Source organism: Tepidibacillus fermentans (assembly GCF_004342885.1).
GTDB lineage: Bacteria > Bacillota > Bacilli > Tepidibacillales > Tepidibacillaceae > Tepidibacillus > Tepidibacillus fermentans.
On sequence record NZ_SMAB01000002.1, the window covers coordinates 1 to 115,343 of the forward strand.

127 protein-coding genes, 4 pseudogenes and 2 riboswitches (1 of these 133 running past the window's edge) are annotated in these 115,343 nt (G+C 35.6%); of the genes and pseudogenes, 108 read left to right on the plus strand and 23 right to left on the minus strand.

The features are described 5' to 3' along the window. The first annotated feature begins 216 nt into the window (after positions 1-216). Positions 217-789: a hypothetical protein gene (locus EDD72_RS01320; RefSeq protein WP_132766836.1), complete on the plus strand. Its 573-nt coding sequence runs from the start codon at positions 217-219 to the stop codon at positions 787-789. Between the two features lie 47 nt (positions 790-836). On the opposite strand, the gene selA is transcribed toward EDD72_RS01320, so the two are convergent. The 5 genes and pseudogenes from selA to EDD72_RS01345 form a co-directional block, all read right to left on the minus strand. Continuing rightward, on the minus strand, positions 837-2,240 hold the full coding sequence (selA, locus tag EDD72_RS01325; protein ID WP_132766837.1) for an L-seryl-tRNA(Sec) selenium transferase: 1,404 nt from the start codon (positions 2,238-2,240) through the stop codon (positions 837-839). Between the two features lie 96 nt (positions 2,241-2,336). Next, positions 2,337-2,573: pseudogene (locus EDD72_RS01330) on the minus strand (ISAzo13-like element transposase-related protein); the annotation flags it as partial. 130 nt (positions 2,574-2,703) lie between these two features. Further along, positions 2,704-2,913 (minus strand): hypothetical protein, encoded by a 210-nt coding sequence (locus tag EDD72_RS01335; protein WP_068723480.1) that lies wholly within the window; start codon positions 2,911-2,913, stop codon positions 2,704-2,706. Positions 2,914-3,092: 179 nt separating this feature from the next. Continuing rightward, entirely contained in the window at positions 3,093-3,752 is a 660-nt protein-coding gene (locus EDD72_RS01340; protein ID WP_165894911.1) for a hypothetical protein, read from the minus strand. Positions 3,753-3,840: 88 nt separating this feature from the next. Then, the gene (locus EDD72_RS01345) at positions 3,841-4,266 is read right to left on the minus strand and encodes a protease inhibitor I9 family protein (RefSeq protein WP_068723485.1); all 426 of its coding nucleotides are present in this window, start codon (positions 4,264-4,266) and stop codon (positions 3,841-3,843) included. A gap of 218 nt (positions 4,267-4,484) precedes the next feature. Here EDD72_RS01345 and EDD72_RS01350 point away from each other — a divergent pair. Further along, positions 4,485-5,545, plus strand: a pseudogene (locus tag EDD72_RS01350) (UPF0236 family transposase-like protein). 336 nt (positions 5,546-5,881) lie between these two features. On the opposite strand, the gene EDD72_RS01355 reads toward EDD72_RS01350, so the two are convergent. Then, on the minus strand, positions 5,882-7,108 hold the full coding sequence (locus EDD72_RS01355) for an MFS transporter (RefSeq protein ID WP_132766840.1): 1,227 nt from the start codon (positions 7,106-7,108) through the stop codon (positions 5,882-5,884). A gap of 3 nt (positions 7,109-7,111) precedes the next feature. After that, on the minus strand, positions 7,112-9,490 hold the full coding sequence (locus tag EDD72_RS01360; protein WP_132766841.1) for a ThiF family adenylyltransferase: 2,379 nt from the start codon (positions 9,488-9,490) through the stop codon (positions 7,112-7,114). A gap of 449 nt (positions 9,491-9,939) precedes the next feature. Here EDD72_RS01360 and EDD72_RS01365 point away from each other — a divergent pair, with 449 nt between their 5' ends. After that, positions 9,940-11,190: a helix-turn-helix domain-containing protein gene (locus EDD72_RS01365; protein ID WP_165894913.1), complete on the plus strand. Its 1,251-nt coding sequence runs from the start codon at positions 9,940-9,942 to the stop codon at positions 11,188-11,190. Positions 11,191-11,487: 297 nt separating this feature from the next. Here the strand turns inward: EDD72_RS01365 and EDD72_RS12660 are convergent, their stop codons facing one another. The 3 genes from EDD72_RS12660 to EDD72_RS12670 all read right to left on the minus strand — a co-directional run bounded on the left by EDD72_RS12660 (position 11,488) and on the right by EDD72_RS12670 (position 12,578). After that, entirely contained in the window at positions 11,488-11,961 is a 474-nt protein-coding gene (locus EDD72_RS12660; protein ID WP_201024140.1) for a transposase, read from the minus strand. 69 nt (positions 11,962-12,030) lie between these two features. Beyond that, a complete protein-coding gene (locus EDD72_RS13050) occupies positions 12,031-12,285 on the minus strand; it encodes a transposase (RefSeq protein ID WP_201024203.1) in 255 nt (84 codons plus the stop codon). Then, a complete protein-coding gene (locus tag EDD72_RS12670; RefSeq protein WP_207893612.1) occupies positions 12,213-12,578 on the minus strand; it encodes a hypothetical protein in 366 nt (121 codons plus the stop codon). The genes EDD72_RS13050 and EDD72_RS12670 overlap by 73 nt, the downstream gene beginning before the upstream one ends. Before the next feature lie 66 nt (positions 12,579-12,644). Between EDD72_RS12670 and EDD72_RS01375 the strand changes: the two are divergent. Then, positions 12,645-12,950 (plus strand): annotated as a pseudogene (locus EDD72_RS01375) (ISLre2 family transposase); the annotation flags it as partial. A gap of 487 nt (positions 12,951-13,437) precedes the next feature. Next, positions 13,438-13,689 (plus strand): hypothetical protein, encoded by a 252-nt coding sequence (locus EDD72_RS01380; protein ID WP_132766843.1) that lies wholly within the window; start codon positions 13,438-13,440, stop codon positions 13,687-13,689. A 274-nt stretch (positions 13,690-13,963) separates the two neighbouring features. Here the strand turns inward: EDD72_RS01380 and selD are convergent, their stop codons facing one another. Next, entirely contained in the window at positions 13,964-15,034 is a 1,071-nt protein-coding gene (gene selD, locus EDD72_RS01385) for a selenide, water dikinase SelD (RefSeq protein ID WP_132767076.1), read from the minus strand. Positions 15,035-15,228: 194 nt separating this feature from the next. Here selD and thiI point away from each other — a divergent pair, with 194 nt between their 5' ends. The 3 genes from thiI (at position 15,229) to EDD72_RS01395 (ending at position 18,255) form a co-directional block, all read left to right on the plus strand. Continuing rightward, positions 15,229-16,455, plus strand: a complete 1,227-nt coding sequence (thiI, locus tag EDD72_RS01390; RefSeq protein ID WP_132766844.1) for a tRNA uracil 4-sulfurtransferase ThiI — start codon at positions 15,229-15,231, stop codon at positions 16,453-16,455. Between the two features lie 121 nt (positions 16,456-16,576). Then, positions 16,577-17,167 carry a YkoP family protein gene (locus tag EDD72_RS12450; RefSeq protein WP_165894916.1) on the plus strand — a complete coding sequence of 197 codons (591 nt, stop codon included), beginning with the start codon at positions 16,577-16,579 and terminating at the stop codon, positions 17,165-17,167. Then, positions 17,164-18,255: an MGDG synthase family glycosyltransferase gene (locus EDD72_RS01395; RefSeq protein ID WP_165894918.1), complete on the plus strand. Its 1,092-nt coding sequence runs from the start codon at positions 17,164-17,166 to the stop codon at positions 18,253-18,255. The genes EDD72_RS12450 and EDD72_RS01395 overlap by 4 nt, the downstream gene beginning before the upstream one ends. A 52-nt stretch (positions 18,256-18,307) precedes the next feature. Here EDD72_RS01395 and EDD72_RS01400 read toward each other — a convergent pair whose 3' ends face one another. Continuing rightward, positions 18,308-19,126: a metallophosphoesterase gene (locus EDD72_RS01400; protein ID WP_132767077.1), complete on the minus strand. Its 819-nt coding sequence runs from the start codon at positions 19,124-19,126 to the stop codon at positions 18,308-18,310. Positions 19,127-19,246: 120 nt separating this feature from the next. Between EDD72_RS01400 and EDD72_RS01405 the strand changes: the two genes are divergently transcribed. From EDD72_RS01405 to EDD72_RS01455, 11 genes are all read left to right on the plus strand, one after another. Beyond that, positions 19,247-21,103 carry a monovalent cation:proton antiporter family protein gene (locus EDD72_RS01405; RefSeq protein WP_132766846.1) on the plus strand — a complete coding sequence of 619 codons (1,857 nt, stop codon included), beginning with the start codon at positions 19,247-19,249 and terminating at the stop codon, positions 21,101-21,103. Positions 21,104-21,279: 176 nt separating this feature from the next. Then, positions 21,280-22,368: a GspE/PulE family protein gene (locus EDD72_RS01410; protein WP_132766847.1), complete on the plus strand. Its 1,089-nt coding sequence runs from the start codon at positions 21,280-21,282 to the stop codon at positions 22,366-22,368. Further along, the gene (locus EDD72_RS01415) at positions 22,361-23,407 is read left to right on the plus strand and encodes a type II secretion system F family protein (RefSeq protein ID WP_132766848.1); all 1,047 of its coding nucleotides are present in this window, start codon (positions 22,361-22,363) and stop codon (positions 23,405-23,407) included. The genes EDD72_RS01410 and EDD72_RS01415 overlap by 8 nt, the downstream gene beginning before the upstream one ends. Before the next feature lie 13 nt (positions 23,408-23,420). Then, positions 23,421-23,798 (plus strand): competence type IV pilus major pilin ComGC, encoded by a 378-nt coding sequence (locus tag EDD72_RS01420; RefSeq protein WP_132766849.1) that lies wholly within the window; start codon positions 23,421-23,423, stop codon positions 23,796-23,798. A 17-nt stretch (positions 23,799-23,815) separates the two neighbouring features. Next, positions 23,816-24,253, plus strand: a complete 438-nt coding sequence (locus EDD72_RS01425) for a prepilin-type N-terminal cleavage/methylation domain-containing protein (protein WP_132766850.1) — start codon at positions 23,816-23,818, stop codon at positions 24,251-24,253. Then, entirely contained in the window at positions 24,240-24,578 is a 339-nt protein-coding gene (locus EDD72_RS01430; protein WP_132766851.1) for a hypothetical protein, read from the plus strand. The genes EDD72_RS01425 and EDD72_RS01430 overlap by 14 nt, the downstream gene beginning before the upstream one ends. Further along, on the plus strand, positions 24,515-25,033 hold the full coding sequence (locus EDD72_RS01435) for a hypothetical protein (RefSeq protein WP_132766852.1): 519 nt from the start codon (positions 24,515-24,517) through the stop codon (positions 25,031-25,033). Before EDD72_RS01430 ends, EDD72_RS01435 begins: the two co-directional genes overlap by 64 nt. Then, a complete protein-coding gene (locus tag EDD72_RS01440; RefSeq protein ID WP_132766853.1) occupies positions 25,033-25,428 on the plus strand; it encodes a hypothetical protein in 396 nt (131 codons plus the stop codon). Before EDD72_RS01435 ends, EDD72_RS01440 begins: the two co-directional genes overlap by 1 nt. Continuing rightward, entirely contained in the window at positions 25,421-25,948 is a 528-nt protein-coding gene (locus EDD72_RS01445) for a shikimate kinase (RefSeq protein WP_132766854.1), read from the plus strand. Before EDD72_RS01440 ends, EDD72_RS01445 begins: the two co-directional genes overlap by 8 nt. A 55-nt stretch (positions 25,949-26,003) precedes the next feature. After that, positions 26,004-26,180: a YqzE family protein gene (locus EDD72_RS01450; protein WP_132766855.1), complete on the plus strand. Its 177-nt coding sequence runs from the start codon at positions 26,004-26,006 to the stop codon at positions 26,178-26,180. Positions 26,181-26,227: 47 nt separating this feature from the next. Further along, the gene (locus tag EDD72_RS01455) at positions 26,228-26,470 is read left to right on the plus strand and encodes a YkuS family protein (RefSeq protein ID WP_341539460.1); all 243 of its coding nucleotides are present in this window, start codon (positions 26,228-26,230) and stop codon (positions 26,468-26,470) included. Positions 26,471-26,548: 78 nt separating this feature from the next. On the opposite strand, the gene EDD72_RS01460 is transcribed toward EDD72_RS01455, so the two are convergent. The 3 genes from EDD72_RS01460 to EDD72_RS01470 form a co-directional block, all read right to left on the minus strand. Beyond that, positions 26,549-27,406, minus strand: a complete 858-nt coding sequence (locus EDD72_RS01460) for a hypothetical protein (protein ID WP_132766857.1) — start codon at positions 27,404-27,406, stop codon at positions 26,549-26,551. Positions 27,407-27,565: 159 nt separating this feature from the next. Further along, positions 27,566-28,432 (minus strand): YqhG family protein, encoded by an 867-nt coding sequence (locus EDD72_RS01465; protein WP_132766858.1) that lies wholly within the window; start codon positions 28,430-28,432, stop codon positions 27,566-27,568. Further along, positions 28,429-30,150 (minus strand): DEAD/DEAH box helicase, encoded by a 1,722-nt coding sequence (locus tag EDD72_RS01470; RefSeq protein ID WP_132766859.1) that lies wholly within the window; start codon positions 30,148-30,150, stop codon positions 28,429-28,431. Before EDD72_RS01470 ends, EDD72_RS01465 begins: the two co-directional genes overlap by 4 nt. A gap of 220 nt (positions 30,151-30,370) precedes the next feature. Then, a riboswitch (glycine riboswitch) is annotated at positions 30,371-30,462 on the plus strand. A gap of 3 nt (positions 30,463-30,465) precedes the next feature. Then, positions 30,466-30,545, plus strand: a riboswitch (glycine riboswitch). A gap of 92 nt (positions 30,546-30,637) precedes the next feature. Between EDD72_RS01470 and gcvT the strand changes: the two genes are divergently transcribed. The 4 genes from gcvT to gcvPB are packed head-to-tail and all read left to right on the plus strand — an operon-like array spanning position 30,638 to position 34,966. After that, positions 30,638-31,735, plus strand: coding sequence for a glycine cleavage system aminomethyltransferase GcvT (gene gcvT, locus EDD72_RS01475; RefSeq protein WP_132766860.1), 1,098 nt, complete (start codon positions 30,638-30,640; stop codon positions 31,733-31,735). 35 nt (positions 31,736-31,770) lie between these two features. After that, positions 31,771-32,163, plus strand: coding sequence for a glycine cleavage system protein GcvH (gene gcvH, locus EDD72_RS01480; RefSeq protein WP_132766861.1), 393 nt, complete (start codon positions 31,771-31,773; stop codon positions 32,161-32,163). A 5-nt stretch (positions 32,164-32,168) separates the two neighbouring features. After that, positions 32,169-33,515 carry an aminomethyl-transferring glycine dehydrogenase subunit GcvPA gene (gene gcvPA, locus EDD72_RS01485; protein ID WP_132766862.1) on the plus strand — a complete coding sequence of 449 codons (1,347 nt, stop codon included), beginning with the start codon at positions 32,169-32,171 and terminating at the stop codon, positions 33,513-33,515. Next, a complete protein-coding gene (gene gcvPB, locus EDD72_RS01490; RefSeq protein ID WP_132766863.1) occupies positions 33,512-34,966 on the plus strand; it encodes an aminomethyl-transferring glycine dehydrogenase subunit GcvPB in 1,455 nt (484 codons plus the stop codon). Before gcvPA ends, gcvPB begins: the two co-directional genes overlap by 4 nt. 121 nt (positions 34,967-35,087) lie before the next feature. Here gcvPB and dat read toward each other — a convergent pair whose 3' ends face one another. Then, positions 35,088-35,948 carry a D-amino-acid transaminase gene (gene dat / locus EDD72_RS01495; RefSeq protein ID WP_132766864.1) on the minus strand — a complete coding sequence of 287 codons (861 nt, stop codon included), beginning with the start codon at positions 35,946-35,948 and terminating at the stop codon, positions 35,088-35,090. A gap of 314 nt (positions 35,949-36,262) precedes the next feature. On the opposite strand from dat, the gene EDD72_RS01500 reads away from it, so the two are divergent. The 8 genes and pseudogenes from EDD72_RS01500 (at position 36,263) to EDD72_RS01535 (ending at position 44,179) form a co-directional block, all read left to right on the plus strand. Continuing rightward, positions 36,263-38,788, plus strand: a complete 2,526-nt coding sequence (locus tag EDD72_RS01500) for an adenosylcobalamin-dependent ribonucleoside-diphosphate reductase (protein WP_132766865.1) — start codon at positions 36,263-36,265, stop codon at positions 38,786-38,788. A gap of 125 nt (positions 38,789-38,913) precedes the next feature. Then, positions 38,914-39,453 (plus strand): annotated as a pseudogene (locus EDD72_RS01505) (pirin family protein). A gap of 7 nt (positions 39,454-39,460) precedes the next feature. Next, positions 39,461-39,694 (plus strand): hypothetical protein, encoded by a 234-nt coding sequence (locus tag EDD72_RS01510; protein ID WP_132766866.1) that lies wholly within the window; start codon positions 39,461-39,463, stop codon positions 39,692-39,694. A gap of 93 nt (positions 39,695-39,787) precedes the next feature. Next, positions 39,788-41,014, plus strand: a complete 1,227-nt coding sequence (pepT, locus tag EDD72_RS01515) for a peptidase T (protein WP_132766867.1) — start codon at positions 39,788-39,790, stop codon at positions 41,012-41,014. A 674-nt stretch (positions 41,015-41,688) separates the two neighbouring features. Then, positions 41,689-42,063, plus strand: a complete 375-nt coding sequence (locus tag EDD72_RS01520) for a Na-translocating system protein MpsC family protein (protein WP_132766868.1) — start codon at positions 41,689-41,691, stop codon at positions 42,061-42,063. Positions 42,064-42,240: 177 nt separating this feature from the next. Next, positions 42,241-43,260: a sodium-dependent bicarbonate transport family permease gene (locus EDD72_RS01525; RefSeq protein WP_132766869.1), complete on the plus strand. Its 1,020-nt coding sequence runs from the start codon at positions 42,241-42,243 to the stop codon at positions 43,258-43,260. 182 nt (positions 43,261-43,442) lie between these two features. Further along, positions 43,443-43,763, plus strand: a complete 321-nt coding sequence (locus EDD72_RS01530; protein ID WP_132766870.1) for a carbonic anhydrase — start codon at positions 43,443-43,445, stop codon at positions 43,761-43,763. A gap of 278 nt (positions 43,764-44,041) precedes the next feature. After that, complete coding sequence (locus tag EDD72_RS01535) at positions 44,042-44,179, plus strand: hypothetical protein (protein WP_207893613.1); 138 nt, start codon at positions 44,042-44,044, stop codon at positions 44,177-44,179. 268 nt (positions 44,180-44,447) lie between these two features. Here EDD72_RS01535 and EDD72_RS01540 read toward each other — a convergent pair whose 3' ends face one another. Next, positions 44,448-44,990: a transcription repressor NadR gene (locus tag EDD72_RS01540; RefSeq protein WP_132766871.1), complete on the minus strand. Its 543-nt coding sequence runs from the start codon at positions 44,988-44,990 to the stop codon at positions 44,448-44,450. Positions 44,991-45,138: 148 nt separating this feature from the next. Here EDD72_RS01540 and EDD72_RS01545 point away from each other — a divergent pair, with 148 nt between their 5' ends. After that, positions 45,139-45,582: an Hsp20/alpha crystallin family protein gene (locus EDD72_RS01545; RefSeq protein WP_165894920.1), complete on the plus strand. Its 444-nt coding sequence runs from the start codon at positions 45,139-45,141 to the stop codon at positions 45,580-45,582. 70 nt (positions 45,583-45,652) lie between these two features. Here the strand turns inward: EDD72_RS01545 and EDD72_RS01550 are convergent, their stop codons facing one another. Then, positions 45,653-46,003, minus strand: coding sequence for a hypothetical protein (locus EDD72_RS01550; RefSeq protein WP_132766873.1), 351 nt, complete (start codon positions 46,001-46,003; stop codon positions 45,653-45,655). A 195-nt stretch (positions 46,004-46,198) separates the two neighbouring features. Between EDD72_RS01550 and EDD72_RS01555 the strand changes: the two genes are divergently transcribed. The 3 genes from EDD72_RS01555 (at position 46,199) to EDD72_RS01565 (ending at position 48,413) form a co-directional block, all read left to right on the plus strand. After that, on the plus strand, positions 46,199-46,915 hold the full coding sequence (locus tag EDD72_RS01555; protein ID WP_243643747.1) for a cytochrome c biogenesis CcdA family protein: 717 nt from the start codon (positions 46,199-46,201) through the stop codon (positions 46,913-46,915). Positions 46,916-46,936: 21 nt separating this feature from the next. Continuing rightward, positions 46,937-47,371: a transcriptional regulator MntR gene (mntR, locus tag EDD72_RS01560; RefSeq protein ID WP_132766875.1), complete on the plus strand. Its 435-nt coding sequence runs from the start codon at positions 46,937-46,939 to the stop codon at positions 47,369-47,371. Positions 47,372-47,477: 106 nt separating this feature from the next. After that, positions 47,478-48,413 carry a patatin-like phospholipase family protein gene (locus tag EDD72_RS01565; protein ID WP_132766876.1) on the plus strand — a complete coding sequence of 312 codons (936 nt, stop codon included), beginning with the start codon at positions 47,478-47,480 and terminating at the stop codon, positions 48,411-48,413. A gap of 272 nt (positions 48,414-48,685) precedes the next feature. On the opposite strand, the gene EDD72_RS01570 is transcribed toward EDD72_RS01565, so the two are convergent. Then, positions 48,686-48,958, minus strand: a complete 273-nt coding sequence (locus tag EDD72_RS01570; protein WP_132766877.1) for a hypothetical protein — start codon at positions 48,956-48,958, stop codon at positions 48,686-48,688. A gap of 19 nt (positions 48,959-48,977) precedes the next feature. Further along, positions 48,978-49,925 carry a DUF1385 domain-containing protein gene (locus EDD72_RS01575; protein ID WP_132766878.1) on the minus strand — a complete coding sequence of 316 codons (948 nt, stop codon included), beginning with the start codon at positions 49,923-49,925 and terminating at the stop codon, positions 48,978-48,980. 374 nt (positions 49,926-50,299) lie between these two features. Here EDD72_RS01575 and EDD72_RS01580 point away from each other — a divergent pair, with 374 nt between their 5' ends. The 5 genes from EDD72_RS01580 (at position 50,300) to efp (ending at position 53,473) form a co-directional block, all read left to right on the plus strand. Next, a complete protein-coding gene (locus tag EDD72_RS01580; RefSeq protein WP_132766879.1) occupies positions 50,300-50,764 on the plus strand; it encodes a hypothetical protein in 465 nt (154 codons plus the stop codon). Beyond that, positions 50,754-51,236 carry a YqhR family membrane protein gene (locus tag EDD72_RS01585; protein ID WP_132766880.1) on the plus strand — a complete coding sequence of 161 codons (483 nt, stop codon included), beginning with the start codon at positions 50,754-50,756 and terminating at the stop codon, positions 51,234-51,236. The genes EDD72_RS01580 and EDD72_RS01585 overlap by 11 nt, the downstream gene beginning before the upstream one ends. A 77-nt stretch (positions 51,237-51,313) precedes the next feature. Beyond that, complete coding sequence (gene aroQ, locus EDD72_RS01590) at positions 51,314-51,757, plus strand: type II 3-dehydroquinate dehydratase (RefSeq protein ID WP_132766881.1); 444 nt, start codon at positions 51,314-51,316, stop codon at positions 51,755-51,757. Between the two features lie 53 nt (positions 51,758-51,810). Then, on the plus strand, positions 51,811-52,881 hold the full coding sequence (locus tag EDD72_RS01595; RefSeq protein ID WP_132766882.1) for a M24 family metallopeptidase: 1,071 nt from the start codon (positions 51,811-51,813) through the stop codon (positions 52,879-52,881). A gap of 34 nt (positions 52,882-52,915) precedes the next feature. Continuing rightward, a complete protein-coding gene (gene efp / locus EDD72_RS01600) occupies positions 52,916-53,473 on the plus strand; it encodes an elongation factor P (protein WP_132766883.1) in 558 nt (185 codons plus the stop codon). Positions 53,474-53,490: 17 nt separating this feature from the next. Here the strand turns inward: efp and EDD72_RS01605 are convergent, their stop codons facing one another. Next, on the minus strand, positions 53,491-54,219 hold the full coding sequence (locus tag EDD72_RS01605) for a 2-phosphosulfolactate phosphatase (RefSeq protein WP_132766884.1): 729 nt from the start codon (positions 54,217-54,219) through the stop codon (positions 53,491-53,493). A gap of 159 nt (positions 54,220-54,378) precedes the next feature. Here EDD72_RS01605 and EDD72_RS01610 point away from each other — a divergent pair, with 159 nt between their 5' ends. From EDD72_RS01610 to EDD72_RS01845, 48 genes are all read left to right on the plus strand, one after another. Then, the gene (locus EDD72_RS01610; RefSeq protein WP_132766885.1) at positions 54,379-54,648 is read left to right on the plus strand and encodes a YqhV family protein; all 270 of its coding nucleotides are present in this window, start codon (positions 54,379-54,381) and stop codon (positions 54,646-54,648) included. Between the two features lie 60 nt (positions 54,649-54,708). Next, positions 54,709-55,152: a CD1247 N-terminal domain-containing protein gene (locus EDD72_RS01615; RefSeq protein ID WP_132766886.1), complete on the plus strand. Its 444-nt coding sequence runs from the start codon at positions 54,709-54,711 to the stop codon at positions 55,150-55,152. Between the two features lie 134 nt (positions 55,153-55,286). Continuing rightward, positions 55,287-56,258: a stage III sporulation protein AA gene (gene spoIIIAA / locus EDD72_RS01620; protein ID WP_132766887.1), complete on the plus strand. Its 972-nt coding sequence runs from the start codon at positions 55,287-55,289 to the stop codon at positions 56,256-56,258. Continuing rightward, a complete protein-coding gene (gene spoIIIAB, locus EDD72_RS01625; RefSeq protein WP_132766888.1) occupies positions 56,251-56,769 on the plus strand; it encodes a stage III sporulation protein SpoIIIAB in 519 nt (172 codons plus the stop codon). Before spoIIIAA ends, spoIIIAB begins: the two co-directional genes overlap by 8 nt. 11 nt (positions 56,770-56,780) lie before the next feature. Next, positions 56,781-56,984: a stage III sporulation protein AC gene (spoIIIAC, locus tag EDD72_RS01630; protein ID WP_132766889.1), complete on the plus strand. Its 204-nt coding sequence runs from the start codon at positions 56,781-56,783 to the stop codon at positions 56,982-56,984. Between the two features lie 21 nt (positions 56,985-57,005). Beyond that, complete coding sequence (gene spoIIIAD / locus EDD72_RS01635; RefSeq protein WP_132766890.1) at positions 57,006-57,392, plus strand: stage III sporulation protein AD; 387 nt, start codon at positions 57,006-57,008, stop codon at positions 57,390-57,392. A gap of 12 nt (positions 57,393-57,404) precedes the next feature. Further along, positions 57,405-58,574: a stage III sporulation protein AE gene (gene spoIIIAE, locus EDD72_RS01640; RefSeq protein WP_132766891.1), complete on the plus strand. Its 1,170-nt coding sequence runs from the start codon at positions 57,405-57,407 to the stop codon at positions 58,572-58,574. Between the two features lie 11 nt (positions 58,575-58,585). After that, positions 58,586-59,269, plus strand: a complete 684-nt coding sequence (gene spoIIIAF / locus EDD72_RS01645) for a stage III sporulation protein AF (protein ID WP_165894922.1) — start codon at positions 58,586-58,588, stop codon at positions 59,267-59,269. Positions 59,270-59,279: 10 nt separating this feature from the next. Then, positions 59,280-59,921 carry a stage III sporulation protein AG gene (spoIIIAG, locus tag EDD72_RS01650; RefSeq protein ID WP_132766893.1) on the plus strand — a complete coding sequence of 214 codons (642 nt, stop codon included), beginning with the start codon at positions 59,280-59,282 and terminating at the stop codon, positions 59,919-59,921. A gap of 104 nt (positions 59,922-60,025) precedes the next feature. Beyond that, entirely contained in the window at positions 60,026-60,589 is a 564-nt protein-coding gene (locus EDD72_RS01655; protein WP_132766894.1) for a SpoIIIAH-like family protein, read from the plus strand. A 180-nt stretch (positions 60,590-60,769) separates the two neighbouring features. After that, positions 60,770-61,294 carry an acetyl-CoA carboxylase biotin carboxyl carrier protein gene (gene accB, locus EDD72_RS01660; protein ID WP_132766895.1) on the plus strand — a complete coding sequence of 175 codons (525 nt, stop codon included), beginning with the start codon at positions 60,770-60,772 and terminating at the stop codon, positions 61,292-61,294. A 13-nt stretch (positions 61,295-61,307) separates the two neighbouring features. Beyond that, the gene (gene accC / locus EDD72_RS01665; protein ID WP_132766896.1) at positions 61,308-62,663 is read left to right on the plus strand and encodes an acetyl-CoA carboxylase biotin carboxylase subunit; all 1,356 of its coding nucleotides are present in this window, start codon (positions 61,308-61,310) and stop codon (positions 62,661-62,663) included. Between the two features lie 68 nt (positions 62,664-62,731). After that, positions 62,732-63,103, plus strand: a complete 372-nt coding sequence (locus EDD72_RS01670) for an Asp23/Gls24 family envelope stress response protein (protein WP_132766897.1) — start codon at positions 62,732-62,734, stop codon at positions 63,101-63,103. A 71-nt stretch (positions 63,104-63,174) separates the two neighbouring features. Then, complete coding sequence (amaP, locus tag EDD72_RS01675; protein ID WP_165894923.1) at positions 63,175-63,726, plus strand: alkaline shock response membrane anchor protein AmaP; 552 nt, start codon at positions 63,175-63,177, stop codon at positions 63,724-63,726. A 10-nt stretch (positions 63,727-63,736) separates the two neighbouring features. Continuing rightward, positions 63,737-63,952 (plus strand): DUF2273 domain-containing protein, encoded by a 216-nt coding sequence (locus EDD72_RS01680; RefSeq protein WP_132766899.1) that lies wholly within the window; start codon positions 63,737-63,739, stop codon positions 63,950-63,952. A 76-nt stretch (positions 63,953-64,028) separates the two neighbouring features. Then, positions 64,029-64,463 (plus strand): transcription antitermination factor NusB, encoded by a 435-nt coding sequence (gene nusB / locus EDD72_RS01685; RefSeq protein ID WP_132766900.1) that lies wholly within the window; start codon positions 64,029-64,031, stop codon positions 64,461-64,463. 8 nt (positions 64,464-64,471) lie between these two features. Then, positions 64,472-65,437, plus strand: coding sequence for a Kae1-like domain-containing protein (locus tag EDD72_RS01690; protein ID WP_132766901.1), 966 nt, complete (start codon positions 64,472-64,474; stop codon positions 65,435-65,437). 75 nt (positions 65,438-65,512) lie between these two features. After that, positions 65,513-66,370 (plus strand): bifunctional methylenetetrahydrofolate dehydrogenase/methenyltetrahydrofolate cyclohydrolase FolD, encoded by an 858-nt coding sequence (folD, locus tag EDD72_RS01695; protein WP_132766902.1) that lies wholly within the window; start codon positions 65,513-65,515, stop codon positions 66,368-66,370. Positions 66,371-66,397: 27 nt separating this feature from the next. Beyond that, positions 66,398-67,762 carry an exodeoxyribonuclease VII large subunit gene (gene xseA, locus EDD72_RS01700; protein ID WP_132766903.1) on the plus strand — a complete coding sequence of 455 codons (1,365 nt, stop codon included), beginning with the start codon at positions 66,398-66,400 and terminating at the stop codon, positions 67,760-67,762. Next, complete coding sequence (xseB, locus tag EDD72_RS01705; protein WP_132766904.1) at positions 67,752-68,012, plus strand: exodeoxyribonuclease VII small subunit; 261 nt, start codon at positions 67,752-67,754, stop codon at positions 68,010-68,012. Before xseA ends, xseB begins: the two co-directional genes overlap by 11 nt. After that, on the plus strand, positions 68,009-68,920 hold the full coding sequence (locus tag EDD72_RS01710) for a polyprenyl synthetase family protein (RefSeq protein ID WP_424565518.1): 912 nt from the start codon (positions 68,009-68,011) through the stop codon (positions 68,918-68,920). Before xseB ends, EDD72_RS01710 begins: the two co-directional genes overlap by 4 nt. A gap of 745 nt (positions 68,921-69,665) precedes the next feature. Beyond that, positions 69,666-70,289, plus strand: a complete 624-nt coding sequence (locus EDD72_RS01715) for a hypothetical protein (protein ID WP_132766906.1) — start codon at positions 69,666-69,668, stop codon at positions 70,287-70,289. Next, positions 70,270-72,150, plus strand: coding sequence for a 1-deoxy-D-xylulose-5-phosphate synthase (gene dxs, locus EDD72_RS01720; RefSeq protein WP_132766907.1), 1,881 nt, complete (start codon positions 70,270-70,272; stop codon positions 72,148-72,150). The genes EDD72_RS01715 and dxs overlap by 20 nt, the downstream gene beginning before the upstream one ends. 2 nt (positions 72,151-72,152) lie before the next feature. Then, a complete protein-coding gene (locus tag EDD72_RS01725; protein ID WP_132766908.1) occupies positions 72,153-72,968 on the plus strand; it encodes a TlyA family RNA methyltransferase in 816 nt (271 codons plus the stop codon). Positions 72,969-73,080: 112 nt separating this feature from the next. Further along, a complete protein-coding gene (gene ahrC, locus EDD72_RS01730) occupies positions 73,081-73,527 on the plus strand; it encodes a transcriptional regulator AhrC/ArgR (RefSeq protein WP_132766909.1) in 447 nt (148 codons plus the stop codon). Between the two features lie 12 nt (positions 73,528-73,539). Further along, the gene (gene recN, locus EDD72_RS01735) at positions 73,540-75,279 is read left to right on the plus strand and encodes a DNA repair protein RecN (protein WP_132766910.1); all 1,740 of its coding nucleotides are present in this window, start codon (positions 73,540-73,542) and stop codon (positions 75,277-75,279) included. A gap of 146 nt (positions 75,280-75,425) precedes the next feature. Continuing rightward, complete coding sequence (gene spoIVB / locus EDD72_RS01740; RefSeq protein WP_132766911.1) at positions 75,426-76,736, plus strand: SpoIVB peptidase; 1,311 nt, start codon at positions 75,426-75,428, stop codon at positions 76,734-76,736. A gap of 230 nt (positions 76,737-76,966) precedes the next feature. Further along, positions 76,967-77,755 (plus strand): sporulation transcription factor Spo0A, encoded by a 789-nt coding sequence (spo0A, locus tag EDD72_RS01745; protein ID WP_132766912.1) that lies wholly within the window; start codon positions 76,967-76,969, stop codon positions 77,753-77,755. Positions 77,756-77,912: 157 nt separating this feature from the next. Then, positions 77,913-78,620, plus strand: coding sequence for a M15 family metallopeptidase (locus EDD72_RS01750; RefSeq protein WP_243643749.1), 708 nt, complete (start codon positions 77,913-77,915; stop codon positions 78,618-78,620). Positions 78,621-79,000: 380 nt separating this feature from the next. Continuing rightward, on the plus strand, positions 79,001-80,161 hold the full coding sequence (steA, locus tag EDD72_RS01755; protein ID WP_132766914.1) for a putative cytokinetic ring protein SteA: 1,161 nt from the start codon (positions 79,001-79,003) through the stop codon (positions 80,159-80,161). Further along, the gene (locus tag EDD72_RS01760) at positions 80,162-80,827 is read left to right on the plus strand and encodes a copper transporter (protein WP_132766915.1); all 666 of its coding nucleotides are present in this window, start codon (positions 80,162-80,164) and stop codon (positions 80,825-80,827) included. Further along, positions 80,824-81,519 (plus strand): glycosyltransferase family 2 protein, encoded by a 696-nt coding sequence (locus EDD72_RS01765; protein WP_132766916.1) that lies wholly within the window; start codon positions 80,824-80,826, stop codon positions 81,517-81,519. The genes EDD72_RS01760 and EDD72_RS01765 overlap by 4 nt, the downstream gene beginning before the upstream one ends. Then, positions 81,516-82,304, plus strand: a complete 789-nt coding sequence (locus EDD72_RS01770) for a hypothetical protein (RefSeq protein ID WP_165894924.1) — start codon at positions 81,516-81,518, stop codon at positions 82,302-82,304. The genes EDD72_RS01765 and EDD72_RS01770 overlap by 4 nt, the downstream gene beginning before the upstream one ends. A 14-nt stretch (positions 82,305-82,318) precedes the next feature. Further along, positions 82,319-84,037 carry a sigma-54 interaction domain-containing protein gene (locus EDD72_RS01775; RefSeq protein ID WP_132766918.1) on the plus strand — a complete coding sequence of 573 codons (1,719 nt, stop codon included), beginning with the start codon at positions 82,319-82,321 and terminating at the stop codon, positions 84,035-84,037. 170 nt (positions 84,038-84,207) lie between these two features. Then, a complete protein-coding gene (gene ptb / locus EDD72_RS01780) occupies positions 84,208-85,128 on the plus strand; it encodes a phosphate butyryltransferase (protein ID WP_132766919.1) in 921 nt (306 codons plus the stop codon). A gap of 14 nt (positions 85,129-85,142) precedes the next feature. Further along, positions 85,143-86,240, plus strand: a complete 1,098-nt coding sequence (locus EDD72_RS01785; RefSeq protein ID WP_132766920.1) for a Glu/Leu/Phe/Val family dehydrogenase — start codon at positions 85,143-85,145, stop codon at positions 86,238-86,240. Positions 86,241-86,309: 69 nt separating this feature from the next. After that, on the plus strand, positions 86,310-87,407 hold the full coding sequence (gene buk / locus EDD72_RS01790; protein ID WP_132766921.1) for a butyrate kinase: 1,098 nt from the start codon (positions 86,310-86,312) through the stop codon (positions 87,405-87,407). Beyond that, a complete protein-coding gene (locus EDD72_RS01795) occupies positions 87,397-88,083 on the plus strand; it encodes an ATP-binding protein (RefSeq protein ID WP_132766922.1) in 687 nt (228 codons plus the stop codon). Before buk ends, EDD72_RS01795 begins: the two co-directional genes overlap by 11 nt. Before the next feature lie 20 nt (positions 88,084-88,103). After that, the gene (locus tag EDD72_RS01800; RefSeq protein ID WP_207893615.1) at positions 88,104-88,334 is read left to right on the plus strand and encodes a 4Fe-4S binding protein; all 231 of its coding nucleotides are present in this window, start codon (positions 88,104-88,106) and stop codon (positions 88,332-88,334) included. A gap of 23 nt (positions 88,335-88,357) precedes the next feature. Then, entirely contained in the window at positions 88,358-89,419 is a 1,062-nt protein-coding gene (locus EDD72_RS01805) for a 3-methyl-2-oxobutanoate dehydrogenase subunit VorB (RefSeq protein WP_132766924.1), read from the plus strand. After that, positions 89,419-90,168, plus strand: a complete 750-nt coding sequence (locus tag EDD72_RS01810) for a thiamine pyrophosphate-dependent enzyme (protein WP_132766925.1) — start codon at positions 89,419-89,421, stop codon at positions 90,166-90,168. The genes EDD72_RS01805 and EDD72_RS01810 overlap by 1 nt, the downstream gene beginning before the upstream one ends. Then, positions 90,168-90,704 (plus strand): 2-oxoacid:acceptor oxidoreductase family protein, encoded by a 537-nt coding sequence (locus EDD72_RS01815; RefSeq protein ID WP_132766926.1) that lies wholly within the window; start codon positions 90,168-90,170, stop codon positions 90,702-90,704. The genes EDD72_RS01810 and EDD72_RS01815 overlap by 1 nt, the downstream gene beginning before the upstream one ends. A 223-nt stretch (positions 90,705-90,927) precedes the next feature. After that, positions 90,928-92,355, plus strand: coding sequence for a dihydrolipoyl dehydrogenase (lpdA, locus tag EDD72_RS01820; RefSeq protein ID WP_132766927.1), 1,428 nt, complete (start codon positions 90,928-90,930; stop codon positions 92,353-92,355). A gap of 283 nt (positions 92,356-92,638) precedes the next feature. Next, positions 92,639-94,231: an acyl-CoA mutase large subunit family protein gene (locus tag EDD72_RS01825; protein WP_207893624.1), complete on the plus strand. Its 1,593-nt coding sequence runs from the start codon at positions 92,639-92,641 to the stop codon at positions 94,229-94,231. 15 nt (positions 94,232-94,246) lie between these two features. Then, positions 94,247-95,068 carry a methylmalonyl-CoA epimerase gene (gene mce, locus EDD72_RS01830; protein WP_132766929.1) on the plus strand — a complete coding sequence of 274 codons (822 nt, stop codon included), beginning with the start codon at positions 94,247-94,249 and terminating at the stop codon, positions 95,066-95,068. A 12-nt stretch (positions 95,069-95,080) separates the two neighbouring features. Continuing rightward, entirely contained in the window at positions 95,081-96,625 is a 1,545-nt protein-coding gene (locus EDD72_RS01835; RefSeq protein ID WP_132766930.1) for an acyl-CoA carboxylase subunit beta, read from the plus strand. Between the two features lie 135 nt (positions 96,626-96,760). After that, positions 96,761-96,994, plus strand: a complete 234-nt coding sequence (locus tag EDD72_RS01840) for a hypothetical protein (protein ID WP_132766931.1) — start codon at positions 96,761-96,763, stop codon at positions 96,992-96,994. A 24-nt stretch (positions 96,995-97,018) separates the two neighbouring features. After that, a complete protein-coding gene (locus EDD72_RS01845) occupies positions 97,019-98,137 on the plus strand; it encodes a M20/M25/M40 family metallo-hydrolase (RefSeq protein WP_132766932.1) in 1,119 nt (372 codons plus the stop codon). Between the two features lie 249 nt (positions 98,138-98,386). Here the strand turns inward: EDD72_RS01845 and EDD72_RS01850 are convergent, their stop codons facing one another. Then, entirely contained in the window at positions 98,387-98,725 is a 339-nt protein-coding gene (locus tag EDD72_RS01850) for a hypothetical protein (protein ID WP_132766933.1), read from the minus strand. Positions 98,726-98,853: 128 nt separating this feature from the next. Here EDD72_RS01850 and EDD72_RS01855 point away from each other — a divergent pair, with 128 nt between their 5' ends. After that, on the plus strand, positions 98,854-99,969 hold the full coding sequence (locus EDD72_RS01855; protein ID WP_132766934.1) for a DUF3866 family protein: 1,116 nt from the start codon (positions 98,854-98,856) through the stop codon (positions 99,967-99,969). Here the strand turns inward: EDD72_RS01855 and mciZ are convergent. Next, a complete protein-coding gene (mciZ, locus tag EDD72_RS01860) occupies positions 99,960-100,091 on the minus strand; it encodes a Z-ring formation inhibitor MciZ (RefSeq protein ID WP_132766935.1) in 132 nt (43 codons plus the stop codon). The two genes, EDD72_RS01855 and mciZ, sit on opposite strands and share 10 nt — an antisense overlap. A gap of 101 nt (positions 100,092-100,192) precedes the next feature. Here mciZ and EDD72_RS01865 point away from each other — a divergent pair, with 101 nt between their 5' ends. The 19 genes from EDD72_RS01865 to spoVAEA all read left to right on the plus strand — a co-directional run. Next, positions 100,193-100,747, plus strand: coding sequence for an NUDIX hydrolase (locus tag EDD72_RS01865; RefSeq protein ID WP_132766936.1), 555 nt, complete (start codon positions 100,193-100,195; stop codon positions 100,745-100,747). After that, the gene (locus EDD72_RS01870) at positions 100,744-101,904 is read left to right on the plus strand and encodes an endonuclease Q family protein (RefSeq protein WP_132766937.1); all 1,161 of its coding nucleotides are present in this window, start codon (positions 100,744-100,746) and stop codon (positions 101,902-101,904) included. Before EDD72_RS01865 ends, EDD72_RS01870 begins: the two co-directional genes overlap by 4 nt. Before the next feature lie 58 nt (positions 101,905-101,962). Further along, positions 101,963-102,613, plus strand: a complete 651-nt coding sequence (gene spoIIM, locus EDD72_RS01875; RefSeq protein WP_132766938.1) for a stage II sporulation protein M — start codon at positions 101,963-101,965, stop codon at positions 102,611-102,613. A 103-nt stretch (positions 102,614-102,716) separates the two neighbouring features. Then, positions 102,717-103,163 carry a ferric iron uptake transcriptional regulator gene (fur, locus tag EDD72_RS01880; RefSeq protein WP_132766939.1) on the plus strand — a complete coding sequence of 149 codons (447 nt, stop codon included), beginning with the start codon at positions 102,717-102,719 and terminating at the stop codon, positions 103,161-103,163. A 92-nt stretch (positions 103,164-103,255) separates the two neighbouring features. Beyond that, positions 103,256-104,374 carry an alanine dehydrogenase gene (gene ald, locus EDD72_RS01885; RefSeq protein WP_132766940.1) on the plus strand — a complete coding sequence of 373 codons (1,119 nt, stop codon included), beginning with the start codon at positions 103,256-103,258 and terminating at the stop codon, positions 104,372-104,374. Between the two features lie 85 nt (positions 104,375-104,459). Next, the gene (locus EDD72_RS01890) at positions 104,460-104,711 is read left to right on the plus strand and encodes a DUF4227 family protein (RefSeq protein WP_165894925.1); all 252 of its coding nucleotides are present in this window, start codon (positions 104,460-104,462) and stop codon (positions 104,709-104,711) included. An 85-nt stretch (positions 104,712-104,796) separates the two neighbouring features. Continuing rightward, positions 104,797-105,684 carry a site-specific tyrosine recombinase XerD gene (gene xerD, locus EDD72_RS01895; protein ID WP_132766942.1) on the plus strand — a complete coding sequence of 296 codons (888 nt, stop codon included), beginning with the start codon at positions 104,797-104,799 and terminating at the stop codon, positions 105,682-105,684. A 113-nt stretch (positions 105,685-105,797) separates the two neighbouring features. Further along, the gene (gene deoB / locus EDD72_RS01900) at positions 105,798-106,976 is read left to right on the plus strand and encodes a phosphopentomutase (RefSeq protein ID WP_132766943.1); all 1,179 of its coding nucleotides are present in this window, start codon (positions 105,798-105,800) and stop codon (positions 106,974-106,976) included. Between the two features lie 13 nt (positions 106,977-106,989). Beyond that, positions 106,990-108,291 (plus strand): pyrimidine-nucleoside phosphorylase, encoded by a 1,302-nt coding sequence (locus tag EDD72_RS01905; RefSeq protein WP_132766944.1) that lies wholly within the window; start codon positions 106,990-106,992, stop codon positions 108,289-108,291. Positions 108,292-108,745: 454 nt separating this feature from the next. Then, on the plus strand, positions 108,746-109,909 hold the full coding sequence (locus tag EDD72_RS01910; RefSeq protein ID WP_132766945.1) for a D-alanyl-D-alanine carboxypeptidase family protein: 1,164 nt from the start codon (positions 108,746-108,748) through the stop codon (positions 109,907-109,909). Positions 109,910-110,061: 152 nt separating this feature from the next. Beyond that, entirely contained in the window at positions 110,062-110,412 is a 351-nt protein-coding gene (gene spoIIAA, locus EDD72_RS01915; RefSeq protein ID WP_132766946.1) for an anti-sigma F factor antagonist, read from the plus strand. A 15-nt stretch (positions 110,413-110,427) separates the two neighbouring features. Then, positions 110,428-110,850 carry an anti-sigma F factor gene (gene spoIIAB, locus EDD72_RS01920; RefSeq protein ID WP_132767078.1) on the plus strand — a complete coding sequence of 141 codons (423 nt, stop codon included), beginning with the start codon at positions 110,428-110,430 and terminating at the stop codon, positions 110,848-110,850. Positions 110,851-110,860: 10 nt separating this feature from the next. Further along, entirely contained in the window at positions 110,861-111,613 is a 753-nt protein-coding gene (gene sigF, locus EDD72_RS01925) for an RNA polymerase sporulation sigma factor SigF (RefSeq protein WP_132766947.1), read from the plus strand. Between the two features lie 358 nt (positions 111,614-111,971). Further along, positions 111,972-112,586 (plus strand): stage V sporulation protein AA, encoded by a 615-nt coding sequence (locus EDD72_RS01930; RefSeq protein WP_132766948.1) that lies wholly within the window; start codon positions 111,972-111,974, stop codon positions 112,584-112,586. Between the two features lie 4 nt (positions 112,587-112,590). Further along, positions 112,591-113,016, plus strand: a complete 426-nt coding sequence (locus tag EDD72_RS01935; protein ID WP_132767079.1) for a stage V sporulation protein AB — start codon at positions 112,591-112,593, stop codon at positions 113,014-113,016. Between the two features lie 24 nt (positions 113,017-113,040). Continuing rightward, positions 113,041-113,517 (plus strand): stage V sporulation protein AC, encoded by a 477-nt coding sequence (spoVAC, locus tag EDD72_RS01940; protein WP_132766949.1) that lies wholly within the window; start codon positions 113,041-113,043, stop codon positions 113,515-113,517. Positions 113,518-113,529: 12 nt separating this feature from the next. Next, on the plus strand, positions 113,530-114,540 hold the full coding sequence (gene spoVAD, locus EDD72_RS01945; RefSeq protein ID WP_132766950.1) for a stage V sporulation protein AD: 1,011 nt from the start codon (positions 113,530-113,532) through the stop codon (positions 114,538-114,540). Next, positions 114,509-114,898 (plus strand): stage V sporulation protein AE, encoded by a 390-nt coding sequence (gene spoVAE / locus EDD72_RS01950; RefSeq protein ID WP_132766951.1) that lies wholly within the window; start codon positions 114,509-114,511, stop codon positions 114,896-114,898. The genes spoVAD and spoVAE overlap by 32 nt, the downstream gene beginning before the upstream one ends. Positions 114,899-114,909: 11 nt before the next feature. After that, positions 114,910-115,343, plus strand: partial view of a stage V sporulation protein SpoVABEA gene (gene spoVAEA, locus EDD72_RS01955; RefSeq protein ID WP_132766952.1) — the 5' portion only. The gene runs 169 nt beyond the window's last position; the window shows 434 of its 603 coding nt (coding positions 1-434); its start codon is at positions 114,910-114,912; its stop codon lies beyond the right edge, outside the window.

The following is a 115,343-nucleotide window of genomic DNA, read 5'->3' on the forward strand; positions in this document are numbered from 1 at the left end:
CCAAACAGTAGTGCGGTAGCCTGTGCATAGCGTACAAAAATAGGATGCTGATATTATTAGTATTAAAGCTTGATCGAGAAAAACTTGACACAAACTAAAAAATGAGATTGTTTGCGATAGAATCAAGAATCACGTATTATTGATAGTAAAGAAAAAACGTTCAGTTAAGCTAAAAGAGTGTTTGAAGATGAAACATATTGAAAGGAAGGAGATTTTTTGAAAAACAAAAGAAGTTGGTTGATCATTTTGATTGTTATACTTTTTTCATTTAGTATGCTCCTAGGGTGTGCAAGTCAGGATCAATTACAACCACAAAATTCACAATCAGTTGAACAAGAAAAAACGACAGAGCGGGAACAAGCAGCTCCAAAAGAACTTAGTGGGCGAAATAATGAGGAACAAAGATATGATCAGAATAACCAAAGCAAAAACCAGCAAAATACAAACCAACAACAAAAAAATGAGAGGATTGTCATTGAATCACCACAACCCGATTCATCGATGAAGATTGGGATGAGCTTTGAACTTAAAGGAAAAGCAAAAATAGATGCAACGGAGTTACATTATGAATTTGAAGATGGCCATAATATTTTAAGTAAAGGGAAGTTCCAATTAAGTTCCACAAGAGATGCCATGGGCTATGCAGAATTTCACTATACTATAAAATTAGAACAAAATCCTAGCAGCCCATTTGGGACTCTCATCTTATATGCTTTACAAAAAGATGGGACAAAAGCAGAACAAATCATGGTGACCTATAATTTTGACCCATCGATTGTAAAACCGTAAAACTTATACGAATCGAAACAAAAGAGAGGCGAAATAGAACGTCTCTCTTACTTGTTAACTATCCGTTGTATTTTTGCTAAGATTAATTCGAATTCTTTCGGTTCGATCGTACGAACATCCAATACAAACTGTTCTTCAAAAATTCGTCCGATAATATGTGGAGGAGATATCCTCAATTCTTGTTCAAATTTATGAACAGGATAATTGAAGGGTCTAATACTGATCAATTTGGTAGGGAGCTGAACATCAGGCATTGATCCTCCACCGATTTCGGAAAACCCATCAATAATCTTCATTTCAAATTGCTCCGATACCACTGATTTTAACATCTCATAGAGTTTTTGACTTCGTTCTTGAATGGTTTTTTCATCCATCAGAATCATTTTTAGAGTAGGAACCTTTTCGTGAGCTTCTTCAAGCAAATAGTGTCTTAAGGTTGCTTCCAAAGCAGCTAACGTCATTTTATCGACTCGAAGAGAACGGGTCAATTGATTTTTCTTTAAACGATCAATCCACTTTTTCTTACCGACGATGATACCGGCTTGAGGGCCTCCAAGTAATTTATCGCCACTAAAAGAAACAAGATCAGCTCCTGCTTTAACAGTCTCTTGTACGGTTGGCTCATTGCCAATCCCATGTTTTTTGAAATCATAGAGAACTCCGCTACCTAAATCTTCATACACAGGGATCTGATGTTCTTTGCCAATTTCAACAAGTGTCTTCAAGCAGACTTCTTTCGTAAAACCAATAATTTTAAAGTTACTCGTATGTACTTTCATTAATAAACCGGTTTGATCGGTAATCGCTCGCTCATAGTCATACCGATGGGTTTTGTTTGTTGTTCCCACTTCCACTAGATGGGCACCACTTTGAGCCATGATTTCAGATACGCGAAAAGAACCGCCTATCTCAACAAGTTGTCCTCTGGATACAATGACTTCTTTTCCTTGTGCCATCTCTTTTAAGATTAAAATCACAGCAGAGGCATTATTGTTCACTACGAGTGCGGCCTCAGCACCTGTAAGTTGAACCAGTAAATCTTCTACATGATCGTAACGAGAACCCCGTTTTCCAGTTGATAGGGTATATTCTAAATTGGTGTAATCTGTAGCTGCTAGTTGTGCAGCAAAAATTGACTCATTGGATAATTTTGCTCGTCCTAAATTCGTATGTAAGATTACTCCTGTACCATTTACGACAGATCTTAAATGGGGAGTCGTTAACCGTTTATATTGATGTCTTATTTTTTCTAAAATAGTAGATAGCGAAAGCACAGTAGGAGTATCCGATTGTAAGATCTTTTCTCTTTCAATTTCAATCGTTTTTGAAATAATATCCGAGACCAAATTTAACGGAGAACTTTCTATCAGCTTCTTCACTTCTGGAAGTTGAAGGATTGTTGAAACTGCGGGTAATGCTCTTAAAGCTTCTTTTTGTTTTTCGGTTAACATAAAAAACGAGCTCCTTCATCATGATAATTGCTAGAATTATCTTATCATAACATACTTTTATTTTAAAACGAATCAAAGAAAACCCACGTTCAATTAGGCTTCAATGGCATCCACCATAAAATCCGCTGTCATTTTTGATTTGGTGAATTCTAGATGAAGCTGATTATTGCTTACATCTAAAATCCCAAATGGTGTAATAAATTCATTCCCAAAATCATGGTCAACTGCTTGTGTATTTGTCCTGCTTTTTCCGCCCCTAGAAAAGGGACCGATTTTCACCCTGTCATTCGTATCATGATATGCTCCCCTTAAGGTAGACAGGTTAAAAAACAAAAATCTGTTTAAACTTAAGGGGAGCATATCACATATCACTTTTTGGACAGCCCCTGTTTTTTTAATTACGTGTGGTTTATTTGACGCTTACCTTCAATTTTCCCATTCTAAATAATTAGTGTTTTCTTATTCATCTATTAATATCCGACAATTTTTGTTGGATTTTTCGAATTGCCTCTATCTGCTGTTCTTGAAAAGCTAAGTTACGTTCATCTATTCGTAAAAATTCCTTGTGCTGCTTTACTACTAGTCGATAAATTCCAACCATTAAAATAAGAAGTATTAAAGGAAGAATCAATCCGGCGAATGATAGTATTTGAAATGTTACATTCCCAATCAATATTTTTACCTCCCTTGCTATATGCTGACTTATTAATCTAAATTCATAATCTTTATATCATATAACCACTCATTATCTATCACAGAATGATGAGTAGTAACATTGTTAACGCTTTCTCACCGACAATGACGTGAGCGTTAATAATTATAAAATCACTTCTATATCAAAGTATAAATTTACTACCAATTTCCTGAATCCCAGTCGGTATCATTTCCAACAAACAGTTTAAGATAGAAAGTACTAGTATAATAACCACCTGCTGACCCAGTAAATCTAAGATAACCATAAGCATCACTTGAAGATGTTTCTTTTGATTGGGCAACAGTTAAAGTTATATTGGAAATATCAGAAACACCAGAAATATACCATTCATATACTCTATCTAAACTATCATATCCGTATTGTACATTCGTATAATCTGCTAGAAATGAAGCATATATTCCTCCACTTAATCTAGATACCTTTCTTCCTATGTAATTTACATAACCAGAACCAGTTCTACTTGTACCACCAGAGACAGATGTAATATCAACTGAACCATCAGGATAAATAATTTTCTTTTCATAACCAGGAATACCATTCTTATCTATAAACTTTTTCTCCTTAATTTTACCCTTATCTTTCATTTTGGGATTATTGGCATCGAGGATTTCCCCATTCTCGATCTTCTCAATAAGCTTTAACTGCGTTTCCTGATCTATTCCTGCTTTACCAAAATTAGCCTTAATTTGATTTACTTGTTTTTCCGTTAATGGTTTTCCTTTTGCAAAAGTAACTCCACCAAAAGATGCGATCATTAATGCTAAGATAATAAGAGTACTAAATAACTTTTTCACCATTTCTCATTCCCTTTAAATATATAATAGAAACATGGTTATGGAGTACAAATATTCATTAATTTCTTCAAAAAAGGTGTTGTTCATTATGTTAATTATTAACCTTTATTAACCCATTCCCATACTCAAAGCTATTCCCTAAAGGAACTGCATTCTCATCCAATGTCTTTTTCCCAGTAAAACCTTGTTGGTGTGCTTCTGTTGTCTGAATATGAGGAATTCCCCAAGGAATTGTTTGATTATTGATCGACACTTTTGCATCTTCTTCAATATAAGCAATCTTTGGATTCATAGACAAAGAATCAAATGCTTGTTCTGAAAGTTCCACCGAAACAACTGGGATATGTTTAAACTGTTTTTTTACTTTTCCTCCATGCGTATTAATGACTTCCTTATTTACCATTACATAAAAGCCTATTAAGTAGGATTTAACCAATGATGAGCTTGTATTTACACCATTATCCATTGCAAATGTAGCGGAAGTAAGTGTAATTACTAAAAAAAGTGCTAAAATCATACTTAGCGTTCTCTTTACATTTTCACCCCCTTTTTTTCCTTTTCAAACATATAGACGTAGAATTTAAAAAAAGGGTTCCCTAATTTCCCTAATTTTTTTAATTTTATGTGTAAAATAATTCTCGAGGATTTTAATAGGAAATACTAGCCAAAAAAGAGAAGGCGTTCTATCATAAATGTATGCTTCCACGCAAATACATTTTAGAAAGAGGCCTTCTCATGGATAATATTATATCAACATTATATCAGTTAATAAAGAATACAAATAATTTAATTGAGTTAGAGGAAAACATTCAAATTTATATGCATGAAGTATTTGTTTCTTTGATAGGGGAGATTTTTACTCAGCTAAATCAAGTTATTAAGGAAAAACAACAAGAAAAAGGTTGGTTCGTAAAAAGGGAAGATTGGAAAACGATTCAATTTACGTTTAGCGCTGTACGTTTCCAACATACATTAATGGGTGACAAAAAGGGGGACTCTCACTATCCTTTTGATGAGTGGATAGGAATACGGAAATACCAGCGATATAGTCCTTTAGTTGAAGTGAAAGTAGCAGAACTAGCAAGTGAGAGTACCTATCGTGAATCCGCACGTATATTACAGGAATGGACAGCAGTTAACATTAGTCATCAAACCATAGGAAGTATCGTAAGACGTGTAGGAAAAGCACAAGCAAAGGCGGATAAAGAAATGGTTATCGAGTTAATACACAGATTGTTTCAAATAGCGATGGAGGACAAGGCTATACTGCGGAGAAGTTTCAAGAAGCCTTTTCACAGTCTCGTTATGCTGTTTTAAAACAGTTAGACCCCTATCATATTGCACAGGCATTAAATAGGACAATAGGTGGTGGGAAGAGCGAGTACAAGGATTCAATAGGAAAGGCTTTAAAAGAACACAATCTAGATGATTTTACGTTATGGTTGGATACATATGAAAGTACACTCGATGAACAGAAACAAGTAGAAAAAGTAAAAAACCCACCAAAGGATGCAAGAAGTTTAGGGGCAATGGAATCCAACCAACGTCATGTATCCTACCGGATGAAAAAGCGAGGAATGCATTGGAGTTTAGAAGGTGCAGAAGCGATGATAAAAGTGAAACAAGGAATCTTAAATAAAACATTAAGAAGTACTTATCTCGCACATCAACGAAGAAGTGAAAGAAAACAACGTGACGTGAAGAAAACCGTAAGATTAGCACAAATTCTACGAGAGAGCACTCATCCATCGATTGGAGTAAAGCAAGGCTCAATCAGCCTGTATACTGCTCACTAAACGGCAATAGGAAATCTTATGAAAAGTATTCGAAATACCTGGGTTAATTAGTTAGGTTCCTTAGACCTAACTAATTAACCCAGACCACCAAGCGATAGCGTGGTAGCTATGGAAAGTGTACAATAATAGAATGCTGTAACTGCTAGTGTTAAAGGTTGATCGAGAAAAACTTGACACAAACGCAAACCTTACGTCCTTTGACAGGGAAGTTATTTTATTTAATAACTTTTCCCACTTCGACAAGCTTATCACTTCTCTCTATATATTATACAATGGTATCATATATGGTGTCGAGCTTCTTGATATTATGGTATGAATTGTTTATATGAATCAGTGTTAAATAGTATCCAGCTCTTTTTCTTTATGTTTCCTGACAGCATAGCTATTTAAAGCATACAAAGCTATCGCTATAAAATTAAGTATACCTAAATACAAAATAATATTCGCATTTCCGAATAGTTTAATCATGAATGGGGCGATTAATAAGCCGGCTATCTGAGCAACAGCGGCGATTGCCATAAAGATGGTGAATATATTTCCAAGCTTATCTTTATATATTTCCTGAAATTTTGTAACGACTAAGATTTCAAATATGCCCGAAATATACGTCATAATAAAGGTTGCGATTAATACACCGATCTCTTTAAATAAGAAAACCAATAAAAGCCAAGCGATGCCTGCAAAAGCATATGATCCTACGGTCAATTTAGAAAATTCGATTTTATCTTTAATCTTTGTTGAGCTTAAGCTTCCTAAGCTGAACCCTATTAAAAGCACTGCAAAATAAATTCCGTATAAATAAGATTTTCCGCCGTCCGCAAAATACCCTACGACTGTAATTAAGCTTATTTTAGTGTGGAATTGTAAAACCACCGCAATAATTAGAATTCCGACGACAAATTTATTACTAAAAACTTCGCTGATACCTTCTCTTATTTGGGTACGGTAATTTTTTATCGACTCTCTCAATCGAACTTGATCTGTATTCTTTCCTTTATCGTTTGAAACTTCGACTCCGGCAAAAAATAATATCGTTATGAAATATGTAATGAGATCAAATATAAAAATACTAAAATAACTTATGACCGTAACTAAGATACCGCTTATCACATCTGCTGTTCCATTGATAATATTTCGGCTTGCCGTTAATAAACTATTTGCCTTTGCCAGTTCTTTTTCTTCTACCACCTTAGGTACAATGACCTGCGTTAATATATAAGAACCGTAATTACTAAGACTGAAGATGAATTCTCCAATAACAATGAAAACAAAATTGTAATGATTGATGCCAATAAATATCACAAAAAAAACTAAACACACCGAGCACATCTGGATGATTTGAAGAAAGATGAGACTCTTTTTTGAGACCATTTTATTAAATAAAGGCCCAAGAAGAAAGCCAAGAATGATTGGAATAACTGATGTTAAGGCGCTGATAGATAATAGAAGATTATTTTTAGTTTGGGCATAGATAATGATCGGGATAGCAATCATAAACAAACTATCGCCGAAATTTGTTACACCAATCCCTAAAAGTAAATTTGTAAAAGATTTATTTTTCATTCTTCAATCCCTTTCAACCTTTCTTATTATGTCTGATAAAAATAAAATCATTTCGTTACCTATCTCTTTATAAAATTCTTTATTTACTTCAATTTGAAAAACTGATTTCAAAATATTTTCAATTGTTATTTGACTTGGATCATTTTGCTTCAAATAATTAGTTAGATTTAATTCAAATGCAGGAGCTTTATATAATAATTTTGCAAACTTAAAACCTATAAGTTTTGCATGTGGATATAAATAAATGTCGCGTTTTCCAAATAAAACATCTTTACTCAGTGTGATATTTAGTTGGCTATATTCATCATTTTTAACTACTCTTTCACCAAAAAGTTCTTTAATTAAATTATTTCGTACTTCTAATACATTCTCAATATTAATATCTTCCAATTTCAAAATTTCTTCTTCATAAAGATCTAAAGAAAAAACACCGACCATTGTACCTTGAAGATTATAAATCATCATATTCAAAAACGATTTATTTAAATTAGATTGTTCCATCAAAATAAACATAAGTTTAAATTCAGTAAGTATTGCTAATGATTCAGATACTATAGAATTTATATACTTTGCATTATTACCTCTATTTAAAAAAGAATTATAATATGCATGCCCAATTTCATGAGTTAGATCCATTATATCCTTACCACTTCCTTCGTATGTTACAATTATTTCAGATAATCCATACCTCGGGTTCCAAATACATAAAGGATTAACACGATTTTCTGTTATAGTAATCATATTGTGAGTAGTTACATAATTAATAAACCCTCTAAAATCTGAAATGAAATTAAACCTGTCAATTTCAGAAATTAGCATTAAAGCTTCATTAACATCTAAAAATTTATCTGAATAAGGTTTATATTTTTCATAATCAACTTCATTATCATCTTTATAAAGTAAATTGTTCATTTCTTGAGCTATACCAGTTAATACTATTTTAATGTCTCTTTTTTCATCCCATTCTTTGATTAATTCATCAAAATACATTTCTTTTTTCTTTTTCAAAGCGTTTATTGATAAATCAATTAATTCTGACTGATTTTCTTGATATTTTTTGATGCAATCATTATCAATATCTTTTGCTTCTAACATTTTTATGGAAAATTCATTCATGGAATACCTAGTATCCTTACAATCTATGTATTTCTCAGACAATATTTTCTCATACTCATTAAGATCTTTATCCTCTTCGTCAATTAAATCTAATTCGAATTTAGTATTTAGCCGTATAATTTCATCATATATATTAGAATCACTATTAATATAGAACTTTTTGTACAATAGAAGTGCATTAGAAAAAAGTATTTGATTATAAAAATAATTTCTTTCATCATCATTTTTTAGCATGTTCAAAGTCTTTTCAGACTCATCAAAATCAGTTTGAAGTTCTTTAATTTTAAACGAATTATCATTTTCCATTGAAGGAGTTAAATAGTTATAACTTAACTCTTTCAAATCAAAATCTAATAATGAAAATAGCTTTTGTAACCACAATCTAGAAAGTAATATTGCAGATAAATCACCAAGCAATCCTAGTCCTGAATTTTCATTAATCCATTTGTGGATATTATTTTCAGCTTCACGGTTTTCATCTAAAAAATCTTGATTCACTTCAAGAGCTCTTACCATACCAAATATATAACCTGAAATAAAAACAGGAATTTTTCTTCTGTTAAAATAATCAAAAATAGTTTGTAAAACACTCGTATCATGACTATCAAAACATATAAAAACAGCATCAATAGAATTTACATCATCAATATTATCAAACTGTTTTTCACTTTCAAAATATTCATTGTATAAATTTAATTTTATATTTTTCTTTACCTCATTAATCTTTCTTTCTATAACGTTTATTTTACTTTTACCTATATCTTCAACAGTGTAAAAATGTTGATGTACTATATTTTTCTCTTCAACAATGTCGCCTTCAATCAAATCAAATTTTACTATTCCTAATTGTAACAATACCCTTACTAAGGAGGTTCCAACAGTACCTAGACCAATAATTAAAACTCTCTTACTAGACATTTCTTGGATAATTTCATCTTTATCACTATTATTTAGAAAATTATTTAGAAAATTTGCAGTTCTCAAATTTGAAAAATCTTCTAATTTGTCATCTATATATACCAATCCGTTATCTAATAAAAATTTATTTGTCTCTTCTAATTCAAAATTATTAACATGATATTTATTTATCCAAGTCTTAACATCCTCTTCATAATATTGTTTACTAATCAACTCTAAATATTCCCACCATTTATCAAAGTCATCTACTTCAATAATCATATCCTTATTTAAGCTACCATACATATGAAAAGTAATCTCGTTATTTTTTTTATTTCCTCTAAAATTAAGATGGTTTTTTAAGCGCATTTTTTCACTCCTCTCATCATAACAAATATATTTTTGATTATTTACGTCTACTTACAGTTAGTTGAATTTGATTTCTTCCTATAAGTTAATTTGATCTCTTGATTATTTCACCCAAATCTATATTATATAAGAATCATTGCTTTAATTTATATTGTTTAGGTGATTTAGGGAGGATATATTTGGCTATATCTTCATTTCCTCCCTAAATCTTAGGAGCGTGTATTAACAAAAAGCTACGCAAATGTGATCAGACTTTGATACAACTCTTTTCAATTTCATTATAATCACCCCCTATTACATTATTGAAAGATGTTTTGTATAAAATGCTAATTCTAAATTAAATTTTAATAGATAGTATATTTACCATCAATTCGGAAACATGGTATAATATTCCTTAATTAAAATAACTTTTTTAAGTTAAGTTTCCCAACTTCAAGGGGGTGGTATTTTTGAAGACAGGTGATAAAATAAGATACCATAGAATACAGAAAGGAATTACTCAAGAACAATTAGCTGACGGAATTATTTCTAAATCTTATTTAAGCAAGATCGAAAATAACACGGCTAAACCACATCGAGATGTCGTCAATCTTCTGTTTAAAAGACTAGAGATTCCCTCATTGGAAGAAGATACACAGAGGATTAAAGAAATAAATAGAAAACTGGATGAGTGGTATGAAGTAGTAAAAAGTAGAGATAAAGATAATGCTATCAAAATGGAAAAGTCTATTAGTAATGACATAAGTAGAATTGAAGATACAACTGTATTCATCCGATTTCGATTATTTTCATTAAGACACCATCTATTATTATATAATTTCGATGAAAGCAAGAAGATCATTCAAGAATTCAAAGCATTAGAGAAAAATCTTCCCGATAAACAAAAGTACTATTTCTATTACTTTTATGGACTTTATCAATATTTACATAACAATTTTTCAGAATCATTAGATTATTACTCAAAAGCAGAAAAAATCGGCTATCAAATTCATATTGATGAACCCGAATTGACTTACTTAATATCCCTCGTTCACACTAGGCTAAATCATGTTACCTTAGCCATACATTATGCAAATACTGCTTTAGATCTATCCAATCAAAATATGGATTACCTACGCAGTGTCGAAACCCAATCTATTTTAGCCATTAATTACTTGCGTATTAAAGAGTATGATAAAGCAAAACATCATTTGGAAAAATCTTTAAAAATCACTGAAAAACACAATGACCCATATCTGATAAGCAATATATACCACAATCTGGGGTATATGTACTCTAAGGTAGATCAACACGATTTAGCTATTGATTATTATCACAAGAGTTTAAATCTAAAAAAAGGATGTCATGAACGGATAACCAATACAATTTATTACTTGGCTGAAAGTTATTATGCCGTCAAGAATATTGAAGATGCAACAAGATGGATTAAAAAGGGACTTAAAATTACTGAAAAATATAACATTATCACTAATCAAATAAAATTATATCTTCTACAATTAGAATATAACATTGATCAAGAGCAATCGCGTAAATATATCGAAGAAATAGCGATCCGTTACCTTCAAGAAAAACAAAATTGGAAAGAATTAAGTGAAGCTGCAGAAAAATTATCTAATTATTATGCCAATCAACAATCCTATAAAAAGAGTCAAGATTATTGCTGTTTGGCTAATGATGCCAGAAAAAATATTCAAATGTGAGGTGATAATAATGAAGAAGCTGGTATTTTCTTTAATATTCAGCATCCTAGCTATAACTTCTCTGGTACAAGTCACTATTTTTGCTGAAGAGCCCCCTAAAGCTACAAGTGTTCAAATAGACAAATAATTACATACTAGAAGGGGGTGTCGCAAAACTACCTTAGGTAGTTAGCGGCGCTCTCTTTTTATGTTGAAAATAAAAAATCAGCCCATCTTTGGAGAAACTCCCTCCGTGGCATGGCTGATTTTAGACATGGATAAATAAGCCTTCAACTCAAGGCTTTTTTCGATAATATATTATGCTATTTTTAGATCATGAAGCGACTTTCCAACACGGTCTTTCTGAATTTTTGCATGAAGTTTATTCACGTTATAACCAAAGCATAAGAGAATAAACTCATTTTTGACGCTGTTTTTGCCACGTGTTAAGAATCGATTAAAATCGTAGTCGTTTTTTAGGACGCCGAAAGCTCCTTCTACCTGAATGGAACGATTGACTCTTAACAACGTCCCTTCCTCGGATGTAATATTCTCATATAATACCTGACGTTTTTCAATAAACGTTTTAGATACTTGCATCTTTCTGTTCCCTTTTGCCTTTGTACATTTTGTACATTTCGTTTTGAATTGGCATCCACTACAATCTTCGCATTCATAAACGGTTAATTCGGATCGGTAACCTGTTGCTGATGTTCTATGGGTGATTCCAATGGGCTTAAGCTGTTTTCTATTGTGACATGTATATTCATCTGTCTGTTCATTGTAAAACATATTTTCTCGTTTACTAATGTTATTTTTAAAACTTTTCTTTTTCCATTGTTCATAGGTTTGAGGCTTTATTTAATAAGTCTGCTCTTTTCCTTCCAGATAAAGATAATTTTCTTCGCTTTTATATCCAGAGTCTGCAATGATGTTCTGATACCACATTTTTAGATGGGATTCCATTTCGTCTAAAAAAGGAATAAGGGTTGTGGTATCATTTCGATCTTGAAATATCCCAACTCCTGTTACATACTCACTCTCTACCCAATCTGAACGTTGTAAGCAGGTTTTAATTGAGCATTGCGCATATGGTCGTCTTTCATATGCATGAATGTCGCATCTGTATCTGTCTTGGAGTAGCTGTTTCTTCCTTCAAATAATTGGTTGTGGGTATTGTATCTCTCCTGACGTTCATAGTAAGTCTGCAATTCTTCTGTCAACTTCTGCAGTTTGGTCTTCCGTTTTCCAATTCCATGAACGAACTCGATTTGTTCTTGCTTTCGTTTTTCTTCTAAGTTGGTAAGTATGACTCTTAGATCATCTAATAAGGTTTCCTTGGTTACTTTAAAGTTGGTCTCATAGGCCAGATTCATTTCCTCGATAAAGGATTGAATATTCACATACATCTTGGCTTCATTTTTATTAACAACCTTTTTCCAAACACACTCGATGAACAGAAACAAGTAGAAAAAGTAAAAAACCCACCAAAGGATGCAAGAAGTTTAGGGGCAATGGAATCCAACCAACGTCATGTATCCTACCGGATGAAAAAGCGAGGAATGCATTGGAGTTTAGAAGGTGCAGAAGCGATGATAAAAGTGAAACAAGGAATCTTAAATAAAACATTAAGAAGTACTTATCTCGCACATCAACGAAGAAGTGAAAGAAAACAACGTGACGTGAAGAAAACCGTAAGATTAGCACAAATTCTACGAGAGAGCACTCATCCATCGATTGGAGTAAAGCAAGGCTCAATCAGCCTGTATACTGCTCACTAAACGGCAATAGGAAATCTTATGAAAAGTATTCGAAATACCTGGGTTAATTAGTTAGGTTCCTTAGACCTAACTAATTAACCCAGACCACCAAGCGATAGCGTGGTAGCTATGGAAAGTGTACAATAATAGAATGCTGTAACTGCTAGTGTTAAAGGTTGATCGAGAAAAACTTGACACAAACATCTTGTAATACATCTTTGAATTTCGCAAAAAAGTGTTGTATCATTGCATCATATCCTTTGTTTTGTTTTTTGTTTGCTCTTTCTTACATTAAAATATAAACAAAGGATATTTTTGTTTTTTTTACATAAATTGACTAGTTAATTATTTGAACGTCCCTTATGAAGATAATTAATTTTTTAGTATTAACTTCCATGTATAAGAAGTTTTTATACAGTTATGGATATGCGAATCTTAAGAAAAGAGCATTAAACGGTTATGGGAAAAAAAGATAAAAATTGTTCTTTTTATCTTAGTTTTTTCTCTTGTGCTAGCAATCCTTTTGTATAAACCTGCTATAGCCCAATGGAATAAGTTTTTATTCGATCGTAACAAAGAAGTTGTTACTGAAACGAAAAGTATATCCTCTGAAGAATTTTACACAACAGTATATGGACAAATGAAATTAGCACAGAGGTTCGAATCTACGACAAAATATTCATTAGTAGCAAAAGAGGTTAGAGAAGGTTATGAGGAAGCATCTGAAACTTTAGATTTCTTACGAGATCAAAAATATTAAGATTGAGATACCGATAACAACCTATCAGATAAATAAAGAAACCATAGAATTTCTCACTGGCGGAGGGAATATTTTAGAGGTGTATATAGAAGGAAAATGGGAACCTTTTAACAAATTGTATCCAAAAGACGAATAGGGAAATTTCAGAAAAAAGGAGCAATCTGTAAGGCTATAGATTACTCCTTTTTTGATACTAACTACAATACAATCACCCACTACCTTTTACGTGAAGCTTTGTTACCATATGAACGCGGGTGCTTCCTGATGATGATATTTATACCACATGAATTTTTCCAGGGTGTTTATCCGTAACTTCTCCGATTATCTGTGCATCTTTCACACCAAGGCCGTGCATTTTTTGAAGCAAGTCTTCTGCAGCCTTTCCTTCTACAGCAACAAGTAATCCGCCGGAAGTAACGGCATCTGCAAGTAATAGTTGATCATATTCGTCTAAGTGATCCTCAAATATAACATGTTGGGAAACCCATTTCAGGTTATCCCTGCTACCTGCTGGAACGTGTTTATTGATTGCCAGCTCTTTGGTACCATCAAGAATTTCAACTTTTGCTGAATCGATCACAAGCCCCACGTTTGTGTTCTGTACCATTTCAAGAGAATGACCTAATAAACCAAATCCTGTCACATCTGTTACAGCAGAAATAGGATAGCCTTTCATTGCTTCAGCAGCATATTTGTTTAAAAAGGCCATCACTTCAGTCACTCGCTCGATCCGTTTTTGATCAAGGACGCCATCTTTTATTGCCTTTGTTTGGATACCGACACCAATTGGTTTAGTTAGGATTAATTTGTTCCCAGGTTTTGCTCCATGATTTGTCCATATCTCATTTGGGTGAGCTGTACCTGTTACCGATAAACCAATGAGTGGTTCAACGTTGTCTGTAGAATGACCGCCGATTAAAACAGCACCAGCTTCTTTAATTTTATCTGCACTTCCTTTGAGAATTTCTGCTAACATTTCCGGTCCTAGCTTGCGAATAGGATAACCAACGATGTTCATCACTGTCAATGGTGTCCCACCCATTGCATAGACATCACTTAATGCGTTAGCAGCGGCAATTTGCCCGTACATATATGGATCATCAACAATTGGTGTGAAGAAATCCACCGTTTGGATTAAAGCTAAATCATCGGAAAGTTTGTAAACACCAGCATCATCAGGGGTTTCTAAGCCAATTAATACATTTTCATTGAATTCTTGCTTTGGTAAATAACGCAAAACTTGCGCCAGGTCCTCAGGACCAATTTTGCAACCTCACCCAGATTTAGTTGTGGTTTGGGTTAATCTTGGTTTGCTGTTTTCATTTTTGTTTTGAGTTAAATCCAAAATTTCCACATGAAACCCCTCCTTTTGCAAAAACTATATAACATTATAATGTATTTTTTGGAAAAAATCTATTTAGTGCAAACTTTTCTGGATTAACCTTGTTCAAACTTTGAGGCTATAAGTATTTCTTCTTGAAGAAATTTTTGATATCATACCATTTACTGAAGAAAAGATTATAGCAAAGGGTGAAAGCAATGAATTATGATTCAATTCTCGTTCGTTATGGTGAGATTGCCTTAAAAGGAAAAAATCGTTATCGGTTTGAGGACCGATTACTCCAGAACATTCGCAACGTTTTGAGAGATTTGCCTCAGATCAAAGTGACAAAAACATTTGGTCGTATCTATGTTGAATTACATGGGGCATCCCACGATGTGGTCATTGAGCGTTTAAAAAATGTTTTTGGATTAGTTTCCTTTAGCCCGGTAAAAAGGACAGATTTAGATGTGGAAGACATCAAAAGAACATCACTCGAATTACTACAACAAGTAAAACCATTTCCCAAAACATTTAAAGTAGAAACGAAACGCCCGTATAAGTTATTTCCATTAAGTTCACCAGAACTTACCTACGAGGTAGGTGCCTACATCTTAAGAAATACGGAGAATTTAACCGTTAATGTTCACCAGCCTGATACAGTTGTCAATATAGAAATACGGGAAGAAGGGGTCTTTATTTATTCACAAACAATCCCAGGTGTCGGTGGAATGCCAGGAGGAAGTAGCGGAAAAGCCCTTGTACTTTTATCAGGAGGGATTGATAGTCCTGTTGCTTCTTGGTATGCGATGAAAAGGGGACTACAATTAGAAGGGATTCATTTTCATACATATCCTGTAACTTCTGAAGAATCGATACAAAAAGTGATTGATCTGGTAAAGGTACTATCTAATTATACTGGACAATTTCGTCTTCATCTTGTTCCTTTTTTAGAGATACAAAAGGAGATTAAGAAATATTCTCAAGAAAGTTATAACATCACCATCATGCGTAGAATGTTTTTGCGAATTGCTGAACAGTTTGCAAAGCGGCAACATGCTTTAGCTCTTGTAACAGGAGAAAGCTTGGGACAAGTGGCCAGTCAAACATTGGAGAGTATGTATACAATTAATCATGTGGTACGAATACCCATCCTTCGACCGCTCATCACAATGGATAAATTGGATATTATTGAAGTAGCGAGAAAAATTGGAACATATGAAGCTTCTGTTCGTCCGTTTGAAGACTGCTGTTCGTTATTCGTACCCAAAAACCCCACAACCAAGCCGCTTGTAACGCGGGCAGAGTTTATAGAACAAAAAATGGAAGTCGATAAACTGATTAACGATGCGATTCAACGAACAAGAACGATCATGATCACACCTCAAGATGATGTGAAAGCAAAGGATGTCATTTTTACAGATATGCAAGAATTTATGAAATAACATTTTATCCCAAAAGGCGGTCTCATCGATGAGAAGCCTTTTTTCTTTATGCGATGAATGAATAATACAAAATGTGGGAAATCTAACAGTGATATGTTGAAAAGGAAAGGAGTACATTCCTTTGAATGCTGGATTGTTTGAATTGTGGAGAGTATTAGATTTTATTTATCAACATATCACAAGGTTAGAGTACGTGGATAAAAATAGTAATATCTTCCGTGTCGTTTTTTGTAAGTACCGCGGCCCAGATTTAACTACGAGAGATGGTGTTATCATTCATCATGGAGATCCTATTGTGAAATTACATATATATAATTGGAAATTAACCATGATGTTAAAAGGAATTACAAATGAAACTCGACTGGGATTAACCACCTTACGAATCGTCAAAGATTCGTTACCAACATTGGCTGATTATATTTACAATCACCCAAAAGGGGAAAATGTAAAAGCACTCGTTGGAACGACCTTTTTACATCGGGGAATTCATCATTTAGGCTTTGACGTCGATAAAGTACCCAATACCTTAAAATTCAAATGGAAAGAGCAATATTTGCGTTTTATACTTTATATCATTCATCCCAATGGGAAAGAACGGCTGAAGTTAAGGTCAGAAGAGTTAGTTCCAAAAAGGGTATATATGTCGAAAGATCAATTATTCAAACGCTACTTGCTTCCCCAAGAAGAGGATGTCAAGGAGGAGAGACGATGAAAATTCTGATCATGACCGAAGAGTTTGCAGGAAATGGACATCATAAAGCAGCTGAGTCTCTTTTAAAAACGATGAAAAAAATAGATCCAAGACATGAAGTAAAGATTGTTCATTTACTCAAAATCATCAATCAAACATTAGAACAATGGATTCAAAAAATCTATCTTTTCATCATCCTCAAAAAACCAAGAATTTGGGGCTGGATCTATAAAAAAGAAGGGAATTTTTCCCTTTTATTTAAACCATTTATTGCATATGCAATGCTGATCAAATTAGATCGTTATTTAAAGGAAGAAAATCCTGACTTGATTATTGCTACGCATGCTAGTGGATTAACCGTTTTAGCCAAACTAAAAAAACGATACCATTATCAATTAGCTGCTGTATTTACAGATTATCATGTGAATAGTTTTTGGATTCATCCAAAAATTGATTATTATTTTGTTGGCCATGAAGAACTAAAAAATCAATTGGTTAACAAATATCAAATGAAACCAGAACGTGTGATTATTTCAGGAATCCCTGTTGACCCTAGCTTTTCAAATGTAAAGCCAAATTTTCCACATCAAGAGGACGCAAATTTTCGGATTTTAGTTATGGGTGGGGGACTTGGGATTGGTGCGATTAAAGAGATTGTTCAATCTTTGCAGAAAATCAAGAATGTTCCTTTTACAGTCTGTGTGGTTACAGGAAGAAATCAAAAGTTATATGACGAGTTAACACAATTAGCCCCTTCGATCAATTATTCGCTTGAGGTTTTACCTTACATTGAGGATATCTGCTCAATCATGATGAAAAGTCATTTAATCATTACGAAACCAGGTGGATTAACCATTTCTGAAGCTCTATCCACTTCAACTCCCATTTTAATCTATCAACCAATTCCTGGACAAGAAGAATACAACGCTCGCTTCCTAATTAAAAACCGTTCAGCTATTCGTATTCATGATCTGAATCATCTTGCTTATTGGGTAGAATACCTTTATCATCACCCGAGAATCTATCAGAAATTTATACAACATCAAAAGAAAATCTCCAAACCTGATTCTTCCTATGTGATTATTGAAAACCTATTGAATCGTCTATGAAAAAGGCTGCTATATCAAAGGTATAGCAGCCTTATATCATGAAATTTCTTTTTTAAGATGATACAAGAGTGTGAATGGTGATTTCTGGACGGGAACGCAAGCGGATATTTAATCCTGTTTGGCCAAGTCCTTCACTAATATAAAAAGGTCTTTCTTTGTGGAAATGTAATCCTTTAATCATGTTTTGCCGCGCTAATTTTCCCATTTTTACCAGATGATAAGGTTTTAGCCAATGGATTTGACCACCGTGAAAATGTCCAGAAAGCAGATAGTCAAATGGATATCCTTCCATCTGTAAAACAATATTTGGGTCATGAGATAATACAAGATTGATTCCATTTTTTTCGATATTTTGGTATGCTTTAGAAATATCACTTCTTCCTGAAAAATGGTCATCAATGCCAATAATATTGACAATTTGTCCGTGAATTTGGATTGTATGACTTTCGTTGATTAAAACGATTGCCCCTGTTTCTTCGATTTTTTGGCGAAAATAGTGAATACGATCCCGTAATAAATAGTCATGGTTGCCAAATACAACATAAATCCCATATTTTGGTTGTCGTTGATGAAGAACAGCAAGATACTGAAGAAATTTATTGATGTTTTTGGCTTTATCTAAATAGTCGCCTGTCAATGCAATCAGATCAATCTCTTCTTCTTTTAATTGTTGATATAATTGGCTAGGTGTAATCGAGATCTTCTCCATATGCAAGTCTGATAAATGTAAGATATGAATAGGTTTTTTAGTTTTTATCCCATTTATTCTTAATTGAATATGATTAAATTCTGGTTTATAGGTATTTCGGTGGGAATAGTAGTATAAAAGTCCAAATGCGAGTAAAGGAATCGCCCATTTTTCACTATCTATCACCTTTCCATATGGAAAATACAATCTTCATGTTAAACGACTGTTTAAGAATTGTATATACTAAAAATATGGAAAAAGAGATAGATACAAGAGTGATGACATGAATAATAGGAGGTATGTATGGGAAACGTCCATTTTTCTTTAACTTCTTTATTGATTGTCACAATTCTTTCTTTTTTAGTTCCGATACTTATTCGAAAAATAAAAAAGATCTATATCCCCGTTGTTGTCGGTGAAATTCTTGTTGGGATGATTATTGGGAAAAGTGGTTTTGATTTAATTGTCATGGATGAATGGTTGCAATTTATCCAATTTTTTGGTTTAGCCTATTTAATGTTCGTCGCAGGTTTAGAAATTGATTTTGAAATTTTTACGAATCAAGAAGAAAAGCAAAAAGCAAATAAATTACTAAATCCTATCACCCTTTCTTTGGTTATGTTAGGAATAACGTTATTCTTGGCTTATTTGGTATCGATTCTTTTACGGAGTATGGGATTTATTAAAGATCCTTTATTAATGGCATTAATAGTTGGAACAACATCTCTAAGTGTTGTAATGCCAGTTTTAAAAGAAAGGAGATTATCCAATACTCGTTTTGGCCAATATATCATTACTGGTGCAGTCATAGCTGATTTTGTTACTATGTTACTCATTTCTGTGGCAGTATCGCTTTTTAAAGGTGGATTTAGTGTAAAGATTCTCTTTGTATTTGCTTTGTTAGGATTGGTTCTTTTCTTTTATCGAGTTAGTCATCGTTTTCAAGGAAATCCTATATTTCAAGAATTAGCCCATGGAACGACACAAATTGGCATTCGTGGTTCATTTGCATTGATGTTAATTTTTCTTGTCTTAGCTCAAGCTATTGGAGTTGAAATGATTTTAGGTTCATTTTTGGCAGGAGTCGTTGTTTCTTTAATCGGTGATCCAACAAGAAGGGAAGAAATCGTTCATAAACTAGATGCAATTGGTTTTGGCTTTTTAATCCCTACATTTTTTATTTTAGTTGGCGTTAATTTTGATGCATCTGTTTTAATCAACAATCCAAGAGGCTTATTGCTCGTACCACTCTTATTCATCATTGTTTATATCGTAAAAGGACTACCTGTATTATTGTTTAAATTTTTATTCCCATGGAGAGAGACGATTGCTGGAAGTATTATTTTATCAACGCAGATGAGTGTAACGATTGCGGCAGCTACAATTGGAGTTAATATTGGAGCGATTTCCAATGAAGCAAATGCTGCAATTGTATTAGTGGCCATATTGACAAGTATCATCTCACCGATTTTATTTGGGAAACTGATCCCCATCGTTGAGAAAAAAGAAGAAGATCATTATGTACTAATCATTGGTGCAACGAGAAATGCTATTCTTCTAGCGAAACGATTTTTAAATTCGGGGATCAAAGTGTTTATGGTCGATTCCGATGAAGAAAAAGTACATGAAACGATGATGTCTGGTTTTAATGTGATTTGGGGAAATGCCCTTGATCCAGAATTAATCGAACAATTTGAGGCTGAAAAAGTAAGGGCAATAGTAGTCCTTACAGGAAATGATCAAGTAAATTTTGAAATTGCTCATTTTCTATCCTATTATTTTTCATCACACATTTATGTCGTCCTCAATGACCCAACTTTGATGGAAAAAGCAAAAAAAATGGAAAAAATAAGGCCATTAAACCCTCAATTGTCTACAGTAAGTTTATTAGAAAATATGATCAAACATCCAGTTACTGCCGATATCTTAGAAGACCGATTAGGATTACACATGGAAGAAATTGAAATATGGGATAAGAGATTGATCGGAAAAACCGTTCGCAATCTAAAAATTTTTGCCGATATTCTTCTTGTCTCCATCTATCGTAAAGGGGAAACGATTCTTCCCCATGGGGATACAGAAATCGAAGAAGGGGATATTCTTTTAATTCTAGGGACAAAAGAGACCATCGAACAGTTTAAAAATACTCTTTATATTTAAGGATTGAAAATGGTTTTTATGATTCCTATAAGCGTGTTGGAATATACAACCTTATTTTTAATTCATTAAATTTTTAAAAAAATTGTAAAATTTAAGAGGGAATTGTTATTTTTTGTAGAAGTTAGAAATTAATTTAGAAAATAAGTTTGATAAAGTAGCGAGGTGATAGGTAAAAAGTGGAGATACCAGAATATATCGATCGTTTAATTGATTTTTGTTTATCGTTTGATGCGAGTGATATTCATATCGAACCGTTTGAAAAGAAAGCTCTGATTCGTTATCGTGTGGATGGCTTTCTGAAAATCTATGAAGAAATAAACCTTCAACATCAGAAAGCGATACTTACAAGAATAAAAGTACTCGCTGATTTAAATGTGGCTGAAAAGAGATTGCCACAAGATGGTGCCATAACGATTGATCAAGATGGGCTGGTTACTGATTTAAGAATCTCCATCCTACCGACAATTTATGGTGAAAAGATGGTAATTCGACTTTTAAAAAAGGAACCTCGTTTTAAAAAAATAGAAGAATTGGGAATGTCAGAAATAGTGCAAATTCAATATCAACGAGTTTTGAAGCAGACAAATGGTTTGATTTTAATCACTGGGCCTACGAGTTCTGGAAAAACAACTACACTATATGCATCACTACATTTTCTAAACCAAGTCTCCCATAACATAACGACCTTAGAAGACCCGGTTGAATATAAAATTGAGGGGATTAACCAAGTTCAAGTTCAAACAGAGATTGGATTAACTTTTGCAAGAGGATTGCGATCAATTTTAAGACAGGATCCCAATGTGATCATGATCGGAGAAATAAGGGATAAGGAGACAGCGAATATTGCGATAGAAGCGGCTTTAACTGGACATTTGGTTTTATCCTCTTTACATACCTATGACTCTGCTAGTGCGATCACGCGATTACTAGACATGGGGATTGAGCCATATTTGGTCGCATCAGCGATACAAATGATTCTTGCTCAGCGGTTAGTACGAAAACGCTGTAATTGTCAAGGAGCAGATCCGAATTGTATCAGTTGTTCTGGTGAAGGTTATATCGGCCGTTTTGCGATTTTTGAAGGTTTACCGATTGTTGATTCGATTCGTGAGTTGATCTTACAACAGGCTTCTACTCAAGAGATCCGATCAAAGATGAGGGAATTACATTATAAGCAATTACAGGATATTTTAATGGAAAAAGTCGAGCAAGGAGAAACAACGATAGAGGAATTCCATCGGGTTTTGGTGACGGATTATGAATAAGATTTTATGGTTTTCACGAAAATGGGATGATTCTTTACGGATTGAGTTCAGTCGACTCATGAAGGTACAGATTCGAAATGGAATCCCGTTAACGCAAGGAATTCGCTTAATCAAAGACGTTTTACCAAATAAGGTTAGTCATGATCTCGATCATTTTATTTATTGGATGGAGCAAGGAGAAACGATATCCGCTACGTTACAAAAGCTTCAATTTCCGAAAACTTATGTTTCTTTTATCACTATTGGGGAAAGTCATGGAGACTTAGCTTTAGCTTTTGAACAATGTGAGTCGTATTATCAACAAAAATATCAATTTAAAAATACTGTACGAAATGCTGTATCATATCCAATTTTTCTTCTACTATTGATCATTCTTTTATTCCTGTTTTTCACCACGATTTTGCTTCCCCAGTTTCTACAATTATATGTGACACTTCAAATTGAAATCCCATCTACAACTCGGTTGATTTTCACAATTTTTAAGTGGTTTCACGACTATAAATTATGGATTTTACTTTCTGCATCTGTAAGTTTCATTGTTATTTATTATCTTTTAAGAAAGAAAGTTTATCATAAAAAAATAAAATTATGGATGCTTCATTTTCCAGGATTGAAAAAATATTGGTTACAAAAATATACCTTTTTATTTAGTTCGAATTTAAGTCTTTTCTTAAATCATGGAATATCCTTAATGACAGGAATCAATATACTTTCGGAGTCTAATGAGATCTTGGTACAAGAAGCTAGTAAAAGGATAAAAAAATCATTATACGAAGGTGAAAGTCTATCAGAAACAATCGTAAAAGAGAACATATTTTTACCTTCTTTTTTTGAGATGGTACGGTTTTATGAATCAGTCGGTTCATTAGATATCGGGATGAAACAGTATGCAGAAGAATTACAAAAACAAATCGAATCGGAATTGAAACGAAAACTAAAGTGGCTTGAACCTATCTTAATTTCTTTGACAGGGGTATTTGTATTTGTGTTAATTTACATTTTGTTTTCACCTATTTTTTCATTAATTCAATCGATTTAGGAGGGGAAAAGAAATGAAGATGATCACTTCTGTTAAGAAAAACAATAAAGGATTTACGCTGATCGAGATTTTAGTGGTTATATTCATTATTGGTATAATTTTGGCAATTGCTACTCCTAATTTAAAAGCATCAGGAGAGAAGGCGCAGAAAAAAGCTTGTCTAGCCAATCAAAAATTAATTCAAGTTCAATTAGAAAATTATTATCTCGAACATCATGCCTATCCGAATTCCTCAACTTTTGTGACAGATTTAGCGAAAGAAGGGCTTCTAAATTCCGTTATTACTTGTCCATCAGGGGGAACCTATTCCTTTGATCCTAATTATGTAGATCCATCAACAAATTTAACACGAGTAAAAGTAAGCTGTAGTATCGCTTCACATAATGAATAAAAATGGGTCAAGAAATAATGGATATACGAAAACATAAAGGGTTTATTCAACTTGAAGTGGTTTTTGTTCTTTTTATGATTGGGATGCTTTTATCTTTTTCTATCCCGTCTTTTCGTAATTTCCAAGAACGGTCTGAGCTAGAACAATGGGTAGATCAATTTTTAGCAGATTATTTTTGGGCACAACAAGAAGCAGTACATACAGATAAATGGGTGGAAATTGTTTTCAATTCTGATGCCCATTTTTATCTCATTCGTAATGAACGAGGACTGATCAAAAAAGTGCAGTATAGTAATAATATTTTCATCTCAGAAAATTTCTTAAATCACCGTATCATGTTTAATGCCTTTGGACAATTAGCTTATCGAAATGGAACTATTGATGTAGTCTCTCCATCGGGAGAAAGACAATTAGTGATTCAATTAGAAACGGGGCAGATTCATGTTAAAAAATAAGGGAATCATTATGGTTGAAACATTATGGGCGATATTTATATTCAGTGTGATTCTTATGAGTAGTATTCCGATCTATCGACAAATGATGATCGAAAGGGAACATCGGAGCCAAGATTATCTGGCTCTAACCATCGCTCGTTCTGAAATGGAAGTGAGCCAAAATCGATTACAGGAAAAGGAATATCAGCGTAATATTTATCATGTTCAAGTCTATGTACAACCATATAATTTCCAAATTCTCGAAATTCAGGTGATGGTATCGTGGAAACAAGAAGAACAAAAGCGGGAGATTTCATTGAAGAAATTAGTCTATCCCGGTACATAATGAACCCAAAAGGATTTTCATATGTTGAATTCATGATTATGATTTCCTTTTTTACCTTTTTAGTTAGTTACCTTTTGAATTTTTTAATTGTAACACAAAAGGAGAAGGAAGAACAAAGAATTCAATTTGTTCTTCAACATTCTTATCATATGGGATATAACTATTTAAAAAGTAGTGTATTACCTGCATCTCGTTTCTTTGGTAGTGAACAAACTTTATATATTGAAAGTAAAAGTAAATTAGAGGTATTTCGTTTTGATGGTGTGAAGGTCATACGTGAGGTGAAAAAAGGGGAAGGAGCACTTAATGGTACAGTGATTGTTTTTGAATATGTCGATTCTATTCGATTTGAAATTTTACCAAACGGAGAGGGAATTCATCTATCGGGACGTTTAAAGTTGGATGATCGAGTGTTTCCCTTCGATGATTTCATTCTAAAAAGGGTACAGACATGATGAATCTCTTACGAAAACAAGATGGGTTTGTGTTTCTTCCTGTTTTAGGGGCGTTCTTCATTATCCTCTTATCGCTAATTTCCTTCGTTGAGAATCAGCTGATCTGGAAAGACAATTTTCTGAAGATGAAAATGGAAACAGAAATGGATTACTTCTTGGAATCTGGAGTTGCATTAGCAATCGATCAGTTAAAACAAAATCCTAATTTCCAAGGAAATATGTCGTTTGTTTACAATGGCAATACATATGTCATACAATTTAAACAAGATCTATTTCAACCAATCATACACAGTACAATTGCTATACCTAGTAAGACCTACAAAAGAATTTATGTAGATTTTTCCAAAACGAATTTTACCATCCTAGATTGGAAAGAAGGATTTCAATATGATTAACGACAAACAACATCTCATTTTCATTGGTTTTATGGGAGTAGGGAAAAGTACAATTGGCAAGGAATTATCTAGACAACTTCATCTTCCCTTTATTGATCTTGATGAAGAAATTGTACGTAGAGAAAATAGAACAATTTCTGAGATTTTTCAATCAGAAGGCGAATCTTTTTTTCGTAAAGTGGAGTCCGAAATATTTGCAGATATTGTTCAAAATAAGAAGCCATCCGTTATTGCAACAGGAGGCGGGATTATCTTATCGGATCAAAATCGATCATTGATGAAACCACATTTGACGATTTTATTAGAGGCATCGCTGGATAGTTTATTTGATCGGGTGACCAAGCAACAACAGGATCGTCCTTTATTAAAAACGGATACAGATATGAAGCTCCGAATGAAAGAGCTTTATCATCAGCGTTTACGACTATATCGTCAATCCGCGGATTTTATCATTCTAACAGATAATAAGAGTGTAGATTCAATTATAGAGGAAATCCAAAATAAATTAGGTTTGAAATGAGTTGTATACAACCCCTTTAGAACGTCGATACTTAAACTGAAGGGGGGAGTTTTTCATGAAATCAAATGATTTTGTAAAATACTTAACTGTTCAATTGATGGAACGAATGGACCAACCCCAAAAAATAAGATCAGCAGAAAAGAAACATAAAGAATCATTTTCTCATCATTGGTTTGGTCTAATACCACTTTCATTAAAAATGTGGGCAAAACGGTTTCAAAAAAATGTGTAACGTGGTATAGTCTAACCTCTTCTCGCTCATATTAAAAAAGAGAGGGGGTGGATCTATTGGCACGTATTGCTGTTGAACAATCCTTACAGTCAGTCAAACAATATTTGCAAAGTAAAGGGCATGACGTGGTTGACTTAAATCAAAATACTCAAGCAGATGCTTTCGTGATTACAGGTCAAGATAAAGATGTAATGGGTATGCAAGATGTTACAACCAAATCTACTGTGATCAATGCCAAAGGGTTAACCCCAGAAGAAGTATACCAAATGATATCCAACCACTTATCATGATCTATTTTTCAATAAATATTAATCGTTATAGATGGATTAAGAAAGAGCTTCGGAATGATGGTTCCAAAGCTCTTTTTCTTAGTGTATAGGTATTACTTGTCCATATTTCAGCAAATCTTTGATTGAAATATATCGCACAAGGTCTAATTCATCATCATAAATGGCTAAATAGAGTTGATTCTGATTCCAAAGATGATAGCCAATAATTGGATAGGCAAAATTTACTTGGTTGTTATATTTACTACCAACAAACATCAATCTTTGATTTGCTTGCAGTAGGGATTTGATCTGGCTTAAATCGATGATTCCTTCATTCTGTGAGTGATTGCTTAACCAGGATAAATCGTCGTTTGGGTTAAAGGATAAATTCCTGTTCTGAAATGCATTTGTTAAAGTTTCTTGAAATGTAAGTACAGTGGGTACAATGTTCTTTATCTTCTGTTCATTTAGATCGGGTAACCATTCTCCAGTAGAGCCTTCGATATAGACGATTTCTTTGCCTAGATCATATTTCCAAAAACTTTCAATTGGTGAAAAATAATAAAATGATTTTGGTTGAAGTTGTTGAATATCTTCATTGATAATTACATTTTTTTGATAAGGTAAATATGTTCCGATACCATATTCTAAGATTTGTTCTTGAATCGATCGATCCATTGTGACGATGAGGTAGACTTTATATTGAAGACTTACTGGGAAGGTTAACATCGTATGAGTTGGTGTTAAAGAATATTGCTCCGTATTATTTTTGACAATGTTAGTATTCATCTCTTTAAAGAGTGAATCTTTTTTTAACTGATTTAACCATTTCATCATCTCTATTGTACTTGAACTAACTTCTAACGGAACAAAGGCCACTTTTTGAATCATTACTACAGCAGTTAAGATTGTGAAGAAGAAGATAAAATATTTAAAATAATGTCTTTTCTCTCTCATAATTCACCTCTTTTCTATATATTTTCTCCCTAAAGATGATTTTATTTTGTAGAAAACGCAATGTCTGTTAGTTTCTGTCACTAAACAGTGCGAATTTATTGTTAAGTTTTAGCGAATGAAGATGAAAAAAGGTAAAAAAAAGAAAGATGAAAGGGGGTTTCATCTTTCTAAATAAAAAATTCCATAATTAATGGGCTGAACTATGATTCGTGGTGAATATCGCCATTTAATTTCGTTGATTCGATTCTCTTTGTCAATCCGTTTTTTTTCTAGCTCTATTTTTTGTTCGTTCGTCTTAACGTCTTTATCTTCTTCAGAATGAGTATGATAATAATTTTCAATTTGTTCTAATTCCATTTCAAGTCGTTCTTTTGCTAATTTTACCCAAGAAAAGTCTTCTTTATGAATCTCTCCTAATATCCATTCCTCTAATTGAAGCCTGGCTTCACGAAAGGTGATAAAAGGTGGAATTGTAGAAACATTTGCAGGTAATACGGGTGTTAAAGAGATTTCTTTTAATAGTGAAAGAAAATTGCTCTTCATTTTTCCATTCCCTAAATTGATTCCTAAAGAAAGAAAAAGGTCCTTTTTTTTATCACTGATAAATTCAATCTTATAATTTACTCCTAGCCATGGGTGTAGGTTGTGAATTTTTCCTTGCTGACCGAAAGATGTACGTATGTTATTATTATCTACTTGTTGGTATAATCGGACGATTTTCCCTCTTTTTTTTACAGAGTCAAAGATTTGTTGAAGTCTCCTAGAACCAAGTTTTACCACCTCACCGCGAATGTTAGGGGCTTGATCTGGATCAAAAATAAAATTCATGGTAAGAGTTTCTGGTTCAACTCCTGTTCTTTCGACAAAAGTCCAATAATAGGGTCGATTAGTTAAATCTTTATCCACATCAACGGAAAGCTTCACTTGAAAATGGGTGGGTGCTTTTTCAATAAATTCGCATTGATGAATATCTAGGTATTTTTCAACAAAATCTCGTACCCATGTATGACTCATCTGTTGATTCATTTACATTCATTCACCCCATTTTTAATTTGACTTCCGATTCCAGCTAAACGATCCCTAACTTCTTGATCATCTTTAGAATTAACCATAATGTCCATAATATTACTTTCGATATCTTTAAATTGTAGTCTTTCTAGAATGGTATCTAGTGAACCTATTACATTTTCAAACATATTAATTTTTTCATGTAAGAGATATAGAATATGTTCTTCAATCGTTTGGTTTGTTGATAAGTTATAAATATAAACGTCTTTGGTTTGACCTAGGCGATGAACACGTCCGATTCGCTGTTCAACTCTCATTGGATTCCAAGGAAGGTCATAATTAATAATATGGTTACAAAATTGCAAGTTGATTCCTTCACCACCAGCTTCCGTTGCAACCATTACCTGTGCTTTTCGTTGGAATAATTCCATCATCCAATCTTTCTTTCCACGATTAAATCCACCACGATAAGGAACCGATCTGATCCCCTGTTCTGCAAGTTTGCTCATCAAAAATTCTTGAGTGGCTCGATATTCAGTGAAGATGATCACCTTTTCATCCTTTAATTCGTTAAGCAGAGAGACCACTTTTTCTGCCTTTGACTGAACATCGACTTCTTTTGCAATTCGAACTAATCGAAGTATTTCTTCTTTCATCTCTTCGTTTCCGCCTGATTTTTTAAACATATTGACTAAAGTAATAAACGCCGCATCACGACTGCTGCATATTTCTCTTTGTAAGGTGATGAGAGCGAGCATATTTTGAATATCTCCACGAAATTTTCGGTATTGACCTTTTACGAAGCTAGAGATTTCATTATATAAACGTCGTTCAGGTTCGGTTAATTCGATTAGAATGTTTTGTACAATTCGTTTTGGAAACTTTAGCTCAATATTTTCGTCAGAGCGTTTATTGCGGATCATTACCTTTTCAATTTCATTTCGAAGCAGTTCTTTGTTTTTGGGGCTCCGTTTATCTTTCATATGCTCTTTCTGGAAGTGATGGAAGCGACCTAGTTGACCGGGTTTTAAGAGAGTGACAAGATTATAAAGTTCAATCATATCATTTTGGATGGGAGTAGCTGTTAATAAAAGGATAAATTTTTTACGAATACTATTAATGAACTCCCAGTTTTTTGTGTTTTTATTTTTTAATTTGTGTGCTTCATCTACAATTAACATGTCATAATTTTGGTTCATGATATGTTCACGATGTGGTGGACGTTTCGCGGTATCCATTGAAGCGACAATGATATCATATTGTTCCCACATCCATTCTTTTTTTTGAGCAACAGCAGGAATATCAAATTTTTGATTCAGTTCACGGGTCCATTGAAGGACTAATGAAGCTGGAACTAGAATTAAGATTTTTTTAGCTAGTCCACGAATCAGATATTCTTTCATGATTAATCCCGCTTCGATCGTTTTACCAAGTCCCACTTCATCTGCTAATATTGCTCGTCCATGCATTTCATTTAATACTTTTTTGGCAGTATGAATTTGATGAGGGAAAGGAGTTACATTTGCTAGATAGGACAAACACTGAAGTTCATCAAAGTCTTCTACCTTCATCACTTCTTCCGCTTGGTAGGCCATTTGAAACACTTCCCACATATTCCATGGACCATCCTGTTGAAAGGTACTTTGAAGATGTTCTATCCACTCTTGATCAAAATGAATGGGTACAGTCTGATCATTCACTTGAATCGAATAAATTCTCTCAGGTACCTTATTCATATCTCTACTCCTTTTTAAGCTCGATAAATGGCAATTACCTATTACGCTTTTTATAAGAATTCATGGATTCGACCTTTATCCGTATAGTTTAGTATGAGCGAAACTTTCATTTTTATGTTTTAAACTCAAGAAAATCGATGAAAAATCTACCGTGTTTTTGTTTAAATTGGTATAATGAAATCAAAGTTTTATTAATTTTAAAAAAAGAATAATTTAGCGAATGAAGATAAAAGGAGAGACTACATGGGTAGCGCCGAAGGAGCAAGCCTTTCATAAGGTGAATCTCTCAGGCAAAAGTACTTTTATTGGACGCAACTCTGGAGAGAGCTCATTTAGAGCCGCCAAAGGAGAAACTTTAGAATTCTAAAGGTAACTCTCAGGCAAAAAGGACAGAGCAAGTGATGGATTCTATCATTTGTTTTGTCTTTTTCTTTTATTAGAGAAATATTTCTTGTTTCGGAAAAAATAAAAAATAGGAGGTGCTTTCATGGCTGAATTAAAACGAACACCACTTTATCCTCTGTATCAAAAATATGGAGCAAAACTGATTGAGTTCGGAGGGTGGGAACTACCTGTTCAGTTTTCAGGCATTATTGATGAACATAAGGCTGTTAGAGAACGAGCTGGACTCTTTGATGTTTCTCATATGGGAGAAGTGGATATACAAGGGAAGGATGCCCTTCAATTTATTCAAAAAATGATTACCAATGATGCTTCTAAACTAGTTGACGGTAAAGCTTTATATAGTCCGATGTGCTATCCAGACGGGGGCACAGTGGATGATTTATTGGTTTATCGATTGGCTGAGGATCATTATCTCCTTGTCATTAATGCTGCGAATATTGACAAGGATGTGGCTTGGTTTATGGAGCATAAAAAAGGGGATGTTGAGATTAAAAATATCTCTCGAGAAGTTTCTCAATTAGCCCTACAAGGCCCACTTGCCGAAAAAGTATTACAAAAAATTGCGGATATCGATTTATCTACCATTGGATCTTTTTCTTTTCATCCAGATGTCCATTTAAAAGGTATCAAGGCATTGGTTTCCCGAACTGGATATACGGGGGAAGATGGGTTTGAAATCTATTTATCCAATGATGACGCAGTAAAACTTTATGATATAATATTAGAGATTGGGAAAGATGATGGTGTTATTCCTTGCGGGCTAGGGGCTAGGGATACATTGAGATTCGAAGCAAAATTACCTTTATATGGGCAAGAGCTTTCCCCAACCATCACTCCTATTGAAGCAGGACTTGCTTTTTTTGTGAAGTGGGATAAAGGTGACTTCATTGGTAGAGATGTACTATTGCAGCAAAAAGAGCAGGGAACTCCTAGAAAATTAGTTGGTATTGAGATGATTGAACGTGGAATACCCCGTTCCCATTATCCTGTATATGTTGGTGATGAACAAATAGGTGAAATCACGACAGGCACTCAATCTCCTACCTTGAGGAAAAACCTTGGACTAGCTCTCATTAAAACAGAACATGCAACAATAGGAAATGAAGTTTGGGTTGGGATTCGGAATAAGAAAATAAAAGCCCAAATTGTAAAGACTCCTTTTTATAAGAGGAGTAAATAAGACCATATGTACATAATTTTAGGGAGGTTTGTTAAATGAGCGAATTAAGACAAGATTTGAAGTACAGTAAAGAACATGAGTGGGTAGAAGTATTAGGAGATAACAAAGTAAGAATTGGGATCACTGATTATGCCCAAAACTCACTAGGTGATATCGTTTTCGTGGAGGTTCCAGGTGTAGGCGACGAAGTAACTGCTAACGAGACCATGGGTTCTGTTGAGTCTGTAAAAGCAGTTTCTGATGTGTATTGCCCTGTAACTGGTAAAGTAGTAGAAATCAATGAAAGCTTAGAGGAAGCACCAGAAGTGATCAATGAAGATCCATATGGTAAAGGTTGGATGGTTGTTGTAGAAATTAGTGATCCATCTGAATTAGATCAATTATTATCTGCAGAGGAATATGACGCCTTCATAAAAGAGGAGGAATAATCTTTATGAAATTCCGATATATCCCAAATACTGGTCAAGATCAACAAGAAATGTTGACAGCCATTGGGATTAAATCGGTGGGGGAATTATTTGCCGATATCCCAGAAACTGTCCGTTTTAAGGGCCATCTGAACATCCCAAAAGCCATGTCCGAGCTAGAAGTAACTCGACATATGCAACAATTAGCCAATAAAAACAAAACACTAAATGAATATACTAATTTTCTAGGAGCAGGAGTATATCATCATTTCATTCCTAGTGTGGTGAATCATGTCATCTCACGTTCGGAATTTTATACTGCATATACCCCTTATCAGCCTGAAATCAGTCAAGGAGAGCTACAAGCGATCTTTGAATTTCAGACATTAATTGCTGAATTAACTGGGATGGAGGCAGCTAATTCATCGATGTACGACGGAGCAACATCATTAGCAGAGGCTGCAGCTATGGCTGCAGGCTCTACCCGTCGTAATAAAATCGTTGTTTCTCATGCTGTCCATCCAGAATCAAGAGAAGTACTCAAAACAACAGCAAAAGGACATCATCTTGATATCGTTGAGGTGGGTATTAAGGAAGGTTTAACAAATTTAGAAGAGTTACGACATGTGATTGATGAACAAACGGCAGCTGTAATTGTACAGTACCCGAACTTTTTTGGACTTATCGAAGATCTTTATTCTATTGAAAAAATCACTCATGAGAAAAAAGTATTGTTCATCGTAAGTGCTAATCCAATGGCTCTTCCAATTCTAAAATCTCCTGGTGAATATCATGCGGATATTGTGGTAGGAGACAATCAGCCCATGGGTATACCTGTATCTTATGGCGGTCCTCATGTGGGATTTTTTGCAACCACCAACAAATTGATTCGGAAAATGCCTGGGCGTATCGTCGGTCAAACTGTCGATGATGAGGGAAATCGTGGGTTTGTTCTTACCTTGCAAGCTCGGGAGCAACATATTCGTCGTGAAAAGGCAACATCCAATATTTGTTCGAATCAAGCACTCATGGCTTTAGCCTCAGCTGTGTATATGAATGCTATGGGTAAACAAGGGATTCAAGAAGTAGCAAAACAGAACCTGCAAAAAGCCCATTATGCTTATCAAGTCTTAACATCTGTGAAAGGAATCGAACCTTTATTTAAAGGGCCATTCTTTAATGAATTCACAATTAAACTAACAAAACCTGTTTCTGAAGTAAATCAAGAATTGTTAAAATACGGAATTATCGGTGGCTATGATTTAAGTTCAGCTTATCCTAATTTGAAAAATGCGATGCTAATTGCTGTTACGGAAATGAATACAAAGGAACAAATCGATGAACTTGCTGCTAGACTGGAGGGATTATTATGAGAAAGAAAAAAGCCCTCGTTTTTGAATTAAGCCAACCAGGCAGAGTTTCATATAGTTTACCTGAACTCGACGTTCCAGAAGTAGCGATTGATCAACTTATCCCTAAGGAAATAATCAGGGAAAACCCTCCTGAATTCCCTGAATTGTCTGAATTGGACCTTATGCGCCATTATACTGAATTATCACATCGAAATCATGGAGTCGATTCAGGGTTTTATCCTTTAGGATCTTGTACAATGAAATATAATCCCAAAATAAACGAGGATGTAGCTCGTTATCCTGGATTTGCTCATATACATCCCTATCAACCAGTAGAAATGGTCCAAGGAGCTTTGGAGATGATGTATAATCTTCAAGAAATGCTTCAGAAGATTACAGGCATGGATAAAGTTACATTACAGCCTGCAGCTGGTGCACATGGTGAATGGACGGGCTTAATGTTGATCCGCGCTTATCATGAAAGCCGTGGTGATTTTCAACGGAAAAAAGTGATTGTTCCTGATTCAGCACATGGGACCAACCCAGCATCCGCAACTGTAGCCGGATTTGAGACCATTACAGTAAAGTCCAACGCTCAAGGCAATGTAGATATTGAGGAGTTAAAGAAGGTTGTGGGAAACGATACAGCTGCTTTAATGTTAACCAATCCCAACACCCTCGGATTATTTGAAAAAGATATTGTAGAGATTGACAAGATTGTTCATGATGCTGGAGGACTTCTTTATTATGATGGAGCTAACGCAAACGCTATCCTAGGTTATGCTCGTCCAGGGGATATGGGATTCGATGTGGTTCATCTAAACCTCCATAAAACGTTCTCTACTCCTCATGGTGGTGGCGGTCCAGGTTCAGGTCCAGTTGGGGTTAAGAAGATTCTAGAACCGTTCTTGCCAAAACCATTGGTTGCAAAAGAAGGGGATCAATACTATCTCGATTATGACATACCTCAATCCATAGGTAGAGTGAAGGCGTTTTATGGTAATTTTGGTGTTCTTGTACGTGCGTATACCTATATTCGAACAATGGGCCCGGATGGTTTAAAAGCGGTGTCTGAGAATGCAGTCCTCAATGCGAACTATATGATGAGAAGACTCCAAGATTACTACGATTTACCATTTAAACAGCATTGCAAACATGAATTTGTATTATCTGGTAAAAGACAAAAGAAACTTGGAGTACGTACATTAGATATTGCCAAACGTTTATTAGATTTTGGTTTTCATCCACCGACGATCTATTTCCCGCTAATTGTTGAAGAATGCCTAATGATAGAACCAACCGAAACGGAAAGTAAAGAAACCTTAGATCGATTTATCGATGTACTCATTCAAATTGCACATGAAGCAGAAAATGAACCAGAAAAAGTTTTAGAAGCACCTCATAACACCGTTGTAGGTCGTTTGGATGAAGCAACTGCTGCAAGAAACCCAATTCTACGATATAAGAAATAAAAAAATTCATCAGAAAAAGGTCACTGTGATTGATACAGTGGCCTTTTTAAATGAGTAAACTTTATTCTAAACTTTGATTTGTTTTTTCCACCGTTGCTCCGTTGTCGCTATGTAGTTTTCATTATATAAGCTTTTGAAATTCTTCTTGGATCGCACGTACAATTGGACCTGGACCATTTCCAATCACTTTATCATTTACTTGAATAACTGGGGTTATTTCAGCTGTAGTACTACTAATAAATGCTTCATCTGCGCGATAAACATCTTTCACGCTAAATAACTTTTCGATGAAAGGAATTCCTAATTTGTTTGCAATTTCTTCAACAACTATTCGTGTAATTCCTCTTAATATAAAATGATCAGCAGGATGAGTGTAAATTTTACCATTTTCTACAATATAAAAATTAGATGAGCTTCCTTCAGTAACTGTATTATCCCTAATTTGAATGGCTTCTTCGGCTTGGTGTTCATGAGCATATTGTTTGGCAAGGACGTTACCTAGCAAATTCAAACTTTTGATATCACAACGAAGCCAGCGAATATCTTCCACAGTGACAACTTTAATTCCATTTTTAAATTGATCGATAGGTCGAGGGGATTTTTTAGTATATGCGGTGAGCACAGGTTTTGCATTTTGTGGAAAGGCATGTGTTCGTGGAGCTACACCTCTTGTTACTTGAAAGTAGACAATTCCATCTTGTAGGTTGTTCATTTCGATAAGTTGTGTTATCTTTAACTTTGTCTCTGTTTTAGAAAAAGGTAATTCCATAAAAATTTCTTTTGCACTACGTTCAAATCGATCTAGATGGTCATCAAGACGAAAAGTTTTGCCTTGATAAACACGAACCACTTCATAGATCCCGTCACCAAACTGATAACCGCGGTCTTCAATATCGATATGGGTATCTTGATTCCTTTTTATGAATTGATCGTTAATCAGTATCACTATCGTCACCCCAGTCTTTTTGTTTATAAAAATCATCTCGATTTCAATTGTAACATGAAATAAGATGGATGAGTATGGAATTTGATTAATTTTTATTTTTTTAAAAAAACAATGATAAATTTATGAAAATTCCTTCAAAATAAGAAATAATTATGCGCTGATATCGCATTTTTAAAAAAATAAGATAATGGTAGAAAATACAACTTAAATCCTATTTTTTACTCGATGTTTCTATTTATTTAGTTCTTTTGTTACTAGATACACCTATATGTTGTGGTATATAATTTAAAACATCGCAATATATAGTTATAACTGGTTGAAGGTACATAGAATTAGGAGGGGCAAATTAAATGAATCAATCTTCTTCACGTTTAGAAGGACTAAGTGAGAAAATCTTCCTTGATCGTTACGCATTGAAAGATGTGTTGCATCAGGAGGTAAATGTTGGGGATACGGTGTTGGTTCTAACTAAGGATGATCCAAAATACCCACAAAAAGAAGTAGGGGAAGTTATCTCTATTGAAGGGGAAACCATTAAAGTAGGCTTACGAAATGGACAAGTTATAGATACAGTCATTGAGAAAATTACCAAACCTTTAGAACTAACCCCAGAAGAAATGTGGGATCGATTAGCAAAAGCCATTGCAGCCGTTGAAAAACCAGAAAAAAGGGAAGAATGGACTAAGAAATTCCGTGAAGTATTAGATGATTGGAAGTTGGTTCCCGGTGGGCGTATCGCAGCCGGTGCAGGTGCTAGTGATGAGTTAACGTTATTTAACTGTTATGTGATTCCATCCCCTAAGGATAGTCGTGGCGGTATTATGGAAACCTTGAGTCAAATGACTGAAATTATGTCACGAGGTGGGGGAGTTGGAATTAACCTATCTTCCTTAAGACCAAGACGAGCTGTTGTGAGAGGTGTTAATGGTTCATCCAGTGGAGCTGTATCCTGGGGAGGATTATTTAGCTACACAACTGGTTTAATTGAACAAGGTGGGTCGCGCCGTGGAGCATTAATGCTCATGTTAAATGATTGGCATCCAGATTTACTTGAGTTTATTACGGTAAAACAAGAAATGGGACTTATCACTAATGCAAATCTTTCTGTGGCCATTAGTAATGACTTTATGAAAGCTGTAAAACAAGATCTCGATTGGGAACTTGTTTTTCCAGATACAACAGACCCAGAATATGATAAGGTTTGGGATGGTAATCTTAAAAAGTGGAAAGACCTTGGAAAAGCCGTAAAAGTATATAAAAAAATGAAAGCAAGGGAAATATGGCACACCATTATTGAATCTGCATGGAAATCGGCTGAACCTGGTGTTGTCTTTATGGAACACTATAATGAAATGTCAAACAGCTGGTATTTTAACCCCATTATTAGTACCAACCCTTGCGCAGAACAAGGATTACCAGCGTGGGGTGTATGTAACCTCTCTTCCATTAACCTTTCAAAATTTGTGAAAGATGGCCAAGTGGATTGGGAGGGACTTGGAGAAACGGTTGATATCTCCGTTCGTTTCTTAGACAATGTTATTGACGCAACTCCATACCATTTTAAAGAAAATGAAGAGAATCAACGGAATGAACGTCGGATTGGTTTAGGAACGATGGGCTTAGCAGAAATGTTAATTCAATTAAAAATCCGTTACGGTAGTCCTGAATCTTTAAAATTCTTGGATCAATTGTATGGGTTTATAGCAAAACGTGCATATCTAGCATCGACAGAAATTGCTGCTGAAAAAGGATCATTCCCAATGTTTGATGCAGAAAAATTCCTTCAAAGTAAATTCGTTCAACAATTTGATGATGAAGTCAAACAAGCAATTGCTGAAAAAGGAATGCGAAACGTAACGGTACTGACACAAGCGCCAACAGGTAGTACTGGTACTATGGTTGGTACTTCTACAGGTATTGAGCCGTACTTTGCTTTTGAATATGTACGTCAAAGCCGTTTAGGATTGGACAAGCAATATGTACCTATCGCAAAAGAATGGTTAGAAAAACACCCTGGACAAAAACTACCCGATTACTTTGTCAGTGCAATGGAACTATCAGCAGAAGATCATATTCGTGTGCAAGCAGCGATCCAAAAATGGGTTGATTCATCTATAAGCAAAACAGCAAATGCCCCTGCCGACTTTACGATTGAAGATACAAAGAAATTGTATGAGTATGCTTATGAATTAGGTTGTAAAGGTGTTACGATCTATCGTGATGGTAGTCGTGATGTTCAAGTACTTTCCACTGAGAAGAAAAAAGGAAAAGTAGAAGACAAAGTTGAAGCGCAAAAAGCAAATGAAAACACAGGAAAAGTTTATCGTCGTAGGCCCAAAAAATTAACGGGTGCAACATACAAGATGAATACTCCTTTAGGAAAAGCTTATATCACAATTAATGATGTAGATGGTAGTCCTTTTGAGGTCATCGTCAATGTTGGGAAGGCTGGTAGTGATGTTTTCGCAATGTCTGAGGCATTAGGACGAGTTTCCACGCTCTTCCTACGTTTTGGTGAAATTCCAGATGGAAATAAAGCGAGACTATTAATTAAACATCTCAAAGGAATTGGTGGATCAGGTGCTGTTGGTTTTGGTCCAAACCGCGTTGAATCCATTGCCGATGCAGTGGCCAAAGCGCTAGAAATGCATATCGATGGTGAAGAACCGAACTATTCGATTGCAGCTACTTCTGAACCATCGATCAATCAGCACAACGAACATGAGGGAATTCAATCGATTGATCATATGCATTTGCATGATGATCTGGATGTTCCGGATGGATTAGACCTATGCCCAACGTGTGGATCTGCATCATTAGTGAATGAAGAGGGATGTAAACACTGTATTTCGTGTGGGTATACAAGATGTTCCTAATATGATAAAAGTCATTGTTTCAAGACTTCATGTTCTGAATAAGAACTTGGAGTCTTTTTTTTATAGACGGGTGAGATAATAGAATTAGGGAAGAATATTCATAAAAAAATTGAAAGTAAAAAAGCATTTTTCATTTTTCTTTTGCTGAATACTACAATCCAGATAATATTGAATTTGGGGTATTAAGAGTTCTAAATGATGATCTTGTTGAACCAGGGACAGGATTCGATTTACACCCTCATAGGGAAATGGAGATCATATCTTATGTCGTTAACGGAGAGTTAACCCATGGCGACAGTATGGGGAATAAAAATACCTTAACTTATGGCCAAGTACAATTTATGAGTGCAGGAACAGGAGTTTCTCATAGCGAGTATAATTATGGTGAAACGATCTTACGGTTTCTAAAATCTGGATTTACCCAGACCAAAAGGCTATACGCCAAATTATGGAGATTATAAATTTGACTGGATTGAGAGAAAAAATAAATGTCTTTAGAATTAGAAAAAGAAAAAAATGGTTTTCAAGTAAAGACAGGAAGGCAAACTTATCTTGTCCAAATTGAAGGGACTTCGAAAATCAACGGTATTGGATTAGAAACAAGGAACGTAATGGAAATCATGGAAAGAAGAAAAAAACACTCCGGTATTAGTCGGAACTTTTAGTCCCGGCATGGTACTTACAGACTTCTTAATAGGTGTACTTGAAGAAAATCCAGAAGAAGTCGAAAGGAATAAGCGGATATTCAATATTTTAGCAGATAAAGTAGAAACAGTGACTCCCATTCTTGGAGAGAGAATATTGAATAACACAAAGCAAGGAGCAGATATTAATTGGCTAACAAAAGGGAAAATCGCTTGGCGTTTCATAAGTTCGTTGTTTTATAAAAGGAATATCATTGAATGACTCCATAATAAAGTAGGAAAAAATTGTTTTGTGAATTTAAAAGAGGTATGATGATAGTATTGTTAAATATTACATAAATAGGAGGAAACATTTATGTCAAAGGTCGTAGAACGTTTTTTAAACTATGTGAAATACGATACTCGCTCAAATGATGAATCAACCACTGTTCCTACCACACCTGGTCAAATGGTATTAGCCAAAGCAATTGCTGAGGAATTAAAACAAATTGGTCTACAAGAAGTAGAAGTTGATGTTAAGGGATATGTTTATGCAACATTACCTTCCAATATAGAGAAAGAAGTACCGACCATTGGCTTTATTGCTCATATGGATACAAGCCCAGATATGACAGGTACGAACGTGAATCCTCAAATTGTGAAAAATTATGATGGTGGAGACATTGTGTTAAATAAAGAACAAAATATCGTTCTTTCCCCGAAACAATTTCCTGAATTAAAAAATTACATAGGCAAGACATTAATCACCACCGATGGAACCACTTTACTTGGAGCAGATGATAAAGCAGGTGTCGCTGAAATCGTCACGGCGATGGAGTATCTCATTCAACATCCTGAAATTCCTCATGGGAAAATTCGGATTGGCTTCACTCCTGATGAGGAAGTAGGTAAAGGTGCTGATCACTTCGATGTAGAAGGATTTGGTGCTGATTTTGCCTATACAATAGATGGCGGGCCAATTGGCGAATTGGAATATGAGAATTTTAATGCTGCAGGAGCAAAAGTACGAATCCGGGGAAGAAATGTTCATCCTGGGACAGCGAAAAATAAAATGATCAATTCCATGCTTGTGGCCAATGAATATATCGCTTCATTACCTGAAAACGAAACCCCTGTCCATACAGAGGGATACGAAGGATTCTACCATTTGATCAGTATGAAAGGGGAAGTAGAAGAAACCACGCTTCAATATATCATCCGTGACTTTGACAAAACCTCGTTTGAAAATAGAAAGAAAACAATGGTTGAAATGGCAGATAAGATCAACCAAAAATATGGTGAGGGAATTTGTACGGTTGAATTAAAAGACCAATATTACAATATGAAGGAAAAGATTGAGCCTGTAAAGCATATTGTGGATACTGCATTTGAGGCAATGAGGGAAGTTGGTATCGAACCGATTGTAAAACCTATTCGTGGGGGAACAGATGGGGCAAGACTCTCTTATATGGGATTACCCACGCCTAATATTTTTGCTGGTGGTCACAATTTCCATGGCCGCTATGAATTTATTCCAACTTTTGCGATGGAAAAAGCCGTAGAAGTCATTCTTAAGATTGTTGAATTATATGCTAGGAAATAATATTTTAGAGAAAATCATGACGGTGTCTATCTTTGTGATAGATCCCGTTTTTTTTGTTGGCATTGATTGATGTTTATCAAGTCATAAGTCGGAAAATCGTGTGGAAGGCCATCGAATAAAATTTTATTTAAAACTGATCAGTATTCTATAAAACACTACATTTAATAAGGAGCAAAAGAAAACCCTTGGTTTATCAGCATAGAATCGAACTGAGTCACCTTCAAGAATTGTATAGGTTTTATTAATCTATTTTTAGAATCAATTCACCCTTCAAAACAGTTATATATTCCTCCACTCCTGACTGATGAGGGAACCTACACTAATTCTGATTCGTAATAATGTCTTAAGTTATCAGAATCGATACGAGAAATCTATAGTCCTGTCCGTTTTGTTAGATAATCCTACTATAATTTACGGACGTACAACACACCTTATAGTGTTGACAGGATAAACAGTAAAAGCTAAAATATAAAACAACAGTAATCCGTAAGATTAGTAATGGCAACCTCATGTCTAATTGTACTTTAGCAGGCAGTTAATATTTATTTTATTATTGATTGTGTGAAAAAGTACTGAACGGATTGAGGTTAAAATTATGATAAGGCGGTATATTTCATTTTCCCCATTCTGTGTTGGGAAAAGAAATATACCGCCTTATTTGGGAGGTAGAAATATTGAAGAGTACAAAATGGACAAAAGGCTCTTTGGAAGCTGAGATAGGTAAAGCTTTAACGCAATGGGAAAAAGATTTTTTAGGACGAGGTTCCGTGTCAGTAAAAACAGATATTCTTAGGGATATGGTGGTTGTTGCTTTAAATGGAATTCTTACACCTGCCGAATACAAACTTTGTGACACAAAAGAAGGATTATTGTCGGTAAAAAGAATTCGTTCTGATCTAGTGGAGTCTGGTCGAGAAAAACTGTACCAACTGATAAGGGATTTGACCGGAGAAGAAGTGGTGAGTTTTCACACTGATATTAGTACACGCACCGGAGAACGAATTATGGTTTTTAGATTATATAGTGATTTGCAAAAGAAATTGTCATAAAGACAATGGTAGGCCTTCAAAACATGAAAAATGAGTTGAAGGTAAACCGGTATGATTCAAGCCAATGGGTTGAAATTCATCATTGGTTGTTGAATATGCCGGTTTTTTTATTGAAGAAACTAATGCAGACTTAAGAAATCCATTGAGCTGTATCACAAAATAGGAGGGTTGATTGAAATGTATGAAATCGTTTTACAGAACTTATTATCACCATACGTGTTATTTTTTTTATTAGGTATTATGGCTGCTTTATTTAAATCAGATTTGAAATTTCCTAATGGACTAAGTGAGGCGTTAAGTATTTATCTATTGATGGCCATTGGTATCAAAGGGGGAATTGAACTTTCTCATTATGCGTTAGGCACCGTAATGAAGCCTATTCTCGGAACCCTGTTTTTGGGTGTTTTCATTCCTGTACTGTCGTTAATCGTGCTTCGTTTCATGAAAATGGATCTAAAAAACGCCATAGGATTGGCAGCGACATACGGTTCAGTCAGTATTGTGACTTATGGAGCTACTATTTCTTTCCTTGGTAAGAATGGGGTGGATTATGAAGGGTTTATGAACGTATTAATCGTATTATTGGAAAGCCCAGCCATTTTTGTCTCCTTGTTTCTGTTAAGGTTATTGCAGAAGGCTCCAGATAACCAAAGAATTGCTACTCACCGTCTAGGCTTTGCTGCAGGCATTTATTCGTCTATGAATGGTTTGTTTGATAAAGAAGTGATTAAAGAAAGTTTATTTGGAAAGAGTGTATTGCTTTTGTTGGGGAGCCTTCTTATCGGTTGGTTTGTTGGCCAAGATGCCGTATCTACTGTGAAACCATTGTTTATCGATCTTTATGGAAGCATCTTAATTTTATTTTTATTAAATATGGGATTAATCGTAGGACAACGACTTCCTGAAGTTAAAAAACATGGATGGAAAATTTTATTATTTGGGATCTGTATGCCGATTGTTGGAGGAACCCTTGGAGTTTTTGTAGGGAAGATGGTTGGCCTTTCGCTAGGAGGGGCCACGTTAATGGGGGTATTAGCAGGAAGTTCTTCTTACATTGCTGCTCCCGCCGCCTTAAAATCCTCCGTTCCTGAGGCCAATCCGTCGATTTATCTCGGGTTATCACTTGGAGTGACCTTTCCTTTTAATTTGATCATCGGAATACCTCTGTATTTTGCCATAGCACAACTTCTTCAATAGTGTTTCAAATAAATTAATGGGGTGAATCTCATGTATTTAGATGAAAACAAAAAGTTTTATTTGTGATCGGAATGGAGTGCGAATTGGAACGATTATTACATCAGGCGATTAATTTCCATCCGGAAAACATGTTAATTTTAAAAAGTTTTGGATCCGTGATTTCACATTCTTACGGTGATTAAATGCGAGACATCATCATTGCTGTTTATCAGGAAAATGTTGAAGAAATTTTTGTGGTCGGCACAAAAGATGGTCAAAAGAATACAGTGGATATACAAGATTTACTTAACAAAATATATGAGAAAGATGGACTAAAGGAGAAAATACAAACATTAGATTATCTTTTTAAAAATAGCATGCCAGAATTTCCTGGTGGGAATCTAAGTGAATGGTTAGAGGGCAGCAAAACTTTAACAGAGGGCATACAGAATAGTGTCAATATTATTCGTGATCATCCGTTGATGCCATCTCATGTTAAGGTTCACGGATTATTTGTGAACTAGGAGAACGGAAAACTATCAGAAATTGACGTTTCCTAAGAAACTATTACTTGTAGATCTAAAAATACTACTAATCATCTTTCGGGTGATCTTCAAAATATGGTAAATGGGTTGAAGGTAAACGGGCATCTTCAAGACCAATGTTGCACACACATTTATCTTTTGGGCATTCTGTTTTTTATGAAGAAAGGAAGACGTTATGCGCATGTACCCATACAAGGACAGAAAAGCATCCCTATCGACAATGCATGGGAAACAACAGGCTATTGGCCGACCCTTCAATGTTTGAGATCGGCAATGAAGTAGACTTTGTCTTAAGCGAAGCAAAACGTTTACGATTGCGCTATCCAAAGATAATAGTCGCTCCACTCTTATATAAAGTGGAAGATAACAGACTTTACTTAATTAGAGAAGAATAGAAAGAGATAGAAACCGGGCATAATTGCCTGGTTTTTTTGACGTAAAAAAGTGTAAGATTTTGGGAGTAATAGCGGCGGTAGTATGTTCTAATGCTGCTCCGACACTTCGCGGTTTTCCAAAAATAAACAGATGGTAAGAAAACTCGCTCGCTAAAGCACCCATAGGGTACAAGTCAGGCTATGCAACTAAAGTTGCAAGTCGTGCTATATCGTAGCTTATTGAATCATACAAGACAATGAAATAAACCTATTTTTCCGAGAAGGGAATTTATTCAGTCTTTGAAAGTAATAAACTAGCCTTTTCTAACGTTTCGCATACTTCATCTAGTTGTTCTTCTGTCTCTGCTTCTAATGTATGAAGATGAATACCCCCTGTTAAGTCTGATAAATAAGCTGCTTTTGTTTCGGTCATTTTATCAATAAATTGTTGAACATCTCTGCGATTTTTTAGCATTAATGACGCAGTCAATTCTCCATAAATGGGGTGTTCAACGATGACGTCTTTAACAAATACACCATGATCAACAATGATATTTAATTCTTCTTGAGTTTGCTGAGGTGAATGGGAACAAGCAATGATTCTTCGATAGGGATGATCAGATTCTTTTTCGTTCATGTAAACATATCCCTGGGCGGTTGCAATAATAGGTTCATTTCTTGCTTTTAATAAAGATATATCTTGAACAATCACTTGTCTACTCACATTCATTTTTTCCGCAATCTGTTGACCTGTTAATGGCCCCTCTGAGCGTTTTAACCAATCCAAGATTAATTGTCTACGTTCTTCACCTAGTCTCTTTTTTCTATCCATTTTAATCACCTCACGACCAAACTGATAGTTTCATTATACCGTAATCCTCTATTTCAATAAAACCTATATCATCAGTAAAAATAGACTTCCTCCTAGAACCAACCATTTCTCGAAAACGTATGATAAATATGGGAGAGGAGGAATGATGATGAGTGAGTTAGAACGATTTTTTCGTGATATAGAAAATTACTTTCTAAACCAGGTGAACCAACTATTTCATGGATATTCTTCATGGTACCCAGCATTGCCCACAGGAAGTGAAATTAATGAAAAAATTGAAGAGAAAGACGATAAAATTTTAGTTTATATTGATCTTCCTGACTTATCAAAAGATCATAAGGTTCATCTTTCAGTTAATCGGGATCATTTGGTTATGGAGGGGAGACTTTCGAAAGAAGAGAACGTTCATTCTAACAGTGGGAAAAGTGTGACTCGTAGTTATTCTGAGTATTTTTATAAGACGATACCGATACCAGCAAGAGTTACAGCAAAAGGAGCAAAGGCCACATATCATCGCGGTATCTTAAAAGTTAGTCTTAATAAAGTAGGACAATTTGAAGATGGAACGATCCATATCAATTTTAAAGCTTAAGGCTTATGTCGTAAAGGCATAATCTTATTAATTGAAAAGTACAAAAAAACGTTTGATCTTAAGTCAAACGTTACTGATGATAGTAATAAACTTTTGTCGTTCCTTTCTTTTTGTTGGTGATAAGGACAAGCTTATTTTGTACTCTTATTTCATAGTAATCATCATTTTCAAATTGATAGGCCATAAAAATTCCTGGAGACTTTGATTGAATGGAAAAATGTTTACCACTTTTGTAATCATACATGCTGATTGTTGTTCCATCCTGAGTGACCGTTACATAAGAATTACTTTTGTAATCATAGATGGTGTCGCCAAAATCATAAGTAAACGTTTCTCCAGTTCTGCTTTCTATTAATGTTCTTATCTTTTTTCCAGTTACTTTGTGGACGACAATGTAGGACAGAAGAGGCTCAATAGACATAACATCTACCTCCAGTTTAAGATCATCCTTGTTTTTTGGTATATTATTATATGTAGGGTTCCAACAAAAGTGAAAACGATATCATGAAAGTTTCATGACTCTTTTATGTCTAAAGTGTAGAATTATTTTTATTTCGTCGAAAAATATGATAATTTATAGATGACAGGTAGAATTCGATCAAGGGGGAAAATTCACTTGGTTGGGGGTAATTTGAATCTTTGGATCGCTTTTATAGGTGGGATTGTTTCCTTTATTTCACCTTGCGTATTGCCTTTATATCCTTCTTATTTATCCTATATTACAGGTATTTCCGTCGATCAATTAAAGAACGATTTTGATCAAAAAAATATTCGACGAAGAACTCTTTTGCATACATTATTCTTTTCATTCGGTTTTTCTATCATTTTTATCTCCCTAGGTTATAGTGCGAGTCTAATTGGTGACCTCTTCTATCAATTTCAGGATATTGTCCGAAAGATCGGTGCGGTATTAATGATCTTCATGGGATTATTCCTTGGTGGCTGGCTGAAATGGAATTGGTTAATGAAAGAACGGCGAATGGAGATTAAGAGTCAACCGTCTGGTTATTTGGGATCGGTATTTATTGGAATTAGTTTTGCTGCAGGGTGGACACCTTGTGTCGGCCCAATCTTAACCCTTATATTGGCTCTAGCGGCAACAGATCCATCGAAGGGCATGCTTTACTTACTGGTGTATAGTATTGGCTTTGCGATCCCATTCTTTATCATGGCTTTTTTTATTGGTTCAACCAAATGGATCGTTCGTTATTCAGAGAAAGTGATGAAAGTCAGTGGGGTTTTACTCGTTCTGATTGGACTTTTATTATTTACGAACCAAATGGCTAAGATCACCGTATATTTAACAAAGTGGTTTGGAACAAGTTGGTTTTAATATTTGAGAGGAGTTTTATTGATGCCGACTCCTAGTATGGAAGATTATTTAGAAAGAATTTACACATTAATTCAAGAAAAAGGATATGCAAGGGTTTCTGACATTGCTGAGGCTCTTGAAGTACAACCTTCTTCTGTGACCAAAATGATTCAGAAACTAGACAAAGATGAATATCTGATTTATGAGAAATATCGTGGATTGATTCTTACTCCCAAAGGAGAAAATATTGGAAAAAAATTAGTCGACCGTCATACATTATTAGAAGAATTTCTTCGTATGATTGGAATCGAAGATGAAAAGTTGATCTATCAAGATGTTGAGGGGATCGAACACCATTTAAGCTGGGAATCAATCGATGCGATTCAACGACTCGTCATGTATCTAAAACAGGATAAAGAATTTATTGACAAATTTAATGAACTAAAGAAAGCTTTAGATGATCAGGACTTAGTGTAGACTGTTGCTATCGAGTCTAACTTTTAACCATTGACTTCTGAATTTGTAAAGGAAATTTCCTTCATCTCCAACATACATTTAATTAGGAATGTATGGAGGTGTTGAAATGTTTGCAGATGTCGTGATTGAGGGTGGTGGTATAAAAGCAATTGGTTTAATTGGAGCCATTCATGAAGCAGAAAAAAGAGGATATGAATGGAAACGATTGGCTGGAACCTCGGCCGGGGCAATCATTGCTTCTTTTTTAGCGGCAGGGTATACAGCGGAGGAATTAAAAAAAATTATGTTGGAAATGAATTATAAACAATTTATTCGCAAAAAAGGAATCTTACATCTTCCTGTTATTGGGCAAATCAGCAATTTATTAAGGTATTCAGGAATTTATTGTGGAGATGCATTAGAAGAATGGGTTTGGAGAAAATTGTTAGCAAAAGGTGTACGGACGTTTCAGGATTTAGATAAACCAGTTTATATCATTGCCTCGGATATTACAAGTGGAACCCTTCTTAAACTCCCCGATGATTTGATTCAATTTGACATTGAACCATCAACGTTTGAAATTGCTAAAGCCGTAAGAATGAGCGCTAGTATTCCCTTTTACTTCCAACCAGTCCGATTAAAAACAAATGATGGAACAAAAAATGGAAATCGTTATCACTATATCGTTGATGGGGGAATTTTGAGTAACTTTCCCGTTTGGATTTTTGATAGTGAGTTTTATCCCAAATGGCCAACCTTTGGATTTCGCTTAGTATCAGAAAAAACAGGGAAACCGAATAAGGTAAAAGGACCGCTTTCTTTAGGTCATGCACTAATTAATACCATGATGGATGCGCATGATATGCTACATTTAAAAGAGAAGGACTTTGTCAGAACGATTATGGTAAATACGCTTGGAACAAAGACAACCGAATTTGACATTTCAGATGAGCAAAGAGAAAAGTTATACTTGTCAGGTGTAAATTCAGCGAAAAAATTTTTTAATCAATGGAATTTTGCACAATATGCTTCAACATATAGATCGAAAGAAATACAGTCCTGAAAACAGCCGTAATCAGTAAAAAGATTACGGCTTTTCTTATATGATTTTTCAACGGTACAAAACTGATATGGCTTGTATGTTTTAACACTAATGGTTTGTATATTCCAATGCGCTCCGTTGTCCGTGTATTTCTTTTGAATAAATAGGATAAGAAAGAAATGCACTCCCAAAAGTACACAAAGTGTACAAGTCATGCTACACAGCTAAAGCTGCTAGTCGTGCTATGTCGCTGCTTATAGAATATAAACCTATCTTGGATAAAATGAATTTGTTCAATGGTACCTTGTTGGATCGTCATCTTTATTTCCTTTAATTACGGTAAAGCGGCGTCTTTTTCTCTTTAAGGCATACTTTGTATGGCGAGAGTGATTTCGATTTCTGTTGAGAATCCAAAAAACTTTCTCCGGATGTTTATAAAAATAGTAAATGGTTCCAAAAACGATTAATGGGATTAGAATGCCTGATGGATTGATGAAAAAAGATTGGGCTATTCCAATAATAAATAGGATCAATAAAACCCAATAAAGAATTCCATGTTTTCTCAACGATTCAACTTCCCTTCAATCATTTAATAAATAATAATTCATCTGATTTCGCATCAAGTTCTCTCATACGTTTAAATGAAGCGATGGATACTTCAATTTGCCGATCATCTGGCTCTTTTGTTGTAAAGTTTTGCAACCAAATCCCAGGTAGACCGAGCCATTTTAAGATCGGGATATCTCTGACTGCATTCGTAAAACGTAAAAATTCATAGGATACACCAATGACGACGGGTATCAAAAAAATCCTTTGAACCACGCGATCCCAAATCGAATGATAAGGGAAAAATACATTATAGATTGAATAGATTACTACCCCGATAATGACAGTGAGAACTATGAAACTACTACCACAACGATAATGAAAACGGGAATATTTTTTTACATTTTCAACGGTTAATTCTTCGCCAGCCTCAAACGTGTTTATCACTTTATGTTCTGCTCCATGGTATTGGAATAATCGTTTCACAAAAGGAGTTGCGGCAATCGCAAGTATATAAATCAGTAATAAAAGAATTTTTATTAATCCTTCAATCAGATTATTAACAAATTGATTAGGAACCATTTTTCCAAATAAGATTTGGGCTAAAGCAGCCGGTAAAGCAGTAAATAATAGTTTTCCAATGATAAATGATAAAATCCCAACCAAGGTTACTCCTAATATCATCGTCAGTTTGGAGTTATCTTGTTTAATTTCTTCACCTGTATCAACATCAAACCGTTCAGCGGAAAAATTTAAATGTTTTGAACCGTTAGCAATGGATTGAAATAGAGCAACAATACCCCGTAGAAACGGGATTTTTTTTAACTGATGGAGCGTTTTATTCTCTATGTTTTTCATTGTGAAATATTCAATGCTTTGATCTTTTCTACGAATGGCAGTTACCGTCACATTTTTTCCTGTAAACATAACTCCTTCCACAACGGCTTGCCCACCATATAAAGGACAGCTTTGTTTCGACAACGACATTCACCCCACAATTATGATAGCTTCGACAAAGGTTATAGATTATATTTTAACATGTTTTTGTGATGAAACCAATGAATACTCGCACCTTCAGACAAAAGTAGAGAAGCCGTGTATATCTTTACTCTGTTTCCAAAATAATAGTAAAAAAAACTTCTATCGAAGTCTTTTTGAAGACGTAGTCGAGTCCTTCTTTAGCGGAAGTTTTCCCCGATGTGATGCTAGAAGTTAGTGCTAATGGATAAGAGCAACTAATAACGAAGTTAAAGTTGCTCTAATAATGCCGATAGGTCAAGTTTAACTTCAATTTATTACTTTAATGAAGTTAAATTTTCCTATGTGGTTAAAGAATTTCCATTTTATGTAGGAGGTTAACCATGGAGCTATTTATTAAACGGTTTATCGATTTACTTGATGAGGAGATACCTGTTTCAATGGTCCATACTCTGATTGAACAACCTTTAGGGGCTGTAATGAATGAATCTTATGTGATGATTCATGCACGTAAGGATTTAGTAGATGGAGATAGTCCTTATGTGGAAATCGAAATCTATCCCATTGATTACCACAAGGTACGTTTCTTATTTGCTTTTACTTTTCCAAAAAATAGTATACAAATTGACCAAAGCAAATTTGAAGACAAATTAAAAGAAAATAAAAATATAAAAGCAGAAAAAATTATACCTTTAGATCATACGGAAGAAGGATATTATGAGATTTTTGCTGAAAGCGAATGGAAGATTCCAGAAAACAATGCTGAAGTGGATCAAGTCATTGTAAAAATTGTTGAATATATTGAGGAATGGATGAGCAGTAGTGGATACCAATCAAATGAAATATAAACAAAAAAAAAGAAAATTGGCTATTCAAATTGGTTTGGCAGCTGGGGTAATTTGGGGTTTTTTATCATTGGCTGCCTATTATCTACAATTTACGGATGTCGGACCATCCATCTATGCAAAACCTATTTTAAATCCTGATTATGTTATGACTTGGCAAGGGCATTTCATTGGTTTAGGATTCTTTATCGTTTTTATGATCCTTGCTTCACTCTTATATGCTCAATTTTTTGCAAAATACGCAAGTCCATGGGTTGGGATCGGTTATGGTCTTTTTTTATGGGGATTGTTATTTTTCGTTCTCAATCCATTCTTTCATTTGACAAAACAAGTTCAAAAACTTGGATTAAATACCAACTCGGTTATGTTATCTTTGTATATCCTTATTGGTTTGTTTATTGGTTACTCGATCTCTGCAGAATTTAACAACCAAGAGCAAGAACAAGAACAAAGTCAAGGTGATCAACAATCATAATATCAGCGATACACAGCTATTCAAACAGAGCGAATTATGATAAAATATCTGAGAAAAATGCCATTTAGGAGAATTTTATGAAAAGAAAAGTTCTTGTTTTGCATGGTCCCAATTTAAACCTTCTTGGAAAACGCGAACCCCAAATTTATGGTACAACATCACTTGAAGAATTGCACCAGCAAATGACTGATTTAGGGTTAAGGATTGATTTGGATTTAACTTTTTTTCAATCGAATCATGAAGGGAAGTTAATTGATCAAATCCACGAAGCAATGGGTGTTTATGATGGATTAATCATTAATCCAGGTGCATTTACTCATTATAGTTATGCGATTCGGGATGCGATTGCAGGTACACAAATACCTACGGTTGAAGTACATATTTCCAATATTTATCAACGCGAATCCTTTCGTCATCAATCTGTTATTGCACCCGTTACCATCGGTCAAATTTCCGGATTGGGGATGTTTGGTTATTTGGCAGCTCTTTACTTTCTTGCAGATTATTTTAAACAGGGTTAGAGTGGAACAAAAAATGGGAAACAATTTTCCTTTTTGAAGGAGGTGAAAATGGGATGGAGAAACGAATCAAGCGATTAAGAGAAGAGTTAAAAGAACGTAATCTAGATGGAATATTGATCACTCATTCAAGTAATCGACGATATATTACCGGTTTCACAGGAAGTGCTGGAAATGTACTTGTGACCCAACATGATGCATTTCTAGTTACTGATTTTCGTTATACAGAACAAGCAGCAGAACAAGCAAAATATTTTACAATTGTGAATCAAGAAGATTCGATGCTGAAAAAGCTGAAAGAATTGGTTGCAAAAACCGGGATTCATACATTAGGATTTGAACAAGATTATGTTCCCTATTCACAATATAAACAGTTTGAGGAAAACTTTCAGCCTGTAACCCTTGTTCCTTTATCCCAAGTGCTAGAATCAATCAGAATGATAAAGGATGAACAAGAGATTCAACTGATTCGTAAAGCTGCTGTGATTGCAGATCAAGCTTTTTCTCATGTTCTTAAGGTTATCAAACCAGGTATGCGTGAAATTGAAGTTGCTCTAGAGTTGGAATGCAAAATGCGTCAACTGGGTGCACAAGGAGCTTCTTTTGACACGATTGTGGCTTCTGGAGTTCGTTCTGCACTTCCACATGGTGTTGCTAGTGATAAGGTAATTGAAGTCGGTGATTTTGTCACGATGGATTTTGGGGCTATTTATCAAGGATATGTCTCCGATATCACACGTACGATTGCGATAGGAAAAGTAAATGAAAAGCAAAGAGAAATACATAATATTGTCTTAGAAGCTCAACTCAATGGTGTACATCATGTAAAAGCAGGAATGACAGGGAAAGAAGCAGATGCTTTAACGAGATCGATTATTTCCCGTTATGGCTATGGAGAGTATTTTGGTCATAGTACGGGGCACGGAATCGGATTAGATGTTCATGAAGGGCCTGGACTTTCCATGAAAAGTGAAGTAATCTTAAAACCAGGTATGATCGTCACAATTGAACCAGGAATTTATATTTCTAAATTTGGCGGGGTTCGCATTGAAGACGATGTGTTAATTACAGAGCATGGTGTAGAGGTATTAACCCATTCACCAAAAGAATTAATCATTATTGAGTAGCAAAGGAAATACAGATTTTTAGGAGGTTTTTTCGGTGATTTCATCCAATGATTTCAAAACAGGATTAACCATTGAAGTAGAAGGAGATATTTGGCAAGTCATTGAATTTCAACATGTAAAACCTGGAAAAGGAGCAGCATTTGTACGATCCAAATTAAAAAACTTACGCACAGGTTCCGTACAGGAAAAAACCTTCCGTGCTGGTGAGAAAATTGCAAGAGCTCGTATTGAGACGAAGGAAATGCAATACTTGTATAATAGTGGCGATGATTATATTTTTATGGATACAAATACATATGACCAGATCTCAATTCCTGCTTCAAGATTAGAAAGAGAGAAAAAATATCTATTAGAGAATATGAATGTATACATCATTAGCTACCAAGGAGAAATTATTGGTATTGATCTACCAAATACCGTGACTCTTGAAGTCGTTGAAACTGAACCAGGAATCAAAGGAGATACCGCAACAGGTGCCACTAAGTCCGCTACATTAGAAACAGGATTAAAAATCCAAGTACCACTTTTTGTGAATGTCGGTGATAAACTGATAATTGATACGCGTACAGAATCTTATGTACAAAGAGCTTAAAACACAATAAACCCTCTTCAATCGGAAGAGGGTTTAATCATATTTTTAGAAGGATCATATTTTGGGCAAACAGAGTAATAATTAATCTGACTAGAAAAATGGATATCATCTCCGAATCCTAGTTGAGTTAACCTTTTTGCAGTCTCCGTAGTTTTTAAAATATCAGTGAGTTTATCCTCGTAGTATTTATACATACCATATACTGCCTTCCCAAAATCATTGATTTCATATGCTTGATCCGAGTTCTTCATTAATGTGTCGATTAAAAAACCAGCAGCCAATCCATCCTCTAATGCAAATTCATTTCGATTCCCTACACATAATATAACAATGTCACGCTTTAATTTTAGAGCCTTTTGGATGCAGCTAGCACCATTTAAAAATCCACCGATAAAAATATATTCACCTTTTCCAGCCTTTTGTATGGCTCTTGTCCCGTTTGTGGTAGTCAATATGATCTTTTTATTCTTTAATGGAAGTGATGTATATTCCAAAGGGGAATTCCCTAAATCAAACTCCTGTATTTTTTTTGAAAAACGGTCACCAGCTAAGAGTGCACTGGTTTCGATATTTTTTATGGTTTTTACTTGACCGATCGTTTCCGCAGGAATAATCCATTCTATACCATTGGCTAATGCAGTAATAATCGTTGAGGAAGTTCGAAGAATATCGACGATGATAACTGTTTTTTTATATAGATTCTCATTCTTCACCTCGTCCACTATGGGTATGACATCAACAAGCATATTTTCCTCTCCTTCCTCAAATGGGCGATCGGATTATCTATGCCACTAATATATGCATGGAGTAGGGAAAGGTGCCTAGAAAAAACATTTTGTGATTTCTTTGGACAATGAAACGTATATGTAATTAATAGGGAATGATTGATGAGATGGAGGAGAGGTATGAAGGATTTTGACAAATTTGTACTTGGCATGGCATTGTTGCGTTTTTTTTCAGGTTCGATGGAAATATTAGCTGGATTCATGATGTTAAAATTTAATGAGATCAGTAAAGCACTAATCGTGAACTCCTTACTTGCCTTATTAGGTCCGACCATTCTTTTATTTACGACAACAATTGGTTTAATTGGCATGGCGGATAAATTATCATATGGAAAGTTATTGATAATTTTTACAGGTGTCGGTTTCATTTTGTATGCTGTTAGAAAATAGGATAAACCCATTCATTTAGGTACATACTACAAAAGATGAATTTATAGGGGGTGTATCTAAATGAATCGAATCCAAGAAAGAATTTCCTATTTGGAAGGTTTAGCGGAAGGATTGGATTTATACAAAAACAAACCAGAAGGAAAATTTTTAGAAGAGCTAATGGCTGTCATCAAGGAACTGAATGAAACATTACAACATACAACCAACAGGTTAGCAGAATTAGAGGAATATGTAGAAGTAATTGATGAGGATCTCAATGATTTAGAAGTGGACTATTATAATGAACCTGATTTCGATGATATAGATGATGAAGATGATGAGATAGATGACGAAGAAATAGATGATGGCATTCAATATTTTGAAGTAGAATGTCCATCTTGTCACGAATTGATCATGGTTGATCAAGATTTTTTTGAAGGTGAAGGACCAACAGATATCGTTTGTCCAAATTGTGATCATGTCTTTATTTTAAATGATGAAGATTCTGTTACCAATGTAAAGTAAAGGAAAAATGAGAACGATAAAAAGCTTTCCAGAAGAAGTAATGATTCACTGGAGAGCTTTTTTATTTTTCTAGCATAATTTGTCCAAGTAAGAATATGTATTAGTGAAGAATGATAGTGGACAGGAGGTACAAGATGAAGAGTGAGATTTTAGCCATACTCCCAAATCAAATACGGCAATTTATTCAAATGGTTGAACCAACAATAGCAAAAGAAATCGAAGAAATTCGCTTACGTGAGAACCGTCCATTAGAAATTTCTTATTTAAATCGCTTTGCTTTTCTTACTTCAAAAGGGAAAATGACGTTGCAAGAACAGGAAGCCTATATTGTATCACATGATGATATATTAAAGATGCTTAATTTAATTAGCAATCACTCCATATACCGGTTGGAAGAAGAGTTGAAAAGAGGTTATATCACGGTAAATGGGGGCCACCGAATCGGGATTAGTGGAAAGGTGATCCTTGAACATGGTGAAGTAAAATCGATCAAAGATATTTCCAGCTTTAATATTCGGATCGCGAAACAAAAAATTGGCGTCGCGAATAAAGTGATTCCTTATTTAATAGCAGATAGAGATGGAAAGGTTCACAATACGTTGATTATCTCTCCACCTCAATGTGGAAAAACTACTCTTTTACGAGATATTGCTAGACAACTTAGTATCGGAGTCCCAACACTAAGGCTCACAAGTAAAAAAGTAGGTATTGTTGATGAAAGATCAGAGATTGCTGGATGTGTATTTGGTGTTCCTCAGAATGACGTTGGTCCACGAACAGATGTATTGGATGCATGTCCAAAAGCTGAGGGAATGATGATGATGATTCGTTCCATGTCACCAGAGATATTAATTGTAGATGAAATTGGCCGTAAAGAAGATGCTGATGCGATCTTTGAAGCACGAAATGCAGGGGTATCAATCATTGCCACTGCACATGGAAGTAATATTGCTGAGATCGCGAATCGGCCGTCCATCTCTTCGTTGATCCAGCAAGGTATTTTTACTCGCTATGTAATCTTAAGTAGGAATCAGGGAGTAGGAACAATAGAGCGTATCCTTAACGAAGAATTAAAGCCAGTGTTAAGGGAGAAGTCATATGCTTAAATTAATTGGAGCAACATTAATTATTGCTGCATCTACTTATGGTGGCTTGGTTGTGGCAAGGTCATATCATGAGAGACCGAAACAATTACGCTATCTTCAGCAAGGATTACAAATGCTTGAAACAGAAATTGCCTATAGTTCAAGACCACTTCATATTGCGATGGACTTAATTGGAAAACGAATACCAGGTATAATTGGTCAGCTATTCCAAGAGATGGGGAACAATTTACGCACTTTGGATGGAGAATCAACTTTTGAATGTTGGCAAAGAGCCATTCAAACAACAATTCCAAAAACCTCACTAAAAGCGCAAGACCAACAAATCCTGCTACAATACGGACATACATTAGGAATGACGGATAAGAACGATCAAATCAAGCATATTCAATTAACGGTACAACAACTAGTAGCAGAAGAACAATTAGCACGAGATGATCAAAAAATATATGAAAAATTAAGTAAAAACTTAGGTGTTCTTTTAGGACTATTAATTGTGATTCTGATGTATTAGGCGGTGAATTTATGAATTTTGATGTGAATACGATTTTTCAAATTGCAGGAATCGGTATTATTCTATCCATGATTACGACTATCTTGAAGCAAATGGATAAAAAAGAAGTGGCGGATTGGGTTACGTTGATCGGTTTTGTCGTCATTCTTTATATGGTTGCCACATTAGTCAACGATTTGTTTCAAGAAATTCAGCGCGTATTTCTTTTCCATTAACCTTAAAAGAGGTTGTTGACAATGGAGATCGTACAAATTGTTGGTGTAGGTTTAATTGCAACAATATTAGCTGTACTTATAAAAGATCAAAAACCCCAATTCTCATTCCTAATCGCCTTATTTACAGGAATTGCGATTTTTCTCTTTCTCATAGGTAAGATTTCGTTGGTGATTCAAGTGTTGGAGAGATTAGCAGTACAATCGAATATTAATATGGTCTACCTAGAAACGATTCTAAAGATTATTGGAATCGCCTATATTGCAGAATTTGGTGCACAAATGGTAAAAGATGCTGGTCAAGCAGCAATTGCTTCAAAAATTGAACTTGCTGGTAAGATTCTAATTATTGTCATGGCGGTCCCAATTATTAGTGTCATTATTGAAACGATTATTCATTTGTTACCCTAAAGGATGATCAAAATGAAGAAAAAAATATTTGCCTTTCTCCTATTTCTCATCATGATTTTATCATTTTCTTCACAAAAGGTTTTTGCAGAGAGTGCAATGGATGGAATTGTAAAAGAGCAGTTACAGCAAGTGAATACACAAAAAATTGAACAGTTTTGGGATAAGCTGATGAAACAATACGGTGGTTTTTTCCCAGAAAATCAAAAAAGTTTGTTTGATCTTGTGATGCCAGGAAATGATTTCAAATTTCAATCTTTTTTTATCGGGTTAATCAAGTATATCTTCTACGAAATCCTTTATAACAGTAAATTAATTGGCTCCATTATTTTACTAACGGTCTTTAGTACGGTTTTGCAAAACATCCAGACCACCTTTGAACAAAGCACAGTCAGTAAAGTAGCTTTTTATGTCTCTTATTTGGTCATGATGATTATCGCCATTAATAGTTTTACCGTCGCCATTAATTCAGCCAAGGATTCCATTCAAGAAATGATCAGTTTTATGATTGCATTGATTCCATTGGTTCTTGCCCTAGTTGCCTCTTCAGGAGGGATAGTATCGGCTTCTATGTTTCATCCTTTTATCATCTTTTTAATCCATGTAATTGGTACAGTGATTTATAAAATGATTTTTCCTTTGATTTTCTTCTCAGCTGTATTATCGATCGTTAGTAAAATATCAGAAAAATATCAGGTTTCGCAATTGGCCAAGCTCTTACGTAATATCAGCATCGGTGCGTTGGGAATTTTTTCTACGATCTTTCTAGGTGTGATCTCAGTACAAGGTGCAACTGCAGCAGTAGCAGATGGGGTTACTTTGCGGACTGCAAAGTATATCACAGGGAATTTTGTTCCGGTTGTTGGGAAAATGTTCGCTGATGCGACAGATACGGTGGTTGGGGCATCATTACTTGTAAAAAATGCCGTAGGGATGGCAGGGGTTTTGATTCTTTTATTAATCGTGATTTTTCCCTCAATTAAAATTTTGACCTTAGCTTTTATATATAATTTTTCCTCAGCAATTATGCAACCTTTAGGGGATAATCCAATGATTGATACGTTAAATATGATTGGAAAGAACTTAATGTTTGTTTTTGCTGCATTAGCGACTGTATGTTTAATGTTCTTCCTAGCTCTAACCATTATTATCTCAGCCGGTAATATAACTGTCATGTTGCGATAGGGTGCATGCATATGATTGAATGGATAAGCCATTGGTTACAAAACATTATTTTGGTCGTTTTGCTAGCGACATTTGTTGATTTATTATTACCAACGACAAACATGCAAAAGTATTCAAAAATGGTATTAGGACTGATCGTTATCTTATCAATTATTTCACCAATTTTTAGTTTGTTTTCTAAGGATTTTTCCACTGAAATTTTTTTTCGAGAAGTAAATAAAAAGGTTAGTTCTAATGCGAATATTCCAGTTATGGAAGAAATGACAAAAAATAAAGACCAATTGAATGAAGAATTCAAGCGAAAATTGATCCAACAAGTAGAAACAGCAATGAAAGAACATCTTATATCAGTAATAGAGAATCGTTTTAATGTTACGGTTCATAAAGTAGCTCTAAAAGCAACTATAGATGAGAAGCAAAATTGGCAAATTGATCAAGTAGAAGTTTCCTTACTTGAAGGGAAACGAGATCATGTTGATGATCAAAAAAAAGAAATAAAAGAGATTGAGAAAGTAGAAATCGTAACCGTAAATACAGACAAGTCTTCCAATTCTTCTCGTTCAGTTGAGGAAAGGGGAGAAGAAAGTGAAGTCAGCAATCAGCAATTAACAAAAGAGATGGTCCAAGTTATCAAGGAACAGTGGGGATTAAAAGAGGAACAGATTACGGTTAAGATTGAACATGATTTGAGTTAGGGGGGATTCCATGAGCGAGGAACAAAAACAAAGTTGGTTAGCAAAACTATTAGGAGGTGATCATGTTTTAAGCAAGGGCAGGAAACAATTGTATTGGCTTTTTTTAGTTCTTTTCATTGGGATAGCGGTTATGATTCTTTCATCCTTCTTTAATATTAGAGATCAGGTCATGCCAGAACTAGAAAATAATGCTCAACCTCCCTCAACTGAAACAGCTGGACTTATCAATAAAGAGAATCATCCTAAAACAATGGAAGACTATGAAAAACTTTATGAAAATAAAATAATTGAAATCTTAACAAATATGATCGGTGTAGATGAAGTCACTGTAAAAGTAAATCTAGACTCTTCTGAGGAAATCGTTGTTGAAAAAAATCAAAATTATACAGAACAGAATACCAAAGAACAGGATAAGCAAGGTGGTACAAGAGAAATAAAAGATGTCAAAAGAGATGACCAAGTCGTCTTGTACCAATCTGATAATGACGAACAACCTTTGGTGCTAAAAACATTAAAACCAAAAGTGAGGGGGGTTGTGATTGTTGCAAAAGGTGCCGATAAGATTCAAGTGAAAACGATGATTGCTGAAGCTGTCCAACGATTACTCGATGTTCCACCTTATAAAATTGCAATATTACCAAGAAAGGGATAAAGGACTAAATTTGAATCTCAAACTTTGTTTAAAGTTTGATTTTAAAAATCAGATTCGAAATTGGTAAGATAACCAATTTCTAAGTAAAAAAGGGAGGTTTTTTAATGAAAAAGAAGATTGAAAGATCGAAACAAACAGTATGGGTACTTACGATGTTAACGATTATGGTTGTGCTATCTGTTTATTATCTCGTATCCGAACCGATCGATCCTACTAAATTTGCAAACAAAGATGTCAAGCAAGAGACAACAAGCAATGATGTCGTTACGAATGAAGCGGCGAACGTTACACAAATGACAGATGAGATTGGCGAGAATACTAGTGATTATTTTGTAGGATTAAAATATGAGAAAAGAAATATGAGAAGTAAACAACTTGATGAATATTATTCAATGCTTAAATCGAATGCTTCTGCTGAAGCAATGGCCCAAATCCAAGATAAGATTGAACGTTTACAATCATTAGATGAAGGAGAATTGGTTCTAGAAAAATTATTAATTGCAGATGGATATAAAGATGCGGTAGTGATCACAAATGATGATGGTGTTGACGTGATTTTACAAGCGAAAAGCGTTAAAAATGAAGAAGCAGTGCGTATCATAAAATTAGTTAGTGAACATCTTAACATTCCAGCAACAAAAGTTCATATTAAACCAGTGGAATCCTAATATGTTGATAAGGAATAAAAAGGTAAAAAATTCATAAAATTAAAAAAATACCGCTCGGTCAGCAGGAGATCGAGCTTTTTTGTTGAATATTTATTTTGGTAACTTTTATTGTGGTGTTACCACTTTAAAAAAAAGGTATGCTATAATCTTGATAATGTTTTTTTGAAGGGGGAAAAGAAAATGTACAAAATTCACGAACTTAGGGAACTCATTAAGTTAATCGATCAATCCAGTATTCAAGAATTTGAACTGGAACAAGAAGACTCCAAAATTTCGATGAGAAAACAAGGCAAAGAAGTTGTAACTTCAATGGTTACACCACAAGTTCAACCTGTGGTTATGGAACAAACACCAGTTATCCAAGCACCTGTTGTTCAATCTGCTCCTGTGGTACAAAAGGCTGAACCAGAAGTGGCCCCTGCAATTTCAGTAGCAAAAGATGAGAAGAAAGTGATTGATGCGAACCTCCATCAAATTAAATCGCCAATGGTCGGTACATTCTATCGTGCTCCTGCACCAGATGCTGACCCATATGTAAAAGTTGGAGATCGTGTCGATGAGAGAACAATAGTTTGTATTGTAGAAGCAATGAAGTTATTCAATGAGATAGAAGCAGAAGTTAAAGGGGAAATTGTCGAGGTACTTGTAGAAAATGGGCAATTGGTAGAATATAATCAACCCCTATTCCTTGTGAAGGTTGATTAGGAAGGAGATTTCTATGTTCCAAAAAATCTTAATCGCGAATCGTGGCGAGATTGCCGTTCGGATCATTCGAGCCTGTAAAGAAATGGGGATTCATACTGTTGCAGTTTACTCTGAAGCTGACAAGGAAGCTCTCCATGTAAAAATGGCTGATGAAGCTTATTGTATTGGACCAACGGCGTCAAAAGATTCTTATCTAAAATTTGCTAACATAATTTCAGTTGCAAAATTGACTGAGTCAGATGCGATTCATCCTGGCTATGGTTTTCTAGCGGAGAACCCTGATTTTGCCGAAGTTTGTTCCGAATTTCAGATTGAATTCATTGGACCAACTCCTGAGGCAATAAAGAAGATGGGGGAAAAGGCTGTTGCGAAGGAAACAATGAAGGCAGCTGGTGTTCCTGTAGTACCGGGTTCGGATGGATTGATTGAAGATGTAGAAGAGGCCGTTCAACTCTCTGAAGAGATCGGTTACCCTGTAATTATTAAGGCTACCGCTGGTGGTGGTGGCAAAGGAATGAGAGTTGCTTACAATTCGGAAGAATTAAGAAAATCAATTCAAATGGCCCAACAAGAAGCAGCACAAGCTTTTGGCAATCCAGGGGTTTACCTTGAAAAATACTTAGAGAATCCTCGGCATATTGAAATTCAGATTATTGCCGATAAGCACGGGAATGTTGTTCATTTGGGAGAAAGAGATTGTTCGATCCAAAGACGACATCAAAAGCTGGTTGAAGAGGCACCTTCACCTGCTTTAACATCTGAATTAAGGGAAAAAATGGGTGAAGCAGCAGTACGAGCGGCAAAAGCGGTGAATTATCATGGGGCCGGAACGATTGAATTCCTATTGGATGGAGATAAATTTTATTTCATGGAAATGAATACGCGGATCCAAGTGGAACACCCTGTAACTGAGTTGATAACAGGAGTAGATTTGATTAAAGAAATGATACGTGTTGCTGCCGGGGAACCACTTTCCTTTAAACAGGAAGATATTAAGTTTAATGGTTGGGCAATTGAATGTCGAATCAATGCTGAAGATCCAGCAAAAAACTTTATGCCATCACCTGGAACGATTGACTTCTATTTACCTCCTGGTGGATTAGGGGTAAGGGTAGATAGTGCAGCATATCCTGGCTATACGATCTCTCCATTTTACGATTCGATGGTAGCGAAACTCATCGTTTGGGGAAGAGATAGAGAAGAAGCAATTTCTCGGATGAAACGGGCTTTAAGTGAGTTTGCGATGAGCGGAGTAAAATCAACGATACCTTTTCATCTAAAGTTACTAGATCATGAGCTATTTGTTAAGGGTGAGTTTGATACCAAGTTTTTAGAAAAATATCCAATTCATAAAGAATTAAATAATTAAAGAATGGCGAAATTGTAATTTTTGCCTCCCGTTGTTATAATGAAAAAAAGACGATGGGAGGTGTTTTTATGGATACAAGAATTCGATATGACGAAGAGAATAAACTGGGAACGATCCAAATCTCCCCCCAAGTCATCGAGATGATTGCGAAATTAACAGCGGAAGAAGTAGAAGGGGTATTTCGATTGAGTGGAGGACGTGCTCGAGAATTTGTCGATTTTTTAGGGCGAAACAAGGCAAATACTAGAGGAGTTCGCTCCCAAGTCGGTCAAAGAGAAGTAGCTGTTGATATTTCGATCATTATTGAATATGGACAACCCTTTCTTACCGTTGCGGAAACATTACAGGAGCAAATAAAAAACGCGATTGAAGGCATGACTGACTTATCCGTTGTTGAGATAAATGTACATATTGATGATATTCACTATGATGATAAATAGAGTAAGTGACGAATGTAATGTTTTACCCCCCTCTGTTATGATAGGGGGTAAAATGTTAGGAGGGAATGTATATGAAACTATTCGATCGATTGATTTTATTCTTGTCAAATTTATCTTTATTTTTTATTACATTGTTTATCATTGTATTTGGAATCGGTTTATTTGATCCGCTACTATTTAATCAATTGATTACTCGGTTTTTTGTTGATTCAGATGTAAAGACAACTGTACTTGTGATTAGTGTTCTTTTGTTTTTAATAAGCTTATATTTAATGGCAAAAAGCCTTCAAAGAAAAGAAGTTTCGCCGATCAGTAAACATTCAGAAATTGGGGATATTAAGATTTCAATGGAAACGTTAGAAAACCTAGTTATCAAAATCACTTCCCGAATAAAAGGTGTTCGAGAGTTAAAAGCAAAAGTAAAACCAGACGATAACGGATCAATGACCGTTTTAGTTAAGATTGTTTTTGATGGCGAAACGCCTATTCCTCAAATTACAAAAGAGATTCAAGATTTAGTAAAAGAAAGATTAGAACAGATCACTGGCATTACCGTTGGTCAAGTTCATGTTATGGTTTCAAATGTGAGTCAGTCTACGAATAAGAAAGTTCTCATGGAATAGGAGAATGTTTATGTTTTTGAAAATATGGGAAGAACATCCTGGTAAAATTTTAGGGTTATTGATTGGTTTAATCGTTGGTTTTATCTATTTATTTGTAGGTTTTTGGAAGACCCTCATTTTTGTTGCATTTGTGATCGCTGGATTTTATATTGGACATAAAGTGGATAGCAAGGAAGATCTTCATGACGTCTTAACAGAAATTTTACCAGAAAAGTTTTTTAAATAACCACCCTCGTATGGTGGTTTTTCATTTACGGTATGATAAGATAAAAGATGAAATTTTTGTATAAGGAGCAATGATAGTGAAACGAAGAGTTGCAAGAGAAAAAGTTTTACAAGCCTTATATCAAATTGATTTAACAAAAGCTGAACCAAATGAAGCGATACATACAATACTGGACGAAAATAGTATAGATGAACTTGATTTAGAGTTTATTAAAGATCGAATTTATGGGATTCTAGATCATCTCGACCTTATTGATCAAAGGATTAGTCAATACTTAAAAAATTGGACAATTGAACGTCTATCTAATATTGACCGAGTGATCTTAAGAATGGCTGTCTACGAATTAATATATAAGGAAGATGTACCTGTTCGTGTTTCAATTAACGAAGCTATTGAATTAGCGAAAACTTTTAGTACAAATGAGTCATCTAAATTTATCAATGGTGTTCTTGGTTCAATGGTAAAAGATCACCCAGAATGGGAAAAAGTAAAAGAACAAATTGAAGACTAGAGGTATCTATGAAGAAAAAAGTTTTTTTAGGAATTGATACGAGTAATTATATGACCTCGATCTGTTTTATTGACGAAAATCGAAACATTCTTTATGAAGCGAAAAAACTTCTTAACGTGAACCTTGGTAAACGAGGGCTTCAACAGTCTGAAGCCGTATATCAGCATATTAAGAACTTACCAGAACTATTTAAGGGAAAGCAAATCACTGGGGAATATCAGTTGAGCGGGATTGCTGTAAGTCGTGCTCCTAGACCAGTGGAAAATTCCTATATGCCCGTTTTCCAAGTTGGTTTAACGGTAGCAGAAACTATGGCTTCCACTTTTTCTATTCCTATTTATTACACGACCCATCAAGAAGGCCATATCGCGGCAGGGATTTATAGCAGTCAGGAGTTACCACAGCAATCAAGCTTTTTAGCTGTGCATCTATCAGGGGGAACAAGTGAGATCCTTTTGATTAAAGTGATTGAGAACGGATATGAAATAGAAAAAATTGGTGGCACATTGGATCTTCATGCCGGACAATTAGTAGATCGGATAGGAGTATTGCTTGGATATCCTTTTCCTGCAGGAAAGCATATCGAACAGTTAGCAGCAACTCATACCGAGGATTTTGATAGGATCCCCACTTCAGTCAAGAATTATTCTTTTCATTTTTCGGGTGCTGAAACAGAAGCAAAAAGAAGACTTGCTCAAGGTACGTCTCCTGCGCAAATTGCCAGAGCCATCGAACATCAAATTGCAACATCGATTGGCAAAGCTTTAAAAAATGCTATCGAATCCAATTATCCGAAAGAAATACTGATAGTCGGAGGCGTTGCCCAAAACCAATATATAAGAAAACAACTAAGAAAGATGCTAGAGAAACCGACGGTAGGGGCAAAACTATTTTTTGCTGATCCTGCTTATTCAGGTGATAATGCTTTTGGTATCGCAAATATTGCTTTAAATCAACATTTAAAAATCTTTTAAATCGTTCTTTCAAAAATTTAATTTCCATAACCTCTACTGGTAGAGGTGAATCGAAATGAAGGAGGAGTATAAATCATGGCTGCACAAATTATTAGTGGAAAAGAAGTGGCAAAAACAATTAGAGAAGAATTAAAACGGGAAACTGAGGAATTAAAAAAGAAGGGAATTACCCCAGGGTTAACCGTGATTTTAGTCGGTGACGACCCAGCATCACAGATTTATGTGAACATGAAGGCAAAAGCTTGTGAGGAAATAGGGATTCGCTCCGAAGTGATTCGAATGGATCGATCAACCTCACAAGATGATCTACTAGAGGAAATTAATCGACTAAATCAAGATGTGAATGTTCATGGAATTCTCGTTCAATTACCCTTACCAAAGCAAATTGATGAGAAATTGATTATCAATGCGATCTCGCCTGAAAAAGACGTAGATGGTTTTCATCCAGTGAACGTTGGGAAGTTAGCCATCGGTGAAAATACACTTTTACCATGTACACCAAATGGAATTCTTGAGCTTATTCGCCAAACTGAAATAGAAATAAAAGGAAAACATGCAGTTGTAATTGGAAGAAGCAATATTGTTGGTAAACCGGTCTCATTCTTATTGTTACGAGAAAATGCAACAGTAACAATGACTCATTCAAAAACGAAAGATTTGCCAGCAATTGCAAAACAAGCAGATATACTCGTGGTAGCAATTGGTAAACCTGAAATGGTAACAAAAGAATATGTAAAACCTGGTGCAATCGTAATTGATGTAGGGACAAATCGGTTAGAAAGTGGAAAGGTTGTAGGAGACGTAAAATTTGATGAAGTCAAAGAGATTGCAAGCTTTATTACCCCAGTGCCAGGAGGAGTAGGGCCAATGACCATTACAATGTTACTAAAGAACACGATTGAGGCTGCCAAACAAATTCATCATGTTAAGTAGATAATCAACAAAAAAGGAGTGGGATCGATGAACCAAGATAGGAATAGCATTTTTTCCATTAGTGAATTAACCAATTATATCAAAAACCTTTTGGATAAAGATCCCGTCCTTTCAGAAATATGGGTTCGTGGTGAAATTTCAAATTTTACCCATCATTCTAGTGGTCACATGTATTTCACGTTAAAGGACGAAAATAGTAAAATTCGTTCGGTTATGTTTGCTAGGAATAATCGACTTTTACGCTTTATCCCAAAAAATGGAACAAAAGTTCTTTGCCGTGGATATGTATCTATTTTTGAGCGAGATGGCCAATACCAATTTTATATTCAAGAGATGCAACCAGATGGGATTGGGCAACTATATCTTGCTTATGAACAATTGAAACAAAAATTAGAAAAAGAAGGATTGTTTGATCCACAGAAGAAAAAGCCTTTACCCCCCTATCCGAAAACAATTGGAATTGTAACGTCGGCTACAGGAGCAGCGATTAGAGATATGATGACCACAATAAAGCGTAGATATCCACTCGTCAATTTATTGCTGATTCCAGTTTTGGTTCAAGGGGAAGAAGCAGCGAAATCGATTGCTGAAGCTATCGATACATTTAATCGATACGGTGAAGTGGATTTACTCATTATTGGACGTGGTGGGGGATCGATTGAGGAACTTTGGGCATTTAATGAAGAAATTGTTGCAAGAAGTATCGATCAGTCACAAATCCCTATTATTAGTGCGGTTGGTCATGAAACCGATTTTACGATTGCAGATTTTGTCGCAGATGTTCGAGCAGCAACGCCAACAGCTGCGGCAGAATTGGCCGTCCCACATATTGATGAACTAAAGGTTCATGTTGCACATTTAACAAAGAGATTAGAACGGCAATTATTAAAGGAGTTACAACATGCAAAAAATTCTTTCTATCGCATTCTACACACTTCGGTATTTCGTAGACCAAAACAAAAATGGATTGAATATTCACAAAGACTTGATCGTACTGAAGAAAAACTAACATATGCTCTACAAAAAAACGTTTCTACACAAAAAGAAAAATATACCTCATTACATCATCGACTACTGCAGGAAAAACCAAATCAAAAAATTAATTATGCAAAAGAAACAGTCATGCGTTTAAAGAAACAATTAATACGTGAAATGGAGATCAATCAAAAACGATTTAAAGAGCAATTAGCATTGAAAATAGGTAAACTTGACGCTTTAAGTCCATTAAAAGTCCTTCAAAGGGGTTATGGAGTTGCATATAATGAACAAAGGACATCATTAATTCGTTCGGTTAAAAATGTTAATCTTGGGGATATCATTCACCTTGATTTATATGATGGGTCTTTGGATTGCCAAGTATGGGGTATGGAGGAAAGTAAAAATGGGTCATGAATTATTAACGGATGAGCAGATTGAAGCCTTAACCTTTGAAGAAGCCTTAGAAAGATTAGAAAAAATCGTCGATCAATTGGAATCAGGCAACGTTCCACTTGAATTCGCCATCGATTTGTTTCAAGAAGGAATGAAATTAGCCAAACGATGCCACTTAAAATTAGACAATATTGAACAAAAAATAGAAGTTTTATTGGAAAAGGACGGGGAATTTTTAAAAAAACCTTTTGATCAAGATGAGGTGGAATGATGGAATTGGAGAAACAAGGGTATATTAATCAATTTTTAACGGAAAAAGCGAAACAGATTAATGAGGTGATTACAGAATATTTACCAAATAATGAAGTTCCACCTATTTTAAAAGAATCGATGGAATATTCCTTGCTCGCAGGCGGAAAACGAATTCGTCCGATCTTAGCCATGGTTACTTATGAATCATTCGGCAAAGATGGTAATGAGATCATTCCTATTGCCATTAACTTAGAACTATTGCATACGTATTCTTTAATTCATGATGATTTGCCTGCGATGGATAATGATGATTATCGAAGAGGAAAACTAACCAATCATAAAGTATTTGGAGAAGCATTGGCAATTTTGACAGGGGATGCATTACTTACCCATGCATTTGGAAATATGGCCAAATATTTAAGAGAGTTTAAACAGTTATCCCCTGATATTCGGCTTCAGATTATTGAGGAATTTGCTCAATATTCAGGAGCTGCAGGAATGGTTGGCGGACAAGTATTGGATACTTTAGGTGAACAAGGAAAATCAACTTTTGAAGATCTTATTTATGTACATACTCACAAAACAGGAGATTTATTGGTTTTCTCTATTCGTTTAGGGGCATTATTAGCAGGGGCAAATGAAACCCAAATCGCTAAGCTCACAGAATTTGGTCGTAAGATTGGTTTAGCCTTTCAGATCCAAGATGATATACTTGATGTGATTGGAGATAGTAAAAAATTAGGGAAAATGGTGGGCAGCGATCAAAATAATCGTAAAATTACATATCCTTTTTTTAAAGGGATTGACGAATCAAAGCTTGAAGTGGGCAGATTAATTAAGGAAGCTAAACAATTGATTCAAGATATTGGGATTCAGACGGAACATTTATACGAAATTGCTGATTTTATGGTATTTCGAGATAAATAAAAGAGGAAATCCTTTTCTTTTTTTGTAAAAGTCCCCTGTTCTTCCTACTACTTTTTTGTTCATGATTTGACGAATATGGTATAATAAGTTTTGCAATTGGAGTGGTGCAGTATTTCTAGTCAATCCACCTATTCTGAAGGCGGGCCTAAAAATCTGCCAAAGGGCACATCGATGAAGTTCTTGGTGTTGGCTTTTGACGCCCAGTCAGGGGTCGATGCTGAGAGTTAAGGTTAGAGGGCGATCCACAATGGCATGTGGGCGTAGACCCTCTTTCCGCGGAGGCCCAAGTATGTAGCAAGAAGGTACCGTCCGACTTGTTATGGCTTGGGGTATGAACCTGCATGCGAGATGACTTGTGTGCAGCGTAGCCTGCCTTGCGTGATATAGTTTGGGATTATAGGGTAAAGGTTATATTTTTTCTGGCCAAAAAAAGTATAACTGTTTCTATATGAAATCTATATTGCAAAAGAGGCTAGGAATAGGATTCGGATTGTTGAGGAAAGCTCCTAGACTGTTCGAAAAGAGGCTCTTTAGGGATTAAAGTGTGGACTAAGTGGTAATCTAGTCCAATGGTTGGCGACTCCATTGAGAAGAGCATAAAGGGAAACCGCCTTTTTGGCGACAGAAAGGTGTCTCTTCTGGGAAAACCTACTAGACCTAAGCCACAGCATTTACCTAAAGAGTCACCACTCCACATACATATCCTATAGTGCTGAAAAAATTGTATTAGGAGTTTTATTATCAAATGAAATTTTCGTTTAAAGACTCTGCAAAGTGGAGTTTTTTTATAGCGTTTGTTACAATGTTGCTCTCCTCTAGTTTTACCATTGTCTCAACAATAGTTTTATCTGGTGTAAGCTGGGGTATTGGGATTATCGTTGTATTCGTGATTATACTTATTGGTATATTCTTCGACATGTTAGGACTAGCAGCCGCGGCCGCAGAAGAAAAACCGTTTCACGCAATGGCAGCAGAAAAAATAACAGGTGCCAAACAGGCGATCCGCGTGGTTCGAAATGCGGATAAGTTTTCTAATTTTTGTAATGATGTTGTGGGAGATATTAGTGGAATTGTGAGTGGAACAGCTAGTGCAGCGGTTGTATTGCATCTTATGTCGAACATTGGAGTAGATCAGAATACTTTTTTATATTCTTTTGTTTCCGTTGTATTCACTGCAACAGTAGCTGCTCTGACTGTTGGGGGAAAGGCCTTAGGGAAATCTTTTGCGATTATGAATTCAACTCAGATTATTCTTTTTGTTGGAAAAGTTTTTTCTTTATTAGAGGAACGTTTTCACATTACTGTGTTTAATGGAAATAAAAAAGGCAAGCAGAAAGCGAGGGGGAAAAATGGATTTAAGTCAAATTAAAGAGCCAAAGCAAATTAAACCCCTTTCAATACCCGAATTAGAGAAATTGGCGGCTGATATTCGAGAGTTTTTAATTAAAAAATTATCAGTTACGGGTGGACATTTAGCTCCAAACTTAGGCGTTGTAGAATTAACACTTGCTCTTCATTATTTATTTGATAGTCCAAAGGATAAATTTTTATGGGATGTTGGACATCAAGTCTATGTTCACAAAATATTGACTGGACGAGCTGACCAATTTGATACACTAAGACAATTTAAAGGATTAAGTGGTTTTCCAAAACGTGCCGAAAGTGAACATGATATTTGGGAAACTGGTCACAGCAGTACTTCTTTATCAGCGGCGATGGGTATGGCGATTTCTCGGGATTTAAAAGGTGAAAAACACCGAGTGATTGCGATTATTGGTGATGGTGCAATGACAGGCGGAATGGCATTAGAAGCATTAAATCATATTGGTCATGAACAAAGAAATATGATGATTATTCTAAACGACAACGAGATGTCTATTGCCCCAAATGTTGGTGCTTTACATAATTACTTAGGCAAATTAAGAACCGACAACCGTTATGTGAAAGCAAAAGAAGAACTCGAATTATTATTAAAAAAAATTCCTGCTATTGGTGGCAAGTTGGCAAAAACAGCTGAAAAGATCAAAGATAGTTTGAAATATCTTGTTTTAAATGGAATATTGTTTGAAGAACTCGGTCTAACTTATTTTGGGCCAATCAATGGACACAACTTTGAGGATTTGTTTACTGCTCTAAAACAAGCAGATAAAACTCCTGGTCCTGTTTTAGTTCACATATTGACCAAAAAAGGAAAAGGTTACAAACCAGCGGAATTAGACTCGGATAAATTTCATGGAATAAGCCCTTATAAAATAGAATCGGGAGAAGTGGTAAAAAAATCATCTCCTCCGAGCTATACGGAAATTTTTGGACGCACGATTGTAAAAATCGGCGGGCAAGATAAAAAGATTGTTGCGATTACAGCGGCAATGCCTAGTGGAACTGGGCTGACATTATTTCAGGCGATGTATCCTAAACGATTTTTTGACGTGGGAATCGCAGAACAACACGCAACAACGATGGCCGCAGGGTTAGCTGTTGAAGGAATGAAACCCGTTCTTGCAATTTATTCAACTTTTCTTCAGCGTGGATATGATCAATTAGTCCATGATGTAACGAGACAGAATCTTCACGTTACCTTTGCAATCGACCGTGCAGGTTTCGTCGGGGCAGACGGAGAAACACACCATGGTGTTTTTGATATTGCCTATTTACGTAGTTTACCGAATATGACCATTATGATGCCTAAAGATGAAAATGAATTACAACATTTGTTATATACGGCAATAGAGTATTGTGATGGTCCTGTTGCTGTTCGCTATCCAAGAGGGAGTGGGTTAGGAGTTGAATTGGATGAAGAATTTCAACCTATTCCAATTGGTAAATTTGAAATTGTGAGTAATGGTCAAGATGTAGTGATTTTAGCAGTCGGTCCTATGGTACACCTTGCTTTACAAGCTGCAAGTAAACTTGCGGAGATAGGCATAGAACCAATGGTGGTAAATGCACGATTTATAAAGCCATTAGATGAAGAAATGTTACTGGATTTTGCAGATAAAGGTTTAGATATACTAACGGTAGAAGAAGGTGTCATCAAAGGCGGTTTTGGTAGCTCCATCTTAGAATTTTATTCTGAACATCAGAAAGAAATGAATATCAGAATGATTGGGATTCCTGATCAGTTTATCGAACAAGGGAGTATTCCTGAATTGCGTGAATTAGTCGGTTTAACTGCGGAAAATATCGCAGAACAAGTAAAAAATCTAATTTTTCATAAACAAAGGGCATAAAAATAATGGCAAAAAAAGAAAGAATTGACACTCTATTAGTTGAAAAAGGATTCTTTGATTCTCGAGAAAAAGCTAAGCGAAGTGTTATGGCTGGATTAGTCAAAGTAGATGAGCAAGTGGTTGATAAACCGGGAATGAAAGTGGATGTAGAAGCAAAAATCGAAGTGAAAGGGGATATACATCCTTTTGTTTCACGTGGTGGCTTGAAATTGTTAAAAGCGATTGAGACCTTCCAATTGGATTTAACAAACAAAGTGGTTATGGATATTGGTGCTTCTACGGGTGGTTTTACGGATTGTGCGCTGCAATACGGTGCTAAAGAAGTCTATGCCATTGATGTGGGTTATGGCCAACTCGCTTGGACTTTAAGACAAGATCCGCGTGTTCATGTGATGGAAAGAACCAATTTTCGCTATCTAACAAAAGAAAATTTAGTCTCATCTTTACCTAATTTCGCTACGATTGATGTCTCGTTTATTTCTTTAAAGATCATCTTGAATCATCTAAAAACGCTGTTGATTCCAAATGGCGAAGTTGTTGCATTAATCAAACCGCAATTCGAAGCAGGAAAAGAATTTATTGGTAAAAACGGGATTATTAAAGATCCAAAAATTCACCAGCAAGTCTTGAGAAATACAATCTTTTTCTCATTAGAAACAGGGTATGATATTCAGGGATTAACCTATTCACCGATCAAAGGCGGTGAGGGAAACATCGAGTTTTTAATGTATATGATTTATAAAGAGAGTGGACAAACAGTAGCTGATTTTGAGGAATTAATCATAAAAACCGTTCGGGCTGCTCATACAGAACTTTAAGAAAACAATCCTAAATAGGGTTGTTTTCTTATCGTTATTTGGTTTTTTTTCATATTAATTTCGTGTATAATTATTCAATAATAACATTGATTTCTCATAACGGAGGATTTGAATGAAAGGAAAAAGACATATTAAAATTCGTGAGATTATTGCAAATAAAGAGATTGAGACCCAGGATGAATTGGTGGATGAACTTCGTAAAGCGGGTTTTAACGTAACACAGGCTACGGTTTCAAGAGATATCAAGGAACTACATCTAGTAAAAGTTCCCTTACAAAATGGGAAGTACAAGTATTCTTTACCAGCTGATCAACGTTTTAATCCATTACAAAAATTAAGACGTACACTCTTCGATAGCTTTGTCGGATTAGATTACACAGATCACCTGATTGTTTTGAAAACGTTACCAGGAAATGCAAATGCGGTAGGAATTTTGATTGACAATTTGGGTTGGGAACAAATCATGGGCACCATTTGTGGTGATGATACCTGCTTGATTATTTGTCGTTCAAAAGAAAGCGCAGAAGAGATTGCAAAAAAGTTCTTAGCGATGTTATAAGTGGTGAGCGCGATGTTATTAGAGCTATTTATTCGTAACTTTGCCATTATTGATGAACTAAAGATAGGCTTTGATAAAGGATTAAATATTTTAACAGGGGAAACGGGTGCTGGAAAGTCAATCATTATTGATGCGATCCAACTCGTAACCGGTGGAAGAGGATCAACGGATTATATTCGTTACGAAGAAAATAAAGCAGAAATCGAAGCTTTATTCGATCTTGATCCCCGGCATCCTGTTTTTGGTATTATCGAGTCACTTGGTATGGAAGTTCCTGAAGATCATTTCCTCTTGTTGAAACGTGAAATTTTAAAAAATGGAAAGAGTATTTGTCGAGTAAATGGACATCTCGTCACACTTTCTATGTTAAAAGAAATTGGAGAATGGTTAATTCAGATACATGGACAACACCAACACCAACATTTGCTTGATGAGGAAAAACAACTTGAGATGTTAGATGCTTATGGCCAAATTGCGATTCAATCATCGAAACAAGAATTTCAATCATTATATCAAAGATATCAGAGTATGTTAAAAGAAGTAAAACATTTAACAGATGGTGAAAAGGAATTGACCCAACGTTTAGATTTGTTAAAATACCAAATTAACGAAATTGCTCAAGCAAATTTGAAGTTAGGTGAAGATGAAGAATTAGTCAACCAACGAAACCAAATTCGCCATGCTGAGAAGATTATTAAAGGTTTAACGGATAGTTCAAGAATTTTATCACAAGAAAATGGTGTCATTGACCTTTTATCCTATGTTACGTCGGTACTTGATTCCATTAGCAGTTATGATTCTAAAATTGCAGAAATTCATGAACAATTGCAAAGTTTTTATTACCAAATTGAGGACTATTCGATGGAAATGAATCGAATGATCCAACAATATGATTTTAATCCAAGTCAAATTGAGCATATTGAAGAACGCTTATCTACCATTCACCATCTAAAAAGAAAATATGGCGATACGGTTGAAGCGATATTAGAATATGCCGCAATAATTGAAGATGAAATTGAGCTATTAGAACATCGTGATCATCATTTACAAAAATTACAGTCTGATTTAGAAGAAATTGAACAAGATCTAGTTGTAGAAGCATTAGAATTATCAAAACTTCGCCAAGAATTGGCAAAAATATTATCGGATCAAATTGAAAAGGAATTAAAAGACCTTCAAATGAAAGATGTACAATTTAAAATTGAAATTACGTATCAGGAGAATGATCATGGTATACAGGTAAATGGGAAACATTATTCTGTATCTGCAAATGGTTTAGATAAAATTCAATTTTTAATTGCCCCAAATCCTGGTGAGCCTTTAAAACCATTAAATAAAATCGCTTCTGGTGGCGAGTTATCACGGATTATGTTAGCAATACAAACAATTTTATCCCATCAAGATGCAATTTCTACATTCGTGTTTGATGAAATTGATACAGGTGTTAGCGGTCGTGCGGCACAATCAATTGCGGAAAAGTTATCGCTTGTTTCAAGAAATAAGCAAATTTTTGTGATAACACATTTGCCTCAAGTAGCAGCGATGGGAGATCATCATTATTTAATACAGAAGAAAGTTATGAAAGACCACACATTTACTGAAATATTACGGTTAAATGAGACGGAAAGAGTAAAGGAAATAGCTCGAATGTTAGGTGGAATGGAAATAACGGAGACATCCAAAAAACATGCAAAAGAAATGATTGATCAAGCAAAAGAGCATAAGACAATGTTAATTCGAAACATTTTATGAAAGCTACTGATATGTAGCTTTTTCTCTTTGTTAAGTGTGATTTTATCAAAATAGGAATGAATTAACGTTATAAAGAAAAACATTCAAGGACAACTTAAATATACAGAGAAAATGGAGGTGTAGAGGTAGCTTAGGAGTGTGATGTGATGTCCCTAGATATAAAAAGATGGTTCGGCTTAATCTTAACCCTTTTAATCGTTGCGTTTTCTTTTACCCCTTCGTTTCAGGCTTTAACTTCTTTCCCTAAAGAAATACGAATATTTCAATCTGCCGTAAAACAGTTTAAATTAGCCTTACCATTATCAGTAACCGTAAGCTCTAATCAACCCGAAATCGTTGAAATTAATGGACATAAGGATTCCTTTGAAACATCCTTAAATAATCCAATCACATTTAAACCGAGTAAAATTGGAAAATCTTCTGTTGAGCTAAAGCTTTTTGGGGTTATTCCCTTTAAAAAAGTGGATGTCAATGTATTAAAAGATATCAAGGTCATACCTGGAGGACAAACGATAGGTGTTAAACTTAAATCTGCAGGAGTCATGGTAGTAGGGGAATATTCGATTCAAACAGAAGATGGGAAAACGATTTCTCCAGCAGAATTAGCGGGTATACGCATCGGAGATATACTTTTAAAGATGAATGGTAAATTCTTATCGAGTGTAGATGATGTGTCAAAATTATTAAACCAGTTAGCGACTGAAAAGAAAAGTATTGAGTTAGAATTACAACGTGCAAAAGAAAGAATTAAGGTGAAAATAAATCCTGTTTTTGATACAAAATCACAAGCTTATCGCTTGGGATTGTATATACGCGATTCGGCTGCAGGAGTCGGAACTTTAACTTTTTATGATCCGAAAACAAATAAGTATGGTGCTTTAGGACATGTAATTACTGATATGGATACTCAAGAACCCATAGTGGTAAGGGAAGGAAAAATATTATATTCTGATGTTACATCCATCGAAAAAGGGAAAAATGGGAAACCTGGTGAGAAAAGAGCGATTTTTGTTGATGAAAATAACGTAATTGGTAATATTACAAAAAATACTCCATTTGGTATCTTTGGCGTCCTTAACCAAAAACCTCTTCATGGATTGATAAATGAACCCATCTCTATTGCACTTCCTGAAGATGTAAAAGAAGGACCAGCAGAAATATTAACGGTGATTGAAGACCAGAAAGTCGAGAGGTTCAAAATCGAAATTACAAAAGTTGTTCAACAAAAATACCCTGCAACAAAAGGAATGGTTATTAAAGTAACCGATAAAAAACTTTTAGATAAAACTGGTGGAATTATTCAAGGAATGAGCGGAAGTCCCATTATTCAAAATGGAAAGCTTGTTGGAGCTGTAACACATGTATTTGTGAATGATCCGACGTCAGGTTATGGATCATTTATTGAGTGGATGATCCGAGATGCGGAGATTAGTGAAACACGTCTTAAGGCAAGTTAGCCTTAAGACGTGTTTACGTGTATTTTGTACAACCAATCTTTCCTCCCCATTGTTTTAACTCATATCAGCTCTTATTTTGTAGATTTTTGACGAAAGAAGTAGAAAATATGAGAATACAAGCGTAATACTAAAAAATTTTTAAATATTAAGCAGGAAACTTAAATTAGTTGACGAATAATTCAATAAAATGAAAACGGAGCAATTGTTGGATAAGAGGGAGGAACATCAAATTGTCAAAGATAAAGGTATTAGTTGCTGATGATAACCGTGAGTTCGTTGAATTATTGAGGGAATACATGATTGAACAAACAGATATAGAAGTAATAGGTGTTGCTTACAACGGAAATGGGGTATTACAAATTTTAGAAAAGGAAGTTCCTGACGTTCTTATTTTGGACATCATCATGCCTCATCTGGATGGATTAGGAGTTTTAGAAAAATTAAGAACAATGCACTTACAAAAACAACCCAAAATCATTATGTTAACTGCTTTTGGACAGGAAAATATTACACAAAGGGCTGTTGAACTTGGAGCTTCTTACTATATTCTTAAGCCCTTCGATATGGATATATTAATAAGTCGAATTCGTCAGGTTGTTGATCAAACACTTCCAACACCATCACATATAACACAACATCATCAAATAACAACAAGAGTACCATATAGAAATCTTGATACAAGTATTACAAACTTGATTCATGAAATTGGCGTTCCTGCACATATTAAAGGATATCAATACTTACGTGAAGCGATTACCATGGTATATAACGATATTGAAATACTTGGATCGATTACGAAAGTCTTATATCCTAAGATTGCAGAAAAATTTAATACGACGCCTAGTCGGGTTGAACGAGCCATTCGTCATGCGATTGAAGTAGCTTGGAGTCGGGGAAATGTCGAAGCAATCAAAAACTTATTTGGGTATACTGTCAACATTAGTAAGGCAAAGCCCACGAATTCTGAGTTCATCGCAATGGTGGCCGACCGTTTAAGATTGCAAAACCGTGTAGGGTAAATGTTGATCGTTAAAAATCTGATGTATGGTTAGTCCCTTTTTGGCATTGCCAAATGAGGGATTTTTATTTTTGAATTCTTATCTAATGGCATTTTTAGGTCAAAATCGTTTTTATCGTAAAAATTGTTATTGAAATTTGAGCTAGGAGGACTTAATGATGAAAAAGCGGTTTCATCATAGTATCATTTTTTTATTGTTGATACTAATGTTCATATTACCAATTGATAGGAAATCGATTCTAAGTACAGATAAATCAAAGCCTGATATCATTGTTGATCAAAGGAATAAGGATCAAAGGAATGAGAGTGAATATTTAATTTTGGTGAATAAACGCCATCATTTACCAGAGGATTATGTCCCACAAGATTTAACAGAGCCAAATGTACCTTTTTCATTTAAAGGTAATGACCCTAAAAAGATGATGAGGAAAGAAGCAGCCGGGGCCTTAGAATCTTTATTTCAAGCAGCGAAAAAAGAAAATCTAAATTTATTTGCTGTGTCAGGGTATCGTTCCTATCAAAGACAAAAAGCGATTTTTGCATATAATGCTTCTATAAAAGGAGCAGAACGTGCAAATCAAACAAGTGCGTATCCTGGGGAAAGTGAACATCAAACAGGACTAGCGATGGATGTATCGAGTAGTCGAGTGAATTTTCAATTGAATGAACGGTTTGGGGATACACCTGAAGGAAGATGGTTAGCCGAACATGCTTATGAATTCGGATTTATTATTCGTTACCCAAAAGGAAAAGAAGAAATCACGGGCTACCAATATGAACCATGGCATATTCGTTATGTAGGTAAAAAGCCGGCAAAAGAGATGAAAGAAAAACAAATGACATTAGAAGAGTATTTAGAAGAGTAGTGGAGATTGCCACTACTTTTTTTGTATATTCTATAAACAGTGACATGTACGACTAGCAGCTTAGTTTTATAACTTGAAAAGGCTTGTATGATTCTATAAGCTACGACATAGCACGACTTGCAACTTTAGTTGCATAGCGTGACTTGTACCCTATTGGTGCTTTAGAGAGCGAGCTTTCCTATTGACCGTTTATTCAAGGAAAGCCGTAATGTTAGGTGTAGCGTTTGAACATACAAGCCACATCATCTTTGTATACGCTACAACAACGGAGCGCGTTTGAATATAACAAACCTATTTTTAATGACTACAATGAAAATGGAAGAATGAGGATATGTGTTCCGGTAAATAATAACAACTAGAAAAATTAAAGGAATGATTTTATGTTGTTTCCAAAATACAACAAATCGATCAAAGGAAATTATCTGATCGATAAAAAAACAAAGCATTTATTAAGAAGAATCCGAACAAATCAGATTGCAGTGATTCACCATACAGATATTGATGAAATCGCAGCACAAGGATTAATTGAAAAAAAAGTAAAAGCAATCATCAATTTTTCTCCATCATTCACAGGGTCTTACCCAACGTTGGGATTGAAAAAAATTTTGGATAGGAAAATTCCCGTTTTTGATGTTAAAAATCAAACGACTCATCTTTTCCCCAAAATCCCTGATCAAAACAAAGTCGAGATTGATATCGTCAACAATATTGCTTACTTTGAATCGTTACCTGAAAGAATTATGGTTGAGATTGAGCCATGTACGATAGAAAAATGGGAAGATTTGTTTAAAAAAGCTAGACAAAATCTCGAAAATGAATTAGGTCGGTTTATCAATAATACATTAGAACATGCTTTAAAAGAAAAGGATTTTTTCCTAAAACCACTGAAAATACCTTTGTTAAAAACGCAAATAAAAGGAAAACATGTAGTAGTTGTTGTTAGAGGCACTGATTATCGTGAAGATCTCTCTGCGATCAAATCGTACATTGAAGATATAAAACCTGTATTAATTGGTGTTGATGGTGGAGCAGATGCATTATTAGAATACGGTTTAATCCCAGATATCATCCTTGGGGATATGGATAGTGTATCCGATCAAGCGCTTCGTTCTGGTGCGGAAATTCTTGTTCACGCATACCCTAATGGTTATGCTCCAGGTTTAAAGCGAATCTATGATTTAGGTCTAGAGGCAAAGATCATTCCTTCAAAAGGAACAAGCGAAGATGTAGCGATGTTATTAGCGTATGAAAAACAAGCAGAGATCATTGTAGCCTTAGGAACACATTCTCATATGGTCGATTTTCTGGAAAAGGGACGTAAGGGAATGGCGAGTACAATTCTGGTTAGAATGAAAATTGGAAATAAATTGGTTGATGCAAAAGGAGTAAGTAAGTTGTACCATCCACAAGTCCATTGGAAGTCGCTTTCGTTTATCGGTTTAGCTGCAACGACACCGATATTGGCGATTAGTATGATCAATCATGATATGGTACGTTTACTCCAAATGATGTGGATTAACATTAAAATGATATTCATGTAGGTGAATAAGTTGATAACAAACCGCTATTATACAACAACAATTATTGCCATATTTCTATCTTTAAGCCTTGGGATTTTAATCGGGGGAACATTAGGGCAACAGTGGATCCAACAAAATCAACAAAAAATATTATCCTACTATCAAAGAGAAGCAAATCAACTAAGAGAAAGCAATAAGGAATATTTGCAAAAACAAAAGAGTTTAGAACTGGAACTAAAAGAAGTAAAAAGAGAATCCAAAGAACTTTTGCATAAAAGCGTTGTGCATATGATTGATGGAAAAAGAATTCTATGGATTGAAGATGATTCAGAAGATCATTTTTCAATATTAAAAGATGCTATTCGAATCGCTGGTGGCACTAACGACCATCTTGATTATGAAAAGGCAGTGTTCCAATCTCTATCATTTTCTGAAACAAAACAAAATGTTCTGCCTTATGATGTGATTATTTATATTCCCAATGAAAAAGAAGATTTAGAATTTGATCGTTCAATGTTACCTTCGATGATACCTATAGTGATTCTATCAACAAATGAAAAAAATAAAACAGAAAGATTAACGCCGATGGATAAGGTTCATTACCAAGTTTTAAATGTGAGTTCTGTAGAAGATCATTATGATTTCATATTTTTTTTGAAGAATTTATTCGAGGAGAATAAAAGATGACAGGCACTTTCGTTTCCATCATCATCCCAGCCTTTAACGAAGAAAAATATATTGAAAAAACCATACGATCTGTGATGGAGTTATCCTATCAGAAAGAAGTCATCGTTGTTGATGATGGAAGTCAGGATAATACCAAAAAGATCCTTTCGCTTTTAGAACCTATCTATAAAGAACTTCAAGTTATTTCTTTGGAACATAATCAAGGAAAGGGTCAAGCGCTTATGCAAGGTGTAAAAAGGGCAAAAGGTGAGATTTTAGTATTTTTAGATGCCGACTTAGGTGAAACAAGCAGGTACGCAACGAATTTAATTGATCCAGTGATGCAACAAAATATAGATATGACAATTGCGATTCTGCCTAAGACGAAGAAAAAAGCAGGTTTTGGTCTCGTTAAGGGATTGGCCCAAAAGGGTATATATAAGATTACAGGATTTAAATCCATGGCTCCATTATCAGGACAGCGGGTGATGAAACGGGATGTAATGACAAATATTGATCGTTTAGATAAAGGGTTTGGCATTGAAGTAGGACTAACCATTGATGTTTTAAAACAGGGATTTCAGATTCAAGAAGTCGAAATACCTTTTTCTCATCGTGAAACGGGGAGAGATTTACAAGGGTTTATCCATCGAGGAAAGGAATTTATTGATGTCTTTATCACTCTAGTAGGAAAATGGAGGATGAGCGAATGATCATGTTATTATCCATGTTCCTAACAATCATTTTATTACCTTTTTATATCATTTTCTTAAAGCGATTAGGGAAAGTGGAAAAAAACTATAAAGAAGAATTGATTCCGACCAGTTTTGGTATATTTATTCTTTTTATTGAGTGGTTACTTTTGATCCTTCAACAACAGAAGGAGTTCTTTTATTTTTGGGCTTTATTTTTGATTACGATGATTGGAACCTATGATGATTATTATGGCGATAAAAAGGTTAAGGGTTTTAAAGGACACTTTTCTGCATTTCGACAAGGAGTGATTACTTCTGGATTTATAAAAGCGGTTGGCGTAAGCATCGTTGCACTCTTTCTATCATTTCAATTGGCAAAGGATCCGTTCGTAATAGGGAGTAATTTCTTTTTAATCGTGATGTTGTCCAATACGATGAATCTGTTTGATTTGCGTCCTGGTCGAGCGTTGAAAGTCTATTTTGTTCTATTCTTATTATTAGGAGTACAAGCTCCGCGATTTTTTCAACAAGAGCTGCCACTTATTCAAATCGGAATTCTTATCATCGTGTTCTTTTATGATATCCGTGCTAAAATAATGCTAGGCGATGGTGGAGCGAATTTGTTAGGGTTTCAATTAGGAGTATGGTATAGCATTCACTTTCCATTATATGGAAAATTATTCATGATCATTCTATTGATTGGCATAAATATTTATAATGAGCGACATTCTATCAGTCAATTTATCGAACAACATAAATGGTTAAGAGTTATCGATCGATTAGGACAGAAAGGAATAGGATAGAGGGTGTGTAAACAATGGATGAACTAAAAGCGATTTTGGATTCCACCCATGATGGTATGATTGCAGTGAATCATGAAGGAATCATCACATTATTTAATAAAGCAGCGGAGAATTTGCTTCAGATTGAGGCTGAAAAAGTGATTGGTAAACCAGTGGATAAAACGATCCCGAATACTCGTTTGCATATTATCTTAAAAACTGGCAAAGAGGAATTGAATCAAGAACAACAATTAAATGATAGAGTTCGAATTATTACGAATCGAGTACCTATTTTTGACAATAAAAGTGAATTGATTGGAGCTGTTGCAGTATTTCGGGATATTAGCGAAATCATTGAGCTGACTGAACAGATTTCGGATCTTAAATCGATACGCAGTATGTTAGAAGCGATCATCAATTCATCAAATGATGCGATATCGGTAGTTGATGAACACGGTAAGGGATTGATGATAAATCCTGCCTATACGAAATTAACAGGTTTAACTCCAGAAGATGTGATTAATAAGCCGGCAGATGTCGATATTTCCGAAGGCGAAAGTATGCATATGCAGGTTTTACGTACTCGTAAACCAGTTCGTGGAGTTCACTTAAAAGTAGGGCCAAAACGCAGAGATGTTGTGGTGAATGTTGCGCCTGTAATCGTTGACGGGCAATTAAAAGGGAGTGTTGGGATTATCCATGACACCTCTGAAATAAAAAAATTAACCGAAGAATTAGAGAAAGCTAGAAGAATTATTCGAACCCTAGAAGCGAAATATACGTTTGATGATATTATTGGCAAAAGTGAGAAGATGATGATCGCGATTGAAACGGCGAAAAATGCGGCATCAACTCATGCAACGGTACTTGTTAGAGGGGAATCAGGAACAGGGAAAGAATTGTTTGCCCATGCGATTCATAATGCGAGTGATCGTAAGTTTCATCAGTTTGTTCGTGTCAATTGTGCTGCGATTAGTGATAACCTATTAGAAAGTGAACTATTTGGCTATGAAGAGGGAGCCTTTACTGGTGCGAAAAAAGGTGGGAAAAAAGGTTTCTTTGAAATGGCAAGTGGTGGAACTATTTTTCTAGATGAGATTGGTGAATTAGAATTAAATACGCAAGCGAAATTATTGCGTGTTCTTCAGGAAAAAGAAATAGTCCGAGTGGGAGGAACCAAGCCGATTCCTGTTGATGTTCGGGTTATTTCAGCAACAAATGTTGATTTAGAAAAAGCGGTGAAAAATGGGAAGTTCAGGGAGGATTTATACTATCGTTTAAATGTGGTTCCAATCATGATTCCTCCGCTACGGGAAAGAAAATCCGACATTCCCTTTTTGGTGAATCACTTATTAAAAAAATTAAATATGGAATACGGAAGAAATGTAGATCATGTATCGACGGAAGTTCTTCAAATTTTTTTGGACTATTCATGGCCAGGAAATGTTCGGGAACTTGAAAATGTCCTTGGACGATCAATGATTAATATGCGGTATAATGAATCGGTTATTGAAGATTATCATCTTCCACTATTAGGAAAGGTGAATGTATCGAACTCTCAAGAAAAGGTGAATCAGCTTTTTCTTGCGGAACCTATTGTTCCCTTAAATGAAATCATCGAGAAAACGGAAAAAAATTATATTGAACAGGTATTAAAGAAGGCAAAAGGAAACAAAACCAAGGCTGCACAATGGTTAGGGATATCGATTCGTAATCTTTATTATAAATTAGAAAAATATGGGTTAGATTTTTAGTATGAAAATTTTAGCCTGCAATTATTTGCAACTCTCTGCAAGATCTTGCAGGATTTTTTTATTTTTTTATAAAAGTTTTATTAAAGCGCTTACTATTTATGAAATGGCATGGATATTGCATTAAAATATAAGTGTAAAAATGATGAAAAGGATTTGAAGAAGGTGATGCGGTGAAATCTTTCCAAGATATGCTGAAACAGATCAATCGAAATCATCCTCCTGAAGTTGCTATTGCGCTAGCAGAAGATAAAGAAGTATTGCTGGCAGTAAAAGAAGCAATTGATTTAGGAATTGCCCGATTCCATCTAGTTGGCAACCAAAAAAAAATTATCGAACTACTTCAGGAATTAGCGATTGATAAGGATCAGGTGAAAGTCATAAATGAAGAGGATCCAATAAGGGCTTCGCGAAAAGCTATTGAATTGGTTCATCTTGGTGAAGCTCAAATTGTAATGAAAGGTTTAGTACCCACAGCTACCATTCTCAAGGCAGTTCTAGATAAGGAAGTTGGACTTCGTACATCAGGATTGATCAGTCATGTAGCTGTCTTTGAAGCAAAAGAATATTCTAAACTGTTTATGGTCACAGATGCTGCAATGAATATTGCACCAACTTTAGAACAAAAAGTTCAAATTATTGAAAATGCTGTTGAATTTGCTTATTCTTTAGGGATTTCCTTACCTAAAGTTGCACCCATTGCAGCTATTGAAACCATCAATTCCAATATGGCAGCAACAATCGATGCAGCCGTCCTTTCTAAAATGGCAGATCGAGGACAAATTCAAGGTGTGATTATCGATGGGCCGTTAGCATTAGATAATGCGATTTCGTTAGAGGCGGCCAAACATAAAGGTATTATGAGTCAAGTAGCGGGAGATGCGGACATTTTGCTTGTTCCCAATATTGAAGTGGGAAATGTTCTTTATAAATCTCTTGTTTACTTTGCAAAAGCAAAAGTAGGTGCAATCGTTTTAGGGGCTAAGGCTCCAATTGTATTGACATCTAGAGCCGATTCACGCGAAACAAAGTTACTGTCTATTTGCTTGGCTGTATTTCTAGTACAAAACAAAAAAATAAACAGATATTTCTAATAGGAGGACGGAAAATGAAACTTTTTGAATATCTACAAAAATATGATTACGAAGAAGTGATTTTTGCCCAAGATAAGGAGTCTGGGCTAAAAGCGATTATTGCGATCCATGACACGACGTTAGGACCTGCTTTAGGTGGAACAAGAATGTGGACCTATAATTCGGAAGAAGATGCGATTATCGATGCATTACGTCTAGCTCGTGGAATGACATATAAGAATGCTGCAGCTGGATTAGATCTTGGTGGAGGAAAAACTGTTATTATTGGAGATCCAAGAAAAGATAAAAGTGAAGCGCTATTCCGCGCATTTGGCCGCTATATTCAAGGACTTAATGGCCGATATATCACTGCTGAGGATGTAGGAACAACCGTGCAGGATATGGATTATATCCATTTAGAAACAGATTATGTGACAGGAATCTCACCGGCTTTTGGAAGTAGTGGTAATCCATCGCCAGTAACCGCTTATGGCGTTTACCGTGGAATGAAAGCAGCCGCAAAGGTGGCGTTTGGGGATGACAATCTTTCAGGGAAAACAATTGCTGTTCAAGGAGTAGGAAATGTTTCCTATAACCTGATCAAACATTTGCACGATGAAGAAGCCAACATTATCGTTACGGATATTAATGAGGATAATGTACAAAGAGTAGTTCGTGATTTTGGGGTAAAAGCAGTTGGGGTTAATGAAATTTATGGTGTGGAGTGTGACATTTTCTCACCCAATGCCTTAGGTGCGGTAATCAATGACGATACAATCCCTGTATTAAAAGCAAAATTAATTGCTGGTGCTGCTAACAACCAATTAAAAGAAGAGCGTCATGGTGATATTTTAAAAGAAAAAGGAATTTTCTATGCACCTGATTTTGTCATCAATGCTGGTGGTGTCATTAATGTTGCTGATGAATTAAATCCAAATGGTTATAATCGTGAAAGAGCAATGAAAAAAGTAGAAACCATTTATGATAACATCTTAAAGGTTTTTGAAATTGCTGAACGAGATGGAATTCCATCCTATTTAGCAGCAAATAAAATGGCAGAAGAAAGAATCGAACAGATGCGAAAAGTTCGTAGTAATTTCTTAAGAAAGGAAAAAAGCATTCTAAGTCGATAAGAGCAAATGTAGTAAAGGGAGAAAGCGTCTTTGGACGCTTTTCTTTCCTCTTGAATGGAGTGTTAAGAAGTGGAACCAACCTTACGATTATTAGTGATCAATCCAGGATCGACCTCAACGAAAATAGGAATATATGATAATGAAAAGCCAATTTTTACGGAAACATTAAGACACGAACACGATGAGCTTCAATCGTTTAAAAAAGTGATTGAACAATATCAATTTCGAAAGGATTTAATACTCCAAACCATACATCAACATGGTATTAATCTTACAAAATTAAGTGCGGTGGTTGGACGTGGAGGTCTACTTCGTCCGATTGTTGGTGGAACCTATCAAGTAGATGAAGCGATGATTCAGGATTTGAAAGAGGCAAAATATGGTGAACACGCTTCTAATCTAGGTGCGATTATTGCCTATGAGATTGCAAAACAATTGAATATTCCTGCATATATTGTTGATCCAGTGGTTGTCGACGAATTGCAACCGGTAGCTAGAATTAGTGGCTTACCCGAACTAGAACGTAGGAGTATATTTCATGCATTAAATCAAAAAGCGGTAGCTAGACAAGTGGCTAAGAAAATGGGCCTCAACTACGAGAAGGCAAATTTTATTGTTTGCCATATGGGTGGGGGAATTACAGTTGGTGCTCATCAACATGGGAAAGTAATCGATGTGAATAATGGTTTGGATGGAGAAGGACCATTCTCACCAGAAAGAACAGGAACATTACCTGCCGGTGATTTAGTTACAATTTGTTTTTCAGGTAAATATACTGAAAGTGAAATTCGCAAAAAAATAGTGGGTGAAGGTGGGTTAGTTGCTTATCTAAGAACAAATAGTGCATTGGAAGTAGAAAAGAAAATTAAAGAAGGCGATCAACAAGCAAAACTCATCTATTCGGCAATGGCCTATCAAATTGGAAAGGAGATTGGAGCCTATAGTACTGTATTAAAAGGAAAAGTGGATGCAATCATCCTAACAGGTGGGCTTGCACGTTCAAAGGAATTGGTTCAAGAAATTACTGATTATATTGATTGGATCGCACCAGTTCGCGTGATACCAGGTGAGAATGAACTTCAGGCTCTAGCTGAAGGAGCATTACGAATCTTAAGAGGTCAAGAGGAAGAAAAACGTTATGAACAGGAGAACATTTATGCAAAATAGATCAAGAATCACCATTATTACTGGTCATTTTGGTAGTGGTAAGACTGAAATTTCGATCAATTTGGCTTTAAAACAAAAAGATAATTATGAAAAAGTTGCACTCACAGATTTGGATGTGATTAATCCTTACTTTCGTTCACGAGAAGTAAGTCTACTTCTAGAAGAAAAGGGAATAGAATTAATTGCTCCAAAGGGACAATTGGCCACAGCTGATTTACCCATTGTTTCTGGTGAGATTCATCGCGTTTTACATGACCTCAGATATCAATTAGTGATTGATGTGGGTGGAGATAAAGATGGAGCAACAACGTTAGGGCAATATTACAATGAAATCAAAGATCAAGATTACCAAATGATTTTTGTCGTGAATACGAATCGACCCTATGTAAGTACGGTCGAAGGAATCCGTGAAACGATTCAAAATATCGAGAAGGCTACTCGATTGAAGGTAACAGGACTGATTAATAATACCAATCTTGGAATGGAAACAACGATGGAACATATACTTGCTGGATATGAGATCACGAGGGAAGCAAGTGCCCAATTAAATGTTCCCTTTTTGTATACGACGATCTCCCAGCATGTAATGGCAGACATGGTAAGAGAATCACTTGGGAAGGAACACCTAGTCATTACGATTGATCGTTTTATGAGATTACCATGGGAAATGGATTGAAATAGATTGGAGGAATGAAAATGGAATCGCGTGTTGTTTTTAATGAGGATATATGTAAAGGTTGTGGACTTTGTGTCTCTGTATGCCCGACCAATATTATTTTTCTCGCAGATCACTTGAACGGAAAGGGATATCGTCCAGCAACTGTCGTTGATCAAGACCACTGTATAAGTTGTGCTGCTTGTGGCCGAATTTGTCCAGATGCAGTAATTACGGTTTATCGTCCAACTAAGAAGAAAGCGGTATCTTAATGAGGAAGAAGGGGGAGGGCAATATGGCTAAAGTTTTAATGAAGGGTAATGAAGTGATTGCTGAGGCAGCAGTTCATGCAAATTGTAAATATTTTTTTGGTTACCCGATTACACCACAGAGTGAATTGGTAGCTTATATGGCGAAGCGTCTACCTGAAGTAGGTGGACTATTCTTACAAGCTGAAAGTGAAATTGCAGCAATTAACATGGTGTATGGAGCATCAAGTGCAGGGGTACGTGTAATGACTTCCTCATCAAGTCCTGGGGTTAGTTTGAAACAGGAAGGAATTTCTTACCTTGTTGGATCAGAACTTCCAGCTGTCATCGTCAATGTAATGCGTGGTGGACCTGGCCTTGGTAGTATTCAACCTGCACAGTCTGACTATTTTCAAGCTACAAAAGGCGGCGGTCACGGAGACTATCATATTCCCGTTTTAGCCCCAGCTAGTTTACAAGAGATTGTGGATCTGATGCACGATGCTTTCGATATTGCCGACCGTTATCGAACACCAGTGATTCTAATGGCAGATGGAATGTTAGGTCAGATGATGGAACCGGTAGAATTCAAAGAAAAGCAACATGTCGAACTACCAGAAAAAGATTGGGCTACAACTGGTACTCGTGGTGATGGAGGGCCTAAGATCGTTAATTCCTTGCGTCTAGATCCTAAGGAACTAGAAGAACATAACCGCCATTTACAAAAGAAATATGAAAAAATTAAGGAAAAGGAAGTTAGATATGAAATGTATTTGGCTGAAGATGCAGATTATATTGTGGTGGCTTATGGAACCGTCGCGAGGATCGTTAAAAATGCGATTCATAAAGCACGTAAAGAAGGGATAAAAGTAGGTTTAATCCGTCCAATTTCTTTATGGCCTTATCCACAAAAACCGTTTGACGAAACAAGAGAGAAGGTAAAAGCCTATTTAACCGTCGAAATGAGTGCGGGTCAAATGGTTGAGGATGTTCGCTTGGCAGTGAATGGGAAATCTCCTGTTCATTTCTATGGTAGAACAGGTGGAATGGTCCCAAGTCATGAAGAAATTTATGCGAAGATTATGGAGATGGTCGGAGGTGAAAGCTAATGGAACTTGTATTTAAAAAAACCACTGGATTAAAAGATACACCTACTCATTATTGTCCAGGTTGTACACATGGGATTATTCATCGTCTCGTTGGCGAAGTTTTGGAAGAAATGGATATTTTGGAAGATACAGTTGGTGTGGCATCTGTAGGATGCTCCGTATTATCGTATGAATATTTTAACTGTGATATGACACAAGCAGCTCATGGAAGGGCACCAGCTGTTGCTACAGGGTTAAAACGCGTCTTACCGAAAGATCGTTTTGTTTTTACCTATCAAGGCGATGGTGACCTAGCCTCAATCGGGATGGGAGAGATAGTCCATGCAGCCGCTCGTGGGGAAAATATAACCGTTATCTTTGTAAATAATGCGATCTATGGAATGACAGGTGGTCAAATGGCACCAACATCAATAATCGGCCAACAAACGGCTACATCACCTGCTGGTCGAGATGTCGCATTACAAGGTTCGCCAATCCGAGTCTCTGAATTACTGGCCACTTTAGATGGAGCTGCTTATATTGAAAGGGTATCTACTCATGATGTACCAAATATTATCAAGACAAAAAAAGCGATCCGCAAAGCCTTCGAAACACAAAAGAAGGGCTTAGGCTTTTCAATGGTGGAAATTCTATCCACTTGTCCAACAAATTGGGGTTTAGACCCTATTGAATCATTAAATTGGGTAAAAGAGAAGATGGTACCTGTATTTCCTCTTGGTGTTTATAAACAGAAAGAGGGTGTAAATTAATGTTGCATGAAATTATTATTGCTGGGTTTGGTGGTCAAGGTGTCATGTCAATAGGACAACTGCTTGCTTATGCTGCAATGATCGAGGATAAATATGTTTCTTGGCTTCCATCCTATGGTCCAGAGCAGCGTGGGGGAACGGCTAATGTTTCTGTCATTATTAGCGATGAGCCAGTGGGATCCCCTGTTATTACTCACCCTACAGCGGCAATCGTTCTTAATAAACCCTCTTTTGAAAAATTTGAACCATTAGTTGTACCTGGTGGTGTATTGATTGTGAATTCTTCACTCATTGTCATTCAATCGAAACGAACAGATATAACAGTGATTGAAGTGAAGGCATCAGAATTAGCGAATGAAATGGGGGAACCTAGAGTAGCCAATTCTATTATTTTGGGGGCATTTTTAGAAATTTCAAAAGCGGTTAGTCATGAGTCTGTTTTGGAATCGCTAAAGAAAGTACTACCTGAGAGAAGGCATAACTTAATCCCGATTAATAAAGAAGCTTTAATAAAAGGTGCTCAACTCATTCGCTGAATAGAACTTGAGACTTGGTAATTGTCCACCAAGTCTCTTTCTTCAAAAAAAGTATTCCCAACCAATAAATTAGTTATAATTCAATTTTTTTTACTGCTTATAATTTGTTTTTTATCATTTTTCTACTTGAGTAGTTGGAAAAGCTTTAATACAATGATAATTGTATAAATAGAAATACTTTTTACTTAAGAATGACTTTGATCAGGAAGGAAGATGAGAAGAAATGTCAGAACAACAGCAATTTGATGTTGCTTTTATCGGTGGTGGTCCAGGGGGTTATGTCGCAGCGATTCGAGCCGCACAGCTTGGATTAAAAGTGGCTGTTGTAGAAAAAGAACGTTTGGGCGGGACATGCTTACATCATGGTTGTATCCCAAGTAAAAGCCTTCTACGCAGTGCTGAAATCTATCGTAATGCAAAAGAGGGAGAAGAATTCGGTATTATTGCACAAAATGTTACGTTTAATTTTGCACAAGTGCAAGAAAGAAAACGTAAAGTTGTCGATCAGTTAACGAAGGGAATTGAACACTTATTCAAGAAGAACAAGATTACGGTTTTTGAAGGGTTTGGTCGCATTGTTGGTACGTCAAGTACTGCACCTGAAAATGGGACAGTCTCTATTGAAAAAGCAAATGGTGAAAAAGAGACAATCTCTGCCAAGAACGTAATTATTGCAACAGGTTCTCGACCAAGATCACTTCCAGGATTACAAATTGATGGAACTTATGTCATGACGAGTGATGAAGCTTTAGAAATGCAGGAACTCCCAAAATCAATGATTATTATTGGCGGTGGAGTTATTGGTATGGAATGGGCTTCTTTATTAAATGATTTTGGCGTAGATGTAACTGTTATTGAATTTTTACCACGCATTCTACCATTAGAAGATGAGGAAATTAGTAAAGATATGACTCGTGTAATGAAGAAACGTAGAGTGAAAATACATACAAGCACGGCTGTGATTCCTGAGTCTGTAAAAGTTGTTGATGGACATGTTGAACTTGAAGCGAAAAAAGGTGATCAAATCATCCAATTTTCAGCTGATAAAGTTTTAGTGTCTGTTGGTCGAATTGCAAATACAGAAAATATTGGTTTAGAAAACACCAAGGTAGAAGTAGAAAGAGGAGTTATTAAAGTTAATGAATTCTTCCAAACTGCAGAACCAAATGTTTATGCGATTGGGGATGTAATTGGTGGATTACAACTTGCTCATGTTGCTTCTCACGAGGGAATTATTGCCGTTGAACATATAGCGGGAAAAGATCCTCGTCCAATGGATTATCTTGCGGTTTCCAAATGTACTTTTACGAGTCCTGAAGTTGCAAGTGTAGGTATGTCAGAAGATGAAGCAAAAGAAAAAGGATATGAGGTAAAAGTAGGAAAGTTCCAATTCAGAGGAATTGGTAAAGCTCTTGTTCATGGTGAAGTGGATGGCTTTGTCAAAATTGTAGCCGATAAAAATACCAATGAATTACTTGGTGTTCATATGATTGGGCCACATGTAACAGACATGATTACAGAGGCTGGTCTAGCTAAAGTTTTAAAAGCAACACCATGGGAAATTGCCCATACGATCCATCCTCATCCAACTTTATCAGAAGCTGTTCTAGAAGCTACCTTAGATGTGGATGGAAAAGCAATTCATGCTTAATCAAGAAAAAATCAATTTATGGCAAAAACGATCTCCAAATAAGGGGATCGTTTTTTTTTATGAACTAATTCTTTTTCGCAAACTTGTTCAAAAATGTTATATATATGAATTTTTTTAAATTTTATTCACGACAAAAAAGTAAAATTTTCATTGCACTTTTAATATAAATAATATTAAAATTTTTTTGAAAATATATTTAATTTCTGATTAGGAGGAGTTGAAAGTGGGGGAACAAACATTTACGGATCAATATCAAGAATGGAAACGGAAGACAGAAAAATTAATGAGCAAAATACCAGAGAGAAAAGAGCAGTTTGAAACGAGTTCTAAGATTCCAATTGAAAGACTCTATCTTCCTGAGCAACAAACAGAGCACTACATAGAAAAACTTGGTTTCCCAGGAGAGTATCCTTATACTCGGGGAATCCAACCGACAATGTATCGTGGCCGATTTTGGACAATGAGGCAATATGCTGGTTTTTCATCAGCAGAAGAGTCGAATCGACGTTATAAGTATTTATTGCAACAAGGCCAAACAGGATTAAGTGTCGCTTTTGATTTACCTACGCAGATCGGCTACGATTCGGACGATCCACACGCAAAAGGTGAAGTTGGTAAAGTTGGGGTAGCGATTGACTCTTTGAAAGATATGGAGATTCTCTTTCAAGATATTCCTTTAGACAAAGTAAGTACGTCCATGACCATTAATGCCCCTGCCGCTATTCTACTGGCGATGTATATCGCTGTAGCAGAAAAACAAGGGGTTTCGTCAAAAGCTCTTTCAGGAACGATTCAAAATGATATTTTAAAAGAATATATTGCGAGGGGAACATATATCTTTCCACCTAAGCCTTCGATGAGACTTATTACAGATATATTCCAATATTGTTCTACTGAATTACCGAAATGGAACACGATCAGTATTAGTGGTTATCATATTCGGGAAGCAGGATCAACAGCTGTCCAAGAGGTGGCTTTCACTCTCGCTAATGCAATTGCATATGTAGAAAGTGCGATTCAAGCTGGATTGCATGTGGATGATTTTGCACCTCGCTTAGCATTTTTCTTTAATGCTCATAATCAATTTTTCGAAGAAATAGCTAAATTCCGTGCGGCTAGAAGAATTTGGGCCAAAATTATGAAGGAGCGCTTTCATGCCCAAAATCCAAAATCAATGCAACTTCGCTTCCACACCCAAACTGCTGGTTCAACATTAACAGCACAACAACCAGATAACAATATCGTCCGAGTAGCACTTCAGGCACTTTCTGCGGTTTTAGGTGGAACCCAAAGCCTTCATACCAACTCTAGAGATGAAGCATTGGCTTTACCAACGGAAGCTTCTGCGCGAATTGCTCTTCGTACACAACAAATTATTGCGAATGAAACAGGAGTTACGGATACAGTCGATCCTTTAGGAGGATCTTATTATGTTGAAGCTTTAACAGATTCCATTGAAAAAGAGGTTTGGTCCTATCTACAAAAAATTGACGAGTTCGGTGGCGCAGTGGCAGCAATCGAGCAAGGATATATTCAGCGTGAAATTCATAAAGCTGCGTATGATTATCAACGAGATATTGAATCTGGAAAGCAAATCATTGTAGGTTTAAATGCTTATCAAATTGAAAACGATGAAAAACCAGAAATCTATCGAGTTGATCCTATCGTTGGAGAAATTCAAGCGCAGAAATTAAAAGAGCTAAGAAAGACAAGGGATAACGATGCCGTAAATCAAAGACTTAGTGAATTAAGTCAAGCGGCAAAAACAAACGAAAATCTAATGCCCTATATTCTAAATGCTGTGAAAGCATATGCAACGCTCGGTGAAATAACCAATGTTCTTCGAGAAGTATTTGGTGAATATCGGCTAAATTAAATGGGAGGGGTAATGATGAATAAAACGATAAGAGTTTTAATCGCAAAACCGGGTTTAGATGGTCATGATCGTGGGGCTCTTGTGATTGCTCAAGGGCTTCGAGATGAAGGGATGGAGGTTATCTATTCAGGTCTAAGACAAACTCCAGAGCAAATTGTAGCAACAGCAATTCAAGAAGATGTAGATTGTATCGGTCTTTCTATTTTATCTGGTGCTCATAATGAATTATTACCTGAAGTCATGAGACTTCTAAAAGAGAATCAAGCCGAGGAAATCTTGGTGATTGGGGGTGGTGTTATCCCTGATGATGATATTCCATTTTTAAAAGAACATGGGATTGCAGAAATATTTACACCAGGTGCTTCTATGAAGGAAATAGCGGATTTTATACGAGACAATATCGAAAAAAAAAACAGCAAACAGACTAGATCTACCTCTGTCAAAAAGATCGATCATATAGGGATTGCGGTAAAAAGTTTAGATGAAGCAGTTCCTTTTTACAAAGAGATTCTTGGGTTAACATTCCTTGGCATGGAAGAGGTTTTAGACGAAGGTGTTAAGGTAGCATTTTTTGAAGCTGGTGGCGTTAGGATTGAGCTTCTTGAACCATTACATCAAGAAAGTCCGATCTATAAACATATTGAAAAGAGAGGGGAAGGTATTCATCATTTAGCTTTTGAGGTAGAGGATATTGTTGATCAATTTTCTAAATTACAAGAACGACAAATTTCACTATTACAAAATCAACCGCGAAGGGGAGCTCATGATACAAAAGTCGGTTTTATCCATCCAAAATCTTCACATAAAGTATTGATTGAACTCTGTGAAAAGAATTAAGGGGGAGTAAGTATGTTAAGTAAAATTGAAGAGTTAGCGAAAAGAAGAAGCAAGGTTGAGTTAGGTGGTGGACAAAAGAGAATCGACGCCCAACACGATAAAGGGAAATTAACAGCTAGAGAAAGAATTGAACTTTTGTTAGATGATGGAACATTTGTTGAATTAAATCCTTTTATTGAGCATCGTGGTACACATTTTGGTTTGGACAAAATGGAAGCACCAGGTGAAGGTGTTGTAACAGGATATGGGAAAATAAATGGACGTGGAGTTTATGTTTTTTCCCAAGATTTCACTGTTTTTGGTGGAGCATTAGGGGAGATGCATTCAAAGAAGATCACAAATATTATGGATTTGGCTGCAAAAAATGGTTGTCCTGTGATTGGATTAAATGATTCTGGTGGAGCAAGGATTCAAGAAGGTGTGGTTTCTTTAGATGCTTACGGCCAAATCTTTTATCGTAACTCGATCTACTCTGGAGTGATTCCCCAAATTTCTGTGATTATGGGACCAAGTGCTGGTGGGGCCGTTTACTCACCAGCTATTACGGACTTTGTACTTATGGTTGAGAATACGAGTAAAATGTTTATTACAGGACCAAAAGTAATTGAAACGGTAACGGGTGAAAAAATTAGTGCCGAGAATTTAGGCGGAGCAAAAGTTCATTCGACGATTAGTGGAAATGCACATTTTACTGCACCATCCGAACCAGAAGCATTGGAACAAGTACGTCAACTTCTTAGCTATCTCCCGCAAAATAATTTAGAAGATCCTCCTCGAGTACCAATGGAAAAAGAGGATGATGGTTGGTGTGAGGAATTGATCAATGTCGTTCCGATTTCACAAACGAAAGTTTACGATATTCGCAATGTAATCGAACTAGTTGTGGATCATGGCGAATTTATGGAAGTTCATGCTAATTTTGCGAAAAACGTAGTTGTTGGTTTTGCGAGGATTGGAGGACAAAGTGTTGGAATCGTTGCAAATCAGCCGAAAGTAATGGCTGGGGGATTGGACATCGATTCATCAGATAAACTATCTCGATTTGTTCGTACCTGTGATGCCTTTAATGTTCCAATTATTACATTTGTTGACGTAACAGGATTTTTCCCAGGGGTTAATCAGGAACATGGCGGAATTATTCGTCATGGGGCTAAAATTCTATATGCCTATTCGGAAGCTACAGTACCTAAAATTTCAGTGATCGTACGTAAAGCTTTTGGTGGTGCCTATGTGGCTTTAAATAGTAAATCGATTGGTGCTGATCTAGTCTTTGCTTGGCCAAATGCTGAAATTGCAGTGATGGGGCCTGAAGGGGCAGCCAATATTATCTTCAGTAAAGAAATTGAAGAAAGTGAAGATCCCGTTGCGACAAGAGCGCAGAAAATTGCCGAATATAGGGAAAAATTTGCCAATCCTTATGTTGCCGCAGCAATGGGAATGGTTGATGATGTCATTGATCCAAGAGAAACGAGAAGAAAATTAAAACAATCATTAGAAATGTTAAGAAATAAAAAGGAAACAAGACCGCCAAAGAAACACGGAAATATTCCACTCTAAAATGTAATTTTGCGCAATTATTTCGTTTTCGATGTTAAAAGTTGAAAATTGGATTCGATAAGATTGGCAAATAGTCAATCTTTTCGAATCCATCACTTGTTGGTTAAAAATTGGGAAATAGAGGAGTAAGTGACCGTGGATAATCAATTATATATTCTTTTAAAAAAGAAAAATGAGAAAAAGGTACTTAATGACTTATTTCAAAAGAAAGGGATTCAGCTGATTGAAGAAGATCAAGAAGACTCAACTTGGCGAAAGTATAATCGTCAACATCAGATTATAAATCGAAACTCTTTAAAGATAAACAGTGTAAGGGCAGAATGGTTTTTGAAAAATCTCCATGATAAAATGAATTTTATGCGCAGTTAAATTTTTACATGGAGGTATATAACGTTGATTCATCAACAAAGATTAGTAGAAGAATTCATTGAGCTAGTCAAGGTGGATAGTGAAACAGGAAATGAAAGAGCAATTGCGGATTTGTTAAAGCAAAAGTTTTCCAATCTTGGGTTACAAGTCGTTGAAGATAATTCGATGCAGAGAACAGGACATGGTGCAGGTAATTTGGCAATTACGTTCGAACCTACAGATGGGATGGAGAATCAACCAGTCATTTATTTCACTTCCCATATGGATACGGTAACACCCGGAAAGTCAATTCAACCAGCCGTTGAAGGTGAGGCTATTGTTTCTGATGGTACGACAATTTTAGGTAGTGATGACAAAGCAGGAATTGCAGCAATGTTGGAAGCAATCAGAGTGGTGAAAGAACAACAGATTCCTCATGGCAAAGTTCAATTTTTAATTACGGTTGGTGAGGAGTCTGGATTAAAGGGTTCTCGTTATCTACAAAAAGAGTTACTAAAAGCAGACTATGGTTATGCCTTGGATAGCAACGGGCCAGTGGGAGATATTATTGTGGCTGCACCAACTCAAGCCAAAATTCATGTCATCGTAAAAGGTAAATCAGCCCATGCTGGTGTCAATCCAGAAGATGGTATCAGTGCAATTCAAGTGGCCAGTCATGCCATCTCGATGATGAAGTTAGGGAGAATTGATTCTGAAACCACAGCAAATATTGGGAAATTTCAGGGAGGATCAGCTACCAACATCGTTTGTGATTCTGTTGAGATTTTTGCTGAAGCGAGAAGTTTAGTAGAAGAAAAATTGTTAAAGCAAGTTGAGCATATGAAAAAAGCATTTGAAGAAGCAGCTTCCAAATTCTCTACTTCGGTTGATTTTCATTCTGAAATTATGTATCCTGCTTTTCGTTTTGAAGAAGATCATCCTCTTGTTATAAAAGCAAAACAAGCAATGATTGAGATCGGAAGGTCACCAAGAATCCTTTCCAGTGGTGGTGGCAGTGATGCCAATGTGTTGAATGGTTATGGCATACCAACAATTAACCTAGGGGTTGGCTATGAAAATATCCATACCACGAAAGAAAGAATGCCGATTCGTGAATTGGTCAAGACGGCAGAATTGGTGATTTCGTTAATAAAACAAAATTGATAGAAAATATCGATATATGATAAAGGCCTTGGTTTTGTAGTGACCAAGGCTTTTTTCAACATTTAAGATAGTGGGTTTGTATATTCCATAAGCAGCGACTTTTGGGAGCCACTTTCTCACCCAATCATTATTTAAATAAAGTGGCGGACAACAGAGCACGTTGGAATATATAAAACAGCTGACTTGTATGTTCTAACGCTACTTCTAACCTTACACCTTTCCTTGAATAAACGGTTAGTTTTTCAATTCCTATAATTGATCTTCAATGGGATCTTGAACAAAATGGGTTGGGATTGGAATGGGAAAGTAATTTTCTTCTTCATCCTGACAATCTGCCTCATCCATCAATCCATAAGATTGGTAGAGAGGACTTTCTGTATCATATTGATCGAGAACTACAATTCCTTCGCTATTGAGGATTTCATATAGGCCGGATAAATCATCATAATCCTCATTGATTACTACCGATATTTCTTCTGTATTAGAAGATTGTTTTTCCAAGGTATAGCGGCCTTCATATCCATTTTTGTCCAATAAAGTAGTGATTCGATCGACTTCGTTTGATTTTACTATTGCAATCAATGTCATATTCATCCTCCTGTTGTGTCTACAGAACAATTTGAATACTTCTTTTTCATTATTTGATAAATATACTGGTTCTACTCTTTTGTAATGGAATGAAGAAAATGCTCATATGCTGAAAAGGGGGGATCAGGATGATCAAATGGAGAAAGGGAAAAGTGGTTGAAATACTTCAGGAAACGGACAAAATTCAAATTGTTAAAATTGATATAAGAGATAAAGAAGTAAAAGCAATCCATTATTTACAATTTGGGGATCGCTTAGAAACAGGGGATGAAGTGATCCTGAATCAAACGGCAACTCACCTCCGACTAGGTACAGGAGGATACGATTTTGTTGCTATTCCCTTGACTAAATATCAGAGCGATTTAATCAATAATCAAAAACAAAATGGACATATCATGAAGCTTCGTTATACTCCTTATCAATTTTCAGTTTTGTCCTGTGAGGAACAATCAAGTCCCTATCATGATCTATTTACTGAACCTAAGTCACTCGAAGGTTTGCCTGTTCTAATTGGTGAATTACATAGTATGCTGCCGATTGTCGTAACCATGATTCGGCAGTTAGAAATACAAGAAGATCTTTTTCCTCGTAGGATCGTTTATATTATGACGGACGGGGGATCACTTCCAATTTCATTCAGTAAGCATGTGGCGATCTTAAAAGAAAAAAAATGGCTCGATTATACGATCACAATCGGCCATTCTTTTGGTGGCGATCTTGAAGCAGTAAATATATATACAGGTTTATTAGCTGCAAAACATCTTTTACATGCAGATATTGCTGTCGTAGTAATGGGTCCTGGTATTGTTGGAACCGGGACATGGTTAGGGCATACAGGAGTTGAACATGGGGAAATCATTAATGCAGTCAATATTTTAAAAGGTTATCCTATTTCAATCATCCGTGCCAGTGAGATGGATCAACGTTCTCGGCATAGAGGAATTAGTCATCATAGTATAACTGCTTTGCAAACGATTAGTTTAACTTCAAGTGCTGTTCCATTCCCTGTATGGTTGGAAAAAGATTACCCCGAAATATTTGATTTATTAAAAAAAGTAACATTAACGAAACATAATCTTATACCCGTAACACTTAAAGAAACTGATGTTATCGAGATACTTCAAAAATATCCCAAGGTAATCACTTCAATGGGGCGTACAGTGAAAGATGACCCGTTATTTTTCGACTTCGTTGCTAGTGCTGCTTACTTTGCACATCAATACCAAAAATCTTTTTATTCGTAACGAAACTTGCTCAAATATTCTTTTACCGTTAAAGTGGACTGGGAAAGCTCACGGAGTTTCGCTTTAATTTCCCAAGCTTTTCCGATGATCCTAAGTTGATTTTGATTTCTATATACTTTCATATTGAGACCTCCTGATATAAAATGATAGATGATTTTTACTTAGTAAGATCATATGTCGATGTTGGACAAGTTATAACTAAGTTGAAGGAAGGGAATAAACATTGAACCAAAAATTTGTAGAAAAAACAGTATCAAGTCAGCAAATCTTTGATGGGAAAATTATTAAAGTATTTGTTGATACAGTAGAGTTACCAAATGGAAAACATGCCACAAGAGAAATTGTTCGTCATCCAGGAGCTGTAGGAATTCTTGCTGTGACCAAAGAAAATCGGGTTCTGATGGTCAAACAATACCGAAAACCAATGAATCAATTTCTATATGAGATTCCCGCAGGAAAATTAGAACCAGGGGAAGATCCAAAATTATGCGCAATTCGCGAATTAAAGGAAGAAACCGGTTATGTTGCTACCAATATGACACCATTTAGCAAATTTTATACATCCCCTGGATTTGCCGATGAATTCATTCATTTATTTTATGCAGAAGGAATTGAAGCAGGAGAAGCTACTCCTGATGAAGATGAGTTTGTAGAACTTGTAGAGTTGACATTAGACGAGAGTATAGAGATGATTGAAAAGGGGAAAATTGTAGATGCAAAAACAATTATCTCGATCTACTACTTGCAAATGATGCTACTAAAGGGTAGGGAAAAATGAAAGCTTATTTTGCTGATTTGCATATTCATATTGGATGGACAGAAATAAAAAAGCCTATAAAGATAAGTGCTTCTAAAAACTTGACGTTTCGCAATCTTATTCAAGAGGCATATCATCGTAAAGGATTAGATATGATCGGGATCATCGATGCCCATTCTCCTTTGGTTCAAAAGGAGATTCAGTCTTTACTTCAAGAAGGAATAATACAAGAATTAGCTGAAGGTGGTTTGCGTTATCAAGATTTAACGATTCTTTTAGGTTCTGAGATTGAAATAAAAGAGGAAAATAGAGGAGAAGCTCACTATCTTGTATTCCTTCCTTATTTTGAAGATATGGTTCTTTTTTCCGATTGGTTGAAAAAACGGATGAAGAATATTCAATTGAGTTCACAACGCTTATATGTATCCACAAAAGAACTTCAGAAGGAGACAAAAGTAAGGGAAGGGCTTTTTATCCCAGCTCATATCTTTACTCCATTTAAATCAGTGTATGGGAATTGTTGTAAAAGAATGGAAGAAGTTCTTGATCTGTCGTTGATTGATGCCGTTGAATTAGGCTTAAGTTCTGACACGGAGATGGCAGATCAAATTGAGGAATTACATCCTTACACTTTTGTTACCGATTCTGATGCTCATTCATTAGTGAAAATCGGAAGGGAATATAATGAGATACAAATGGAAACACCGAGTTTTAAAGAACTAATGTTGGCCTTAAAGCGAAAAGATGGAAGAAAAGTAATCAGCAATTATGGGCTAGACCCGAAACTTGGTAAATATCATAAGAGTCGTTGTGCAAAATGCGAGACATTAATTACAAACGAAACAGTTTGTCCCAAATGTGGTAGTCAACGGATCATAAAGGGTGTTTCCAATCGTATTGAAGAAATTGCAACCTTATCTCAGCCTAAGCACCCAGAATATCGTCCATCCTATATTCATCAAGTACCTTTAGAATTTATCCCGAAACTTGGTCCAAAAACTTTAGCTCGGTTACTTGAGCATTTTGGAAATGAAATGAATATTATCCATCGTGTGAAAAAGGAAGATTTATTGACTGTTGTTTCAGAACCAATCGCTGATATGATCATCAAGGCGAGAGCAGGACAATTAGTGGTTGAAATGGGTGGAGGGGGCTTTTATGGAAAAGTCTTAAATTAGTTCATATTCTTACCTTGTCCAACATATGATGTATTAAGTTGGACAAGGAGGGATTTTTATGAGACGACGACCAATCAATGATAAAATTGGAAACTATGTGAAGCAACATTTTTCATTATATATTTTTACGATCATCTTATTTATCATGGGTGTGATTTATGGATCTTTAATTATCCAATCATTATCGTCGAATCAAAAACAAGAAATGATCGGATATCTAAGTCAATTTTTTCATGGTTTAACGAGTAATGGAGATGCAGTTTTTTCAACGAAGGTTGCTTTAAAACAAGTGATTTTTGAGCATTTAAAGTATTTGGGAATGATCTGGTTTTTGGGATTATCGATTATTGGAATGCCACTGATTCTCATTTTAATCTTTATGAAAGGATTTGTGATTGGCTTTACGGTCTCATTTTTGATCTCACAATTACAGTGGAAGGGATTTGTTTTTTCTTTTGTTTCGATCTTACCGCAAAACCTTTTGATTGTTCCAGCTTATATCATTGCTAGTGTAGCGGGAATTGCTTTTTCATTATCTCTTGTACTTTCAAGAATAAAAAGGAACCCTTATACTCCATTTATTCATCAGCCCTTTTTATCCTTTTTTTCCCTGATCATGATGATGGCTGCGATCTTAGTTGTTGCTTCCGGATTTGAAACCTTTGTATCACCATATTTAATGAGAAGTATGGCAAATTTATTTTATTAAAAATTCGCTAGAAATCTATTGATTATCAACTGATTTTCAATTCATTGACTTTTTTATCCAGCCTGTTATAATCAGGGTTAGATGCTGGAGGAGGTGGTACGTTATGGAAAAACGTATCGAAAAAATAAAACAACAGCTTCATTCGTATAATTTTAAGCTTACTCCTCAACGTGAGGCACTGATAAGGGTTTTAATCGAGAATGAAGAAGGTCATTTAAGTGCAGAAGATGCGTTTCTATTAGTCAAAAAAAAGGTTCCTGATATTGGTTTAGCAACTGTCTATCGTACATTAGAGTTACTAAGTGAATTAAATATTCTGCAAAAATTAAATTTTGGCGATAATGTGACAAGGTATGAGTTTCGCTCGGAACAAGCTGAGCATCATCATCATCATTTAGTATGTATTAATTGTGGGAAAGTAGAAGAAATTAACGAAGATTGGCTAGGACCGATTGAAGAACGGGTTGAGAAGCAATTTGATTTTGATATCTTGGATCATCGCTTGATCTTTAATGGTATTTGCAGTGAATGTAAGAAAAAAAGACAATAGAACTATTCCATTTAAGAATATAGTGGTAAGATAGAGAATATAGTTGTAATTCTAAAAATTCTACATCTATATTTAGGGGAGGAGCAAACGGTATGCGGATCGGAGTTCCAAAAGAAATTAAAAATAACGAAAATCGTGTAGCCATTACACCTGCAGGAGTAGAAACTTTACAAAGGGCTGGTCACCAGGTCTATATTGAAACAGGTGCAGGAATTGGAAGCGGTTTCACTGATGAAGATTATTTAGCAGTAGGAGCTGTTATTCTTAACTCTGCCAAGGAAGTATGGGATCAAGCTGATATGGTCATGAAAGTAAAAGAGCCTCTTCCTTCAGAATATGACTATTTTCGTGAAGGTTTGATTTTATTTACCTATTTACATTTAGCACCAGAACCTGAGTTAACCAAGGCATTAATTGAAAAGAAAGTTGTAGCTATCGCTTATGAAACCGTTCAACTTGATAATGGTTCTTTACCCTTATTAATGCCAATGAGTGAAGTGGCAGGTAGAATGTCTATTCAAATTGGTGCTCAATTTCTTGAAAAACCGCAAGGAGGTAAAGGAATCTTATTAGGTGGAGTTCCTGGAGTTCCTCCGGCAGAAGTAGTCATTATAGGCGGAGGGCATGTAGGTACGAATGCTGCCAAAATGGCGATCGGTTTAGGTGCCAATGTAACCATTATTGATCTAAATGCTGATCGTCTACGATATCTTGATGATATTTTTCAAGGTAGAGTCAATACGTTAATGTCTAATAGTTATAATATTGCTCAAGCTGTCAAGAAAGCAGATTTGGTAGTTGGAGCTGTCCTTATTCCTGGAGCAAGAGCCCCAAAATTAGTGACAGAAGAGATGGTAAAAACAATGACTCCAGGTTCTGTCATCGTTGATGTGGCGATCGACCAAGGAGGTTCTATTGAAACAATCGATCGAGTAACGACTCATGATGAACCTACTTATGTGAAGCATGGAGTTGTTCATTATGCTGTTGCCAATATGCCTGGTGCTGTAGCTAGAACATCCACCTTAGCTTTAACTAACGTCACAACCCCTTATGCACTTGAAATCGCAAATAAAGGTTACGAAAGAGCGATAAAGGAAAATCGTGCATTGGCTCGCGGAGTAAATGTAATTGATGGACAAGTTACTTATGAAGCAGTGGCTAAAGCTTTAAATCTAACTTATGTTTCACTTCATCAGGTTTTAAATTAAGGACAATCTAATAAAATAGTATAAAAAGGCTATCTTTGAATAGCCTTTTTATACTATTTTATTAAAAACTAGGGAGTTGAAGATCTTGTTTGTCACATTAAAAAGATTAATTGAGTGGTTTTTATTAGTATTTGTCTTTTTGCTTTTTACGATCTTGATGTATTGGGTAGTTCTCATTGTCAACACATGGATTGAACCTGATCAATTTAAGGAGCCAATAGGGCATTCGATAAAGGTTGATGGAGTAATTGATTCTTCTTTTCAATCTCACTTACAATTACAAAACGAAAGTATGATCGAACGTCTGAAACTTTTTTATTGGTATGGAGGATATTAAATTTTCTTTCTTTAGAAGGAGTTCTGCTAGTAATGTTGAATAAATAAACGTACTAGAAAAACCTATATAAAGGAGAAAGTCGTAGATGGAAAGATTAATCGAGCAATTTATCCATTATCTCTTGGTAGAGAAGGGATTGGCTCAAAATACATTGGACTCCTATCGAAGAGATTTAATCTCCTATTTTAAATTTTTAAAGACTTATGAAATCTCCTCCATTGAAGATACCAATCGTTCACATATCATTGGATATTTACTATCATTAAAAAATAAAGGAAGAGCAACAACTACGATATCCCGAAACCTTGCATCAATTCGAGCATTTTATCAATTTTTAGTAAGAGACAGGATCATCGAAAAAGATCCATCGCAAAATCTCGAATCTCCAAAAATCGATAAACGCTTACCAAAAGTCCTTACCGTTGAACAGGTTGAAAGTTTATTAAATATGCCAGATCTAAAAACACCAGTAGGTATTCGGGACCGGGCTATGTTAGAATTATTGTATGCGACAGGTATACGTGTTTCTGAGCTAGTTGCATTAAATCTTGATGATTTAAACATGAAGATGGGTTTTGTGAAATGTTTTGGAAAAGGGTCAAAAGAACGTATTGTTCCATTAGGCAGTTTAGCGATAAAAAGTATTCAATTTTATTTAGACCATGCTCGAAATAAATTAATTAAAGGAAAAGCAGAAGAAGCACTATTTGTGAATCATCATGGTAATCGTTTAACACGTCAAGGATTTTGGAAAATTATAAAAAAATATGCCAAACCAGCTTCCATTGAAATGCAAATTACACCTCATACATTAAGACATTCTTTTGCAACCCATTTATTAGAAAACGGTGCAGATCTCAGATCTGTTCAAGAGATGTTAGGTCATGCTGACATTTCCACAACACAGATTTATACTCATATTACAAGATCAAAGTTAAAAGAAGTTTATTCAAAAGCTCATCCCAGGGCGTAGGGGTACTTCATGAAGTACCTTTTTCTCCAATTTGAGTTGTCAGACATCTGTCGAATACCCGATTTCAATTCTGGTCAAACTAATAATATTATGATGGGAAAGGAAGGAAAAATATGAATCCATTTAAAAGAGTTGCTTTAATAGTATTGGATAGTGTTGGAATAGGTGAACTACCCGATTCCGAAAAATTTGGTGATCGGGGAACTAATACTCTTCTACATATTTCCGAACAAATAAACGGTTTACATGTACCAAATTTAGAAAAAATGGGTTTAGGGAATATTTTCCCTCTCCAGGGAGTAAAGAAAGTAGAGCAACCGATTGCTTCATTTGGAAAAATGAAAGAAGTATCGGTTGGTAAAGATACAATGACCGGCCATTGGGAAATAATGGGTTTAAAAATTGATATCCCTTTTAAAACGTATCCCAATGGTTTTCCGGATTCCTTAATTAAACCATTTGAAGAACGAATTGGAAGAAAGGTAATTGGGAATAAACCCGCTTCAGGGACTGAGATTATTGAAGAATTAGGGGAAGAACATATGAAAACGGGAGCAGTGATCGTTTACACCTCAGCAGATAGCGTTTTTCAAGTTGCAGCCCATGAAGAAATTGTTCTCCTCGATGAATTATATCGTATATGTGAAATTGCGAGAGAGATGACTCTGGATGAAGAACATGCGGTAGGCCGAGTAATTGCACGACCTTTTATTGGTACGCCTGGTCATTTTACACGAACTGCTAATCGACATGACTATGCGGTAAAGCCACCAGCGAAAACGGTTATGAACTATTTAGCGGAGTCAGGACTTGACTCGATAGCAGTTGGCAAAATTTCAGATATTTATTCTGGTGAAGGGGTTACACAGGCAATAAAAACGAAGTCAAATATGGATGGAGTGGATAAAACCGTTGAGGGACTGAAATCAGACTTTCATGGTTTACTTTTTACCAATTTAGTAGATTTTGATATGTTGTATGGGCATCGTCGTGATCCAATTGGTTATGGAAAAGCAATTGAAGAGTTTGATGCCAGACTTCCAGAACTTTTTGCTGCTCTTAAAGAAGATGATCTTCTGATCCTTACGGCTGACCATGGGAATGATCCTACTCATACAGGAACAGACCATACGAGGGAATATGTTCCATTGTTAGTCTATAGCAAAAAGTTAAACGGTGGAGTTGATCTAGGAATAAGAGGAACCTTTGCAGATGTCGGGGCAACGATTGCTGACATTTTTGATGTAAAAAAACCGGAATATGGGAAGAGTTTTTTACAAGTATTAAAATAGGGGGAATGGGAAAATGAGAATGGTTGATATTATTCATAAAAAAAGAGATGGAGGGGAATTAACAAAAGAAGAGATCCATTTTTTTATTGAAGAATACACTAAAGGAAAGATTCCTGATTACCAAGTGTCTGCTTTACTCATGGCGATCTACTTTCGGGGAATGACAGCAGATGAAACAGCTATGCTAACGATGGCGATGGTTAATTCAGGTGATACGATCGATTTGTCAGGTATTCATGGGCATAAAGTGGATAAACACTCAACAGGGGGAGTAGGTGATAAAACCAGCCTCATCGTAGCTCCGTTAGTGGCATCGGTTGGCGTCCCTGTTGCAAAAATGTCAGGTAGAGGTTTAGGACATACGGGAGGTACGATCGACAAATTAGAGTCAATCGCTGGTTTTCAAGTTGAAATGTCAAAAGAGGAATTCATTGCAAATGTCAATCAATATAAAATCGCGATTGCCGGACAAACAGGAAATTTAGCACCTGCTGATAAGAAATTATATGCATTACGTGATGTTACCGCGACGGTTGACTCGATACCTTTAATTGCTAGCTCCATCATGAGCAAAAAAATTGCATCAGGAGCGGATAGTATTGTCCTCGATGTAAAAACAGGTAGTGGAGCCTTTATGAAAACATTAGAGGATTCTGAGGCTCTTGCAAAGGAAATGGTTCGTATCGGTAAAAAGTTGGGGAGGAATACTGTAGCAATCATTAGTGACATGAATCAGCCTTTAGGTTTCGAGGTCGGAAATGCAAACGAAATAAAAGAAGTCATTCGGGTTTTAAGAGGTGAAAATGTAGAGGATCTTAAAACTCTGTCACTCGAATTAGCAGTACAGATGGTGCTATTAGCCGGAAGATACCCATATTATGAAACTGCGAAAATGGAACTAGAAAAAAACCTTATAAATGGTGAAGCATATCAGTGTTTTAAACAATTTATTAGAGCACAACATGGGAATACAGAGATGGTTGATCATATTGAAAAGCTTCCAGATTCCAAATATCATATAGAAGTTAAAGCGGAACAAAATGGATATATTGCAGCGATTGATGCTGAAGCTGTAGGAATAGCCGCTATGTATTTAGGAGCTGGTAGGACAACAAAAGAGGATCAAATCGATCATTCTGTAGGAGTCACGTTAAAGAAAAAAGTTGGTGATGAAGTTACAGTTGGTGATACAATTGCCATTCTTCATAGTAATCAGGAGAATCCGTTCGAATCTGTACAAAAATTAAGAGAAGCTTATGGTTATTCAAAAGAGCAACCACTCACACGACCATTAATATATAATGTTATTAAATAATTTATTCGTATGATGAGGTTCGAGGTTAAGAAAATATATGATTTTGGGGGCAATAGCTCCCTTTTTTTTATATGATTAGAATATTAGGTTTGTATATTCCAACGCATCTCCGTTGTCCGTGTATTTCTTTGAATGAAAATGATAAGAAAGAAATTCACTCCCAAAAATCGCTGCTTATGGAATATACAAACGCACTATTTTCGAATCACTGACTTGTATGTTCTATAAGCTACGAGATAGCACGACTTGCAACTTTAGTTGCATAGCATGACTTGTGCCCTATAGGTGCTTTAGCGAGCGAGCTTTTATACCGATCGTTTATTCAAGGAAAGCCGTAAGGTTAGGTGCAGCGTTAGAACATACAAGCCCATTTTTTTAAAAAGATTTTTATCAAAAATGGAATATTTCTCCTCAATATGCGAACAATAAAAATTAGAAAAAAGGAGGAGTTAAAATGTGGAAAAAAAATATCGTTCTTGGTGTAATTACTGTTCTTCTCTTTTCCATATTCCCATTTCAAGTGGTAAATGCTGAAGAAATTAATTTAGCTCCAAACGCTAGATCTGCAATATTAATTGACCAAGATACTGGAACGGTATTATTCGAAAAAAATAGTCATGATCGGTTGCCACCAGCAAGTATAACCAAAATTATGACCATGTTATTAATCATGGAGGCAATTGATACTGGTAAAATAACTTTTAACGATAAGGTAAGGATTAGTGAAAAAGCAGCCTCAATGGGAGGATCCCAAATCTTTTTAGAGGTTGGCGAAGAAATGACGGTAAAGGATTTACTGAAAGGAATTGCAGTTGCTTCTGGTAATGATGCAACCGTCGCCATGGCAGAATATATTGCCGGAACTGAAGAGGAATTTGTAAAAATGATGAATAAGAAAGCGGAAGAATTAGGATTAAAGGACACTCATTTTGTAAATACCAATGGTCTACCTGAAAACGATCATTATTCAACAGCTTATGACATTGCGATCATGTCTAGGGAACTATTAAAACACGAAAAAATTACCGAATTTACGGGTATCTACCAAGATTACTTACGGAAAGATAGTCCAGAACCTTTTTGGTTAGTCAATACCAACCGGCTTGTTCGTTTTTATCAAGGTGTCGATGGTTTGAAAACTGGCTATACGAATGAAGCAAAATTCTGTCTCTCTGCCACTGCAAAGAAAGGTACATTTCGAGTGATCGCAGTAGTGATGGGCGAACCCGATTCAAAAACTAGAAATAAGGAAATATCAGAATTACTAGATTATGCGTTTAACCAATATAAGGATGAAGTCTTATTCAAAAAGGATCAATTTATTACCGATGTTGAAGTAAGTAAAGGAGCAAAATCAATCATTCCATTAAAAGCCCCTTATCAAATCGGGGTGCTTTTGAAAAAAGGTGAAAAGACAGAAGAATTTGAACAGATTCTAGTGATAAAAGATCAGATTCAAGCACCTATTCAAAAAGGAGATATCTTAGGAAAACTACAGATTGTTAAAGCTGGGAAAGTAGTCAATGAAATACCATTAATCGCAGCTGAAGAAGTACCAAAGGCAAACCTTTTTCAAATGTTTAAGAAAGTATTAAAAAAACAATTCTTTGTTGACTAAGGATTTTATAGAAATTACTTTTTTTGACAACGAGATGCCACATTATGTCGAGGTATCTCGTCTTTTTTGTTCTTTTGTCACCAGGCAGGAACTAAGAAAGGAATAGTAGAATAAAGAAAACAAAACAGGGAAGAAGGAGTGGAATAAAGTCGATGAGTGTATATATCGAGATAGAAATGGAAAAAAGTACCTTAATTGTACGATTGCAAGGGGAACTAGATCATCATACTTCGGAAAAGATCCGAGAGAAAATTGAAAAAGAATTAGAAAAAGGGATTGCTAAAAATTTACTTTTAAATTTAGAGAAATTAACATTTATGGATAGTTCAGGTCTAGGAATGATTTTAGGAAGATATAAAAAAATTCGGCAGCTTAATGGAAAAATGTCTATTTGTTGTGTGAGACCAAGTATTTATAAAATTTTCGAGTTATCTGGTATATTTAAGATTCTACCTGCTTACGATAATGAATCTGATGCATTAGAGTCATTGGGGGTGGCTTAATTGTTACATAATCGTATGACATTACAATTTGCAGCCAAATCCGAAAATGAGTCTTTTGCTCGAGTTGCGGTTGCCTCTTTTGTATCGCAAGTAGATCCCACATTAGAAGAGATTGATGAGATCAAAACCGTTGTTTCTGAAGCTGTTACAAATGCAATCATTCATGGATATGAAGAAAATCCTGATGGAACTGTAACGATTCATGTGGTGCTTAAAGATTCGATGATTGAGATTACGATTGAGGACCAAGGAAAAGGTATTGAAGATATTGAACAAGCACTTCAACCATTATATACGTCAAAACCAGAATTAGAACGGTCAGGCATGGGATTTACAATTATGGAAAATTTTATGGATGAAATGTTAGTGGAATCTGAAATAGGCAAAGGAACAAAAGTTTTCTTGCGAAAAAAGTTAATCAACAATCGTATTAGTTAGGGGTGAATTTATGGAACTAGATTTAAAAAGTATTCAACACTCCTACCTAAGTGATGAAAAAATGAAGGAATTAATCATCAAAAGTCAAAACGGTGACCTAGAGGCAAGGGAAATGATTGTTCATCATAATACTCGACTTGTTTGGTCAGTTGTTCAACGCTTTTTAGGTCGTGGCTATGAAGCAGATGATTTATTTCAAATTGGTTCGATTGGGTTACTGAAGGCGGTTGATAAGTTCGATATGTCTTTTGATGTCAAATTCTCTACTTATGCTGTACCGATGATTATTGGTGAGATTCAAAGATTTATACGTGATGATGGTACTGTTAAAGTTAGCCGGTCATTGAAAGAAACGGGAAATAAAGTAAGAAAAGCGAAAGACGAACTATCTAAAGAATTAGGTAGATTGCCTACTGTAAAAGAAATTGCTGAAAAATTGGGGATTTCCCCAGAGGATGTTGTATTTGCTCAAGAAGCAAGTCGGTCACCATCTTCCATTCACGAGACGGTATTTGAAAATGATGGAGATCCTATCACTTTAATGGATCAAATCTCTGATGATTCTCAAGAAAAATGGTTTGATAAACTAGCGTTACATGAGGCGATACGCGGTTTATCCGAGAGAGAAAGATTAATTGTTTATTTGCGTTATTTTAAAGATTATACTCAATCAGAAGTAGCAAAGCGATTAGGTATTTCTCAAGTTCAAGTTTCAAGGTTAGAAAAAAAGATATTGTCTACGATTAAAGACCAGTTGGAATAATCCGATTGGTTTTTTTTTGACGTATCAGTATAAGATTTTGGGAGTAAATACACGGACAAGGAAGCGAATTTGAATATACAAACCAAATATGGTCTTGTATGTTCTAACGCTGCATCTAACCTTATTACGGCTTTCCTTGAATAAACGATCGGTATAAAAGCTCGCTCGCTAAAGCACCCATAGGGTACAAGTCACGCTATGCAACTAAAGTTGCAAGTCGTGCTATGTCGCAGCTTATAAAATCATACAAGCCTATTTTTATTCGAAGAATGAATGGGTTAAGCTGATTTCAAACATACTAATAGTAGATACAAAAAATGATAGGGAAAAATATCCTAAAAAAGGAGAGAATTATCGGATTATGAGTACCATTTATCTTCGTTTTCGAAATCGCCATTATGCGAAACCCGACGATTTGATTCTTTTAAAAGATATTGCCCAAATCGTTGCTCCGAAAGAATTGGAAAATAAAATAAAGGAATTACCCATTCATCAAATTACCCCTGAAGATCAGCATCTGGTTGTCATAGATATGATGAAAGTGGTTAAGATAATAAAACAGAATTTCGAAGTGGACGTAAGAAATATTGGTCAACCAGAAATCATTGTAGAAATTCTCACCAAATTAATGTTGAAGAAACCAAACCTAATTGCCGTATTATTTGTTTGGATTCTTCTATTTGTTGGTTCAGGGGTTGCAATCATGAATTTCCACCATGATGTAAGTATGCAAGAAGTACATAAACGTCTTTATTATTTAATTACTGGGATTGAAAAGGAGCGACCACTACTATTACAAATTCCTTATTCATTCGGAATAGGATTAGGGATGATACTTTTCTTCAATCATGTCTTCAAAAAGAAAATTAATGAGGAACCAAGCCCTTTAGAAGTTGAGATGTTCTTGTATCAACAAAATCTAGATCAATATGTATTTCTTAATGAAAACACAGAAAATAGGAAGAGAATTTAAAATGATGATCATCGGGAAAACTATACTTGTCATCCTTGTTGGATTGGCAGGAGGATTAGCCGTGGGGAGTGGTTTTGTCGCTTTCATCACCGTACTTGACATCATTCCAAGACTTGCACAGATGATTAAAGGATTTGATTATATTCCTTGGTTTCAAAGGGCATTAGTTGTTGGGGTCGTAACATTTACTTGGATTGATTTAAGGGGGATTACATTTAAACTTCCGCAAATGGTTACGTTTATCCTAGGGTTATTTCATGGAGTATTTGTTGGAATGTTTGCCGCAGCCTTAACAGAAGTAGTCAATGTTTTACCCATACTTGCAAAACGATTAAATATGGCGAATGCCATATTATTTCTTTTAATGGCAATGGTATTTGGCAAAGTGGTAGGTTCATTACTACACTGGCTCATCTATGTTCCAAAATAAGAGAAAAGAGGTGCAATTGCAATCATGACAAACTCTACAGGAAAAAAAAGAGAAGAGAATGAAGCCAAACGACAATACCAGCAAATGATACAACAGCTTCGTCCACAACGACCAGTTTTTCTAAACAGTGTAAAAGCATTTATTGTAGGAGGATTGATTAGTTTTCTGGGACAATTTATTCAAAATATGTATATTCATTATTTTGGATTTACCAAAGAGAAGGCTGGAGATCCAACAGTTGCAACACTAGTATTTATATCTGTTTTGCTAACTGGTTTAGGGATTTACGATAAAATTGGTCAATTTGCTGGAGCAGGTTCTGCAGTACCTGTTACCGGTTTTGCGAATTCAATTGCTTCAGCTGCGATTGAGCATCGCTCTGAAGGATTTGTATTAGGTGTTGGTGGTAACATGTTTAAATTGGCTGGATCCGTCATTGTTTTTGGAGTTGTGGCAGCTTTTGTCATTGGCCTAATTAAAACATTAGTAAAGTTAATATAGAAGGAGATACTTATGCAAAGACAAATTGGAAGAAGTACCTGGAGGTTTGAAGAAGTACGAATTTTATCAAGTGCAGTTGTTGTTGGCCCTAAGGAAGGACAAGGCCCATTGGCTGAACATTTTGATGTGATTCATGAAGATCCATATGTTGGCCAAGAAACATGGGAGAAGGCAGAGCGAAAGCTATTTGAAGAAGCAGTCGATTTAGCGATTGAAAAATCAGGATTAACCAATAGTCAAATTGATCTGATGATTGCTGGAGATTTATTAAATCAAATTATTTCAGCATCATTTACTGCAAGATACACTCAAATACCATATTTAGGAGTATATGGGGCATGTTCCACTTCTATGGAGTCCTTAGCATTGGCCGCTTCACTTATTGAGGGTGGATTTGCCAATTATATTCTTTCTGGTTGTAGTAGTCATAATTCTACAGCAGAAAGGCAATATCGTTATCCTACTGAGTATGGTGGGCAAAAACCACCTTATGCACAATGGACTGTTACTGGCGCTGGGGCTGCAGTAATTGGAAAAGGTCTTGTAGGTCCAAAGGTTACGTATTCCACAATCGGTAAAGTGATTGATATGGGAATTAAAGATCCTTTTGATATGGGCTCTGCAATGGCTCCAGCAGCAGTATACACCATTGCGGAACATTTTAAAGATACCGGTCGGACGCCAATAGACTATGATTTAATCGTTACAGGTGATTTGGCTGGGGTGGGATATCCTTTAGCCAAACAAATGTTATTCGAACAAGGATTTGATATGTCAGATGTATATAATGATTGTGGTTTGATGATTTACTCGCCAGATCAGAATGTTTTTGCAGGTGGGAGTGGTTGTGCGAGTAGTGCTTCTGTGACCTATGGCTATATTATGAATCAAATGAAAAATAAGAAGTTAAACAAAGTGCTTGTTGTTGCAACAGGGGCGCTTTTGAGTCCAATTTCATATCAACAAGGAGAGTCTATCCCTTGTATTGCACATGCTGTTGCAATTGAAAACGAGGAGGATTAAAAAAGTGGGAACATATTGGACAGCATTTCTTGTAGGAGGGCTTATCAGCCTAATCGGACAATTGATGATGGATTTGACGAAAATGACACCAGCACATGTGATGTCCACTCTAGTTGTCGTCGGTGCAATATTAGACGGTTTAGGATTATATGAACCATTAATTGAGTTCGCAGGTGCTGGAGCCACAACGCCAATCACAAGTTTTGGAAACGCTTTGGTTCATGGTGCCTTAGCTGAGGCGGAGCGGCATGGTTTAGTCGGAATTATTACTGGCATTTTTGAAGTTACCAGTGCAGGTATATCATCTGCCATTGTTTTTGGTTTTTTTGCTGCTTTAATTTTTAAACCTAAAGGGTAATAGGTGGTTTGATGAATAAGAAGAGAAAAGTCATATTTATCACGGATGGAGATGTGGTTGCAAAAGAAGTGATTGAAGAAGTGGCAAAAATGATTGGGGGACGATGTATTTCTCGTTCTTCAGGCAATCCGACACCATATAATGGTTTACAGTTAGTGGAAATGATTAAGAATACTCCTTATGATCCGGTTCTTGTTATGTTTGATGATAATGGTCGAGGTAATAAAGGAGAAGGGGAAAAAGCAATGGAATTCATTGCAAAACATCCTGATATGGAGGTATTAGGTGCTGTAGCTGTTGCTTCTAATACAAAATATGTTGAAGGAACAACCATTGATTTTTCTGTTGATCGAAATGGAAGAGTGGTTGAAAGTGGAGTGAATAAAGACGGGGACACTGTAGGAGGGCCGTTAAGAATTTATGGCGACACTGTTGACATTTTAGA

Coding starts and splice junctions, on each gene's coding strand:
- EDD72_RS12660 (WP_201024140.1), bottom strand. CDS start 11,961: ATGTTTTACAATGAACAGACAGATGAATATACATGTCACAATAGAAAA.
- accB (WP_132766895.1), top strand. CDS start 60,770: ATGTACAAAATTCACGAACTTAGGGAACTCATTAAGTTAATCGATCAA.
- spoVAC (WP_132766949.1), top strand. CDS start 113,041: ATGACAAACTCTACAGGAAAAAAAAGAGAAGAGAATGAAGCCAAACGA.
- EDD72_RS01815 (WP_132766926.1), top strand. CDS start 90,168: ATGTTGCATGAAATTATTATTGCTGGGTTTGGTGGTCAAGGTGTCATG.
- selA (WP_132766837.1), bottom strand. CDS start 2,240: ATGTTAACCGAAAAACAAAAAGAAGCTTTAAGAGCATTACCCGCAGTT.
- EDD72_RS01395 (WP_165894918.1), top strand. CDS start 17,164: ATGAAAATTCTGATCATGACCGAAGAGTTTGCAGGAAATGGACATCAT.
- ald (WP_132766940.1), top strand. CDS start 103,256: ATGCGGATCGGAGTTCCAAAAGAAATTAAAAATAACGAAAATCGTGTA.
- dxs (WP_132766907.1), top strand. CDS start 70,270: ATGGATTTAAGTCAAATTAAAGAGCCAAAGCAAATTAAACCCCTTTCA.
- gcvH (WP_132766861.1), top strand. CDS start 31,771: ATGAGCGAATTAAGACAAGATTTGAAGTACAGTAAAGAACATGAGTGG.
- sigF (WP_132766947.1), top strand. CDS start 110,861: ATGGAACTAGATTTAAAAAGTATTCAACACTCCTACCTAAGTGATGAA.
- EDD72_RS01810 (WP_132766925.1), top strand. CDS start 89,419: ATGGAACTTGTATTTAAAAAAACCACTGGATTAAAAGATACACCTACT.
- EDD72_RS01710 (WP_424565518.1), top strand. CDS start 68,009: ATGATGGAATTGGAGAAACAAGGGTATATTAATCAATTTTTAACGGAA.
- EDD72_RS01750 (WP_243643749.1), top strand. CDS start 77,913: ATGAAAAAGCGGTTTCATCATAGTATCATTTTTTTATTGTTGATACTA.
- xseA (WP_132766903.1), top strand. CDS start 66,398: ATGAACCAAGATAGGAATAGCATTTTTTCCATTAGTGAATTAACCAAT.
- EDD72_RS01690 (WP_132766901.1), top strand. CDS start 64,472: ATGAAGAAAAAAGTTTTTTTAGGAATTGATACGAGTAATTATATGACC.
- mciZ (WP_132766935.1), bottom strand. CDS start 100,091: ATGAAAGTATATAGAAATCAAAATCAACTTAGGATCATCGGAAAAGCT.
- deoB (WP_132766943.1), top strand. CDS start 105,798: ATGAATCCATTTAAAAGAGTTGCTTTAATAGTATTGGATAGTGTTGGA.
- EDD72_RS01715 (WP_132766906.1), top strand. CDS start 69,666: ATGAAATTTTCGTTTAAAGACTCTGCAAAGTGGAGTTTTTTTATAGCG.
- spoIIAB (WP_132767078.1), top strand. CDS start 110,428: ATGACATTACAATTTGCAGCCAAATCCGAAAATGAGTCTTTTGCTCGA.
- lpdA (WP_132766927.1), top strand. CDS start 90,928: ATGTCAGAACAACAGCAATTTGATGTTGCTTTTATCGGTGGTGGTCCA.
- spoIIIAG (WP_132766893.1), top strand. CDS start 59,280: ATGAGCGAGGAACAAAAACAAAGTTGGTTAGCAAAACTATTAGGAGGT.
- EDD72_RS01420 (WP_132766849.1), top strand. CDS start 23,421: ATGAAGATGATCACTTCTGTTAAGAAAAACAATAAAGGATTTACGCTG.
- EDD72_RS01580 (WP_132766879.1), top strand. CDS start 50,300: ATGGAGCTATTTATTAAACGGTTTATCGATTTACTTGATGAGGAGATA.
- EDD72_RS01470 (WP_132766859.1), bottom strand. CDS start 30,150: ATGAATAAGGTACCTGAGAGAATTTATTCGATTCAAGTGAATGATCAG.
- spoIVB (WP_132766911.1), top strand. CDS start 75,426: ATGTCCCTAGATATAAAAAGATGGTTCGGCTTAATCTTAACCCTTTTA.
- EDD72_RS01575 (WP_132766878.1), bottom strand. CDS start 49,925: ATGTCGTTGTCGAAACAAAGCTGTCCTTTATATGGTGGGCAAGCCGTT.
- xseB (WP_132766904.1), top strand. CDS start 67,752: ATGGGTCATGAATTATTAACGGATGAGCAGATTGAAGCCTTAACCTTT.
- aroQ (WP_132766881.1), top strand. CDS start 51,314: ATGAAAAGAAAAGTTCTTGTTTTGCATGGTCCCAATTTAAACCTTCTT.
- EDD72_RS01670 (WP_132766897.1), top strand. CDS start 62,732: ATGGATACAAGAATTCGATATGACGAAGAGAATAAACTGGGAACGATC.
- EDD72_RS01805 (WP_132766924.1), top strand. CDS start 88,358: ATGGCTAAAGTTTTAATGAAGGGTAATGAAGTGATTGCTGAGGCAGCA.
- EDD72_RS01905 (WP_132766944.1), top strand. CDS start 106,990: ATGAGAATGGTTGATATTATTCATAAAAAAAGAGATGGAGGGGAATTA.
- pepT (WP_132766867.1), top strand. CDS start 39,788: ATGTCAAAGGTCGTAGAACGTTTTTTAAACTATGTGAAATACGATACT.
- EDD72_RS01910 (WP_132766945.1), top strand. CDS start 108,746: ATGTGGAAAAAAAATATCGTTCTTGGTGTAATTACTGTTCTTCTCTTT.
- EDD72_RS01795 (WP_132766922.1), top strand. CDS start 87,397: ATGCAAAATAGATCAAGAATCACCATTATTACTGGTCATTTTGGTAGT.
- EDD72_RS01680 (WP_132766899.1), top strand. CDS start 63,737: ATGTTTTTGAAAATATGGGAAGAACATCCTGGTAAAATTTTAGGGTTA.
- EDD72_RS01825 (WP_207893624.1), top strand. CDS start 92,639: ATGAGCAAAATACCAGAGAGAAAAGAGCAGTTTGAAACGAGTTCTAAG.
- spoIIAA (WP_132766946.1), top strand. CDS start 110,062: ATGAGTGTATATATCGAGATAGAAATGGAAAAAAGTACCTTAATTGTA.
- EDD72_RS01785 (WP_132766920.1), top strand. CDS start 85,143: ATGAAACTTTTTGAATATCTACAAAAATATGATTACGAAGAAGTGATT.
- EDD72_RS01360 (WP_132766841.1), bottom strand. CDS start 9,490: ATGCGCTTAAAAAACCATCTTAATTTTAGAGGAAATAAAAAAAATAAC.
- mntR (WP_132766875.1), top strand. CDS start 46,937: ATGCCGACTCCTAGTATGGAAGATTATTTAGAAAGAATTTACACATTA.
- spoIIM (WP_132766938.1), top strand. CDS start 101,963: ATGAGACGACGACCAATCAATGATAAAATTGGAAACTATGTGAAGCAA.
- EDD72_RS01445 (WP_132766854.1), top strand. CDS start 25,421: ATGATTAACGACAAACAACATCTCATTTTCATTGGTTTTATGGGAGTA.
- EDD72_RS01530 (WP_132766870.1), top strand. CDS start 43,443: ATGCGAGACATCATCATTGCTGTTTATCAGGAAAATGTTGAAGAAATT.
- EDD72_RS01610 (WP_132766885.1), top strand. CDS start 54,379: ATGAAGGATTTTGACAAATTTGTACTTGGCATGGCATTGTTGCGTTTT.
- spoIIIAB (WP_132766888.1), top strand. CDS start 56,251: ATGCTTAAATTAATTGGAGCAACATTAATTATTGCTGCATCTACTTAT.
- steA (WP_132766914.1), top strand. CDS start 79,001: ATGTTGTTTCCAAAATACAACAAATCGATCAAAGGAAATTATCTGATC.
- EDD72_RS01405 (WP_132766846.1), top strand. CDS start 19,247: ATGGGAAACGTCCATTTTTCTTTAACTTCTTTATTGATTGTCACAATT.
- ahrC (WP_132766909.1), top strand. CDS start 73,081: ATGAAAGGAAAAAGACATATTAAAATTCGTGAGATTATTGCAAATAAA.
- EDD72_RS01500 (WP_132766865.1), top strand. CDS start 36,263: ATGAATCAATCTTCTTCACGTTTAGAAGGACTAAGTGAGAAAATCTTC.
- EDD72_RS01550 (WP_132766873.1), bottom strand. CDS start 46,003: ATGTCTATTGAGCCTCTTCTGTCCTACATTGTCGTCCACAAAGTAACT.
- EDD72_RS01655 (WP_132766894.1), top strand. CDS start 60,026: ATGAAAAAGAAGATTGAAAGATCGAAACAAACAGTATGGGTACTTACG.
- EDD72_RS01340 (WP_165894911.1), bottom strand. CDS start 3,752: ATGGTGAAAAAGTTATTTAGTACTCTTATTATCTTAGCATTAATGATC.
- spoVAD (WP_132766950.1), top strand. CDS start 113,530: ATGCAAAGACAAATTGGAAGAAGTACCTGGAGGTTTGAAGAAGTACGA.
- EDD72_RS01425 (WP_132766850.1), top strand. CDS start 23,816: ATGGATATACGAAAACATAAAGGGTTTATTCAACTTGAAGTGGTTTTT.
- EDD72_RS01450 (WP_132766855.1), top strand. CDS start 26,004: ATGAAATCAAATGATTTTGTAAAATACTTAACTGTTCAATTGATGGAA.
- EDD72_RS01460 (WP_132766857.1), bottom strand. CDS start 27,406: ATGAGAGAGAAAAGACATTATTTTAAATATTTTATCTTCTTCTTCACA.
- xerD (WP_132766942.1), top strand. CDS start 104,797: ATGGAAAGATTAATCGAGCAATTTATCCATTATCTCTTGGTAGAGAAG.
- EDD72_RS01770 (WP_165894924.1), top strand. CDS start 81,516: ATGATCATGTTATTATCCATGTTCCTAACAATCATTTTATTACCTTTT.
- EDD72_RS01595 (WP_132766882.1), top strand. CDS start 51,811: ATGGAGAAACGAATCAAGCGATTAAGAGAAGAGTTAAAAGAACGTAAT.
- EDD72_RS01510 (WP_132766866.1), top strand. CDS start 39,461: ATGGTACTTACAGACTTCTTAATAGGTGTACTTGAAGAAAATCCAGAA.
- EDD72_RS01605 (WP_132766884.1), bottom strand. CDS start 54,219: ATGCTTGTTGATGTCATACCCATAGTGGACGAGGTGAAGAATGAGAAT.
- thiI (WP_132766844.1), top strand. CDS start 15,229: ATGAATTATGATTCAATTCTCGTTCGTTATGGTGAGATTGCCTTAAAA.
- spoIIIAC (WP_132766889.1), top strand. CDS start 56,781: ATGAATTTTGATGTGAATACGATTTTTCAAATTGCAGGAATCGGTATT.
- EDD72_RS01615 (WP_132766886.1), top strand. CDS start 54,709: ATGAATCGAATCCAAGAAAGAATTTCCTATTTGGAAGGTTTAGCGGAA.
- recN (WP_132766910.1), top strand. CDS start 73,540: ATGTTATTAGAGCTATTTATTCGTAACTTTGCCATTATTGATGAACTA.
- EDD72_RS01800 (WP_207893615.1), top strand. CDS start 88,104: ATGGAATCGCGTGTTGTTTTTAATGAGGATATATGTAAAGGTTGTGGA.
- EDD72_RS01565 (WP_132766876.1), top strand. CDS start 47,478: ATGTTTGCAGATGTCGTGATTGAGGGTGGTGGTATAAAAGCAATTGGT.
- EDD72_RS01525 (WP_132766869.1), top strand. CDS start 42,241: ATGTATGAAATCGTTTTACAGAACTTATTATCACCATACGTGTTATTT.
- EDD72_RS01355 (WP_132766840.1), bottom strand. CDS start 7,108: ATGAAAAATAAATCTTTTACAAATTTACTTTTAGGGATTGGTGTAACA.
- EDD72_RS01850 (WP_132766933.1), bottom strand. CDS start 98,725: ATGACATTGATTGCAATAGTAAAATCAAACGAAGTCGATCGAATCACT.
- spoVAE (WP_132766951.1), top strand. CDS start 114,509: ATGCTGTTGCAATTGAAAACGAGGAGGATTAAAAAAGTGGGAACATAT.
- EDD72_RS12670 (WP_207893612.1), bottom strand. CDS start 12,578: ATGTATGTGAATATTCAATCCTTTATCGAGGAAATGAATCTGGCCTAT.
- EDD72_RS01535 (WP_207893613.1), top strand. CDS start 44,042: ATGTTTGAGATCGGCAATGAAGTAGACTTTGTCTTAAGCGAAGCAAAA.
- dat (WP_132766864.1), bottom strand. CDS start 35,948: ATGATTTTTATAAACAAAAAGACTGGGGTGACGATAGTGATACTGATT.
- gcvT (WP_132766860.1), top strand. CDS start 30,638: ATGGCTGAATTAAAACGAACACCACTTTATCCTCTGTATCAAAAATAT.
- gcvPB (WP_132766863.1), top strand. CDS start 33,512: ATGAGAAAGAAAAAAGCCCTCGTTTTTGAATTAAGCCAACCAGGCAGA.
- amaP (WP_165894923.1), top strand. CDS start 63,175: ATGAAACTATTCGATCGATTGATTTTATTCTTGTCAAATTTATCTTTA.
- folD (WP_132766902.1), top strand. CDS start 65,513: ATGGCTGCACAAATTATTAGTGGAAAAGAAGTGGCAAAAACAATTAGA.
- EDD72_RS01765 (WP_132766916.1), top strand. CDS start 80,824: ATGACAGGCACTTTCGTTTCCATCATCATCCCAGCCTTTAACGAAGAA.
- gcvPA (WP_132766862.1), top strand. CDS start 32,169: ATGAAATTCCGATATATCCCAAATACTGGTCAAGATCAACAAGAAATG.
- EDD72_RS01775 (WP_132766918.1), top strand. CDS start 82,319: ATGGATGAACTAAAAGCGATTTTGGATTCCACCCATGATGGTATGATT.
- EDD72_RS01540 (WP_132766871.1), bottom strand. CDS start 44,990: ATGGATAGAAAAAAGAGACTAGGTGAAGAACGTAGACAATTAATCTTG.
- EDD72_RS01855 (WP_132766934.1), top strand. CDS start 98,854: ATGATCAAATGGAGAAAGGGAAAAGTGGTTGAAATACTTCAGGAAACG.
- EDD72_RS01415 (WP_132766848.1), top strand. CDS start 22,361: ATGAATAAGATTTTATGGTTTTCACGAAAATGGGATGATTCTTTACGG.
- EDD72_RS01935 (WP_132767079.1), top strand. CDS start 112,591: ATGATCATCGGGAAAACTATACTTGTCATCCTTGTTGGATTGGCAGGA.
- EDD72_RS01585 (WP_132766880.1), top strand. CDS start 50,754: ATGAAATATAAACAAAAAAAAAGAAAATTGGCTATTCAAATTGGTTTG.
- EDD72_RS01430 (WP_132766851.1), top strand. CDS start 24,240: ATGTTAAAAAATAAGGGAATCATTATGGTTGAAACATTATGGGCGATA.
- spoIIIAA (WP_132766887.1), top strand. CDS start 55,287: ATGAAGAGTGAGATTTTAGCCATACTCCCAAATCAAATACGGCAATTT.
- fur (WP_132766939.1), top strand. CDS start 102,717: ATGGAAAAACGTATCGAAAAAATAAAACAACAGCTTCATTCGTATAAT.
- EDD72_RS01345 (WP_068723485.1), bottom strand. CDS start 4,266: ATGATTTTAGCACTTTTTTTAGTAATTACACTTACTTCCGCTACATTT.
- accC (WP_132766896.1), top strand. CDS start 61,308: ATGTTCCAAAAAATCTTAATCGCGAATCGTGGCGAGATTGCCGTTCGG.
- spoIIIAF (WP_165894922.1), top strand. CDS start 58,586: ATGATTGAATGGATAAGCCATTGGTTACAAAACATTATTTTGGTCGTT.
- spoIIIAE (WP_132766891.1), top strand. CDS start 57,405: ATGAAGAAAAAAATATTTGCCTTTCTCCTATTTCTCATCATGATTTTA.
- EDD72_RS01465 (WP_132766858.1), bottom strand. CDS start 28,432: ATGAATCAACAGATGAGTCATACATGGGTACGAGATTTTGTTGAAAAA.
- EDD72_RS01835 (WP_132766930.1), top strand. CDS start 95,081: ATGTTAAGTAAAATTGAAGAGTTAGCGAAAAGAAGAAGCAAGGTTGAG.
- EDD72_RS01870 (WP_132766937.1), top strand. CDS start 100,744: ATGAAAGCTTATTTTGCTGATTTGCATATTCATATTGGATGGACAGAA.
- spoIIIAD (WP_132766890.1), top strand. CDS start 57,006: ATGGAGATCGTACAAATTGTTGGTGTAGGTTTAATTGCAACAATATTA.
- mce (WP_132766929.1), top strand. CDS start 94,247: ATGAATAAAACGATAAGAGTTTTAATCGCAAAACCGGGTTTAGATGGT.
- EDD72_RS01440 (WP_132766853.1), top strand. CDS start 25,033: ATGAATCTCTTACGAAAACAAGATGGGTTTGTGTTTCTTCCTGTTTTA.
- EDD72_RS01545 (WP_165894920.1), top strand. CDS start 45,139: ATGAGTGAGTTAGAACGATTTTTTCGTGATATAGAAAATTACTTTCTA.